At 41.0% G+C, this 115,343-nt stretch carries 98 protein-coding genes and 1 pseudogene; 45 read left to right on the plus strand and 54 right to left on the minus strand.

The genetic code is table 11. The annotated features are described in order from the left end of the window. Window positions 1-355 precede the first annotated feature (355 nt). The gene (locus FMM05_RS12685; protein WP_143373767.1) at window positions 356-1,546 is read left to right on the plus strand and encodes a cytochrome-c peroxidase; all 1,191 of its coding nucleotides are present in this window, start codon (window positions 356-358) and stop codon (window positions 1,544-1,546) included. A 77-nt stretch (window positions 1,547-1,623) separates the two neighbouring features. On the opposite strand, the gene FMM05_RS12690 is transcribed toward FMM05_RS12685, so the two are convergent. Beyond that, window positions 1,624-2,097 carry a VOC family protein gene (locus FMM05_RS12690; protein WP_143373768.1) on the minus strand — a complete coding sequence of 158 codons (474 nt, stop codon included), beginning with the start codon at window positions 2,095-2,097 and terminating at the stop codon, window positions 1,624-1,626. A 196-nt stretch (window positions 2,098-2,293) separates the two neighbouring features. Here FMM05_RS12690 and FMM05_RS12695 point away from each other — a divergent pair, with 196 nt between their 5' ends. Together FMM05_RS12695 and FMM05_RS12700 are read left to right on the plus strand one after the other, a co-directional pair. Next, window positions 2,294-3,412, plus strand: a complete 1,119-nt coding sequence (locus FMM05_RS12695) for a vWA domain-containing protein (protein WP_143373769.1) — start codon at window positions 2,294-2,296, stop codon at window positions 3,410-3,412. Between the two features lie 96 nt (window positions 3,413-3,508). Further along, on the plus strand, window positions 3,509-4,972 hold the full coding sequence (locus tag FMM05_RS12700) for an AAA family ATPase (RefSeq protein WP_143373770.1): 1,464 nt from the start codon (window positions 3,509-3,511) through the stop codon (window positions 4,970-4,972). Window positions 4,973-5,046: 74 nt separating this feature from the next. Here FMM05_RS12700 and FMM05_RS12705 read toward each other — a convergent pair whose 3' ends face one another. Continuing rightward, a complete protein-coding gene (locus tag FMM05_RS12705) occupies window positions 5,047-6,153 on the minus strand; it encodes an NADH:flavin oxidoreductase (protein WP_143373771.1) in 1,107 nt (368 codons plus the stop codon). 17 nt (window positions 6,154-6,170) lie between these two features. Further along, the gene (locus FMM05_RS12710; protein WP_143373772.1) at window positions 6,171-6,470 is read right to left on the minus strand and encodes an ArsR/SmtB family transcription factor; all 300 of its coding nucleotides are present in this window, start codon (window positions 6,468-6,470) and stop codon (window positions 6,171-6,173) included. A gap of 333 nt (window positions 6,471-6,803) precedes the next feature. Between FMM05_RS12710 and FMM05_RS12715 the strand changes: the two genes are divergently transcribed. Further along, entirely contained in the window at window positions 6,804-8,222 is a 1,419-nt protein-coding gene (locus FMM05_RS12715; protein WP_143373773.1) for a GDSL-type esterase/lipase family protein, read from the plus strand. A gap of 185 nt (window positions 8,223-8,407) precedes the next feature. Here the strand turns inward: FMM05_RS12715 and FMM05_RS12720 are convergent, their stop codons facing one another. The 5 genes from FMM05_RS12720 to FMM05_RS12740 all read right to left on the minus strand — a co-directional run bounded on the left by FMM05_RS12720 (window position 8,408) and on the right by FMM05_RS12740 (window position 14,841). Then, window positions 8,408-9,610 carry an acetate/propionate family kinase gene (locus FMM05_RS12720; protein ID WP_143373774.1) on the minus strand — a complete coding sequence of 401 codons (1,203 nt, stop codon included), beginning with the start codon at window positions 9,608-9,610 and terminating at the stop codon, window positions 8,408-8,410. Window positions 9,611-9,630: 20 nt separating this feature from the next. Beyond that, window positions 9,631-11,724 carry a phosphate acetyltransferase gene (gene pta, locus FMM05_RS12725; RefSeq protein ID WP_143373775.1) on the minus strand — a complete coding sequence of 698 codons (2,094 nt, stop codon included), beginning with the start codon at window positions 11,722-11,724 and terminating at the stop codon, window positions 9,631-9,633. Window positions 11,725-11,896: 172 nt separating this feature from the next. Beyond that, entirely contained in the window at window positions 11,897-13,069 is a 1,173-nt protein-coding gene (locus tag FMM05_RS12730) for a T9SS type A sorting domain-containing protein (protein WP_143373776.1), read from the minus strand. Window positions 13,070-13,276: 207 nt separating this feature from the next. Next, window positions 13,277-13,945, minus strand: a complete 669-nt coding sequence (locus FMM05_RS12735; protein ID WP_143373777.1) for a peptidylprolyl isomerase — start codon at window positions 13,943-13,945, stop codon at window positions 13,277-13,279. A gap of 101 nt (window positions 13,946-14,046) precedes the next feature. After that, entirely contained in the window at window positions 14,047-14,841 is a 795-nt protein-coding gene (locus FMM05_RS12740; RefSeq protein WP_143373778.1) for an SDR family oxidoreductase, read from the minus strand. A gap of 130 nt (window positions 14,842-14,971) precedes the next feature. Here FMM05_RS12740 and FMM05_RS12745 point away from each other — a divergent pair, with 130 nt between their 5' ends. Next, window positions 14,972-15,349 carry a winged helix-turn-helix transcriptional regulator gene (locus FMM05_RS12745; RefSeq protein ID WP_143373779.1) on the plus strand — a complete coding sequence of 126 codons (378 nt, stop codon included), beginning with the start codon at window positions 14,972-14,974 and terminating at the stop codon, window positions 15,347-15,349. A gap of 46 nt (window positions 15,350-15,395) precedes the next feature. Here FMM05_RS12745 and FMM05_RS12750 read toward each other — a convergent pair whose 3' ends face one another. The 9 genes from FMM05_RS12750 to FMM05_RS12790 form a co-directional block, all read right to left on the minus strand. Beyond that, window positions 15,396-16,028 (minus strand): carbonic anhydrase, encoded by a 633-nt coding sequence (locus FMM05_RS12750; RefSeq protein WP_143373780.1) that lies wholly within the window; start codon window positions 16,026-16,028, stop codon window positions 15,396-15,398. A gap of 126 nt (window positions 16,029-16,154) precedes the next feature. Further along, the gene (locus FMM05_RS12755) at window positions 16,155-16,778 is read right to left on the minus strand and encodes a M949_RS01915 family surface polysaccharide biosynthesis protein (protein ID WP_143373781.1); all 624 of its coding nucleotides are present in this window, start codon (window positions 16,776-16,778) and stop codon (window positions 16,155-16,157) included. Beyond that, complete coding sequence (gene scpA, locus FMM05_RS12760) at window positions 16,778-18,916, minus strand: methylmalonyl-CoA mutase (protein ID WP_143373782.1); 2,139 nt, start codon at window positions 18,914-18,916, stop codon at window positions 16,778-16,780. Before scpA ends, FMM05_RS12755 begins: the two co-directional genes overlap by 1 nt. 17 nt (window positions 18,917-18,933) lie before the next feature. Further along, window positions 18,934-20,550: a T9SS type A sorting domain-containing protein gene (locus FMM05_RS12765; RefSeq protein ID WP_143373783.1), complete on the minus strand. Its 1,617-nt coding sequence runs from the start codon at window positions 20,548-20,550 to the stop codon at window positions 18,934-18,936. A gap of 18 nt (window positions 20,551-20,568) precedes the next feature. Beyond that, window positions 20,569-21,933 (minus strand): methylmalonyl-CoA mutase subunit beta, encoded by a 1,365-nt coding sequence (locus FMM05_RS12770; RefSeq protein ID WP_143373784.1) that lies wholly within the window; start codon window positions 21,931-21,933, stop codon window positions 20,569-20,571. Window positions 21,934-21,944: 11 nt separating this feature from the next. Beyond that, window positions 21,945-22,289 carry an FtsB family cell division protein gene (locus tag FMM05_RS12775; RefSeq protein ID WP_143373785.1) on the minus strand — a complete coding sequence of 115 codons (345 nt, stop codon included), beginning with the start codon at window positions 22,287-22,289 and terminating at the stop codon, window positions 21,945-21,947. 124 nt (window positions 22,290-22,413) lie between these two features. Further along, window positions 22,414-23,022: a uridine kinase gene (udk, locus tag FMM05_RS12780; RefSeq protein ID WP_143373786.1), complete on the minus strand. Its 609-nt coding sequence runs from the start codon at window positions 23,020-23,022 to the stop codon at window positions 22,414-22,416. 22 nt (window positions 23,023-23,044) lie between these two features. Next, window positions 23,045-24,277: a discoidin domain-containing protein gene (locus tag FMM05_RS12785; protein ID WP_143373787.1), complete on the minus strand. Its 1,233-nt coding sequence runs from the start codon at window positions 24,275-24,277 to the stop codon at window positions 23,045-23,047. Continuing rightward, window positions 24,267-26,753: a DUF2339 domain-containing protein gene (locus FMM05_RS12790; protein ID WP_143373788.1), complete on the minus strand. Its 2,487-nt coding sequence runs from the start codon at window positions 26,751-26,753 to the stop codon at window positions 24,267-24,269. The genes FMM05_RS12785 and FMM05_RS12790 overlap by 11 nt, the downstream gene beginning before the upstream one ends. Window positions 26,754-26,920: 167 nt before the next feature. Here FMM05_RS12790 and FMM05_RS12795 point away from each other — a divergent pair, with 167 nt between their 5' ends. Continuing rightward, window positions 26,921-28,315 (plus strand): alpha-amylase family glycosyl hydrolase, encoded by a 1,395-nt coding sequence (locus tag FMM05_RS12795; RefSeq protein WP_143373789.1) that lies wholly within the window; start codon window positions 26,921-26,923, stop codon window positions 28,313-28,315. Between the two features lie 121 nt (window positions 28,316-28,436). On the opposite strand, the gene FMM05_RS12800 is transcribed toward FMM05_RS12795, so the two are convergent. The 4 genes from FMM05_RS12800 to FMM05_RS12815 all read right to left on the minus strand — a co-directional run bounded on the left by FMM05_RS12800 (window position 28,437) and on the right by FMM05_RS12815 (window position 32,424). After that, window positions 28,437-28,910, minus strand: a complete 474-nt coding sequence (locus FMM05_RS12800; RefSeq protein ID WP_143373790.1) for a hypothetical protein — start codon at window positions 28,908-28,910, stop codon at window positions 28,437-28,439. A gap of 229 nt (window positions 28,911-29,139) precedes the next feature. Next, window positions 29,140-29,805 (minus strand): DNA-binding response regulator, encoded by a 666-nt coding sequence (locus FMM05_RS12805; protein ID WP_143373791.1) that lies wholly within the window; start codon window positions 29,803-29,805, stop codon window positions 29,140-29,142. Then, the gene (locus FMM05_RS12810; RefSeq protein ID WP_143373792.1) at window positions 29,798-30,634 is read right to left on the minus strand and encodes a sensor histidine kinase; all 837 of its coding nucleotides are present in this window, start codon (window positions 30,632-30,634) and stop codon (window positions 29,798-29,800) included. The genes FMM05_RS12805 and FMM05_RS12810 overlap by 8 nt, the downstream gene beginning before the upstream one ends. Window positions 30,635-30,834: 200 nt before the next feature. Next, complete coding sequence (locus FMM05_RS12815) at window positions 30,835-32,424, minus strand: peptide chain release factor 3 (protein WP_143373793.1); 1,590 nt, start codon at window positions 32,422-32,424, stop codon at window positions 30,835-30,837. A 347-nt stretch (window positions 32,425-32,771) separates the two neighbouring features. Between FMM05_RS12815 and FMM05_RS12820 the strand changes: the two genes are divergently transcribed. The 11 genes from FMM05_RS12820 (at window position 32,772) to FMM05_RS12870 (ending at window position 52,060) form a co-directional block, all read left to right on the plus strand. Then, a complete protein-coding gene (locus FMM05_RS12820; protein ID WP_143373794.1) occupies window positions 32,772-33,704 on the plus strand; it encodes a PorP/SprF family type IX secretion system membrane protein in 933 nt (310 codons plus the stop codon). An 11-nt stretch (window positions 33,705-33,715) separates the two neighbouring features. Continuing rightward, window positions 33,716-35,602 carry an OmpA family protein gene (locus FMM05_RS12825; protein ID WP_143373795.1) on the plus strand — a complete coding sequence of 629 codons (1,887 nt, stop codon included), beginning with the start codon at window positions 33,716-33,718 and terminating at the stop codon, window positions 35,600-35,602. 201 nt (window positions 35,603-35,803) lie between these two features. After that, window positions 35,804-37,792, plus strand: coding sequence for a peptidylprolyl isomerase (locus FMM05_RS12830; protein WP_143373796.1), 1,989 nt, complete (start codon window positions 35,804-35,806; stop codon window positions 37,790-37,792). Next, window positions 37,792-38,646, plus strand: a complete 855-nt coding sequence (locus tag FMM05_RS12835) for a hypothetical protein (RefSeq protein WP_143373797.1) — start codon at window positions 37,792-37,794, stop codon at window positions 38,644-38,646. The genes FMM05_RS12830 and FMM05_RS12835 overlap by 1 nt, the downstream gene beginning before the upstream one ends. Next, window positions 38,630-40,042, plus strand: coding sequence for a peptidylprolyl isomerase (locus FMM05_RS12840; protein ID WP_143373798.1), 1,413 nt, complete (start codon window positions 38,630-38,632; stop codon window positions 40,040-40,042). The genes FMM05_RS12835 and FMM05_RS12840 overlap by 17 nt, the downstream gene beginning before the upstream one ends. 100 nt (window positions 40,043-40,142) lie before the next feature. After that, a complete protein-coding gene (locus FMM05_RS12845; protein WP_143373799.1) occupies window positions 40,143-41,096 on the plus strand; it encodes an AAA family ATPase in 954 nt (317 codons plus the stop codon). Between the two features lie 21 nt (window positions 41,097-41,117). Continuing rightward, window positions 41,118-41,948 carry a GIY-YIG nuclease family protein gene (locus FMM05_RS12850; RefSeq protein WP_143373800.1) on the plus strand — a complete coding sequence of 277 codons (831 nt, stop codon included), beginning with the start codon at window positions 41,118-41,120 and terminating at the stop codon, window positions 41,946-41,948. 56 nt (window positions 41,949-42,004) lie between these two features. Next, entirely contained in the window at window positions 42,005-42,385 is a 381-nt protein-coding gene (locus tag FMM05_RS12855; RefSeq protein WP_143373801.1) for a hypothetical protein, read from the plus strand. Between the two features lie 270 nt (window positions 42,386-42,655). After that, window positions 42,656-44,941: an aconitate hydratase gene (locus FMM05_RS12860; protein WP_143373802.1), complete on the plus strand. Its 2,286-nt coding sequence runs from the start codon at window positions 42,656-42,658 to the stop codon at window positions 44,939-44,941. A gap of 271 nt (window positions 44,942-45,212) precedes the next feature. Further along, the gene (locus FMM05_RS12865; protein ID WP_143373803.1) at window positions 45,213-48,572 is read left to right on the plus strand and encodes a T9SS type A sorting domain-containing protein; all 3,360 of its coding nucleotides are present in this window, start codon (window positions 45,213-45,215) and stop codon (window positions 48,570-48,572) included. Between the two features lie 194 nt (window positions 48,573-48,766). After that, window positions 48,767-52,060 (plus strand): T9SS type A sorting domain-containing protein, encoded by a 3,294-nt coding sequence (locus tag FMM05_RS12870; protein ID WP_185965582.1) that lies wholly within the window; start codon window positions 48,767-48,769, stop codon window positions 52,058-52,060. A 155-nt stretch (window positions 52,061-52,215) separates the two neighbouring features. Here FMM05_RS12870 and FMM05_RS12875 read toward each other — a convergent pair whose 3' ends face one another. From FMM05_RS12875 to FMM05_RS12900, 6 genes are all read right to left on the minus strand, one after another. Further along, window positions 52,216-52,494, minus strand: a complete 279-nt coding sequence (locus FMM05_RS12875; protein ID WP_143373805.1) for a hypothetical protein — start codon at window positions 52,492-52,494, stop codon at window positions 52,216-52,218. 30 nt (window positions 52,495-52,524) lie between these two features. Then, complete coding sequence (locus tag FMM05_RS12880) at window positions 52,525-52,806, minus strand: hypothetical protein (protein ID WP_143373806.1); 282 nt, start codon at window positions 52,804-52,806, stop codon at window positions 52,525-52,527. 552 nt (window positions 52,807-53,358) lie between these two features. Continuing rightward, window positions 53,359-53,796 carry a hypothetical protein gene (locus FMM05_RS12885; protein WP_143373807.1) on the minus strand — a complete coding sequence of 146 codons (438 nt, stop codon included), beginning with the start codon at window positions 53,794-53,796 and terminating at the stop codon, window positions 53,359-53,361. A 1-nt stretch (window position 53,797) separates the two neighbouring features. Continuing rightward, window positions 53,798-54,271 carry a hypothetical protein gene (locus FMM05_RS12890; RefSeq protein ID WP_143373808.1) on the minus strand — a complete coding sequence of 158 codons (474 nt, stop codon included), beginning with the start codon at window positions 54,269-54,271 and terminating at the stop codon, window positions 53,798-53,800. 476 nt (window positions 54,272-54,747) lie between these two features. Continuing rightward, window positions 54,748-55,902, minus strand: coding sequence for a DUF3095 domain-containing protein (locus FMM05_RS12895; RefSeq protein ID WP_143373809.1), 1,155 nt, complete (start codon window positions 55,900-55,902; stop codon window positions 54,748-54,750). Between the two features lie 465 nt (window positions 55,903-56,367). Beyond that, complete coding sequence (locus FMM05_RS12900) at window positions 56,368-57,816, minus strand: glyceraldehyde-3-phosphate dehydrogenase (RefSeq protein ID WP_143373810.1); 1,449 nt, start codon at window positions 57,814-57,816, stop codon at window positions 56,368-56,370. A 223-nt stretch (window positions 57,817-58,039) separates the two neighbouring features. On the opposite strand from FMM05_RS12900, the gene FMM05_RS12905 reads away from it, so the two are divergent. From FMM05_RS12905 to FMM05_RS12915, 3 genes are all read left to right on the plus strand, one after another. Then, on the plus strand, window positions 58,040-58,474 hold the full coding sequence (locus FMM05_RS12905; RefSeq protein WP_143373811.1) for a hypothetical protein: 435 nt from the start codon (window positions 58,040-58,042) through the stop codon (window positions 58,472-58,474). Between the two features lie 41 nt (window positions 58,475-58,515). Next, complete coding sequence (locus FMM05_RS12910) at window positions 58,516-58,854, plus strand: T9SS type A sorting domain-containing protein (RefSeq protein ID WP_143373812.1); 339 nt, start codon at window positions 58,516-58,518, stop codon at window positions 58,852-58,854. Between the two features lie 127 nt (window positions 58,855-58,981). Further along, window positions 58,982-61,255, plus strand: coding sequence for a T9SS type A sorting domain-containing protein (locus FMM05_RS12915; RefSeq protein WP_143373813.1), 2,274 nt, complete (start codon window positions 58,982-58,984; stop codon window positions 61,253-61,255). A 78-nt stretch (window positions 61,256-61,333) separates the two neighbouring features. On the opposite strand, the gene FMM05_RS12920 is transcribed toward FMM05_RS12915, so the two are convergent. After that, the gene (locus FMM05_RS12920) at window positions 61,334-61,747 is read right to left on the minus strand and encodes a hypothetical protein (RefSeq protein ID WP_143373814.1); all 414 of its coding nucleotides are present in this window, start codon (window positions 61,745-61,747) and stop codon (window positions 61,334-61,336) included. A 200-nt stretch (window positions 61,748-61,947) separates the two neighbouring features. Here FMM05_RS12920 and FMM05_RS12925 point away from each other — a divergent pair, with 200 nt between their 5' ends. Continuing rightward, window positions 61,948-63,342, plus strand: a complete 1,395-nt coding sequence (locus FMM05_RS12925; protein WP_143373815.1) for a sensor histidine kinase — start codon at window positions 61,948-61,950, stop codon at window positions 63,340-63,342. Continuing rightward, on the plus strand, window positions 63,335-64,030 hold the full coding sequence (locus FMM05_RS12930) for a response regulator transcription factor (protein WP_143373816.1): 696 nt from the start codon (window positions 63,335-63,337) through the stop codon (window positions 64,028-64,030). The genes FMM05_RS12925 and FMM05_RS12930 overlap by 8 nt, the downstream gene beginning before the upstream one ends. Before the next feature lie 65 nt (window positions 64,031-64,095). Here the strand turns inward: FMM05_RS12930 and FMM05_RS12935 are convergent, their stop codons facing one another. Then, window positions 64,096-65,496 carry a S1C family serine protease gene (locus FMM05_RS12935; protein ID WP_143373817.1) on the minus strand — a complete coding sequence of 467 codons (1,401 nt, stop codon included), beginning with the start codon at window positions 65,494-65,496 and terminating at the stop codon, window positions 64,096-64,098. 101 nt (window positions 65,497-65,597) lie between these two features. Between FMM05_RS12935 and dapF the strand changes: the two genes are divergently transcribed. The 4 genes from dapF to FMM05_RS12955 all read left to right on the plus strand — a co-directional run bounded on the left by dapF (window position 65,598) and on the right by FMM05_RS12955 (window position 68,879). Then, complete coding sequence (gene dapF / locus FMM05_RS12940) at window positions 65,598-66,380, plus strand: diaminopimelate epimerase (protein ID WP_143373818.1); 783 nt, start codon at window positions 65,598-65,600, stop codon at window positions 66,378-66,380. Next, the gene (locus FMM05_RS12945) at window positions 66,374-66,904 is read left to right on the plus strand and encodes a GNAT family N-acetyltransferase (RefSeq protein ID WP_143373819.1); all 531 of its coding nucleotides are present in this window, start codon (window positions 66,374-66,376) and stop codon (window positions 66,902-66,904) included. The genes dapF and FMM05_RS12945 overlap by 7 nt, the downstream gene beginning before the upstream one ends. An 11-nt stretch (window positions 66,905-66,915) precedes the next feature. Continuing rightward, window positions 66,916-67,956, plus strand: a complete 1,041-nt coding sequence (mltG, locus tag FMM05_RS12950) for an endolytic transglycosylase MltG (protein WP_143373820.1) — start codon at window positions 66,916-66,918, stop codon at window positions 67,954-67,956. Window positions 67,957-68,228: 272 nt separating this feature from the next. Beyond that, complete coding sequence (locus tag FMM05_RS12955; protein WP_143373821.1) at window positions 68,229-68,879, plus strand: peptidoglycan-binding protein LysM; 651 nt, start codon at window positions 68,229-68,231, stop codon at window positions 68,877-68,879. 2 nt (window positions 68,880-68,881) lie between these two features. On the opposite strand, the gene FMM05_RS12960 is transcribed toward FMM05_RS12955, so the two are convergent. The 3 genes from FMM05_RS12960 to FMM05_RS12970 form a co-directional block, all read right to left on the minus strand. After that, the gene (locus FMM05_RS12960) at window positions 68,882-69,283 is read right to left on the minus strand and encodes a hypothetical protein (protein ID WP_143373822.1); all 402 of its coding nucleotides are present in this window, start codon (window positions 69,281-69,283) and stop codon (window positions 68,882-68,884) included. A gap of 183 nt (window positions 69,284-69,466) precedes the next feature. Further along, a complete protein-coding gene (gene nhaA / locus FMM05_RS12965; protein WP_143373823.1) occupies window positions 69,467-70,642 on the minus strand; it encodes a Na+/H+ antiporter NhaA in 1,176 nt (391 codons plus the stop codon). Between the two features lie 47 nt (window positions 70,643-70,689). Beyond that, window positions 70,690-72,231 (minus strand): SulP family inorganic anion transporter, encoded by a 1,542-nt coding sequence (locus FMM05_RS12970; protein ID WP_143373824.1) that lies wholly within the window; start codon window positions 72,229-72,231, stop codon window positions 70,690-70,692. A gap of 124 nt (window positions 72,232-72,355) precedes the next feature. Here FMM05_RS12970 and FMM05_RS12975 point away from each other — a divergent pair, with 124 nt between their 5' ends. From FMM05_RS12975 to FMM05_RS12990, 4 genes and pseudogenes are all read left to right on the plus strand, one after another. After that, window positions 72,356-72,688, plus strand: a complete 333-nt coding sequence (locus FMM05_RS12975; RefSeq protein ID WP_143373825.1) for an ArsR/SmtB family transcription factor — start codon at window positions 72,356-72,358, stop codon at window positions 72,686-72,688. Window positions 72,689-72,706: 18 nt separating this feature from the next. Next, window positions 72,707-73,177, plus strand: a complete 471-nt coding sequence (locus FMM05_RS12980) for a DUF6428 family protein (protein ID WP_143373826.1) — start codon at window positions 72,707-72,709, stop codon at window positions 73,175-73,177. Between the two features lie 12 nt (window positions 73,178-73,189). Next, window positions 73,190-74,263, plus strand: a pseudogene (gene arsB, locus FMM05_RS12985) (ACR3 family arsenite efflux transporter). Window positions 74,264-74,265: 2 nt separating this feature from the next. Then, window positions 74,266-75,036 carry a metallophosphoesterase family protein gene (locus FMM05_RS12990; protein ID WP_143373827.1) on the plus strand — a complete coding sequence of 257 codons (771 nt, stop codon included), beginning with the start codon at window positions 74,266-74,268 and terminating at the stop codon, window positions 75,034-75,036. A 54-nt stretch (window positions 75,037-75,090) separates the two neighbouring features. Here FMM05_RS12990 and FMM05_RS12995 read toward each other — a convergent pair whose 3' ends face one another. The 3 genes from FMM05_RS12995 to dnaA all read right to left on the minus strand — a co-directional run bounded on the left by FMM05_RS12995 (window position 75,091) and on the right by dnaA (window position 77,817). Continuing rightward, complete coding sequence (locus tag FMM05_RS12995) at window positions 75,091-75,816, minus strand: SAM-dependent methyltransferase (protein WP_143373828.1); 726 nt, start codon at window positions 75,814-75,816, stop codon at window positions 75,091-75,093. Window positions 75,817-75,916: 100 nt separating this feature from the next. Beyond that, window positions 75,917-76,390 (minus strand): low molecular weight protein-tyrosine-phosphatase, encoded by a 474-nt coding sequence (locus FMM05_RS13000; protein ID WP_143373829.1) that lies wholly within the window; start codon window positions 76,388-76,390, stop codon window positions 75,917-75,919. After that, the gene (dnaA, locus tag FMM05_RS13005) at window positions 76,390-77,817 is read right to left on the minus strand and encodes a chromosomal replication initiator protein DnaA (protein ID WP_143373830.1); all 1,428 of its coding nucleotides are present in this window, start codon (window positions 77,815-77,817) and stop codon (window positions 76,390-76,392) included. Before dnaA ends, FMM05_RS13000 begins: the two co-directional genes overlap by 1 nt. Before the next feature lie 190 nt (window positions 77,818-78,007). Between dnaA and FMM05_RS13010 the strand changes: the two genes are divergently transcribed. Further along, window positions 78,008-78,406 carry an acyl-CoA thioesterase gene (locus tag FMM05_RS13010; protein WP_143373831.1) on the plus strand — a complete coding sequence of 133 codons (399 nt, stop codon included), beginning with the start codon at window positions 78,008-78,010 and terminating at the stop codon, window positions 78,404-78,406. Window positions 78,407-78,474: 68 nt separating this feature from the next. On the opposite strand, the gene FMM05_RS13015 is transcribed toward FMM05_RS13010, so the two are convergent. Continuing rightward, window positions 78,475-79,074, minus strand: coding sequence for an IMPACT family protein (locus FMM05_RS13015; RefSeq protein WP_143373832.1), 600 nt, complete (start codon window positions 79,072-79,074; stop codon window positions 78,475-78,477). A gap of 150 nt (window positions 79,075-79,224) precedes the next feature. Between FMM05_RS13015 and FMM05_RS13020 the strand changes: the two genes are divergently transcribed. The 3 genes from FMM05_RS13020 (at window position 79,225) to FMM05_RS13030 (ending at window position 80,710) form a co-directional block, all read left to right on the plus strand. Then, window positions 79,225-79,869: a hypothetical protein gene (locus FMM05_RS13020; RefSeq protein WP_143373833.1), complete on the plus strand. Its 645-nt coding sequence runs from the start codon at window positions 79,225-79,227 to the stop codon at window positions 79,867-79,869. Between the two features lie 83 nt (window positions 79,870-79,952). Then, window positions 79,953-80,288, plus strand: coding sequence for a hypothetical protein (locus FMM05_RS13025; protein WP_143373834.1), 336 nt, complete (start codon window positions 79,953-79,955; stop codon window positions 80,286-80,288). 185 nt (window positions 80,289-80,473) lie between these two features. Then, window positions 80,474-80,710, plus strand: coding sequence for a hypothetical protein (locus FMM05_RS13030; protein ID WP_143373835.1), 237 nt, complete (start codon window positions 80,474-80,476; stop codon window positions 80,708-80,710). A gap of 150 nt (window positions 80,711-80,860) precedes the next feature. Here FMM05_RS13030 and FMM05_RS13035 read toward each other — a convergent pair whose 3' ends face one another. After that, window positions 80,861-81,085 (minus strand): hypothetical protein, encoded by a 225-nt coding sequence (locus FMM05_RS13035; RefSeq protein WP_143373836.1) that lies wholly within the window; start codon window positions 81,083-81,085, stop codon window positions 80,861-80,863. A 147-nt stretch (window positions 81,086-81,232) separates the two neighbouring features. On the opposite strand from FMM05_RS13035, the gene FMM05_RS13040 reads away from it, so the two are divergent. Both FMM05_RS13040 and FMM05_RS13045 read left to right on the plus strand, forming a co-directional pair. Then, a complete protein-coding gene (locus FMM05_RS13040) occupies window positions 81,233-81,493 on the plus strand; it encodes a hypothetical protein (RefSeq protein WP_143373837.1) in 261 nt (86 codons plus the stop codon). Between the two features lie 65 nt (window positions 81,494-81,558). Then, window positions 81,559-82,206: a hypothetical protein gene (locus tag FMM05_RS13045; RefSeq protein ID WP_143373838.1), complete on the plus strand. Its 648-nt coding sequence runs from the start codon at window positions 81,559-81,561 to the stop codon at window positions 82,204-82,206. A 2-nt stretch (window positions 82,207-82,208) separates the two neighbouring features. Here FMM05_RS13045 and FMM05_RS13050 read toward each other — a convergent pair whose 3' ends face one another. Beyond that, a complete protein-coding gene (locus FMM05_RS13050) occupies window positions 82,209-82,718 on the minus strand; it encodes a DUF1648 domain-containing protein (protein ID WP_143373839.1) in 510 nt (169 codons plus the stop codon). A gap of 51 nt (window positions 82,719-82,769) precedes the next feature. On the opposite strand from FMM05_RS13050, the gene FMM05_RS13055 reads away from it, so the two are divergent. Continuing rightward, window positions 82,770-83,231, plus strand: a complete 462-nt coding sequence (locus tag FMM05_RS13055; RefSeq protein ID WP_143373840.1) for an NUDIX domain-containing protein — start codon at window positions 82,770-82,772, stop codon at window positions 83,229-83,231. Window positions 83,232-83,305: 74 nt separating this feature from the next. On the opposite strand, the gene FMM05_RS13060 is transcribed toward FMM05_RS13055, so the two are convergent. Further along, the gene (locus tag FMM05_RS13060; protein ID WP_143373841.1) at window positions 83,306-84,100 is read right to left on the minus strand and encodes an SRPBCC family protein; all 795 of its coding nucleotides are present in this window, start codon (window positions 84,098-84,100) and stop codon (window positions 83,306-83,308) included. A gap of 172 nt (window positions 84,101-84,272) precedes the next feature. On the opposite strand from FMM05_RS13060, the gene FMM05_RS13065 reads away from it, so the two are divergent. Further along, a complete protein-coding gene (locus FMM05_RS13065; RefSeq protein WP_143373842.1) occupies window positions 84,273-84,689 on the plus strand; it encodes a cytochrome c oxidase assembly factor Coa1 family protein in 417 nt (138 codons plus the stop codon). A gap of 137 nt (window positions 84,690-84,826) precedes the next feature. Here the strand turns inward: FMM05_RS13065 and FMM05_RS13070 are convergent, their stop codons facing one another. Together FMM05_RS13070 and FMM05_RS13075 are read right to left on the minus strand one after the other, a co-directional pair. Next, a complete protein-coding gene (locus tag FMM05_RS13070; RefSeq protein ID WP_143373843.1) occupies window positions 84,827-87,286 on the minus strand; it encodes a DUF5686 and carboxypeptidase regulatory-like domain-containing protein in 2,460 nt (819 codons plus the stop codon). Between the two features lie 190 nt (window positions 87,287-87,476). Further along, window positions 87,477-89,954 carry a DUF5686 and carboxypeptidase regulatory-like domain-containing protein gene (locus FMM05_RS13075; protein WP_143373844.1) on the minus strand — a complete coding sequence of 826 codons (2,478 nt, stop codon included), beginning with the start codon at window positions 89,952-89,954 and terminating at the stop codon, window positions 87,477-87,479. A gap of 195 nt (window positions 89,955-90,149) precedes the next feature. Here FMM05_RS13075 and FMM05_RS13080 point away from each other — a divergent pair, with 195 nt between their 5' ends. From FMM05_RS13080 to FMM05_RS13090, 3 genes are all read left to right on the plus strand, one after another. After that, window positions 90,150-91,049, plus strand: a complete 900-nt coding sequence (locus FMM05_RS13080; protein WP_143373845.1) for a cation diffusion facilitator family transporter — start codon at window positions 90,150-90,152, stop codon at window positions 91,047-91,049. Between the two features lie 3 nt (window positions 91,050-91,052). After that, window positions 91,053-91,622, plus strand: coding sequence for a cytochrome b/b6 domain-containing protein (locus FMM05_RS13085; RefSeq protein WP_143373846.1), 570 nt, complete (start codon window positions 91,053-91,055; stop codon window positions 91,620-91,622). Between the two features lie 87 nt (window positions 91,623-91,709). Further along, complete coding sequence (locus FMM05_RS13090) at window positions 91,710-91,991, plus strand: hypothetical protein (protein WP_143373847.1); 282 nt, start codon at window positions 91,710-91,712, stop codon at window positions 91,989-91,991. A 75-nt stretch (window positions 91,992-92,066) separates the two neighbouring features. On the opposite strand, the gene FMM05_RS13095 is transcribed toward FMM05_RS13090, so the two are convergent. Further along, the gene (locus FMM05_RS13095) at window positions 92,067-93,200 is read right to left on the minus strand and encodes a pectate lyase family protein (RefSeq protein WP_143373848.1); all 1,134 of its coding nucleotides are present in this window, start codon (window positions 93,198-93,200) and stop codon (window positions 92,067-92,069) included. Between the two features lie 193 nt (window positions 93,201-93,393). Between FMM05_RS13095 and FMM05_RS13100 the strand changes: the two genes are divergently transcribed. After that, window positions 93,394-93,987, plus strand: a complete 594-nt coding sequence (locus FMM05_RS13100) for a Crp/Fnr family transcriptional regulator (protein ID WP_143373849.1) — start codon at window positions 93,394-93,396, stop codon at window positions 93,985-93,987. 146 nt (window positions 93,988-94,133) lie between these two features. Here FMM05_RS13100 and FMM05_RS13105 read toward each other — a convergent pair whose 3' ends face one another. Both FMM05_RS13105 and FMM05_RS13110 read right to left on the minus strand, forming a co-directional pair. Continuing rightward, a complete protein-coding gene (locus FMM05_RS13105; RefSeq protein ID WP_143373850.1) occupies window positions 94,134-95,351 on the minus strand; it encodes a dipeptidase in 1,218 nt (405 codons plus the stop codon). Between the two features lie 367 nt (window positions 95,352-95,718). Further along, a complete protein-coding gene (locus tag FMM05_RS13110; RefSeq protein WP_143373851.1) occupies window positions 95,719-96,597 on the minus strand; it encodes a DUF808 domain-containing protein in 879 nt (292 codons plus the stop codon). A gap of 320 nt (window positions 96,598-96,917) precedes the next feature. Here FMM05_RS13110 and FMM05_RS13115 point away from each other — a divergent pair, with 320 nt between their 5' ends. Next, entirely contained in the window at window positions 96,918-98,537 is a 1,620-nt protein-coding gene (locus FMM05_RS13115; RefSeq protein ID WP_143373852.1) for a GH39 family glycosyl hydrolase, read from the plus strand. A gap of 38 nt (window positions 98,538-98,575) precedes the next feature. Further along, window positions 98,576-100,075, plus strand: a complete 1,500-nt coding sequence (locus FMM05_RS13120; protein ID WP_143373853.1) for a family 43 glycosylhydrolase — start codon at window positions 98,576-98,578, stop codon at window positions 100,073-100,075. Window positions 100,076-100,362: 287 nt separating this feature from the next. Here FMM05_RS13120 and FMM05_RS13125 read toward each other — a convergent pair whose 3' ends face one another. The 9 genes from FMM05_RS13125 to FMM05_RS13170 form a co-directional block, all read right to left on the minus strand. Next, entirely contained in the window at window positions 100,363-101,031 is a 669-nt protein-coding gene (locus FMM05_RS13125; RefSeq protein ID WP_143373854.1) for an antibiotic biosynthesis monooxygenase, read from the minus strand. A 44-nt stretch (window positions 101,032-101,075) separates the two neighbouring features. Beyond that, a complete protein-coding gene (locus tag FMM05_RS21095; protein WP_143373855.1) occupies window positions 101,076-102,161 on the minus strand; it encodes a hypothetical protein in 1,086 nt (361 codons plus the stop codon). Between the two features lie 626 nt (window positions 102,162-102,787). Continuing rightward, window positions 102,788-103,276, minus strand: a complete 489-nt coding sequence (locus tag FMM05_RS13140; protein WP_143373856.1) for a hypothetical protein — start codon at window positions 103,274-103,276, stop codon at window positions 102,788-102,790. 120 nt (window positions 103,277-103,396) lie between these two features. Continuing rightward, on the minus strand, window positions 103,397-103,819 hold the full coding sequence (locus tag FMM05_RS13145; RefSeq protein ID WP_185965583.1) for an Imm44 family immunity protein: 423 nt from the start codon (window positions 103,817-103,819) through the stop codon (window positions 103,397-103,399). A gap of 22 nt (window positions 103,820-103,841) precedes the next feature. After that, entirely contained in the window at window positions 103,842-104,417 is a 576-nt protein-coding gene (locus FMM05_RS13150; protein ID WP_143373858.1) for a HEAT repeat domain-containing protein, read from the minus strand. A gap of 14 nt (window positions 104,418-104,431) precedes the next feature. Then, on the minus strand, window positions 104,432-108,145 hold the full coding sequence (locus FMM05_RS13155) for a DUF6443 domain-containing protein (RefSeq protein WP_143373859.1): 3,714 nt from the start codon (window positions 108,143-108,145) through the stop codon (window positions 104,432-104,434). A gap of 21 nt (window positions 108,146-108,166) precedes the next feature. Continuing rightward, on the minus strand, window positions 108,167-111,448 hold the full coding sequence (locus FMM05_RS13160; RefSeq protein WP_185965584.1) for a hypothetical protein: 3,282 nt from the start codon (window positions 111,446-111,448) through the stop codon (window positions 108,167-108,169). A 158-nt stretch (window positions 111,449-111,606) separates the two neighbouring features. Then, on the minus strand, window positions 111,607-113,223 hold the full coding sequence (locus FMM05_RS13165; RefSeq protein WP_143373861.1) for a T9SS type A sorting domain-containing protein: 1,617 nt from the start codon (window positions 113,221-113,223) through the stop codon (window positions 111,607-111,609). A 238-nt stretch (window positions 113,224-113,461) separates the two neighbouring features. Continuing rightward, entirely contained in the window at window positions 113,462-113,833 is a 372-nt protein-coding gene (locus FMM05_RS13170) for an RNA polymerase sigma factor (RefSeq protein WP_143373862.1), read from the minus strand. Window positions 113,834-114,305: 472 nt separating this feature from the next. On the opposite strand from FMM05_RS13170, the gene FMM05_RS13175 reads away from it, so the two are divergent. Beyond that, a complete protein-coding gene (locus FMM05_RS13175) occupies window positions 114,306-114,599 on the plus strand; it encodes a hypothetical protein (RefSeq protein ID WP_143373863.1) in 294 nt (97 codons plus the stop codon). A gap of 27 nt (window positions 114,600-114,626) precedes the next feature. Here FMM05_RS13175 and FMM05_RS13180 read toward each other — a convergent pair whose 3' ends face one another. Beyond that, the gene (locus FMM05_RS13180) at window positions 114,627-115,343 is read right to left on the minus strand and encodes a hypothetical protein (RefSeq protein ID WP_143373864.1); all 717 of its coding nucleotides are present in this window, start codon (window positions 115,341-115,343) and stop codon (window positions 114,627-114,629) included.

A 115,343-nucleotide genomic window follows, 5' to 3' on the forward strand; every position in this document is an offset into this window, starting at 1 on the left:
CAACCCGGTACCGTCAGACGACTACTGGTTTACCATAACCTACCCTGAAGGGGCGGTGACCAAAGAATTTAAAGCACACTTTACCCTGAAAAGGTAACACTGCAACAGAATACAATTAATAAACAAACAACCCCACGTTTTCACGCGGGGTTGTTTGTTTATGGGTAGAGACGCAATGCTTTGCGTCTGGCGTAATACGGTAGTTGATAGGGAGACGCAAAGCATTGCGTCTCTACGGAGATAATTTATACAAATAACCAGGTGTTAAAACAAACTGATTATAAAAAATCATCGTATACATCTGCTACCTTTGCTGTATAAAGGAGCGCAAGACTTTGTAACCTTACCCGTTGCTATGAAATACCATTACTGTTTTTTTATATTATTGTTGGCGTTCGCATCATGTTCGGACGATGGGCCTGATTACAAGCCTGTACCTACAGCACCTGTATCAAATATAATTAACCTGCCGGAAGAGCCGTATAACTATAGCAACCAGGATATACCCGATTATTTCTTTATAAACGATTCAGGTACACTACCAAGTTCGGTAAATGGCATTGACAACACACCGGCATCAAACCCAATTACCGATGCCGGTGCAACATTAGGCAGGGTACTTTTTTATGATAAAAACCTTAGTTCTAATAATTCTACAGCCTGCGGTTCGTGCCACAGGCAGGAAAAAGCATTTGCCGATTCCAGCCCGTTTAGCCATGGCATTTTAGGTACACCTACACGGAGGAATTCTATGACCATGTTTAATACGCGTTATTATCAACGGGGACATTTCTTTTATGACGAGCGTGCCAATACGTTAGAGGATCAGGTACTAATGCCCATATTAGACCATACCGAAATGGGCTTAACGCTGGATGAAATATCGCAGCGAGTGGCATCGCAATCATATTATGCTAAGTTGTTTACAGCGGCATTTGGCAATAGCCATGCTACAAACAATCTTATCGCAAAAGCGCTATCGCAATTTATAAGGAGCATGGTAAGCTACCATTCTAAATATGATACCGGAAGGGCTCAGGTTGCAAATATGCGCGACCCTTTCCCTAATTTTAGCGCGGCAGAGAACAGGGGCAAGGAACTTTTTTTAAAACCATATAACGAAGGCGGCGTTAACTGCTTTGCCTGCCATACCACAGAGGCTTTTGTAAGCCTTAATGGCGGGCCTCAAAACAATGGGTTAGATGCAACATCTACGACTGATTTAGGCGCTTTTGAAATCTCACAAAACCCTCAGCAAAGAGGTGCTTTTAAAATTCCTACCCTAAGAAATATAGCACTTACAGGGCCTTACATGCACGATTCGCGCTTTACAAATTTAGCCCATGTAGTAGAGCATTATAATAGCGGCGTAAAGAACCATCCAAACCTTGCCGCAACATTGCGTGGTAATGATGGCCTGCCAAGGCAATTAAACCTTAGCCAGGCTGATAAAAACGCCTTAGTAGCATTTTTAATGACGCTAACCGATACAACAGTTTTCTCTGAAGTAAAATTCTCAGATCCCTTTATCAACCAGCATTTATAGTTTAAATATACCAAACGGTATATTTTAAGTGCCCTTTTAAGTCAGGATCTACTTTATACCGATTGGTATATTAAGTGCTAACTGTTGTAAGCCTGCTCTAACGTTGCAATGTCAATTTTTTTCATCTGCATCATGGCCTGCATAACTTTCTGGCCTTTTTCAGGATCTTTACGGGTCATAAGTTCAACCAGCGCATCGGGCACAATTTGCCACGAAAGCCCAAACGCGTCTTTAAGCCATCCGCACTGGCTTTCCTGCCCGCCATTTGCGGTAAGCCCGTCCCAGTAATGGTCTACTTCGTGTTGATCTTTGCAATGAATAGTAAATGATACCGCCTCGGTAAAATGGTAATTCGGCCCGCCGTTAAGTATCATGAACTCCTGCCCAAAAATCTCAAAAACGGCCGTCATAATACTTCCCGGCTCCATAGGCCCAGCTTCGCCATAATGCGATATTTGCTTAACTTTAAAATCGCTGAATACTTTTTTGTACAGTTCAAGTGCCTCGTTTACTCTTCCGTTAAACCAAAGGCATGGTGTTATTTTTTGCATAATCGTCTGTTTTTGTTTGTTATCAAAGTTAATAAATACAACGGGTAACGGTAGGGTGCATGCGCGACAACTTAAGGGGCTTAACAGGATAGCAGGCTATAATCTACAAAATTGGGCATTTACGGCGGCCTGTTTTAACTAAAAATTATTACATATTTGCGCTGTACCAATTGTATTATGTAATAAATTTAAGGTCATGGAAACAAACAAGAAAAAAGGGTTTATATTTAAGAAATATGAAGCCCCAAATGTGTCTCCGTTCGACAAACTCTTCGAAATATTTACCGAGTTAATAACCCATACTTCAGGCGATTTAGATGAAGCTTTAGACTGGCTCCGCGAGCTGGATAAAGAATATAAGCTTATCGATAAGAATTATACTATTGATGATTTTATTGAAGACCTTAAGAAGAAAGGTTACATAAAAGACGAAGTTAAAGACGACGGCACCGGCGGCATGAAAATTACCGCCAAAACAGAGCAGTCGATACGGCAGCAGGCACTCAAGCAAATTTTTGGCAACCTTAAAAAGAGCGGTTCGGGCAACCATAAAACCAAGTACAGCGGTAGTGGCGACGAGCATACCGGTGAGTTTAGGGAATACCATTTTGGCGATGGGCTGGACAGGATATCCCTTACGGAAAGCCTGAAGAACGCCCAGGTTAATAATGGGGTAGACAGCTTTATGCTTACCGAGAACGACCTCGTGGTAGAGGATGCCCAGTTTAAGGCACAGATGAGTACGGTGCTTATGATAGATATAAGCCACAGTATGATATTGTATGGCGAAGACCGTATAACCCCCGCTAAAAAGGTAGCTATGGCCCTTGCCGAGCTTATTACTACACGTTACCCTAAAGACACCTTAGAGATATTGGTTTTTGGTAATGATGCATGGCCTATAGCGGTTAAAGATCTGCCTTATTTACAGGTAGGGCCTTTTCATACCAATACCGTTGCGGGGCTGGAACTGGCTATGGATATGCTGCGCAGAAGGCGTAACACCAACAAGCAGATATTTATGATAACTGACGGGAAGCCGAGCTGCGTAAAGGAAAAAGACGGCTCATATTACATGAACAGTAATGGGCTGGACGAATATATTACCGATAAGTGCTACACCATGGCAGCACAGGCGCGCAAGCTACACATACCTATTACAACATTTATGATTGCGAGTGACCCTTACCTGCAACGCTTTGTAAACCGTTTTACCGAGGCTAACCAGGGCAAGGCATTTTACACGGGCTTAAAAGGCTTGGGCGAGATGATCTTTGAAGATTATGAAACCAACAGGAAGAAGAGGGTGAAGTAAGAAGCTGAGACTTGAGATAATAGATAATAAACCAAAGATAATAGATACGGGACGGCAGACGTTCGACATTTGACTTTTTAAACTTTAGACACATACATGGACACACAAAATACAAAGACTTTAGGGCAGCTAAAAGCTGCAGGTTATAAAAGCATAAACATTAAAGACGAATTAAGGCAAAACCTTAGAACCAAAATAAGCAAAGGCGAAACGGTTTTTGAAGGTGTTTGGGGTTTTGAAAATACCGTAATACCGGAGCTGGAGCGTGCTATACTATCACGCCACAATATTAACCTTTTAGGACTACGCGGCCAGGCAAAGACCAGGCTGGCGCGCCTTATGGTTAATTTGCTGGATGAGTATATCCCGTTTGTAGAAGGATCTGAGATTAACGATGACCCATTAAAGCCTATTTCGCGCTACGCTAAAAACCTTATTGAGGAAAAAGGCGATGATACACCAATTAGCTGGCTGCACCGCAACGACCGCTTTTATGAAAAACTGGCTACGCCCGATGTAACTGTGGCCGACCTTATAGGCGATATAGATCCTATTAAGGCTGCTAACCTCAAACTATCCTATGCTGATGACCGCGTTATACACTTTGGTATGATTCCGCGTGCCAACCGCTGTATTTTTGTTATTAATGAGCTGCCCGATTTACAGGCGCGCATACAGGTAGCGTTGTTTAACATCCTGCAGGAGGGCGATATACAAATACGTGGGTTTAAAGTGCGTATGCCGTTAGACCTTCAGTTTGTATTTACTGCAAACCCGGAAGATTACACCAATCGTGGCAGTATTGTAACGCCGCTTAAAGACAGGATAGGGTCGCAAATACTTACGCATTACCCCGAAACGGTTAAAATTGCAAGGACTATTACAGAGCAGGAAGCCAACCTTGACGGCCGCCAGAGCGACGTAATACATGTACCCTCTTTAGCCAAAGATATATTAGAGCAAATAGGTTTTGAAGCCCGCGAGAGCGAATTTATAGATTACAAGAGTGGTGTGAGCGCCCGTATGAGCATCACCGCTTTTGAGAACCTGCTGAGTACTGCCGAAAGGCGTGCATTACGATCGGGTGCTGAGAGCACTACGGTGCGTTTAACCGATTTTGTGGGTATAATCCCGGCCATTACCGGTAAGGTAGAACTGGTTTATGAAGGGGAGCAGGAGGGCGCCGCTGTGGTGGCCGAACATTTAATAGGCAATGCCATTAAAACCATCTTCCCCGATTACTTCCCTAAGATCGAAAAACTCGAAAAACCTAACGAAAAAACGCCGTACCAAGAACTGATAGACTGGTTTTTTAACGAAAGTGGTTTTGAATTGCTGGACGATGCTACCGATGTGGAGTATAAAAAACAATTGGACAGCATCATCCCGCTTAAGCAACTGATGCTTAAATACCAGCCTGATACACCAGCCGAAGACCAATACTTTTTAAAGGAGTTTATCCTTTGGGGATTATCTGAAAATAAAAAACTGAGTAAAGACCGCTTTACCGAAGGCTACCAGTTTAAAGATATTTACGGCAGCTACATTAGCAAACTGTAATTTAATGATCTAAATAAAAAACGGCTTCCTCAGATATCTGGAAGCCGTTTTAATTTAAAGATATTGCAGGATTATTATTCTAAGATAAGTTCGCCAAGAGCTTCTTTGCTAAAGCCTTTAAGAGCATCGGTTTGACCTGCTTTAATTTTTTTAACCCAGTTTGGGTCGGCAAGAATAGGCCTGCCTACGGCAACAAGGTCAAAATCGCCCCTGTCTAACCTCCTCGTCAATTCATCTAAAGAACTCGGCTGCGAGCTTTCGCCTGCAAAGGCACCAAAGAAATCGCCTGTTAACCCAACAGATCCTACAGTAATAGTGGCTTTGCCCGTTAGTTTTTTACCCCATCCGGCAAAGTTAAGGTCAGACCCTTCAAACTCAGGCTCCCAAAAACGGCGCTGCGAACAATGAAAGATATCTACACCGGCATCGGCAAGCGGCGTAAGCCATGTTTCCATTTCCTGTGGAGTTTTAGCCAGTTTATAATCGTAATGCGATGGTTTAAACTGCGATACCCTTATAATAATGGCAAAGTCGTTACCTACGCGCCTCCTTATTTCTTTAACTACTTCTACACCAAAACGTGTGCGCTCAGCAAGGGTTTTACCACCATAGATATCGGTACGCTCGTTAGTGCCTTCCCAAAAAAACTGGTCAATAAGGTACCCGTGCGCCCCGTGGATTTCTATACAGTCAAAACCCAGCCTTTGGGCATCAGCAGCAGCCTGTCCAAAAGCGGCGATAGTATCGTCTATATCTTTTTGGGTCATGGTGTTACCGTTATTAAAGCCCGGCCTGTTAAGCCCTGAGGGGCCTTCAAAAGGGGTAGGGGGCAGCCAACCGCTGTGGTGGTTATCCATAATACCCATGTGCCAAATTTGCGGGCCCATTTGCCCACCGGCTTTGTGTACGCCGGCTATCACATTTTGCCAGCCGTTAAGCGCCTGCTCGCCGTGAAAGTTAGGTACGTTTTTATCGTAAGAAGAAGACGGCCTGTTTATAACCGTACCTTCGGATAGTATTAATCCCACTTCGCCTTCGGCCCTTTTTTGGTAATATGCCGCAACCTTATCGGTTGGTATGCCATCAGGTGAAAAAGCGCGCGTCATGGGCGCCATTACTATGCGGTTTTTTAAGTTTAATGTCTTTAAAGTAAAGGGGGTAAACAAACTTTGTGTACTCATTTTTTATTCAATTTTAATTATAGAGCCGATTTAATCAAGGTGCTCAGGTGTTCAAAAGCTTCTTCATTGCGCTTGTAATATGTCCATTGCCCCATGCGGGTAGATGTAACAAAGCCGGCACGTTGCAACACCGACAAATAGTCGGAAACGGTAGACTGCGTAAGCCCGGCCTTGGCCTGTATTTGCCCTACGCATACACCGTTTGCATACCCGTTAGCTTTCTGTTCAGGAAAACTTGTTTCCGGGTCTTTTAGCCACTCCAGTATCTGTAGGCGTGTTTTGTTAGATAAAGCTTTAAAAATATCAACCTGTTCCATGGGAGCAAAGTTATATCGGTTTTTCCCGATATATAGATTTGTCTTGTTAAAAGATTACTATACAAGAGTATAGCGTAGTTGATTGATAATGAGATATTGGTGTATTATCAACGTGTAAAGTCTTAACTATCAAATTTATTTAATTAATGAATATAAGATTCACCTTAAGCTAAAACGATATAGTTAAGGTGTTAAGATATTTTTATGAAAATTTTAGATTGATTATCGCATTTCCTATTTTATTTTAGTTGAACAAACCACACTTACAATGCCAAAATCATTAACATTGTAGCAGGTTTACCCAATTATGACTACAAAATACCTTTTTTTATTATGAATGCTAAAAAAATACTCACTTCATTACTATTACTTGCCTGCTTTTTCACTTCGTATGCCACTTTTGCAAATTCCAGTCCAAATAATCCATTTTTAACTACTTGCTATTCTGTTGAACAGCTTCAATTGAAAGGTATAGCGGGAAGGGGCGAAGTCCTTTTACAGTGGGAGGGAGCCGCCGACAATGTTAGCTATACCGTACAACGATCAATAATGCCGGGTGGCTCTTATGTTGTTGTGCAGCAAAGCCTTACCGGTAATTTTTGTTTTGACGATGGGCTTATCAACGATACCCTTTACTATTACACAGTTACAGCAAGAGCCTCTGATGGAGTTACTATAAGCACTGCTACGGTAGCATTGCAACCTTCGGACACTATTAAAGTGGCATGTATGGGCGATAGCATTACGTATGGATATAGCCTTAGTAATCCTGGTGTTTACAGTTATCCGGCAAGGTTACAGGACTTATTGCCAGATGGTTATACTGCTACTAATTATGGTTCCAGCGGAAAGACGCTATTATTTAATAGCGGTGCATCGTACATAACTAATGCAAACTATTCTAATGCTGTTAACAGCGAACCCAATATTATAGTTATCATGCTGGGAACCAATGACTCAAGGCAGATTACGTGGGATGCTCTGGGATCAAATTTTATTGACAATTACAAAACAATGATAAACCAGTTGCAGAATTTGCCGTCTAACCCCCGCATTTTCATTGCTTTACCGCCAAAGGCCTTTAGTAGTGCATTTGATATTAACGAAACCAGGCTGGCAAGTGATATAAGGCCTGATATTGTGACTGTTGCAAATGAAACAGGCGTGTCGGTCATTGATGTCTTCGATGCCAGTAAAGATACCCCGTCTGCCTTTCCGGATGGTGTGCATCCCGGTGAAAGCGGCGGCTTATTGATTGCGCAAAAGGTTGCAGATCTTATACTTATGCCGCAGGTAAACATTACAAATAACCAAAATACCCTTACTGCTCCGGCAGCCATTGGTTACCAGTGGTATAAGGAGGGCGTTAAGATAGAGGGTGCAACCGGGCAAACCCATGAAGCTGAGGCAAGTGGCAACTATAGTGTGCTGATTAAACTGAATGAGGATAATGAGGATAGGGTTATGTCTAACCCTTTAGCAGTTAATGTGTTATCATCGCCTGAGTTTGTTGCCGATACCAATGATTTTCTTATTTATCCTTCACCGGCAAGATCGGTCATTACAGTTGAGAGTACATGGGCCGAAAATTTAGGTGAAGTTCAGATATTCAATACTTTAGGGGCAATGGTTTACTCTGAGAATAACATCAATAAGCCAAAGGCTACCATTCCGGTTACAAATCTTGCACCAGGTATTTATACAGTAAAAGTACACAACACGGTTACAAAAAGGGTTTCTATTGCAAATTAGGGTGATTTAATTTTAGATGGAAGATTATCAAAAAAAAGGCTTAATATTTCACTTTTGGAGTTCGAGATTCGCATCAAAGCCACTACGATATTTTAAAGAAGTGCCTCGCCAACCTAATAACAAACTTAGGTATATAAAAACCGCCTGGGTGTCATTTTTACCAAGGCGGTTTTTTGTATTTAATATTACAGCGCGCTGTTAATAAGATTATAGCATTGCTCTGCGATCTCCAGTTCTTCGTTGGTAGGTATTACCAGTATTTTTACTTTAGATTGTGGCGTATTAATTTCGCGTAAGCCCGGCTTGCGTGTGCTGTTGAGGTTGTTGTCTAATTGTATGCCCAGGTAGTCCATGTCTTCGCAAACCAGCTGGCGTACCAGGGCATCATTTTCACCCACGCCTGCTGTAAAAATAATGGCATCAAGGCCATTAAGGGCAGCGGTGTAGGAGCCAATGTATTTTTTAATGCGGTAGGCATACAGATGGTATGCCAGTTTAGCATTTTCATCGCCCTCGTTCATGGCTTTGGTAATATCGCGCATATCACTAAAGCCGGTAAGCCCCAGCATACCGCTTTGTTTGTTTAGCAGGTTGCTTACCTGCTCTATATCATACCCTAATGTATTTATAAGGTAAAATACCACAGTAGGGTCAATATCGCCAGTACGGGTGCCCATTATCAGTCCGCTAAGCGGGCCAAAGCCCATGCTCGTATCTATAGATAGCCCGTTTTTAATAGCCGTAATGCTGCATCCATTACCCAGGTGAATTGATATCAATTTACTATCGGCTTTGCTTAAATAAGCATTGGCCTGCTCAGATACATATTTGTGGCTGGTGCCGTGAAAGCCATAGCTGCGTATGTTGTGGTCGGTATAATACGTGTTTGGCAACGCAAACCTGTAGGCGTGTGCCGGCATGGTTTGATGAAAAGCCGTATCAAACACTGCCACCTGTGCCGCATTTTTAAAGATCTTTTCGGCTACTTCCACACCCAGGTACCCCGGTGGGTTGTGCAGGGGTGCCAGCTGAAAGGTTTTCTTGAGTTCTTCCTTAACCTCAGGGGTTATTACAGTAGTGGTAGAAAATGCCTCGCCGCCATGAACAATGCGGTGGCCCACCACGGTAATTTCATCGGTGTTTTTAATAACGCCAAATTCAGGATCGGTAAGCAGCTCATTTACTTTATTAAGGCCTGTGGCATGATCCGGAATAGTAAGGGTAAAGGTGTTAGATGTTTCTTTACCGGCAAAGGTTTTATGGGTAATGGTGGCGCCGTCCTGGCCTATACGCTCTACAAGGCCGGTACAAACAGGCTGTGTAGAGGGCATGGTAAATAACTGGTATTTAATAGAACTGCTGCCGGAATTGATTACAAAAATATTCACTTAAGATGGGTTTATGGTTTTTAATTGTCCTGACACTGTATGGCTGTAATGATAACGGTATTGAAGATGTCATCTACGGTACAGCCGCGGCTAAGGTCGTTAACGGGTTTATTTAGCCCCTGTAGCATTGGGCCGATGGCAAGGGCGCCGGTTTCACGCTGCACCGCCTTATAGGTATTGTTACCGGTATTAAGGTCGGGGAAGATAAGCACGCTGGCCTGCCCCGCCACTTCAGATCCCGGTAGTTTGCTGCTGCCCACCACGGGGTCTACGGCGGCATCATATTGTATAGGGCCTTCTACCTTTAAGTCGGGGCGTTTTTGCTTAACGATCTCCGTAGCACGGCGCACTTTCTCTACGTCCGCCCCTTCACCCGAAGTGCCCGACGAGTACGAAAGCATGGCCACCCTTGGCTCTATGCCAAAGCGCTCGCTGCTCTCTGCAGATGATATGGCAATCTCCGCTAGTTGCTCTGCGGTAGGGTTGGGGTTAACGGCGCAGTCGCCAAAAATGCAGACCCTATCGGGCAGGCACATAAAAAATATGGATGATACTACCGATATGCCCGGTTTGGTCTTAATAAACTGCAACGCAGGCCTTATAGTATGCTGGGTGGTATGCACCGCGCCCGACACCATACCGTCGGCGTGGCCTTTGTACACCATCATAGTGCCAAAGTACGATACATCGGTCATGAGGTCGCGCGCCATTTCCATGTTTACGTTCTTGGTTTTGCGCAGCTCATAAAGCGTTTCCACATAGTCGTTATAATACACGTCATCTGCCGGATTGATGATACGCACGGCAGCAGGATCTAAATCTATGCCCAAACGGTTTGTTATCGTGGTAATCTCGGTAACGTCGCCCAGTAGGGTAAGGTTCACGATACCCTGGCTCACAAGCCTTGCGGCCGCCTTAAGGATGCGCTCGTCTTTACCCTCAGGCAGTACAATGTGTTTTTTAGAACTTTTAGCCCACTCGGTAAGCTGGTACTGAAACATGCGCGGCGTAATACCCGATTGCTTGGAGGTTACAATGCGTTTATCCAGTTCGGCAGTGTTAATGCAGCGGTTAAAGGTATCTATGGCAAGCTGAATTTTCTTGGTATTATCAGGGGTTATCTTAGAGCGTATGGCACCAACCTCGTTACTGGTCTGGAAAGTTCCTGCCTCCACCGCAATAATGGGCATGATGTTCTGCAAGCCGTTAATAAGCTTTGTTATGGGTTCTTCGGGCTCATAACCTGCGGTTAGTATAATGCCCGCTACTTTAGGATAATTGGTAGATAAATTAGCCTGCAATGCGCTTATGATGATGTCACCACGGTCGCCGGGGGTTATGATAACTACATTTTCTTTAATGTAATTTAAAAAGTTGGGCACCTGCATAGCGCCGGTAACAAAGTTATCGGCTTGGTTATCCAGCTGGTCTTCGCCAAAAAGCAGTTTACCGTTTAGCTTGTTAAAGATTTCCCTCATGGTAGGGTTTTGCAGGCTGCGGTCTTCGGGTATAATTGCCAGCAGTACATCCGGCGGAAGCTGCTGTTTTAAAAGGTCTTCCACATCCTTAACGCTTTCGTGCTTAACGCGGTTGGCTACAACGGCAAGCACCTGTATTTCGCGGGCATCAAAGTTGTGCATGGCCGTTAAGGCGCCGTTTACCACCTGTGCAGTAGACTTTCCTTCGCCCGATATCACAATAATGGCCGGGGCACGCAGGTTCTTGGCTATCTGTACATTAATTTCAAACTCAAAGGCCGATCCTTCGCCCAAATAATCGGTACCCTCTACAATCGTAAAATCATAATTGTTTTCCAGGTACTTAAACTTTCGGATGATGGTATCGATAATCTCGCCCTGGCTTTCGGTTTCCATTTGCTGCATGGCCTGTTGCCACGTAAAGGCATAGGTATCCTCATACGTCATGGGCAGGGCAAAGTGCTTTAAGATAGCATCTATATGGTTGTCTTTTTTTTCGAACTGGTTATTGGTAATGATGGGCTTGTAGTAACCTATTTTCTGGGCTTTACCCAATAACATATTTACCAGCCCGATAGAAACAATGGATTTACCACTGTGCGCTTCGGTACTGGCTATAAAAACGGTCTTTATCATCAGGTGTATTTTATGCGGAGTTGTGTAACAAAATTAGGCATAAAATTAATGGGGAGGGGTTAAAATGTATAGGAAGTTAGCAAAAAGTGCAGTCACTTGAGCGGGATATATAGATATAAAAATAACCCACAGCTTATAAAGCTGCGGGTTATTAAAAGTATAATTTTTGGTATTAGTTTACAACCAGCCTGCCTGTTGCCATACCCGCTGTATACCGAACTTTATACAGGTATAAGCCTTTGCTTAACGATGAAATATCAATTTGAGCATTTCCTTGCTTTTCAACAAATAAAATTGATTGCCCCGAAAGCGAAAATAGTTCAAAAGTGTACGCACCGGCATTTATACCCATATCTAAAGAAACAAACTGAGATGCCGGATTAGGAAACACTTTTAAGGCAAGGTTTTGGCTAACATCTGCAAGCCCGGCTGTTAATGGCTGGCATTCCCATACTACATTAGCCCCGCCGTTACCGCTGTAGTTGTTAAGGTCTATAGTGGTATTGGTTACGGCAAACTGGCAGTTCCTAATGTGCACGCCATCCTGGGCGCTGTTGTTTATTGTGTTGTGGGTAATGATACAGCCATCTTCGCCGCCCACATTGTTTTGGAAAGTAATACCGTGCAGGTTATGCGTATCGTTAATAGTACAGTACTGTATATCGGCACCGTTTACATCATCAATACCTATACCGCCCACGCCACGGTTGCTTACGTTATTTTCGTTGAACAGCGAGTTGCGTACAATACAGTTATCGCTACCAAGGTCAATCGTAAGGCCTTCACCATGATTTAAAAAGCAATCGGCTGAGGTTATTGATGTTTCCGGGCTGTTGTTTTGAGAGATACCCACCCAGCTGTTGTGGTGCGATGTAATACTGGTAAGTTCGGTATGTGCAGCGCCGTCAAGCAAAATGCCCGACCTCCAGCTTCCCGGGCCGTTAGCGCTGTTGTTGCCGCAATCAGATACGTTTATGTTTATAAGATGGTTGTTATCTGAAAATACCATGATACCGGGCCCGCCCTGATCTTGGCCCAAAAGCCTGAAGTCGCGCAATGTGCAGCCGTTTACACCATCCTGTATTACAAAAGCGGCAACATCGGTACTGGCACCGTTTGTCTTTTGGATAATTGTAGCCAACCCTACACCCTGAATGGTAATGGCTTTATTGAGCGTAACGGTAGACGATATATAGTACGTTCCCGCCTGCAGGTTTAGGGTTGCACCGGGGCTGGCGCTGTTAATGGCGGCCTGTAGGTTATTGGTTCCCGGGGGCACGTTAACTGCAAAGGCAGTAAAGGCACTAAGGCATAAGAGTAACGTTAAAATAGTAAGTTTTTTCATCCGATTCGTAATTTAAATTAGTTTGATTTGTTTTTTGCTGCGCTGTCATTTTTAGCAACTACAACGTTTTCAAAATTAAATTGATTTAGAATCGGGTGGTGGTTAATACGTTTCAAATTTTATACAAAACGTGTCGATTGGTCTTCCTTTGATTGAAAGGAATAGTATGAACGGTTTCGTTGAAAATTGAAATTAGGTAGGGGTAGGCTACTCTTTAAGGAGTTTCTCTGCGTCTTTAGGTTTTAATAGGGTAAGCTTCATCCAAACGGGCGAATCTGGATTACCGTTCTTATCTACTTTAACAGCGGTAATTTTATCGATAAGGTCGATTCCCTTTACAATTTCGCCAAAAATGGTATAATGCTGGTCAAGGTGCGGGGTGCCGCCAACTTCCTGATAGGTTTTGCGTTGCTCGTCGGTAAAATTGATCTTATATTTATTGGCAATAGTGTCTAATTTTCCTGAGGTACGGGGAGTACCATCCACGATATAAAATTGCGTAGCGAATGAGGATTGCTCAGGGTTATCATCACGGCCCATAGCCACCACGCCACGTTTGTGGTACAGTTTAGTGTTAAACTCCGGCGCAAGCCATTTTTGCTCTGGCTTAAGCACGTGTGGCTTTTCATAAAGGGAGTCGGCATCGCCACCCTGTATCACAAAATTTTTAAGTATACGGTTAAAAGTAGTAGCGTTAAAATAGCCACTTTTAACCAGCTTTATAAAGTTATCGCGGTGCACGGGTGTTTCGTTATACAGTTTAATAACACACCAGCCTTGTGGTGTTTCAAGCTTTACATATTGGTTGGTTTTTTGGGCAGCAGCGTTTATCCAAAACAGCAATATACCGGCTAAAAGCAATAGTGATTTTCTCATAACAGCAAATTTAGGAAAAGCGGTGGATTATTACTCATTATAAAATAACAATCCCTCCTGCCTGCGCAAAAGGGATTATAAAAAGTACGATCAACAACAGTTTAAACAACAGGAAAGTTACCGCCATCTATTGCATAATTAGCCCCCGTAATATATGATGCCCTTGGCGATACAAGAAAGCGTACTAACGCCGCGGTTTCTTCGGGCTCTGCCATTCTTCCAAGCGGTATTCCGCCCACCCTGGCCATCAGGTTTTGTGTCATCTCCTCCATAGTAATACCGGCTTTATTAGCAAGGTCTTCTAAAAATGCCGACATAGCCTCAGTTTTATTCAATCCCGGAGAAACCGTAATTACGCGTACGCCATGTTGCGAGACTTCGCTTGCAAGGCTTTTGCTATAGGCATTTAGTGCTGCCTTAGCCGCGCTGTAAGCCATTGTGGCTTCCCAAAGAGGAAACATACCACTTGTAGATGATACGTGAATAATTACGCCGGCTTTTTGTGCTAACATATTTGGCAGCAAAGCCCTGTCTAACCGTACCGATGATAATAAATTTACCTGAAGTGCCTCGTCCCAATGTTCGTCGGTTAAGGTGCTAAATCCTCCACCCGGTAAGGTATTTGCACCCATATTATTAATAAGGATATCTATCCTGCCAAATTTTTCGGTTATTTCATTAGCTAACTTCGTAATGATTTCAGTTTGAGAAAGATCGGCCGCTATAAAGTTATGCGCCTTATTTACATCTTTTGGGAGATTTCTTGCGGTTATTATTACCGTAGCTCCTGCCTGAGACAGGCTCTCGGCAATTGCTTTGCCAATACCTTTGGTTCCGCCTGTTACAAGGGCTATTTTACCCTGAAGTTCAGTGTTATAATCAAGATTGTTTTCCATTTTATCTAATTTTAATTACTTTTGTTTCACAAAGAAACTAAAGTAAATTAAGGTGCACCACACGTCCTCCTAAATGCGTGGTTACAAAAGAGTAACTAATGGCAAAAAAGTGGTAACATAAACGTAACCAATGAGAAAATACCAAAATAACCCGTTTGACTGTGCTGTAGTGCGCACTGTAAATTATATAGGTGGTAAGTGGAAACCCATTATCTTAATAAGGCTGATAAGCGGCAACGTTCGCTTTGGCAGGCTAACGGTACAAATACCGGATATTTCGCGTAAAATTTTAACCCAGCAGCTTAGGGAGCTGGAAGAGGATGGCTTGATTGTGCGGTATGAATATAAAGAAAAACCACCCAGGGTAGAGTACGAGCTTAGTGAAAGGGGCAAGACCCTTATACCGGTTTTAAAGGCTATGTATGACTGGGGCGTACAGATTGAAGATCCGCAAACGCGCGGCACGTGGGATCCTGTTATTCCTGAAAAAGCAACCATAACCCTATAAAAAAAGCCGGACAATACTGTTCGGCTTTAAATTAGTAATGTGCTGATTAATCAGCATCAATACGGTAAATCTCGGCTATTTCTGCATTTATTTTTTCAAAGTCAATTTTAAGGTCAACTAAGGTACCTGTGTGTATGTCAAAAATCCAGCCGTGTACGGTAAGGCCGCGCTGTATAATGGCTTTTTGTACTTCGGCAGTTTTAATGACATTTATACACTGCTCCTGCACATTAAGTTCTACAAGCCTGTTATAGCGGTCGTTGTCATTCTCAATCGTTGCAAGTTCTGCGCTGTGTATACGGTAAACATCTCTAATGTTACGCAGCCACGGGTTAAGTATACCCAGGTCGGCCTGTTCCATAGCTGCCTTAACACCGCCACAATTGTAATGGCCGCAAACTACCACATGGTTTACCTTAAGGTGGGCTACAGCATAGTTTATAACCGACATCACATTCAGGTCGGTATTAGGTACCATATTGGCAATATTACGGTGTACAAAGGCCTCGCCGGGCTGTATGCCCATAAGGTCTTCTGCGGTAACACGGCTGTCTGAACAACCTATGTATAAGATTTCAGGAGCCTGCCCTTCAGATAGTTTGGTGAAATAATCGTTGTCAAGCTCAAGGCGTTTATCTATCCACCCTTTATTGTTTATAAAGACCTGTTTAATATCCATTGCAATGTGATTTTGTAAGTTGTTATTCAAAAATACGAATTACATTTTTTTTGGACTACAATAAATTAAGATTATAAGAAAAATTAGTAATCTTTAACTATTGTTTAGGCTAAAATGTAACGAACATTAATTGTTGTACCCTATTGAAATATTTTTATTCCAAAGTTTGATGGCATATTCTTCAAAAACTTTGGGCGCTTGCTTAAAGGGCTCATCAAAAGTATATTCGCCACCTTCGTATTTGGTTTCGCTAACCCGTACTTTGGTAGTGCCACGCATGGCATATTTTTTAGTGCCTTCGTAAAGTATAACTTTCATGGCTATAGGGCTGGGGTCGCCGTGACAGCCGGTGTTATACATAAGCCAAACTTCGGCTGTGCCATTTTTATCAAGGTCGGTTAGGGCAAAGGTATTTTTTACAAAATTGGCTTCGAGGTCTACAGGGCATTCTTTAGAAAAGTCATACATTTTCCATTGCTGTTTCCAAGAGCCATCAACTAAAACATAGCAATAGGCAAACAATTCGGCATCCCTATACGATTCATCGTCTTCGGCCTTGCTGGGGTATTCACCGGTTTCGGTGGTAACCACTATAGTTTTACCGTGGCTATCTTTAAACTTTACAGCATTGATTATTTTTCCCTGGTACGTAATACTTTGTGGAAGTGTAGCCTTGGTTAGCGGCGTGGTCTTTACCTGCGCAAAGCAACTGACCGATAGAAATAATAGTATGACGTTTACTAATTTCATTACTCAAAGCCTTTTATAAGTACCTCTAAAATTTGGATGGCTGCTTCGCTTATCTTAGTACCCGGGCCAAAAACAGCCACAGCACCTGCATCAAAAAGATATTGGTAATCCTGGGCAGGGATAACCCCGCCCACAATTACCATGATATCTTCGCGCCCGTAGTTTTTAAGCTCTTCTATAACCTGCGGCACAAGGGTTTTATGCCCCGCTGCTAATGATGATACCCCAAGTATGTGTACATCGTTCTCTACGGCCTGTTTAGCGGCTTCTGCCGGCGTTTGAAAGAGCGGGCCGATATCTACATCAAAACCTACATCGGCGTAGCCTGTAGCCACTACTTTTGCGCCGCGGTCGTGCCCGTCCTGACCCATCTTAGCGATCATGATACGTGGGCGGCGGCCCTCAAGCTTTGCAAAATCATCGGCTAACTGCCTGGCTTTTGCAAAACTTGCATCGTCTTTAATTTCTTTACTATACACTCCGCTAAACGATTTAATTTGTGCTTTGTATCTGCCATAAACTGTTTCCAGTGCATCGCTAATTTCACCCAGCGTAGCCCTGTGGCGCGCGGCTGCAATGGCCAGTTCCAGTAAATTGCTCGTGCCCAGTTGTGCGGCAGCAGTTAGCTGCTCCAGGCTCTCTTTTACTTTACCGCTGTCGCGGGATGCCTTAATGGTGGCCAGCTGCTCTAATTGCTGGCGGCGCACCATTTGGTTATCTACATCTAAAATATGCAGCGGATCTTCTTTTTTAAGGCGGTATTTGTTTACACCCACAATAATATCTTGGCCGCTGTCTATACGTGCCTGTTTGCGTGCTGCGGCTTCTTCTATACGCAATTTGGGGATACCGGCCTCTATGGCTTTGGTCATTCCGCCTAATTCTTCAACCTCCTCTATAAGCGACCATGCTTTTTGTGCAATCTCGTTGGTAAGACTTTCCACATAAAAACTGCCTCCCCAGGGGTCTACCGTTTTGGTTATCTTGGTTTCTTCCTGTAAAAATATTTGTGTGTTACGGGCAATGCGCGCCGAAAAATCGGTTGGCAGCGCAATAGCCTCATCAAGCGCATTGGTGTGTAATGATTGTGTACCACCAAAGGCTGCTGCCGCCGCCTCAATACAGGTACGGGCCACGTTATTAAAAGGATCCTGCTCGGTAAGGCTCCATCCGCTGGTTTGACAGTGGGTGCGCAATGCGAGCGATTTTTCATCTTTAGGGTTAAACTGTTTCAGCAGTTTAGCCCACAGCATACGCCCTGCACGCATTTTGGCAATTTCCATAAAATGATTCATGCCAATAGCCCAGAAAAAGGACAGGCGCGGTGCAAACTCATCTATCTTCATACCTGCGGCAAGGCCTGTACGAATGTAATCGAGCCCATCGGCCAGTGTATATGCCAGTTCAATATCGGCAGTAGCACCGGCCTCCTGCATGTGGTAACCGGAGATACTTATGGAGTTGAACTTTGGCATTTTTTTGCTGGTAAATTCAAAAATATCAGCAATAATTTTCATCGATGGGGCAGGAGGGTATATGTATGTGTTACGCACCATAAACTCCTTTAAAATATCGTTTTGTATGGTGCCCGACAGTAGTTCTGGCGCAACGCCCTGCTCTTCGGCAGCTACTATGTAAAATGCCATAATAGGTAACACAGCACCGTTCATGGTCATGGAAACCGACATCTCATCCAGCGGTATCTGGTTAAACAGCACCTTCATATCCTCAACACTATCAATAGCAACACCTGCTTTGCCTACGTCGCCCACTACGCGTTCATGGTCGCTGTCGTAACCGCGGTGTGTAGCAAGGTCAAACGCTACCGAAAGACCTTTTTGCCCTGCAGCAAGGTTGCGCCTGTAAAAAGCGTTACTCTCCTGCGCGGTAGAAAAACCGGCATACTGGCGCACCGTCCATGGGCGGCGCACGTACATAGTGGCATACGGCCCACGAAGGTTAGGTGCAAAACCGGCTCCAAAATACAGGTGTTCTAAATTTTCAGTGTCGGCCTCGGTATAGGTTTCTTTAAGCTCAATACCCTCGGCGGTAACAAAAGGTTCCTGTTCGGGGGTATAAGGTTTAAGTTCCGTTTCAGAAGCCGTGAGCTTTAAGTGCTGGAGGTTTTTTCTGTTCATGATATTCCTAAAGAATATTATTCTTTTATGAATTTAGTACTTTTTCCGTCGATAGCCAAAATATATAAGCCCGATGGTAATGACGAAACATCAATAGTTTGGTTATTGATGGTACCACTTTTAACGAGCCTGCCCATAACATCGGTAATGCTGAATTGTGAATTAGCGCTGTCAAATGACTGGATGTTTAAGATGTTTTTTGTAGGGTTTGGGTAGATGTTAATTTCTTTAGCTGTAACGCTTGCAATGCCCGAAGTACTTTCTTGGCCTAATTTTGCAACAAACATATTAACCTGATTTTGATTTTGTAGGTTAATATTACCTACTACTAAGTTATAATAATACATTCCTGTAATCATTAAATTATTATCACCATCAAGCGCCATTTCTGTAGGAGACGTTGCACCTAAAAGATTTGAGGTTGCTGTTTCAATCCAAATTAAATTACCTGCGTTATTTAACTTTGATGTATATAGTACAGGTGTAGTAAAAGTTTGTGTAGTGTTGCCAATCGTAAATTGAGATGAAGGTGTAAATCCTGAAAGATATATGTTACCTTCCTGATCTGTAATAACACCCCCGTAATTGGTATCATTGCCGCTTCCACCTATTTGTTGTGCCCAAACTATATTACCATTGGTATCGAATTTTGTAAGTATACAGTCCCAATTCCCAAATGGGGTTAAGTTTGTATTGCCAATATTAAAATCAGGCATGAAAGATTGCATCTGCACGTACACATTACCCTCATTGTCAGTTGATATACGACTCGTATAGTCTGTTGTAGGCCCGCCTATGGTCGTGCCCCACACTAACAGGTTACTTGCATTATATTTTGCTATAAAAATATCTATCTCCCCAGCATTGGTATAAGTAGCAGTTCCTAAAGTTATCTGAGAACTTAATAATGACCCTGATATATAAAAATTTCCCTGGTTGTCTAAACTGATGCTTGACGATGCTAACGCGCTATTTCCACCAATTTGTCCCGCCCAAACAGCTATACCATCATGATCGCATTTTAAAGTATATACTTCCGAATTTGTTCCGGATCCAAGGGTTATAGTATCAAATGTAACTGAACTTGCCATGTAACTCCCTAAAAGGTAAAGGTAATTATCATCTATAGCGGCATCGGTTACGGTTAAACCATCGCCAATGAAATTTTTACCCCATAAAATAGTACCATCGGCAGCAATTTTAATGATATATATGTTAGAAGTATTGGCATTAGCCTGTAATGTAAAGTCGCCAAAGGTTATAATGCCAGTGTAATGTCCAATAGCATAAATGTTGTCATTATCATCTGTAAGTACTGCGGTTACATCACCGGAACCTGTAGAAGATGCTTTTGCCCATACCACATTACCCGAATTATCGTATTTTGCAATATAGGGTGGCGTATCAAATGATGAGCTGCTTCCATTAAAAGTTTGGCTTCCAATAGTGATTGAGCCACTAAAATAGCCAGCAACAATACTATTGCCACTTGTATCTGTCGTGATAGATGAACCTTGCGATTGTAATGCAGGAGCACTGTGTGCCCAAAGCCATTGAGGATCTGGTTCTTGTGCAAATAAATTTGTTATACTACAGAGTGTACATAAAATAAGGGCAAGGTAATTTTTTGTCATAATTGTTAATGAGTTATATTAGGGTTTTTCTTCAGTACTTAATCGTTCCTGCTCCATTTTTTCGGCCAGCCTTTTTGGTATGATAGGGCTTATAAAGGTTCTTCGTGGGTTAGCTTTTACAAAAGGGAAAAGCTCCAGGTCGTGGCTCATCCTGTCGGCTTTATTAGGGTATTTGTTGGTGCCTAACAGAATTTCTTTGCCACTGTCAAATAACTCCTGTTCTTTAATAGCACTTTCATGTATTTTACGCTGAATGGTAGTTTCTTTAAGCTGGGCTAAAAAGCCACCGTTTGCCTCAATATCTTTGAAGAGCGCAAGGGCTTTATCGGCAAGCTGCTGGGTAAGCTCTTCTATATAATACGATCCGTCGGCAGGGTTGTTAACCTTATCAAAATAACTTTCATGTTTTAAAACCAAAAGCTGGTTACGGGCAATACGGTCGCCAAACTCGTTGCTTTTATGGTAAAGAGCATCATACGGCAGGTTGATAACAGCATCTGCGCCACCCAGTATGGCGCTCATGCACTCGGTAGTGGTGCGCAGCATATTCACATTATAATCGTACAATGTTTTGTTGCGTTTGGTGGGCAGGGCTATAATATGGCAATCATGCTCGTGGCCGTATTCTTTGGCAATTAAGCCAAACAGAAGCTTTAAAGCACGCAGTTTTGCGATCTCAAAAAAATAGTTGGTGCCAACAGCCACCTGGATGGTAAGTGGCCTGTAAAGGGTAGGTATGCGATTAAAATATTCGTTGGCATGGGCAAGGGCGTAGGCAATTTGCTGTACGATGTTTGCCCCCGCATTTTGATACAGGCTTGCATCTACACTTAAAAAACTGAGGTTGGTACAGGCAATGGCTATGGTATTTAGCGCTTCAAAATTATCGCAGCCCTCGTACCAGTTGCCATCTTTTGCAAGGTGGCCTATAGGATCGAGCTGAACATAAAACTGCGACTCATTTTGTTTCGCAATAGCATCAAGCTGTTTTACGAAATCGATTGAAATGAATTCTAAATGAAAGTAAACAGAAACCTCTTTATCAATACCTGATAATAGTTTGTTTACATCTACATCGGGGTTGGTAAGGGTAAAGCGAATGGCTTCGGCACCGCGCTTAAGGGTGCTTAATGCGCGGGCGTTGCTTTTCTCTACATCCTGAACAAAAATGTCCTGGCAAATGGCAAACTGAGAGGCTTTTGTGTTAGGTGTAGCGGCATCTTTAGCATCATCAATGTGGTAAAAAGGCTTAACCTTAATGCCTTCAGGGCTTTCCCAAACAAGGGCTTCGTTATAATCAGCGCCTTTTAGCTCAAACTGTATTTGCTGTTTCCACAATTTAGAGGATACAGGCCCAAATTCTTCAAAAAGATTTTCGCTCATGCGGTATATTTTTATAGAGATGTTGAGTCCTCGTCGGCAGGGGCATCTTCTTCAAATTCAATAATATAAATATCTTCGTTCTCGCGCTTCATGTAATATTTTTCGCGGGCGTATTTCTCGGTCTGGTCGGTGTTTTTTAGCTGCTTAATGCTGGTGCTGTCCTTCTTAATTTCCTGAATATAATACTGCTTATTGTCCTCCAGCTCCTGAATTTCATTATTAAGCACTTGGTGTTCAAAATACGAATAATTATCAAGAAACGTCATCCATACAATTACAAAAATAATAACAAGCACGTAGCGGTTGCTTAAAAAATTAAGAACTGGGTAGCGCGACATTATTTTGCGTAATTTCATTTTTTTAGATTGTGTATTCCAGCTGCAAAGTAATGGATTTTTTAAATTATAAAGCAGTGTTTAAACTACAAACAGCACAAAGTTTTAAACAGCAGTAACTGCCTGCTGCGACTGCGACTGTAAACTAAAGTATCCTTTGATTAATCACTGCCTTTACCACATCTATAGCTACGGTATTGTACCTGTCGTTAGGGATAATAATATCGGCAAAGGCTTTAGTAGGTTCAATAAACTGCTCGTGCATGGGTTTAAGGGTGGTTTGGTAGCGGTTAAGCACTTCGTTCATGTCGCGGCCCCGCTCGGCAATGTCGCGTTTCAGGCGGCGGATAAGCCGCTCGTCTGAATCGGCATGTACAAAGATCTTAATATCAAACAATTCCCGGAGCTGCGGGTCTGATAGTATCAATATCCCCTCTACGATAATAACCTTGCAGGGGTGTGTAAGGATGGTATCGGCCGTGCGGTTGTGGGTTACAAACGAGTAAACCGGCTGCGGAATGGCCTTACCTTCTTTAAGGTCTTTAAGCTGGGCTACTAAAAGCTCAAAATCAATGGCGCGGGGATGGTCGAAGTTTATAAGTGCGCGTTCATCGTAGCTAAGGTGTGTGGTGTCGCGGTAATAATGGTCCTGCGATATAACACCGACTTCCGTTTGCGGAAATTCGTTTATTATTTGTTGTACCACAGTTGTTTTACCGCTACCGGTACCCCCGGCAATTCCTATAATCAGCATTTGTGTTTGTTTTGTTGCGCAATTATGGCGCGGGGTTTTCTTTCTTTTTAAGGTCCTGCACAAGGCTATAACAAAAGTATGATAAAATAAGGGCTCCTATAGCAATGCATACCCACATGATCCAAGGGCTTTTGCCACCGTTTATGCCTTTTGGCTTAGCCGATAAAACAACAGGCTTAGCTAAAACAGCTTTTGGGATGCTGTCGGATATTTGGTCACGGAAATTCTCCAAATCATAGTCAGGCGCAACCAGTTCTTTATTGCCTGCCATAACGATATACTGCTCACCGGCTTTAAGGTCGGCAATGAGCTTCACAGGGTTTTGAAATACTTTTACCGATGCTATTTCCAGCGGTTCGTTATCCTTATTATCAATCTCTATAACAACCGTGTTCTCGTTTAAATTTAAGCCGTCAACCACATTTTTAGATGAAGAGCTTATATCAAACGCATAAAACTCCTCCATATAGGGTACGGTTTTCTTTTTACGCCTTTTAACGCGCTGTACAAACAAGCGGGCGTTGCGTTTGTATAGCGATGGCGACTTAATATCAAAAGCAATGCGGTTAATGGTAACCGGGTTGTTAAAGCTTATGGTAACGCGGGTTTTCTTTTCCAGCGCCAGCTGCATTATTTTTACGTGGCTGTTAGCAGCCTCTAATAGTACAGGGGCTGTACGTGTACCCTTAACACTGCCCGCTGCAAGTATATTAAGCGGAAGCGTTTTTTTGTCGTTAAAGCTAATTTTAAGGTAGCGGTAGGCGTTTACCGGCATGGGCAGGGTTTTGTACACCTGGGTATCGGTATTGTTGTACAGGCCGCTGATCATCTGGTTGTTTACAAGGCCAAACCATTCTTTATTATCGTGGCTGCCGCTAATGCTGTAGGTTTTGGTAGCATCGGTATTGGCAATAGCCAGGGTAATGGCATCCCACTTTATAGCACCTGTATTTTGAATAACCACCTGAGATGTAGTATCGGCCACAACGCTTTTAGAAAGTATGGTATATTCTTTAAAGTTGTATTTAGAGATGCCCTCATTAGCTTCTTCCAGCAAATAGGGCACTTCTTTTTTCTTACTATCCCATATACGGATGCCGCTCAGGTTAACATCGGCATGGCACCTAAACTCTGGTGTTAGCGGCACGGCGTGCAGCCCGGATGTAGTTACCCCGGTTATTTTAGATGACACCGTAAACTGCTGTGCAAAGGCGCTTGCACTTAAAAGCAGGAATAAGAGTGTTTTAATTTTCATTTTTAAGGCTGTTTTCGTCGTTAGTATCTGCCGGTTTCCCTTCTATAACCAGCAATTTTAGTTTTTGGTACACAAACGATATTACCAGTATAAGCACACCAAGCAATATAAAGGCTATAATTTTACCGGTTTCGGATACGTTCCTTATATCATATACAAATAATTTAAGGATGGTAAGCCCAAGCAATACCAGTGCTGTAATACGGATGTTTTTTATTTGTTTTTTAATGCCAATGAGCAGCAACCCGCAGGCAATAACACCCCACAATACCGGAAAGCCGGTTTTAATTGCCTGGTTGCACATGGTGTAGATAGGCTCCCATTCGGCAATGGTCAACACATCGTCATTAGGTACAGGGTTTAAGCTTATAACCAGCCAGTGCAGCACCAATTCTGAACTTGCAAAATACACCAACAAAAATACAGCTATCCAAGGTAGTATACCTTTGTTTCTGAATAGTGCAGGTGCCTTATCACGATTTAACTGATATATTAAAACTACCGTATATGCCACCGCGGCAAGCAGAGCAAAATGCAGCCAGTAGGCCAGCATGGTTGCCGTTTGCGATAACAAATAATACTGTACCTCATAATAGGCCAGTCTCGAGAAAAATAAAATAAAGGTCACTACATTTATAATGCCGAGTACGCTGCCAAATTGCTCTGCTTTAGGCTCTTTACCTTTACAGTACACTTTTATAAAGATAATGGTAAATACCAAGTGGTATAAAACCGCAAAGCTAAAAACGGCATAACTGCTTTCTAAATAATTGGTGGTTTGATAATTAAGCTCTATAGAGCCAACAATATACACCAGCAGTATCGTGATTATTTTAGCCACACTGCTGTAGTTCTTTACGTTGAACGGAATACCGTAAACCGCATATACACCGCTGTCTTTTTTTAGCAGTAGCAATACACCAATGCACGATGCTATTGCAAACAGCCCTGTTAAAAAGGCGGGGTTAAGTAGTGCCGTAAGCAAATTGTTACCGTAGTATAAATTGGTCCAGTCGATCATCAGGCTTATAAGCATAAGCGAGTGCACGATACCCGACCCAAACCGGAACGTTTGTATACCCGATTTTTGTGCCAGCCACATAAGCAGCACGGCTTCGGCAGCCCAAAACAGCGTTATGTAATTGCCTTCAAACTGAATAGGTATGGTAAGTGTAACAAAGGTTAAGGTAAGCCCTATAAGTACGTAAATGATCTTTTGGTCCATGGCCAGTTTTTTAAACAGCAGCCATGCAAAGCAAAAATTAAAGAACCCAAGCAGTAGTGTAAACAAGCCTTTGTACTGCGGCATAAAGCTATCAAGCGCATACATACCGGCTGCATAAAACAAAAAGGTATTGCTTACCAGTATGGCGAGTTCCATATTGGTAAAGGCCGATTTGTTCCTGATGTTGTTAACAATGTTCATTACAATAAATATCAGGTAAAATACCAGCCCGAATATAAGTGCGCCATCATAAGGCGCATCCTTGCCATCTACATCTAACAGCCATGCCCAATATAAAATTATGGTAAACACGTAAGCCATAGCGTTAATGAGGCTCCATTTTTTGTAATACGCTATAGATAGTATCCCGATATTTAAAATGGCAATGTAGGTAAACAGCACAATATAATTGCCGCTGCCGGTGCTTACCATAAAAGGCGCTGCAAAGCCACCAATTAGTGATAAGGCAGCCAATTCCTTACGGTCGTAATTTACCGATATAAACGCACTAAACGCAGTAATGGCAACCATGATTATAAAAGCAACAGTTTGGCTAAACAACTGGTAATCATGAAAAGCAACTGTTATGGTAAAGTAAAATATAGAAATAGCCCCGGCAACAAGCACTGAGCTGAATGCTTTGTAATTGATCCTGAGCTTATGTGCCACAAGCATTACAATACCACCGGCCAGTATGCCTATGCCCACACGCGCAGGCTCGTTAATCCAGTCTTTATCTATAGCAAATTTCACAAAGTAGCTTATGCCCAGTACCAGTATAAGAATCCCGATCTTGTTAATGAGGTTCTCCCCAATAAATTTCTCGAGGTCGGGGTTTTGCTCCTTAAAGTTTTCCCACCACGATTTTTGTGGAGGCAATGCAACTTTAGGCTGCGGTTTTGGCGCAACAGGCGGTGCCTGTATAGCCGCTACGCGCTCTAAAGGTTCTACAGGTTTAGGAGGTGTTGGAGCAACGGGTTGAGGTACAGGTACAACAGGTCTTTCGGCAATAGTAGGTGGTGGTGCAATTGGCTGTGCCGGGGTGGGGTCTTTAGGCCATGGGGTAGCAGCGGATGGAGCAGAAGTTGCAGTAGGAGTTACAGGTGCATCCTGCTCAGTACGGCGTTTTAAGGCATCGATCCTGCGATTCATTTCAAACAGGCTCTCGTGCAGCTTGTCTATCTTCCGCGACAGCGAGTTAATGGAAGCTATGACTATTATTATAAGGGCAATAAGTAATACTATTTCCATTGGTGGTTTGGCTTGTTCCTGTAAATGTACTATAATTTATAAAATGTACTGCATACCTACTTTGCACAATTAGCGTTATAAAAAGCAACACATATATTTAGTAAAAAACTATATTTGAAAAAAAATGTAATGAGGCATCCTTAATAGTGCCTTTAAAACTACCTGCTATGTTTAAACCATTTGCCTATTTAGTTTGCCTGCTGTCTTTTACAAGCCTGTTGGCACAAAGCGAAGTTATCTATACCATACACCAACGCAGTTTTTTTGACAGTAATGCCGATGGCAACGGCGATTTTACCGGCATTAAGCAAAAGCTGGATTACCTGCAGTCGTTTGGGGTAACAACCATTCAACTTTCGCCGGTGTACCAACTGGAAGATAAAAAATCTGATGCTACTACCGCTTTTGAAAAATTCGTACCTCAGTACGGTATCTTTAAAGAGTACATTGGTTTGGTTAACGAGGTGCACCACCGTGGCATGAAAATTTATTTTGAATTTGAGATGGACTATCTACAGGCTGCAATTGCCAACAGTGAAGATCCAAAAGTGAAAAATAACGCTGTAAAAGGGCTTACCTATTGGGCCGACCCAAACAAGGACAAAAACTTTTATGATGCGCCCGATGGTTTTGTGTTTACCGGCATGGCCGATAAATTAAACCCGACTGATAAAGTAAGCCTGTTTAAAGAGTTATGGTTGCCCCTGATAGCCAGCCTTAAAAAGATAAACCCTAAGTTACAGATTGTTACCTATCCGGCAGATAAAAATTCATCGGGTTATGAGTATTTTGAAAAGGCTGGGGTAGATGTAGTGTATTCATCTAAATTACAGCATGCTATAACTACTTTTAATAAGCAGGCAATAATTACTGCTGCCGATAGTGCCTTTGTAAAACTCCCTGAAGGTAAGCGATCTATACTTTATATTGAAGACAATAATACCGGGCGTATTGCAGATAAACTTACCAATACTAAAAAGTTACAGGCAGCTACCGCTCTTACTTTGCTTATGGGAGTAGGAACACCATCTATACATTACGGGCAGGAAATAGGGATGAAAGGCGGACTTATAAAGGCTAAAGATGATACCGTGCAGCCCTTTCCTGAAGCTTTTGAATGGTACAAGGATGATAACGGTACAGGTATGGCCTACTGGTATAAGGATATTGCGCCGCTTTGGAGCAGCCGTGCCGCAAAGCCAGCCGATGGTATTTCTTTAGAAGAAGAACAGGCCGATGCTAACTCCCTGTTTAAGTTTTACATATCGCTATACAGGCTCAATGCTTTAGAGCTGGCCCTTAAAGATAAAGGGGTGTACAAAGACCAGCCGAACGATAACGATGATGTAATTTCATTTACACGATCGGCTAAAGTGGGAGAAGTGCTTGTGGTGGTAAACCTGTCTGACAAGCCGCAGGTTGCCATGCTGGAAAATACCGGCGAGGTTAAGGTAGATAAACTAAAACTGCTTATGGGCGACCCTAAGGTGGTGTTTCCGCGTGGAGGTAGGACATTAAACCTGCCGCCGTATACCGTTCAGGTGTGGAGGGTATTGCATTAAATAAGATAGTAACTATATATAACGAACCTGTACTTATTAAAATAGTGCAGGTTTTTTAATGGGATGTAGTAGGATGAGTAGTAGGTAATAATAGTAGTGTATTTCTATGCCATAAGCTAACTTAAATGTTGTGGAGGGTAATCGCCGTGAGGTAAGAGACTCGTTTGTTCCATTCCTCTGTAAGGTTGTATTTGTTAGAGGGTATGCGCCAAATTTTGGTCTCGTAAATACATTTGCCAAATTTCTCTAATTCTTTAGATGTGGCAAAGTCCTTTAATTTTTCGAGGCCCCGCATAGCAACAATAGCAAAATCAGGCTTTAGGTCTAATTTTTCTACAGATTCAATAATATTGGTAATACTTTTGCGCTGCTGTGTTGGCGCGCCCGATACAATTAATACATTTTTTTGGCGTACCGTAATTACAAGTGTACCGTCGTTAGAATCAGTGATGTTGGCTACCTGCTCTAATGATACCTTACCGGATTCTGAAAAATATACCTTACGTATAACTTCAGGCTTTAACCTTCTGCAAACTTCGTGGATCGTCTCGGCCTTGCCGGAACTTCGTGCTCCTTTTACAATTATATATTTCATAGCATATAGTGAGTTATTACAAAAAAATGGTATTCCTCTTAAATTGTGTAGTAGCGTAATAAATATAAATATGTTACATATTCCAATAAAATTTTAAATAATTAATTAAATAAAGATATCAAATTTATAAAATGTTTAATGATATTCCTTACGGTTTTCCGTAAATGCAAGTTAAAAAAAACTTAAAAAGGTAAATTTTATCGATAAATATAACAAAAGCTAACATAGGTTATATTAAACCCATATCTTTTGCAATAGATATAAGATGAATAGTATTATTTGCCTTAAAATTTAATTTAAGCCTATTTAATCTTTTTTCAATACTGCTCGTACTGGATGTTTTTTTTAGCTGATTTCTAAAGGTATCGCTAATTTCGGCCTGGGTCATCCCGTTACTAAGGCAAATAAGCAATTCTACATCATCTTCATCTATGTGGTGCGAAAAATCTTTTAAAATGTAGGCAAGCTGCGGAGAAATGTATTTTTCGCCGGTGTTGTATATAAGGGTAACAGCATCAATTAGTTCGGTAACACTTTCGCGTCCTTTTGCTACAAAACCATCGATCCTGTAGGTATCAAAAAGCGATTTTATCCTAAAGGGCTTATCATCTATAGAATAGGCTATGATACGTATAAAAGGCTGCTCTTTTTTTATTTGGTGAATAAGGTCTTCTCCGGTTGAAATTTTAGTTTCGCGCTGCGAATCCTGAAAAGACAGGTCGGTAATTACCAAATCAAAAGGAACATTTTCATTATAAGCTTTTTTTAATTTTAAAAGGGCTTCATCACAGTATTTGGTACTGCGTACATCAGCATCAAAATTAGCATGCAACAGCGTGGTTACGCCAAGGCTGATACTGTCTATATCTTCTACAATTAATATTTTCTTAAACATATATCGTGTTTGCCGGATAAATTAATGTAAGGTGAAACCCACGCCCGGCGCTAAAGTCAAAAATAATACTGCCACCGATAGAAACCATACGGTTTTCTACATTTTGCAGTCCATTTTTAAAAATTATTTTTTCGCCACCGGCTCCTATACCGTTATCCGAATAGGTAATGTTTATCTTTTTCTTTTCCTCCTTAAAATCTACAAGCACTACCGTTGCATGGCTGTGTTTTGCCATGTTTACCATAAGTTCTTGTAAAACACGGTAGGTAGCTATTTTTTTAGAAGCAATAATGTTATCCCACTCAACTTTTTCGAGGCCTTTTATTAAAACATTTACACCATCGCTGGCATAGCAGCCCAGCATGAGTTTGAGTTGTATAGGAAACCTGAAGCCCGTATCGATATCATGGTTTTCGCGCGAAATGTTGCGTGTACGAAGGTAAATATCATCTAACTGCGAGATAAGTTTGTCTTTTTTTGTACCCGAAACAACCTCTTCGCTTGCCACAAACAGTATGGTGCTGTAAATTTCGTTAGCAATTTCGTCGTGTACTTTGCGCGATATGCGTGTTTCGGCGGTATAGGCCTCCAAAATCTTTTCTTTGTTATGCTTTTGGCTCAGCTTATAAAAAAGTACAAAAGATGCCGATATGCTTGCTACCAGGCCAAATAATAATATCTTATTATAGTCCTTGCTCATTTCCAGCAGTACTTCATGGCGCTGCCGGGTTTGGGTAGACGGTGTTTGCGGACTATTTGAAGCCTGGCTGTAGACCGTGCTAATAAATAGTAGTGTAACAGCAGCAAGTATATATGTTTTTCTTATCATAATAAACTGGTAAAAAAAATGCATTAACGTTTACCTGTATACAAACCTGCAAAGATTATATACATGGTGTTTTTGCTACTTATGGTACAATATGTTTTTTGCTTACCTGCCCAATAGGGCTATTTTTCTGCCTGTAATTGTGCAGGTAAGCAAGGGTATATATAATAAACGAAAACAGTGTATAAGTTAGTGTAAATTTCTTAATCAAACTCTGATGTGAAGAATAATTTTACACTTGGGTATTTAGACTGCGTCATTTGTATAGAGAATTCGCTATCGGCCAAAAATACAAGCTGCCCAAACTTATCTCTTGCCATAAATTTTTGCTTTATCCTTTTAAACTCGGCAAACTCTTCATTTTTTGGGTCATCGGGTTTAACCCAACATGCTTTGTAGGCAGGAAATAATTCGTAAGAACATTTAGCTCCATACTCATGCTCCAGCCTGTACTGTATAACCTCATACTGTAAGGCGCCCACGGTACCAATAACCTTACGGTTGTTCATCTCCAGGGTAAATAGCTGCGCCACACCCTCATCCATCAGCTGGTCTACACCTTTTTCAAGCTGCTTGGCCTTCATTGGGTCGGCGTTATTAATGTACCTAAAGTGTTCCGGCGAAAAGCTCGGTATACCCTTAAAGCTCATTTGCTCACCCTCGGTAAGTGTATCGCCAATTTTAAAGTTACCCGTATCGTGCAGGCCAACAATATCACCGGGATAAGAAATATCTACAATTTCTTTCCTTTCGGCAAAGAATGCGTTGGGGCTGCTGAATTTAAGGTTTTTATTGTGGCGAACGTGCAGGTAGGGCTTATTACGCTCAAACGTGCCCGATACTACTTTAATAAACGCCAGGCGGTCACGGTGCTTAGGGTCCATGTTGGCGTGTATTTTAAATACAAAGCCGGAAAATTTATTTTCATCGGGCTTTACATTACGGGTATCGCTATCCTTAGGCCTTGGCGAAGGAGCGATCTCTATAAAGCAATCCAGCAACTCGCGCACCCCAAAGTTATTTAAGGCTGAACCAAAAAATACCGGTTGCAGTTTACCATCAAGGTATTGCTGGCGGTCAAATTTAGGGTATACTTCATCTATAAGTTCCAGCTCTTCCCTAAGTTTTTCTGCCGGCTTTGCGCCGATGATTCCCTCAAGGTCGGGGCTGGTAATATCGTTAAAAGCAATGGTTTCTTCTATATCCTTACGGCTATCGCCGCTAAACAGGTTGATGTTCTTTTCCCAGATGTTGTATATACCCTGAAAATCGTAACCCATACCAATAGGGAAACTCAGCGGGGTAACGGTAAGGCCAAGCTTTTGCTCAACCTCGTCCATCAGGTCAAAAGCATCTTTACCCTCACGGTCTAATTTATTAATAAAAACCAGCATAGGGATACTGCGCATACGGCATACCTCTACCAGTTTTTCGGTTTGTTCCTCAACCCCTTTTGCAACGTCTATAACCACAATAACGCTGTCTACAGCGGTAAGGGTCCTAAAAGTATCTTCGGCAAAATCTTTGTGGCCGGGAGTATCTAATATGTTTATTTTTTTGTCTTTATAATTAAACGCCAGTACCGATGTTGCTACCGATATACCCCTTTGGCGCTCAATTTCCATAAAGTCGCTCGTGGCGCCTTTTTTAATCTTGTTGCTCTTAACGGCACCCGCCTCCTGTATGGCACCACCAAAAAGCAGTAGCTTTTCTGTTAGTGTTGTTTTACCGGCATCGGGGTGCGAAATTATACCAAAGGTGCGTCTTCTTTCTATCTCTTCTTTGAAACTCATTGTGTCCGTAACTGTTGTTTAGCGTATTGAGTGCAAAAATAGATTTTTCTAAGCTATTTAAATTAACCTTAGTATAATATTTCGTTATAACGTTACCCGGACTGCATCAATTGCCAAGCAGCAATGGTGGCAACACAGGGCATAATGCAATAAACCCGCACAACAATTATGAAAACTGTTAATAATAATACAATGAATATGGCTAAAAATGCTATTTTTACAATCACTATTACAAATGCACAAGGTTAGGGCAGCGGTTATAAGTGCTTATATTAAAGGTGCCTTTGTAATGATGATCGAATTTAATAAAGCGTAAAGCCCTGTACTGCCTATAAACAATGTTACGTATGAAAAAAAAATACCCGGTTTTACATTATTATCTTCTGTTTTGGCTGTTAGTGCTTGGGTGCGGAGCCTATGCGCAGCAGGACCCGCAGTACACCCAGTATATGTATAATACGCTGGTAGTAAACCCCGGTTATACAGGCTCTACCGGTAACCTCGAGGCAAATTTGCTGCACCGCACCCAATGGGTGGGTATAGATGGTGCGCCGCAAACACAGGCTTTTAGTATTCATGCGCCTGTGTTTAACGAAAAAATAGGGCTTGGGCTTAGTGCGGTAAACGATAAAATAGGCCCTGCTAATGAGGTATATGTAGATGCTAATTTTTCGTATAGCATTAATGTGGGGTTAGAGTCTAAAATAGCATTTGGGCTTAAAGCCGGGGCAAGGGTGCTGGATATCGACTGGTCTAAAGGGCGCTATTACCAGGAAGGCGACCCGTTGCTAAATACCAACATTAACAACAAAATAAACCCAGCAATTGGTGCAGGTATATATTACTATACCGATACGTATTATGCAGGGGTATCGGTGCCTAATTTTTTAAGGGCCGATTATTATGATGATATACAGGAGTCGACAGTGTCAGACCGATTGCATTATTATGTAATGGGAGGCTATGTTTTTAATTTATCCAATAATTTAAAATTTAAACCGGCGGTATTGGGTAAAATAGTAAGTGGGGCACCTATAACTGTAGATGTTTCGGCTAACTTTTTACTGTATGAAAAGCTAACGCTTGGGGCATCCTACAGGTATGACGACTCGGTTAGTGCGTTGGCAGGCTTCCAGATAACACGCGGCATATTCGTGGGTTATTCTTATGACTATTCTACTACCGATCTCAATAAATATAACGATGGCTCACATGAGTTTGTGCTGAAGTTCCAGTTAGTGCCTAAATCAACACGTATTAAATCGCCAAGGTTCTTTTAAACTATACCGCTATGACAAAAAGATTATTTTTATGGGGTTTAGTGTTATGTGCAACAGTAACTTTTGCTCAATCAAAACTGAAGAAAGCCGACAACCTGTTTGCTAACCTTGCCTACATTGATGCTGCCAAAGCCTACGAGGATTATTTTACAACGGTAGATAACCCAAAACCACAGTCGCTTATAAACGCCGCCGAATCTAATTATTATACAGGTAATACCGGTAAAGCTGTGATGTATTACGAGAAATATATTGAGAGTGGTGTTATTGTAGAAGGCGCGAACATCGACTTGCATTACTCGCAGGCGCTACGAATGGAAAAAAAATACGACCAGGCCGATCTTGTGCTGTTCTCAATGTATAAACATGATGAGAACAGGGTGCAGGAGCTAACAAAACAAAAAACGTATTTAGACAGCATCAACGGAAAACCTGAAAAATTTGAACTGAAAAATCTTGCCTCTAATACCGCTATGGCCGATTTTGGCACCGTGTTTTATAATAAGCAGGTAGTGTTTACATCGGCTAAAGATTCTGTGCGCAATGGTGCTAAGGTGTACGACTGGAACGGGCAGCCGTACTTATCCATCTTTATTGCCGACCGCAATGCCGATGGAACTTTTAGCAACGAGAAAAAGTTTTTAAACAATGCACAAACCGGTTACCATAACGCCGCAGTGGGCTTTTCTCCCAATCTTAAAACGGTATATGTAAGCGTAAATAATGTAGATAAGCAGGACAAACTTCAAAACAGTAAAAAAGGTACTAACAACATTCAGTTAGTTTACGGCGAGATACAGGGCGACAGGCTCACTAAAAAGCAAACTGCACCCTTTAACAGTGCCGATTATTCGGTGGGGCAGCCCGCAGTAAGCAGCGATGGCAAATGGCTTTATTTTGTGAGTGATATGCCGGGAGGCTATGGTGCTACCGACATTTATTATTGCAAGCTTTACCCTGATGGTGCTCTTGGCACACCTAAAAATGCCGGTCCGCAAATTAACACACAGGGCAGGGAGATGTTTCCGTACTACGATGGCGGTACCTTGTACTTTTCGTCAGACGGGCATTACGGTATGGGTGGGCTGGATGTTTTTAAAAGCACCTTAGCCGACGATAGCTATACGCTGCCGCAAAACCTTGGGAAACCTGTAAACAGCAACCGCGATGATTTTGCTTACATCATCAATAATGAGGGCTGGGGTTATGTTTCGTCTAATCGTGAAGGGGGCAGGGGCGATGATGATATTTACTATTTTACACCTAAAGATGTTACCTGCGAGCAGGTAATAACAGGGAAAGTAACCAATAAAAAAAGCGGCGAGCCTATACAGGGTGTTCAGATAAAGGCTAATGTTGCAGGAAGTGCTGTTAGCACCGCATCTGATAAAGAAGGTGTATACAGCATAACCATTCCGTGTGATGCAAAACCTGATGTTACGGCTGCTTTAGAGGGTTATACTACTAATAAGCCCGATGCTAACGGTAATGTAGAACTACAGGCCTATAAAGACCTGGTTAAGCTTGAAGATAATGTAGAGAAGGTAGATATAAACCCCATTTATTTTGATTTTGACCAATACTACATTACACCGCAGGCAGCAACAGAACTGGATAAAGTGGTTTTTGTAATGCAGCATTTTCCTGATGTGGTAATAAAGATAGAATCGCATACCGATAGCCGTGGTAAAGACGATTATAACCTGCGCCTTTCGGATGACAGGGCGAAATCAACGTACAGCTATATTGTAAGCAAGGGCATAGATCCTAAGCGAATTGAGAGCGTAAAAGGCTATGGCGAAACACAGCTGCGCAACAAATGCAGTAATGATGTGCCGTGTACCGATGAGGAGCACCAGCTTAACCGCCGCTCAGATTTTATCATCGTAAAAAAATAAAACACGGGCATAAATCTATACAGACAGTAAAAAGGCATCTTATTAAAGGATGCCTTTTTACATTTACAGGCTTTTTGCAAATATATCCTTGCATAATATGTATGATTGTTTACTTTTGTGAGTTGCTAAAAAGCAAGGGTATAATTTTTTGCCTTATGCTGCGTTAACTAACCGTACTAAAGCGTATAAATTAATTTTATAATGAAACTAAATCAGGTTCTATCAGGCCTACTATTAACGGCTTTACTAATTTCGGGCTGCAAAACATCTAAAGAGGCAGCCGCCCCGCAAAAAGAAGTTTTATTTACAGTTAATGACAAACCTTATTATACCGATGAGTTTAAGAGGGTTTACAAGAAAAACCTCGATCTTGTAAAAGACGATTCTCAAAAAGACCTGGATAATTACCTTAACCTTTTTATTGGTTACAAACTAAAAGTAAACAAGGCCAACAAGCTTGGGCTTCAAAACAATAAAAAATACCAGGGCGAGCTTAAAAGCTACCGCACACAGCTTTCTAAAAATTACCTTACAGACAGTAAAGTAACGGCAGAGCTTATAGAAGAGGCCTACAACCGTTCCCTTAAAGAAGTTAAGGCATCGCACATACTGTTTATGGCAGATGAAAACGCATCGCCGGCAGATACCCTTAAAGCTTACAACAAAGCGGCGGATGTTGTTAAAAAAGCCGCTGCCGGAGAAGATTTTGGCAAGCTTGCACAACAATACAGTGAAGACCCTTCGGCTAAAGAAAATCAGGGTGACCTGGGTTATTTTACCGTTTTCAGGATGGTTTACCCGTTTGAAACTGCTGCTTACAATACCCCAAAAGGCCAGGTATCTAAACCGGTAAGGACCCGTTTTGGCTACCACGTTATAAAAGTGACTGATGTTAGGGATAACCGTGGCGATGTTACTGTGGCACACATCATGATCATGAAGCCGCAACAGCCGGATGCAGCAGCATCTGCCAAAGCAAAAACCAAGATAGAAGACATCTATAAAAAATTAAAACAGGGCGAAGATTTTGCTGCACTGGCAAAACAATTCTCTGAAGATAAATCAAGTTCCGGCAATGGTGGGCAGCTTGCTAAATTCAGTTCAGGGGAGTTAACTTCTGTTGAATTTGAAGACCAGGCTTTCGGGCTTCAAAAAGCGGGTGATATATCAATGCCGTTCGAAACGCAGTTTGGCTGGCATATTGTAAGGCTTGTATCTAAAGAGCCTTTAAAACCGTATGCTGATGTTAAGCCTGATTTTGAGAACAGGGTTAAAAGGGATGAGCGCTCAAGGTTAATTGAGCAATCGCTTACAAGCACACTTAAAAAGAAATATAGCGTAGAAAAAGATAAAAAAGTATACCAGGAAGCAGTACTTGCCATAAACGACAGTATTTATGCTCAGGGCTGGAAAGCGCCTAAAAAAGGCAATTATACCAAGACCCTGCTTACTATTAATAAAGACAAAAAACTTACCGCACAGGATTATCTTAACTACGTAGATGCCCAGCAAAGAACAGGCGTTACCGCCAAGCCGGTGGCTAAAGCGGCCGATGTTTTTTACGACCGTTTTGTAGATGAGCAGCTTAATGTTTATTACAATGATAACCTTGAAAAAGAATTCCCTGAATTCTCTATGGTAATGGAAGAATACCGGGATGGTTTATTGCTGTTTGACCTGATGGAGAAAGAAATTTGGGAAAAAGCCAAGAACGATACCATAGGCCTTCAGAAGTTTTATGAAGCGAACAAGGCTAACTACCAGTGGAAAAACAGGGTAGATGCCGAGGTGTATTCGTCTACTAACGAAAAAGATATTAAAACAGCACGTGAGCAATTGCTTAAAGGTAAAGATGCTGCTGCTATAAAAACGGCGCTTAATACAAAAGATAAAGTAAACGTTATGGAAAAAACCGGCGTTTACGATCAGGATAGCGATGCCCTGCCTAAACAAGCCGTTTGGAAAACAGGCGTTAGCGATATTATTAAAGAAGGCAATTACTACTATGTGGTAAAAACCAACAAAGTATTGCCTGCGGGTCCTAAAACGCTGGATGAAGCTAAAGGCCGTGTAGTTAACGATTACCAACAATACCTTGAGAGCACATGGGTAGACGAGCTTAAGAAAGAGTTTACGGTTAAGGTTAACCAGGATACTTTTGCAAAAGTTAAAACAGAGCTTAAAAAGTAATGGTTAAAAACGCACTGCTGTTGTTGTTTGCCTTTGCGGTTTTTTCGTGCGGAAGCAAGGAAGAAACCGGCGGCCCCGATGCTGCGGTGGCAAGGGTTAACAATGCCTACCTTGACAGGGAAGAGCTTAAAGGCATAGTGCCTGCCGGTACCTCTAAACAGGACAGTATTGCAATTATTAAAAGCTATATAGACCGCTGGGCTTCGCAAAAGCTTTTGTATGATGCCGCGGTAGTTAACGTAGGCGACGACAAGCAAAAAGAGATTGAAAGCCTGATTAAGCAGTACACAGCCGACCTGTATACCAAGGCTTATTTAGAGGAAGTGGTTAAGCAAAGTACTGATACTGCCGTACCGCAGGAAGAGCTTGTAAAATATTACAATGCTAACAAACAAAACTTTAGGGCTACGGCTATGCTGGTGCGCCTAAAGTATATTAAAATGGCTAAAGACCACCCTAAGTTTGCCCTGGCACGCCAAAAGTTTTTAAGCGGAAATAAAAAAGATATAAAGGCGCTTAATGATATGGCGCTTCAGTTTAAAAGCTATGCCTTTAACGATAGTATCTGGACGGATATGAATGAGGTATACCAAAAGCTGCCTTTTATAACACCAGTAAACAGGGAAAAATACATAAGCAGCGGCACATCATACCAGTACCCCGATAGTACCGATGTATACATGGTAAAGGTAAGCAAGGTAATAGACAGGAACCAGGTGGCGCCTTACGAATATATAAAGCCTACCTTGCAGCAGCTAATAATAAATAACAGGAAACTGGAGTTAATAAAGAAATTCCAAAAAGAAATTACGGATGACGCGATTAAAAATAACAAATATGAGATTTATAAATAACAGGGTTGTCCTGTTTTTAGCTTTTGCCTTTTTGGGTTTAAACTTTGCTGCCGCACAGGAAATAATTCCGGAAAAGGTAAAAGATTCGGTTAAGCCGAAACTAACGCCCGGTGCTAAGCTAAAAGTTGATGGTGTGGTTGCTGTTGTGGGCGATTTTGTAGTACTTGATTCTGATATCGACCTTACCTATAAAGAGCTTCAGGCGAGCAATATGCCTATTTCAGATGTTACCCGATGCGAACTTTTAGGTAAACTTATGGAAGATAAGCTGTATGCCCACCAGGCCATTCAGGATAGTATTGTAGTATCGGATGCTGAGGTTAATGAAACCATGAACCGCCAGATAGATTATTTTGTTGAGAATTTAGGTTCTCCTGATAAAATGGTGGCGTACTTTAAAAAGAAAAACCTTGAAACGTTTAAGGCAGAACTTTTTGATATGATCAAAAACCAAAAGCTTACGGAGCAGATGCAAAAAAAGATCATAGATGAGGTTGAGATAACTCCTGAAGAGGTAAGGCAGTTTTACGCCAAGTTCACTAAAGAAGACCTGCCAACCTTTGGTGCAGAGATGGAAGTAGCACAAATTGTGGTAAAGCCGGAAATATCGCAGGCAGAAAAGCAAAAAGTTATCGACCGTCTTAAAGAAATAAAGAAAGAAGTACAGGATGGTGCCAGCTTTTATAGTAAGGCAGTATTGTATACCGAGGATAAAGCATCAGCGTCAAGCGGTGGATACATACCTGTAAACAGGAAATCGCAGCTGGTAAAAGAATTTAAAGATGCTGCCTTTAGTACGGATGAAGGGCAGATATCAGAACCATTTGAAACAGAGTATGGTTTCCATATCGTGTTTGTAGAGAAAATACGCGGTCAGGAGCTTGATGTTAGGCACATACTTATGACACCTAAAGTTACACCGGAATCATTGGCTAAAGCCAAAGAAAAAATTGAGAAGATAAGGGCTAAGATAGTAAACGGCGAAATTTCGTTTGCCGATGCGGCAAGGTCGGAGTCTGATGAAAAAGATACTCGTAACAGCGGTGGGTTGTTAATGAACCCACGCACGCTTGAGACGCGTTTTGAGCTTACTAAAATGGATCCTACAATTTACAACCAGGTAGCCGATCTTAAGGATAAAACCATATCTGAGCCTATTATGGATCAGGATCGCCTTGGTACGCCAAGCTGGAAAATACTAACGGTAACCAATCGTTATGATGAGCACCCTGCTGATTATGCTAAAGACTACACAAAAATTAAGGAGTTGGCATTAAAAGAAAAGCAGCTTAAAACCATTGCAAAGTGGAGCGCGGCTAAAATTAAAGAAACCTACGTTAAAGTAAACGGCGAGTACCGCGACTGCAAATTTGCCAATAACTGGCTAAAAAAATAAAAGCGTTTGTAGCCTAAACTTTAGGTAAACAACAAAATAATTTATAAGTTTGAAGCTAAGGATTTCCTTAGCTTTAATTTTAAAATCAAAGATCAAAACTATGTCAGACGTAGCAGCTATACAAAATTTAGTACAAAAACAGGCCGCTTTAAAAAAGGAGATAGCAAAAATAATAGTAGGGCAGGATGAGGTAGTAAACCAGGTGGTGTTAAGTATATTTTCAGGTGGGCATGCGCTTTTAGTGGGTGTACCGGGACTGGCAAAAACATTGTTGGTAAATACCATCTCTCAGGCGCTGGGGCTTAATTTTAAGCGTATACAGTTTACGCCCGACCTTATGCCATCTGACATATTGGGTAGCGAGATATTAGATGAGAACAGGCAGTTTAAATTTTTAAAAGGGCCTATTTTTTCTAACATTATCCTTGCCGACGAGATTAACCGTACCCCGCCTAAAACCCAGGCGGCACTACTGGAGGCCATGCAGGAAAAAGCCGTAACCATTGCGGGGCACCACCACAAGCTGGAGTTGCCGTACTTTGTACTGGCTACGCAAAACCCCATAGAGCAGGAGGGAACCTACCCGTTACCTGAAGCCCAGTTAGACCGTTTTATGTTTGCCATCAAGCTGGATTACCCTACGTTTGAGGAAGAAGTACAGGTGGTTAAAAACACAACGGCTGATGCTTCCGTAACCGTTAACCCACTGTTTACCGCGCAGGAAATTATAGAATTTCAGCACCTTATACGTCGTATACCCGTGGCTGATAATGTTATAGAGTATGCCGTAACGCTGGTAAACAAAACAAGGCCGGGCAATGCACTTAGTAACGATTATGTAAAATCATACCTTGATTGGGGTGCAGGGCCAAGGGCATCGCAAAACCTTATACTGGCGGCTAAGGCTAATGCTGCGCTAAAAGGCAAGTACAGTCCGGATATAGAGGACGTACAGGCTGTGGCAACAGGCATACTGCGCCACCGTATCATAAAAAATTACAAGGCAGATGCCGAAGGGATTACCGAAGAAATGATAATTAAAAAGCTGTTTTAAACAGCTTTTTTTGTTTGTAGTATGGAAAAGATTATAGAATATATAGACGATTATTTGAGGGTTAATAATCTGATTCAAATTGATGCTGTTACAGCTAATGCAATATTAGCTAAGGCGGGTATATTAAGAGATAGCGTTGATAGGCTAGGTAAACCATTGAGAGAACTTCTTCGAAAGAATAAAATTCCTCACGCCTTTCAAAATGGAAGAAATTGGATTATTCCAAAATCAGATTCAAAAGTTACATTTATAAATAAACAAGAGTCTGATTCTAAGTATAAAACAGCAAAAAAGGATTCTTTTTCTAAATTTCAAATTAAGGATGATTCAATTTTGCCCTTAAAGTTCAAAGGTATTACTCAAATTAATGCCATTCCAGCATTACCGGGTATATATTGTTTAAAAATAAAAGAGCCATCACTTTTACCTGAAATATTTTGTAGCCATTTAATCGACAGAGGACATGATATTATTTATATTGGGTTAGCAAAAAATTTAAAAAGACGATTAAATCAAGAGCTTTTTGCTAAAGGGCATGGTACTTTCTTTAGAAGTCTTGGGGCTGTATTAGGATATAGACCTGAACAAGGATCATTGCTAAATAAAATAAATAAGAAGAATTTTAAATTTAGTGCCAAAGATGAACAAGAAATTATAAAGTGGATCGTTGAAAATATTGAATTAGATTGGATATTAATTGAAGGTGATTTAAATTTTTTTGAAGGAAATTATATCAGAAAATATAAACCGTTACTTAACATTGATAAAAACCCTTTGAAACTTTTAGAGCTTTCGACTCTAAGAGCAGAATGTGTTGAAATTGCCAATAGCATGAATTTTAAAGCATTGTAAACTAATACTAAAACAACAATTATGCGTTAGTATACTTACAAATCAACCTTACTATTATGAAAAAAATATTCAGACTTATCCCGTTGGTCTACTTTATTGGTTTAGGTGTATTTTGGTTTTTGGAAAATTACATGGGCACCGGTACCATCAATTACATTGCACTTGCTGTAGTGCTGGTATTGTTGATAGAATTATTCTACAACCATAAAATAGTGGGGCTTGTTACTGGCCTGTTGCTGGGATTATTTAGTACCTATATGTTATTTGCTGTATTATCTGATGTTATAAAAGGCGGAAGCATCAATCCTAATATGGTAAAATTTATACTATTTGGCGGTGGGTTGTTTGGTATAGGATTGCTGCTTGCAGGGTTGCTTGTGTTTTATCACGGCAAACAAAATTTTCCGGAAAATAAGCGCCAAACTACATCGGTTTAGCTGTATATATAGCATTTTTACGATTATACATTCTGTAGTATGTTTATAAATTTAAGCAGTTTGTTTTCGAATTGTTAAAATTTCTTAAAATAATTATTCAATATGTAACCAAAGGGGCCTGATTCTTAATTTTATTAAAATAAATGCAGTAAAATAGAATGTTTCCAAATAATAATTCTGTGAAATTAAAGAATAGCTAAAAATTTTTAAATTGGAATAAGTTTAAGTAAATTTACAGACTTTTTACAAACGAACATTAATATACTTACTATGGCTTTTGATATTGAAATGATCAAAAAGGTGTATGAGAACCTGGCCGAGCGCGTAGACAAGGCACGCGAACTGGTTGGCCGTCCGCTTACACTTACCGAGAAAATCCTATATTCACACATGTGGGAGGGTAATCCTACACAGGCATTTACACGAGGAAAAGATTATGTTGACTTTGCTCCGGACAGGGTAGCCTGCCAGGATGCAACCGCCCAGATGGCTCTTTTACAATTTATGCACGCCGGTAAACCTAAGGTTGCCGTGCCTACAACAGTACACTGCGATCACCTTATACAGGCAAAAGTAGATGCAAAAACCGATTTAAAGCGTGCTAAAGAGCAAAGCAATGAGGTTTTTGATTTCCTTTCTTCTATTTCAAATAAATACGGCATCGGGTTCTGGAAACCGGGTGCAGGTATCATCCACCAGGTAGTTTTAGAGAACTATGCATTTCCGGGTGGTATGATGATTGGTACCGACTCTCACACTGTTAACGCCGGAGGCCTTGGTATGCTTGCCATTGGTGTAGGTGGTGCCGATGCGGTAGACGTAATGAGCGGTATGGCATGGGAACTTAAATTCCCTAAACTTATTGGTGTAAAACTTACCGGTAAGCTTAGCGGGTGGACAGCCCCTAAAGATGTTATCCTTAAAGTTGCAGGTATCCTTACCGTAAAAGGTGGTACAGGCGCTGTGGTAGAATATTTTGGAGAAGGCGCTACAGCCATGTCTTGTACAGGTAAAGGTACTATTTGTAACATGGGTGCAGAGGTTGGTGCTACAACATCTACTTTTGGTTATGACGATTCTATGAGCCGTTACCTTCGTGCAACAAACCGTGCTGATGTGGCTGATGCTGCCGATGCTGTTGCTCCTTACCTTACAGGTGATGACGAGGTTTATGCTAACCCTGAGCAGTATTTTGACCAGGTTATAGAAATTAACCTAAGCGAACTTGAGCCACACCTTAACGGCCCTTTCACTCCGGATTTAGCTACGCCTATTTCTAAAATGAGGGAAGAAGCCGAGAAAAACAACTGGCCTTTAAACATCCAGGTAGGTTTGATAGGTTCTTGTACCAACTCTTCTTACGAAGATATTGCACGTTCTGCATCGCTTGCTAAACAGGTGGCAGAGAAAAACCTAAAAACAAAATCGCAATTCACTATCACTCCGGGATCGGAAGTTGTGCGTTATACTATAGAGCGTGATGGTTTTATTGATACCTTCGATAAAATTGGCGCTACCGTATTTGCTAATGCCTGCGGGCCATGTATTGGTATGTGGGACAGGGAAGGTGCCGAGAAAGAAGAGCGTAACACTATTGTACACTCTTTTAACCGTAACTTCTCTAAGCGTGCCGATGGTAACCCTAACACCCTTGCATTTGTAGGTTCTCCGGAACTTGTAACGGCTCTGGCAATTGCGGGCGACCTTGGTTTTAACCCTATTACAGATAAGCTTATTAACGAAGATGGCGAAGAAGTAATGCTTGATGAGCCAACAGGTAATGAGCTGCCTCCTAAAGGTTTTGATGCAGAAGATCCTGGTTTCCAGGCACCGGCTGCTGATGGATCTAAAGTAGAGATCATTGTTAGCCCAACATCTGAGCGTTTAGAGCTTCTTGCTCCGTTTACTCCGTGGAATGGCGAAAATATATTGGGTGCTAAATTGCTTATTAAAGCATTTGGTAAATGTACTACCGACCATATTTCTATGGCGGGCCCTTGGTTACGTTTCCGTGGCCACTTAGATAATATATCTAACAACATGCTTATAGGTGCTGTAAACGCTTATAACATGAAGACAAACAACGTTAAAAACCAGCTTACAGGCGAGTATGATGCAGTACCTGCTACTGCCCGTGCTTACAAAGCTGCGGGTGTACCAAGTATTGTTGTGGGCGACCATAACTACGGCGAAGGTTCATCTCGTGAGCATGCTGCCATGGAGCCACGCCACCTTGGTGTTAAGGTTGTACTGGTAAAATCGTTTGCACGTATACACGAAACCAACCTTAAAAAACAGGGTATGCTTGCGCTTACTTTTGATAACGAGGCTGATTACGATAAAATACAGGAAAACGACGTATTTAACTTTGTAGACCTTAAAGAGTTTGCCCCAGGCAAACAGCTTACTATCGAGGTAATTCACGATGGTGGCGAAAAAGACGTTATCGTGGTTAACCACAGCTACAACGCAGGCCAGATTGGCTGGTTTGTAGCAGGTAGCGCACTTAACCTTATTGCAGCGGCAGGCGCCGAGGCAGCACAGGCACAAGCTTAATATATTCTAAGTTTTATATAGTGTTAAAACTCCCTTGCCTTATGGCAGGGGAGTTTTTTTATGCCTTGTAGTGTCTGCTTTTTTTTAATTCATTTTAATGGTAGTAATTGTACAATTTATAAAATTTTTGCAATAGTAGTAGGGTTTTTTGTTATGGAATTGTTATAGAATTCGTAAAGTGATAAATCGCAATAATTGCCGCATTGTGTTAAGATTGCTTTATACCGCTAATTAATTTAACCGATCATCCAATTATAATACACCTTTATCTATGAAAAAAAACTATGTACTACTCATTTTTACATTCTTTATCCTGGCGCCTTGTTACAGCGCCATTATTTATGTAAAGCCAGACGGATCCGGTAATGGAACGTCGTGGGCAAATGCTTATGGCAGCCTTTCAACCGCATTGCAAAATGCCCTGAGTGGCGACGAGATCTGGGTGAAGCAGGGCACATACAAACCCACTACAGGGCTTGATGCTAATGCCTCATTCACATTCAAAAATGGGGTTAAGGTATACGGCGGCTTCATAGGCATCGAAACTACTCTTACAGCACGTGCCGATGTAAGCGGCACCACCACATTTTTAAGCGGGCTGCTTAGTACATCTGTACATTCTAAAACCATACTTAAAGTAAAAAATTCCCTGAGCGACCTAAATCTGCTCGACGGGTTTACCATTCGCGATGCGCACTGGGTTATGACGGCAGCACAAAACGGCGGTGCCGGTGTGCAGGTTATAGCATCTAAAATAGAGCTTAAAAATGTGCACATTAACCATAATACCATAGAGTTAATTAATGTATTACCTTATGCAAATTCTGATTCGCTTATTGGTGGTGCAGGTATTTATTCGCGCCAAAGCGATATCAAGCTCCGCAATGTGCACGTAAAGGATAATAACCTAAACATGAGCTATACAACGATTGTAAACAACGGCGGATCGCAGGGGTCGGGCGCAGGTATCTTTGTATTGAAAGGAAAAATAAACTTTAAAAAAGGTACTATAGATAACAACAGGATAAACAATACCAATTATTTAGTACTGGGTGGCGGTGGCGCATTTATAAGCCAGGCCGATAGTGTGCATTTAGAAGCTGTTACAGTAAAAAACAATCGCCTTATAAGTAACAACAGTATTACAGGGGCAGGCTTGCATTTAATGAGCGACAGCAAAGTAAAGCTAATTAATAATTTATACTATAATAATTTTTGTAACCCTACGAGCGACGGCTCTTCTAATTCCGGGCATGCAGTTTATTTTGCTAATACTACAGTAACGGTTAGTAATAACACCTTTGGGCGTAACAATCCCATAAATGTAGACCCGGCTCCGGAGGGCGTTTCCATTAGCTTTAGCAACCTTACCTTTAACAATTGTGTATTTCTGGAGCGTTTTAGGCATAGCCCAACTGGTAACACCATAGTTCATAATAAGAGCATCAGCAAATATCTTATAGACCAGGGTACCCAAAATAACGTGACCATTGCCGAGATGGGCTTTGTAAACATACACTCGGGTAATTACACTCCAAAATCGTGCAGTACGTACCTAAATATCGGTACTAACAGTTACAACACTATTACAACCGACTTAAATGGAAACCCACGTATTGTGGGCAGCGCCATAGATCCGGGGGCTATAGAGCTGCAAAACCAGTGGGATAACAGGGTATATGTAGATGTGGCATCTACCAATAGTACCCAGGACGGTACAAGTTGGGCTACCGCATTTACCGATCTTCAGGATGCGCTTAACTGCGGCTGCGTGGTAAATAGTGTGAGCACACACCCGGCAGAAGTTTGGGTGGCAGAGGGTACCTACAACCTTAAAGTGCCTGTAAATTCAGAAGATCCTATGTATGCCGATAACTACCTATACCAAAGTTTTTTGCTTAAAAAGAACCAAAAGCTTTATGGTGGGCTTATAAACGGTGCCACAACCCTTACTGAGCGTGATACTACTTTTGCAACACATCAAAGTATTTTGAGTGGCCTTACAGAGTTGGGTAAAGTTTATGTAGTGGTAGAAGCTGCCAATACCGATTTTACTACAGAGCTTAACGGTTTTATAGTTCAGGATGGTTATGCAGTTCAGGATCCGGGGCCGGTAAATTACAACTGTGGGCCGGGTATATCGGTACGAGATGGTGCAATTACCCTAAATAACGTATGGGTAAGGGATAATACATCGCGCCAGGATGGCGGTGGTATATTTGTTCAGTATAGTGCTCTGCACGCCGATAATTTAAAAGTTACTGGTAATACCTCTTTAGATGGTATGGGTGGCGGTATAGCTTACTGGACATTATCGGGAAGCGTAATTCCGCAGTCAGTTTTAAAACATCTTGAGATAAGTAATAACACGGCTGATTTTGCAGGTGGTGGGTTAAAAACTGAGATCAATGCAAATATCACTATAGAAGATTTTAAGATAGAGAACAATACCGCAATGTATTACGGCGGCGGCGCCTATCTTAGTCAGGGTACTGTAACAATGGCAGGTGGTGTATTCAAAAATAATAGCCTTGCCGATGGCAGTACCGGAGGTGCAGTTTTTGCTGATAACACCGGTACACCAAACACAACAAGTTTTGAAAGTGTATTATTTTCGGGTAATACAGGGTCAAATGGTGGGGCTATATCATCGGCCAATAATCATTTAAGCTGTGTTAACTGTACTTTTGTGGGCAATGTAGCCAGTACGAATGGTAATGTGGCATTTGTATCGGGTATAACTCCCGGCGCATTTTCTGTAAAGAATAGTATAATTGTAAATGGCACCGGAAATGATATGATGGGATGGCCTGCCCAAACTACTGCAAATCCCGGTATTACTATAGAGCACTCTTTACTAACAGGCAGCTTGCCAACCGTGTTTACCAACGGTGGCAACCTGCAATTAAATACCGATCCGGAATTTGTAGATGCTGCTAACGGCGATTACCGCCTTATTGGCTGTGGCCCTGCTGTAGATATGGGTGTTAATGCATTGATTACGCTTAACCCGCAACACGATGCCGGTGAAGAAACCCGTATTAAAAACAGCATTGTAGACCTTGGTGCTTTTGAATACCAGTACCTTGATCTTGCCTTTACAGATCAGCCTGATGCTGTTACCTTAAACATAGGCGAAACAGCAACGTTTACGGTTGTTACAGAGAATGTAGGCATTACCTACCAATGGCAGGTAAGCACTAATAACGGCACTACGTGGACCAACATTGCAAACGCTACACAGCCAGTGCTAACCGTAACCAATGTTACTGCAGCTATGCACCATTACCTGTACCGTTGCGTTTTGGCCGATTGCGCCAGCTCGTTAAACTCGGCAAATGCAATGCTTAATGTTAATGGTGTTACAGGTTTAGATGATGTTGCTTTTGCAGGGCTTACGCTATACCCTAACCCGGCTAATAGCCAGTTCGCTTTACAGTATGCAGCAGCAACTACCGATGTGAACCTTACTGTGTATGACCTTAACGGAAGGCTGATTCATACAGCAGATGTGAGCGCGCAGCAATTGCACGATGGCGCTGTGGTTAATGTAGTGGCATGGGCTAACGGCGTATATATTATACAGCTTACCGGCGGCGGACAGGCCACATACAAATTTGTAAAAAACTAAGATAACTATAGTTAAAGCAAAACTCCCTTGCCGTACGGCAAGGGTTTTTTTTGGTGGTTTTTGTGTAATATGTATAAAATTCACAATAATAGTAGGGTTTTTTATTACAAAACTGTTATATGAGTTTGAATGTGATAAAACGAATGGCAGTCGTTTTAAATTATCAATATCAAATTACAAAAACACCTTTATCTATGAAAAAAAATTACCTACTACTAACTTTTGCACTGTTTATCCTGGCGCCCTGTTACAGCGCCATTATTTATGTAACGCCGGACGGTTCAGGTAACGGAACCTCGTGGGCCACTGCATACGGCAGCCTTTCTACCGCATTGCAAAATGCCCAAAGCGGCGACGAGATCTGGGTAAAGCAGGGAACGTATAAACCATCTGCTGCGCTTGATACTAATGCATCATTTGTTTTTAAGAATGGCGTAAAAATTTACGGCGGTTTTGCCGGTACCGAATCTACCCTTACAGCACGTGCCGATGTTACCGGAACAACCACTATTTTAAGCGGTTACCTAAGCGAAACGGTTCACTCTAAAACCATACTTAAAGTTACCAATGCCCTGAGTACCTTAAACCTGCTCGATGGGTTTACCATTGAAGGTGCCGACTGGACAATAACGGGTACTGTATCCGGTGGGGGTGGTATGCAGGTAATTGGTTCGGTTATAGAAGTACGAAACGTTACAGTTAAAGATAATTCTGTTAGCATCTATCATACCATGGGTGATGGTATGGCAGGTGGCGCAGGTATATATGGTTATCAAAGCACCATAAGCCTTTATAATGTTGATATAATAAATAATAACCTTTTTACCAGTACCACAGTAGCTATCCCCCAGGCTATTGCAGGCGGCGCCGGGATAATGATGTATGAAGGGACATTGTATTATCAAAAAGGCAGGATTACGCTAAACGATGTTTCATTTGAAGATTTATACACCGTTGGCGGCGGCGGGTATTTTTACCAGGTAGATACTATTTATATACAAGATGTGTTGGTAGACCATAATACAGGCACGGATGATTATGGCTATGGTGGCGGATTGAGTATTAATGCTTGTCCTGATGCAGAGATTGTTCAGTGTATTTTTAACAGCAACGATACCCCGGCTGATGGTGATGACCTGGCTTTGACAGGCAGTACTACAGTTATTACAAACGCTACGTTTAGTAGTATAAATGGTGCACAGCCAACAAGCCTTATATATTTAGAGGGTAGTACCGTTAGCTTTAATAACTCGGTTTTTCTGGGCCAAATAACGGCTAATACAACTAATAACCTAACCTATAATAATTGTATAAGTGCCTACGGCTTTGGGATTGGTACCTATAATAATCTTATTGCAGCCGAAATGCAGTTTGTAGATCCGGGATCGGGTAATTTTACCCCAGCCTCCTGCAGTACGCATCTTAATACTGCAAATAGTAGCTTAAACACACTAACAACTGATTTTAATGGTAACCCCCGCACCGTAGGTAGTGGGATGGATATGGGTGCTATAGAACTACAGAATAGCTGGGTAAATAACCGCGTTTATGTAGATGCATCTTCAGTAAATACAGTCCGCGATGGTGCAAGCTGGACTACGGCTTTTACTACTGTTGAAGAAGCCCTTAAATGCGGATGCGATAATGGGGGTGTAGTTACAAATCCCGAGGTTTGGGTTGCAGAAGGCACTTATAAGCCCAGGATAACTAATGAAGAACATTATTCTACTTTTAAGTTAAATTCTAACCAAAAAATTTATGGTGGTTTTATAAGCGGAGCTACATCTCTTACTGATAGAGATCTTACATGGGAAGTACATCCTACCATACTAAGCGGGTATATAGAAGATGATTATTACGTATATAATGTAATAACATCGCGCTACCATGATGAAAATACCGAGCTTAACGGTTTTATTATTGAAGATGGCCATGCAACCGATCCAAGTGGCTGGATGCGAAGCGGGGGTGCATTATTTATTCGAGATGGGAGGCCAACTTTAAAAAATCTTTGGATAAGAAACAACACGGCCGACTACAGTGGGGCCGTATATGTTTATGATGCAGGGGTTATTATGGATAATATAAAATTAACAGGCAACACAGCTGCTTCATCGGGTGCCGGTATGTGTTTTTATAAAAGTGGTGATGTAGGCACAGTATTAGAGCCTACGATTATAACAAACATAGAGGCTTCTAACAATTCTATCAGTAATTTTGGTTCCGGTGGCGTTATAGCTATAGAAAGAGATTATAACATAAGTATAGATGGTTTTAATTTTTATAACAATACTGCTAATTTGCTGGGTGGCGCCATATTTATAGACAGGGCAACCCTAAATTTAAGCAGGGGAGTATTTGATGGTAATGGGGGCCTGGTATCTAATGCTGTAAACTCCGGCGGGGCTTTTTATATTCAGGGTGTTCCCGGGTATCCTTCTTACATTACTATAGAGAGCGTACAGTTTAGCAATAACGTGGCAGATAGCGGTGGCGCCATTAACATGGCGCACTCTGTTACAGATATTATAAATTGCACCTTTGCAAACAATACGGCAACGGCAGCCACAGGGCCTAACCTTTTTGCTTTGCAGGGCAGTACCATAAGTGTTAAGAATTCGATTATAGATAGTCCCGCGAATGGCTACCCGGTTATTAAGGTATATCCGGAATCGCAGGCTACAAACGCCATGTATACTCTTGTTAACTCCATTGTTACCGATGGCTTTACCCCAATATTTACAATATCTGACAACGTGCAGCTAAATACCGCCCCGCTATTTGTAGATGCTGCAAACGGTAACTATAATATTACTGCCTGCGGGCCCGCGGTAGATGCCGGTATTAATTTGATGTTGGAGTTAAATCCTGCGCTTGATGCAGCCGGTAACCCACGTATTAAAAACAGTATTGTAGACCTTGGTGCTTTTGAATACCAGTACCTTGACCTTGCCTTTACCGATCAGCCTGATGCTGTTACCCTAAACATAGGCGAAACAGCAACTTTTACTGTTGTTACACAGAATGTAGGCATTACCTATCAATGGCAGGTGAGCACTAATAACGGCACCACGTGGACCAACATTGCTAACGCTACACAGCCAGTGTTGACTGTAACTAATGTGACCGCTGCTATGCACCACTACCTTTACCGTTGTGTATTGACCGATTGTGCCAGTTCGTTAAGCTCGGCAAGTGCAATGCTTACCGTTAACGGCGTAACAGGTGTAAATGATGTTGCCTTTGCAGGGCTTGCGCTGTACCCTAACCCGGCAAAAACACAGTTTGCTATACAGTATGCTTCGGCTACACAAGATGTAAATCTTACTGTGTATGACCTTAACGGAAGGCTGATTCATACCGCAGATGTAACTGCTCAGCAATTGCACGATGGCGCTGTGGTTAATGTTGCGGCGTGGGCTAACGGTGTATATATTATACAGCTAAGCGGCGGCGGACAGGCCACTTACAAATTCATTAAAAACTAAAACAATTGTAGTTAAAGCAAAAACTCCCCCTGATTAACAGGGGAGTTTTTTTGTGGAAAATATAACGAAAGAGTGGAGTACCTTTTATAAAATCCGCCTGGGGGTTATTCCCCCAGGCGGATTTTTTTGTGTATAGTAGTTAGTATGGCTTGCTACTATATGTTCTTAATGCCGGTAATATAGGGAGCGCCGCCGTTAAGGGGCTGAAAGATCTCTACAATAGCTTCCCAAACCACAAGGGCAGGAGGTACCGATGCTACACATTTAAATCGGTAATTGGTTCCGGCAACCACCTGTGTTGAAACCGATCCCGGTTTGTAGGTTGCGCCCACAAAGCCTTTCATGGCTTCATCAAACACTTTTTGGTCCTGCGGAGTAAGTTTGTGGTATGCTGTCCACCCGCCTGCTACTAATGTTTCTGCTGAATTTGACATAATTTGTAATTTTTAGTTTTGGTAATTGGTTTAAAGCTTTTCTATACCGTAAACAACAGGCTTGCCGTGTATAGGCTTATGGATAAGCACTATAGCTTCCCATATTGCGTTAGACGGCGGCATGGTAGCGCTGCATTTAAAACGGTAGTTGGTTCCGTTAACAAGCTGTGTGGCAACTTCCTGCGGTGTGTATTTTACACCCACAAAGCCGTGCATAGCTTCGTTAAATACGGTAAGGTCTTCGGCAGTGGGTTTGTGGTACGTAGTCCATCCGCCCGGGATTAATGTGTCAACTGAATTTTGATTAGACATAAGGTTGTAATTTTTAGTTGTTTCCTACTCGTAAGGCTTTTCAGAAAAGTTAACCGCCTCGTTTATTACAGTGGTTCCTGCTCCACTATATTACAGCCAATACATTACTTTAGTAAATAAGTAACCTGCATATCAGTGTATTACATGGGCTAAACTACAACAAACACCCCGTTAAAACTCAGGTGGAAATACGGGTTTTTTAATTCAGGTATTTTTTTGTTTTAGTGTTGTTCTTAGAGATTCTTTCACTTTGACGCGCTATGTTCGGAATGGAACAAAGCGTTGTGACATGGACGGAACCTTACTGTATAATGCATGAAAGCTAAAACAAGTATTAAAACTACAACCCTTAAGAAGAAAAAATAATATATTATATTTTAAGATGATAAATGGACAATATATTATTGCCTTTCTATAAATGATTGCATTATTAAACAACAAACCCGCACTAAGCGGGTTTGTTGTTTAATAATGTTTCTGTATATATAAATGAAAATCTTTTTCATTAAAGAAAACGTTCCTAAACCATACTTGTATTTTAACAGGTAAAATCTATTCACCCAACTCTGTCTCTACCTCTTCTTTAATATTTTTAAAAGGAGTAAAGGAAAGACTTTTTCCATTAACACTTACTTTATAAAAGTCCTTAGTAAGTATACTGTCTAAGACATCTTTTTGTAGCTGAGATTTTTTACCATCATTAATGTTTTCGTAACCCGCAGATCCTGATTTAGGGTGTACAAAAGCAAGATATATATCTTCATCCTTTAAAATAGCGGTTAGATATAGCCTTGCACCTCCACTGCCCTTTAATCTTCTTTTGATAAATGGTGCTTGCTGAGACGCGTTCAATACGTGTCCCTTTTTTGCTTCTTCAAAAGAGATGTTGAAGTAACTTTTTATAATTTCGGTTTCTATAAAACTATAAGAGTTGTTTTTTATAAGCTTGTCAAATTCAGTGACAAACTCAGGTAGGCAGTAAATATTCATCTTACAATTTTTCTAAGTGTTTTGTAATTTGAACAAAATCAGAGTCATTAATAAGGCGATTGTATGTAGAATCAATATCTTCAACCAGTTCAGCAAAATCATCGATAGCTTCTCTAAAATTGGATATTTCAATAGGTAGAAGACCGTTATTACTTAGTACATTAATAGATTGTATAAAATTATTGTTTTCTTTAACCGAAGTGTGACACAATTTAATTAATTCACGCAAAGAAACTAATTCAGAATCACTATAAGCGTGCCATGTAAGGTTTTCAATTTGAATATAAATGTTTTCAATAGCATCTGTCCTTTCTTTCAAATCCTTTCTAATATCATTAATGATATCTAAAAATTTGTCAACCTGTTGGTTGTCGGTTTTTGGTTTGTGATTGAAAGAAACAACATCGCTTGATATCTTATGGAAAATATCTCCATGGCTATGATTTTGGTTGTGAGGGGGGCATGTGTTTTGCATAGTATACTTCAAATATTTAAAACAATTATTAAGCCTTAAACTTGAACAATAATGATTTATAACTGTGTAATATTACGTAAAAAACGTGAATTCAAAATAATTCGTATAATAAATTTACAATATCTATACCATAAATATGGCTAACGAAAGGTTAAACCATTATAAACGGTTAATTTTATCGCTAAAATACATTATTGCTTTTCCAAATAAAACACTTGGTCAGAATATGATTCTGAGCGATTATGTGGATTTTAATTTATTGGTTCCTAAAAAACATTCTACATATTCGTGTATGCTATTAATCAAAATATACGCTTTTAACAACTAACTGTACTTTTTAGTATATGTATTTTAAATAAATAATATACTCATTTCTTTATTTATGGTCATATCAGTTACTTTAAACTTCTATATTAGTTATCCTAGCGATGACGGTGCGGAGTTCGATTGATTCAGGATTATTTATTTGCTTTGAATCACTTCGCCAACTTGGCCTTTAGCACTTTTGCGGCCTGGGTGTAGCCGCCTTCGGCGCCGTCTACAAAATGGATGTGGTCGTCTTCGAGGTTGCGCACGTAGCACGACATGATGGATGCGCCGCTTATGTGCAGGCCGTACAGTATTTCGCCGGCGGTTTCCATTTCGTCCAGCAGTTGCTGCAAGGCTGCCCGCTGCTTTGCCGACCCTGATATTACGGTGTTTATCTTCCCGTCTATTACCAGCGTATCGCTCATTTCTACGAGGCTTTCCAAGTAGGTTTTGCCTTTTTTGGTGCTAAAGTAAATGTAGCCGTAAAATGAGGTGAGCCAGTTGCGCAGCAGCTGCATCCACTTTACCTGGCCTATTTTGGCACGCATCTCGGTACCCAGGCGGTTAAAGGTAGTTTTCAGCTTTAGCTTGGCTACCGATATGGGCTGGCGCTTTTCGGGCGAACCGTACAGCTCGTCCATCTTTTCGAGCACTTTTTTAAAGGCAACCGACTGCTGAATGCCTTTTTGCGCCACTACCAGCAGGGTTACAATTTCTTCCTTATTTTCGGGCGGGGCTATCATATCCCACCGGCATTGCATACCGCTAAGGTCCAGCTTATCTTCCTTAGGCGGGGTGGCAGAGAACAAGTAATCGTCGCCTTTAATTATCTTTTCGGCATAGTTGAGTCCGTTGCCCAGCACCACCGGGATGGAGAATGCCGGCGAACGTTTAAACTTGGCAATGTGAATTTCGTGCCCCTCGTTATAAATTTGCTTAACAGGCACGGTGCCGGTGCGCAGTTGCAGGTTAAAGTTGGTTTGTGTGTTAATGCGGTACAGGCTAAGGGCATCCATAACCTTATCGATAAGCGTAGCCGGAACGATAAATGTAGCGCCGTCGCCCCCAAAAAAGAAGGGAACGGTAACCTGCATACCAAAGGCAATGTTTAAAACGGTAACAATGCTGCCGGTGGCAATAAGGTTAACGTCCTGGTGGCGACCGCCCATTACCTGCTGGGTAGAGCCGATAATATCGGTAATTACAACGTGCCAGTCGGGCGGCACATTGGCAAATAAATTAATCCGGCCCAACATTTCGCCCAGCGGTACTTTGCTCAGCGGCAGGTTGGTATAAAATTGTTCGCTATTTTGGTCGTCCATCGTTATGCTGCGTTACGTTTGCCGTTGTATAAATGTAGTGAATTAATAGCCTTTGCATTGTGTATTAAAATTACAAACTTCAAATCTTAAAATCAAAACCTGCCATCATAAAGTATCCCTAAACCTTATCCCGAAAAATTATCCCTAAATCCCTCTGCAAAATTACAACAGGTTTGGTAGCATGGTACTGAAGCGGATCTTGCAGTAAATTACATTTAACACTAATATACCAATCGGTATATTTTAAATGGATGATAATTAGGTGTTTAATTATTTTTTTAGATTTTGAATTTAAAACGGCTTCGCCAACGGCATTTTTAGAGTGTGATTTGATAACGAATGTCAGAGTCCAAAAGAGAAAAATTAAGCACTTTTTGATGGTTTAAAAACAAAATCCGCCCCTCGGCAAAAAAGGGCGGATTTAACAATTATGAAGAAAAAAAATGGTTGGTTTAGGTCGGTCTCTTAGTAGTAAGTATAACGCCTTACTTTTGCAATGTATTTAGCCAGCCTGATAACCTGGTGGCTATAGCCGTATTCGTTGTCATACCATACGTAAAGTATTACATTTTTACCGTCGGCACTTACAATGGTGGCCTTACTATCGTATATAGCCGGCGCCGAAGTGCCTACTATGTCGCTGGAAACCAGTTCGTTATTTACCGAGTATTTAATTTGCTCTACTAATTCGCCTTCAAGGGCGTAGTGTTTCATGATCTCGTTCACCTCGGTTATGGTTGTAGGGCGTTCTACCTCTACATTAACCACTACAAGTGACCCGTTTGGTACCGGTACGCGTATAGCATTGCTTGTTAACTTACCTGATAACGAGGGTATTGCCTTTGCTACAGCACTACCTGCACCGGTCTCGGTAATCACCATGTTAAGGGCTGCTGCCCTGCCACGGCGGTACTTCTTGTGCATGTTGTCCACAAGGTTCTGGTCGTTGGTATAGGCGTGTATGGTTTCAAGGTGGCCTTTAACAACGCCTAAAGTATCTTCAAGTACCTTAAGCACAGGGGTTATGGCATTAGTAGTACACGATGCCGCCGAGTAAATATCGGTAGTATCAGGATTGTGGTCGTTGTGGTTTACACCATATACAATGTTGGGTATGCCTTTGCCCGGAGCCGTAAGTAGCACTTTATCAACGCCTTCGGCAGCCATGTGGCGCTCTAAGGCTTCGTGGGTGGTAAAAGCACCGGTATTGTCTATAACAAGGGCATTGTTGATGCCGTATTTTGTGTAGTTGATCTTATCAGGGTTGGCTGCGCTGATAATATGTACCGTTGCACCGTTGATAATCAGTGTGTTGTTCTTTGTGTCGGCCACTACAGATCCCTGAAAATCGCCATGTATAGAGTCGTGCCTTAGCAGTGATGCCCTCTTTTCCAGCAGGGTAGCATCATTCTTATCGCGAACTACTATGGCCCTTAGCCTTAGTTGCGCACCCTTGCCAATTTTGCTCATCATTTCGCGGGCAAGGAGCCTGCCAATCCGACCAAAGCCGTACAGTACCACGTCTTTAGGCTGTATGTTGCGGCTTACCTTTGCATCACGCAGCTTGTGGTTAACAAAGGCAGTGGCATCGTTATAATGGTTATTATCAAGCTGATACTCGTAGGTTAACTTACCAATGTCGATACGTGAAGGCTGTAAATTGGCCACTTTAATGGCACGGGCAATCTCTACGGTATCAAAAACATTGATGGGTTTCTTAATGAACTCCCCGGCATATTCATGCAGGTTGATTATTTCGCCTACACTCTTGTCTATTAGCTGGTTGCGGAAAAGCACAAGCTCAATAGACTTGTCGTACCACAGTTCACTCACAATATTTATAAATTCTACTCCTGCTTTACGCCTGTCGGCCTGGTAAGAAAGTTCTTTTTCGTATAAAACGGTATTGTTCATCGGGAGCAAAAATGTTTGAATTGTTGTATTGTGAGGCAAATGTATAAATATCAATCGTTTTCGTAAAATAAATTCGCAATTATTTTTACTATTTTTTAAATATTAGTCAGTCTTGTTAAAATCTTATTAATGCTGCGGTAAAATGGCGTTAAACAATATTTTATTAACAGTAGCCTGATTATTTAAGTGGTAACTTTATTAGAAACAATAAATTACTGCCGTCATGAAAACAAATCTACATTCTATATGCTTTGCCATTATGTTGATTTTGAGTGTTTTACTCCCGGTAAACGTATCGGCACAGATAGATTACCAACAGGACTTCTCTCAGGTAGACCACAAATGGACTGACCTTGACTTTAAAGTTACCGATGTTGCAACCTGCCAAACACCGTTTGCCCTTCGCGCCAATGTAAATGCGGCGCAACGTAATGTGGTAGAGACGGTTTCGCCTGCAATAGGAGTTAGCGATGGCGAAGAGGTTGTACTGATTTACCGTTACAAGCTCCTTAAATATGATAATGTACTGCCGTATCAGCCTGAAAATATAGCCGATTGGGGCAGCCTTACCCTTGATTATGGCCCTACACGTAACGGCCCGTGGACACAGATTGATGCTATAACACCTCAAAACCATGTAGTGCCGACTGTGCTTTAAGGCAGGTTACCTTTACTCCAGCCGATAGTAGCAAAGTATATTTGCGCTTTAGGGCAGGCGGCGGCATTAACCCAAAGAGCAACTACTACGTGTATATAGATGATGTTAGCGCCTTACAGGATGGTATTACCATAAGCCCTATAACTGCTCAGGGTGGGATACAGGTATATCCTAACCCGGTACAAGACTATCTTAATGTTCGCTTTGACGGAACCATAAGCAGCATCCTTATCTTTGATAATCAGGGTCGTGAGGTGGTAGTTGAAGATCTTAACGAAAATCTTTCTCGTTTAGATCTTACGGGCCTTGCCCATGGCGATTATGTTTTAAAGGTTACGGCTAACGATGAAATTAGGGAAATCAATGTCACTAAGAAATAAAGTCTTGCTTGACTTAGTTTTGTTAAAAATATCTTAAAAAACGCATTAATATTTAAAAATTAAACTTTTAGAAAACATAATGTGTTAATTTTAATGTACTTATAATTCTTTTAACCTCACTACTGCTATGAATTTAAAATTACGTTTGCTAACGGGCTTTATGTTTTTAAGCCTGTTTTTTACACAGCTTTCTTACTCACAACTTTCTTACTCTGAAGATTTTGAGGGTGACGAAGTATTCTGGACGAACCCTGAAGACGCCTATTGGCTGGATGATTATGAATCGTGCGACGGTTACTCTATTGTTACAGAGTTATATACCTACTATGAAGAAGGTACCAGCGTTTCATCTACTTTAGGGATATCTAACGGGCAGCTGGCAACGCTGTCTTACGAATACAAGCTTATAGATTATTATGACGATACTCCATATCCTAATTCTCCCAATTGGGGTAATTTCTCTGTTGAATACTCCACTTCGGCAACAGGCCCATGGACACTTATAGAAACTGTATCTCCTGCAAACCACATTGTTTCAGGTGATTGTGCCACACGCACTGTAGCATTTACCCCACCGGCAGGCAGCAATGTTTATTTAAGGCTTAGGTCGGCTGCAAATCCTGATGAAGATATTGATATAGATGCCCTGCTGTATTTTGATAATGTGTCGGTTACCCAGGCAGCTTCTTTGCCGTGCGAAGGTACACCGTCGGCATCAACAACTATAGCGGCTAACGGCACTATATGCAATTCTCAGCAGGCACAGCTTTCATTATCACCTGCTTACTATTCAGGCGGCTTAACTTTTCAGTGGCAATCGTCTACTAACGGTACTGATTATACACCAATAACCGGAGCTACGAGCCCTACGTACAGTGCTGCACAAACTGCCAGCACATGGTATAGGGCCGTTATTACATGCACAGGTAGCGGACAAACAGCAACCAGTACACCTGTACAGGTAATCAACAGCGGGTTAGAATGCTACTGCGATGTGCCGTTTGAGGAAGATATAGAGCCTATTACGCTTGTAAATTTTGCAGGTATTGATAATGTTTCTTCGGCAGCTATTAATGGTTCTCCGGGTGTAGAGAATTTCACAGGATTAACGCCGGGACAGGTTACGGCGGGCCAAACGTATGAGATTACACTTGAAGGTAATACAAACGACCCTGATGGCGATGGTTATGAAACGTACTTTACCGTATTTATAGACTGGAACCACGATGGAGATTTTGAAGATGATGATGAACAGAATGAAATAGGCTACCTTGTTGATTCTAACGGAACTGATGGTGTACAGCTTACCGGCGATATAGAAGTACCAGAAGATGCGCTTCCGGGTTTAACCTATATGAGGGTGTTTAAATTGTTTTATGAGTTTACCAGCGACCCTTGTTCCAGCGAAGATGGCGCCGGTTACGGTCAGGTAGAAGATTATCTCATTAATGTAACTACTGATTGTAATCTTGAAGCTCCTGAAATTGAAGAAGATATTACATTATGTAATGCTGCCACAGGTGCAGATCTTCCTAATTTTGATGGAGATATTGTATGGTATTACAGTGCCACAGGCGATGACGTAGTGGTTGAAAGTGATGCATTAGTAGCAGGTACTTATTATGCTGCGGCTATTGAAGGCACATGCGAAAGTGAAGAGCGTACTCCTGTAGAGGTTATTATTGATGTGGTAAACCTGGATGAAGTAGAAGACGTGTTTTCTTGTACTACATACGTATTGCCCGCCCTTACTAACGGAGCCTATTATGGTGGTACTGAAGGTACTGGCACCGAGTATGAGGCCGGTGATGAAATAACAGAGACGACAACGTTATACGTTTATGCCGAATCTGAAATTGTAGAGGGCTGTTTTGCTGAGGCAGTATTTACAGTTAATATTGATGCACTGCCCGAAATTGAAGGGGCTGAAGAGCAAACCATTACCACTCCGGGCGCAACAATAACTGATATTGTAATACTAACTGTTAATGGTGCTTCGGTTACATGGTATCCTACCCAGGAGGATGCAGAAGCGGGTACTAACGCAATACCTACTACTACAGAGCTTGTAAACGGTGCTACATACTATGCGGTTCAAAACAATGGCGAATGCAGCAGTGAGGTTTTTGAAGTAACAATTACCACTACTTTAGGTACAGATGATTTTACTAATAAAGGCTTTACATACTATCCTAACCCGGTAAACAGTGTGCTGACTATTAATTATAGTAGTGCAATTACGAATGTTACGGTGTATAACCTTATGAGACAACAGGTTTTAAGCAGGGATAACACACAGCTTCAGGCGGTGACAGATATGTCGGCGCTTAGTACAGGCACCTACCTTGTTAAGGTAACGGCAGGTACGCAGACTGCTACCCTTAAAATTGTAAAACAGTAATTTATAACTGCAACACATTGCAAACGGACGGCCATTTTAGCCGTCCGTTTTTGTTTACCCTAAAAGCAGTATCATCAATCAATTGGGTAATTTTGTTTCTACAGTTGCATTTTCAAGTATGTTGAGTTCCTGTATCTTTCCGTCTTTCAATATTAAGAAGTTAGCTGGGAATTTCTTTTCCTCATCGTTTATAACTGTAAAGTCAACCGTAAGGTGGGTACCGTCTTTGTCGGGCTTTTCGTTTTTAATAATGTAGCCGCTAAAGGTGGGTATCTGTTTTAGAACTTCTTTAAGCACCTGTTCTTCCATACCCGGAAATATGCGGGCAATGGTGTAATTCTCTGCAAGCACATCGGCGGCAGCTTCGGTATTGCGGGTTGTAAACATTTTTAGTACTGCATCCAGTTGTGGTGCAAATTTGCTTTTTTGCTGTGCATTGCCTGCAAAAGCCAGTAATAGCAGGATGATGGGTAACAACAATTTAGTTTTCATAATAGTATCTTTTAAGTTATAAATAATGTTTTTTGTATAATACAAATGTATCCTGCAATAGCAGGCTGCTTGGTTACGCACTGCTATTTACTGTTAATCAGTGTTAAGCTGTAAATTGCAAAAATGCTAAAGCGTTACGTTGCAATGTTATTTAGTGTTAAGTGGCTTTTTAGCATATATTTATTATATACATTTGGAGCATGAAAAAGAGGTTTACCACCATTAAAAAGCCCAACCTGCTGTTAGTTTATGCGCTAATGGCGGTGGCTTTTATTACGTGTTTCCAATTGTACTGGCTATACTCCGTTTACAATAACCAAAAATCGCTTATAAGTGAGGAAACAGAGAATATGCTTAAAGAATATGCCCTTGATTATGATGGCATGTCTATCATGGGGAATATTAATGGTAACGGGGCCATACTGGCTCCGGAAATGAGGCATTTACCACCCGATTCTTTAACCGAAGGGATAAGCATACAGGTTAAGCTATCGGGCGATGCTGAGCATGGCATGCTGCGTGACAGCATTCAAAAAACACTTGACTCTATACTTTCTTTAAAAGGCAGCGGCAAATTAGATAGTGTGCTTTATAATAAATTTAAATCAAGGCTTTCAGCTGCTTATCCTAATCTTGAGTATGGGCTTTCCTACAATATTGGTGATAAAAAGACAAGTTTTCCCAACCCAATGCCCAATACCGCCGATGCTCTTATCGTGGTTAAAACCTCTCAAATAAATCCGTTTAACCAGTTCAGGCTCATACTGTTTAATTTAGAAAGCGTGGTGTTTCAAAATATGGTATGGGATATAGTGCTTTCTATAGTTTATCTTATAGTGTGCATAAGTGCTGTTGTGTTGCTTATAAACAGTACTAAAAAAAGCCGCAAGCTTTTGGAAATGAAAGATAACTTTACCAATAATATGACGCACGAGATCAAGACACCGTTAGCTACGCTGTATGCGGCTACAGAGGCGCTTGATAAATATGATATGCTTGATGATAAGGTTGCCGCCCGCGAATACATACACATAATGCAGGCCGACTTAAAGCGCCTTACCGAAATGGCCGAGAGCATTTTATACAACGCCAAGCTTAGCGATGGCCGGATAAACCTTAAAAAGGAGAATATAAATATTAAGCAGATGCTTGCCGATATAGCAGGTAAATTTAAACCATCTACCGAGGCGCTCAACGCCGTAATTAACACCGATAGTATCCCGGATGATATGTACATAAAGGCGGATGCCGAGCATTTGTACAATGTGTTTTGTAACCTGGTAGATAATTCCTTAAAATATTCTGAGGGTAATGCCCAGATTTATTTTAGTGCCAGGGAAGAGGGTGAAAAGGTAAAGATATGGGTAGAAGATAATGGTGTTGGCATTGCCGAGGCGCATCATAAAGATATTTTTAAGCCGTACTTCCGCGTATCTGAAGGTGATGTGCACACCGTAAAAGGCTACGGACTTGGCCTTAGCTACGCTTATGAAATTATTGCCCTTCACAAGGGTGTATTAAAACTGCTAAAAAGCCAGCCCGGCAAAGGCACCACGTTTGAAATAACCTTACCTCAGGATCAGGACAATGGATAGCATAAATGTATTATTTGTAGAAGATGAGCTGTCGCTTGGTAAGATAACCGGCGATATGCTTACTAAAAATGGCTTTACAGTGCAATGGGCTCAGGACGGACTCCGCGGGCTGGAGGCTTTTGTGCCCGGAAAGTTTGATATTTGTGTGGTAGACATTATGATGCCCGGTATGGATGGCTACAGCCTTGTAAAAGAAATTCGTAAGCAGGACACTGATATACCCGTAATATTTTTAACGGCACGCTCCCTGGCCGAAGATGTGGTTAAAGGTTTTGAGACGGGAGGTAACGACTATCTTAAAAAGCCTTTTAGTATAGAGGAGCTGGTGGTGCGTATGAATGCCCTGCTTAAGCGGACATCTAAACCTGCTGTAGCTCCCGATGCTATTACGCTCTATAATATAGGAGAGTATCGTTTTAACCGTACCCGTATGGAGTTGAGCCGTGCCGATAAGCGAATTATACTTACCCACTTGGAAAATGAGCTGCTATACAGGCTTATAGCGAATAAAAATGAGGTACTGCCCCGCCAGAATGTATTGCTGGAGCTATGGAAAGACGATTCGTTTTTTAGTGCCCGCAGCATGGATGTCTTTATAACAAAGCTCCGCAAATATTTTTCTGAAGATCCTGCTGTATCTATCGTAAACATTAGGGGTATAGGCTACAAGATAATCGTTAGGGAATAGCCATAAAAACAAAATCCCGCCTAAAAAGGCGGGACTTCACTAAAAATATAAAGCAAGATGAATAATTACATTATAAAGCGTACCACCTGACGGTTTTTAGTAAGCATCTCTACACGCACACGCTCGTTTTGCCCTTTGCGCGATAACAGTTCGGTTACGGTTTCAATATCTGTAGCCTTAACGTTATTAATACTTAGGATGATACCGTCTTTAAGCTCCTCATAGTAAGGCATATAATTCTCATCGGTAATCTCTTTTATCCTCACTCCATAATCTATTTTAAGCTGTTTCTTTTCAGCCGCTGAAAGGTCCTGTAACTCAAGTCCGTCATACGTAAGGCTGTTAATCTCATTTTTTGTAAGCTTAACTGGCAGGGTAACCAGGTCGCCATTACGGTCTACCGTAACCTTAACCACATCGTTAGGGCGTTTAGTAACAATAGAACGGCTTATATCGGCAAAACCGGTAACAGTGTTATCGTCTATCTTTACAATAATATCACCTTTTTTAATGCCTGCTTTTTGGGCGCCACTTTTATCTACTACACTGTTAACATAAAAGCCTTGTGTTTGGTTTGTTCCCAGTTCTTTGCTCGAAGTACTGTTAAGCTCGTTGCCCTGTACACCAAGTACACCACGCTGTACATTACCAAACTCCATAAGGTCTTCTATTATCTTGCGGGTAATGTTACTTGGTACAGCAAACGAGTAGCCTACATAAGAGCCTGTAGTGCTGCTTATCATGGTGTTAATACCTATAAGCTCGCCACGGGTGTTAACCAGCGCACCACCGCTGTTGCCGGGGTTAACGGCAGCATCGGTTTGTATAAACGATTGCAGGCCATCTTTACTTAAATTCCTTGCTTTCGCCGAAACGATACCTGCGGTAACAGTACTGTTAAGGTTGTACGGGTTACCTACGGCAAGCACCCATTCGCCCACTTTCATGTCGTCGCTATTGCCAAAGGTGGCATACGGCAGCTTCTCATTAGTATCTACTTTAAGCAGGGCAATATCCATTTTAGAGTCGGTGCCTACAAGTTTTGCTTTGTACGATTTGTTGTTGTTAAGGGTAACTTCCAGTTCCGATGCGTTTTGTATCACGTGGTTGTTGGTAACAATGTAGCCGTCTTCGGTAATAATAACACCACTACCGGTACCCACCTGGGCCTGTTGCTGGCCGCCGCGAGAGCCGTAAAAAAACTCCATCATGGGGTTGCTTGGCGCAGTAGCATACGATGTGTTTTTAACGTGAACCACTGTATGCACGGCTTTATCGGCTGCAGCCGTAAAATCGGTAGGGGCTTCAGCGCCGGTTAATGATACATTCCTGCTAAATGCAGATTGGGGAGCGGCTATTGATAAGGCAGAACTTGGAGTGTCGTTATCAAATACCAGTTTGTAAGCTCCAAGGGTTGTGGCTCCGCTTAAAAGGGAAACCAGGAACAGGCTTGAAATTTGTTTCATAATAGTAAACAGTATTTAATTTTTTTAATGGTTAAAGTGCGGTAGCAGCCATGTTTTTATGTCGTTTATATTCGTACTTTTGTCCTTATTATATGCACTAAATGGAATACACTTTTTACAAATACCAGGGCACCGGAAACGACTTTGTCATGGTAGACAACCGCGATGATATATTTCCCAAAAATGATACCAAACTTGTTGCAAAGCTTTGCGACCGCCGATTTGGTATTGGGGGCGATGGGCTCATTTTATTAGAAAACGCAGGAAGTGCTGATTTTCGTATGGTATACTATAATTCTGATGGAAATGAAAGCACCATGTGCGGCAACGGCGGCAGGTGCATTGTGGCTTTTGCCAATGCCTTAGGGATTATAGATAACGAAACCGAATTTGATGCGGTAGATGGCCGCCATCATGCCACTATAGATGAGTATGGCATTGTATCGCTGCACATGAAGGATGTAAATACCGTATCGGTATACGAAGATTACGTGTTTTTAGATACCGGATCGCCACATCACGTTGAAATTGTAGACGACCTGCCGGTTTTAGATGTTAAGCACATAGGGGCAAACATCCGCTACAGCGGTTTATATGGAGATAAAGGTAGCAACGTAAACTTTGTAAGTCAGACTGAAAATGACAAATTTTCAGTACGCACGTATGAGCGTGGTGTAGAAGATGAAACTTTGTCTTGTGGTACTGGTGTAACTGCCGTTGCCATAGCCATGAAAGTTTTGGGTAAGACCGATGCTAACCATGTAAGCCTGAGCACACCTGGCGGCGAGTTAAAAGTCTCTTTTGCTCAAAACGGAAAGCAGTTTACCAATGTATATCTTATTGGCCCGGCTAAATTTGTTTTTAAAGGCGAAGCAGAATGGTAACCTTAACGGGAAACACTATTTACCTTAGGGCCCTGGAGCCCGAAGACCTTGATTTTATTTACCGTATAGAAAATAACGAAGCTATGTGGCATGTTAGCAATACGCAAACGCCCTATAGCCGCTTTTTAATACGCCAGTACCTGGAAAATGCCCATCAGGATATTTATGAGGCCAAGCAATTACGCCTTACCATTTGCGATAAAGCGTCCACCGCTACTGTGGGTTTGATAGACCTTTTTGACTTTGACCCCGCCAACCAAAGGGCAGGTGTGGGTATTATAATAGAACAGGATCAGGACCGTAATAAAGGGTTTGGCAAAGAGGCTTTAAGCCTGCTTATTAACTACGCTTTTACCAAATTGCAGCTGCACCAGCTGTATGCAAATATCCATTTAGATAATGTTGCAAGTACCACCCTTTTTACTAATTTTGGCTTCCAATTAATTGGGATAAAAAAAGACTGGAACAGGCAGCACAACCAATACCATGATGAGGCGCTGTACCAACTAATAAACAATAACTAAAACATAGCATTTTGAACTTAAGGAAAATTGTAGGCATCGTGTCGCTGGTCGTGGTTATCGGCGGTACCATTTATGGCTATATGTTGTATAAGGATATATTTTCGCCAAACACGGCTTTTGATAAAGAAGAAGTGGCGGTATTTGTACCCACAGGCAGTAATTTTGAGGAGGTAAAAGCACTGGTTAAGCCATACGTTAAAGATATGGACCGCTTTGTGAGTACAGCCGAGAAAAAAGAATATCCCAATAACGTTAAAGCGGGTAAGTTTGTTTTTAGGAACGGCATGAGCAGCAACGACCTTATAATAGCCCTGCGCCAGCCCCTAACGGTGAATATTGCCTTCAATAACCAGGAAACCCTGCAAAGGGCGGTAGGCCGTATAGCGCAGCAAATTGAGCCGGACAGCCTTCAGTTACTTGAAGCGTTTACCGATAAAGCTTTTTTAGAAGAGAACGGCTTTAACGAAGATAATGTACTGAGCATTTTTATACCTAATACCTACGAGTTCTTTTGGAACACCACAGGCACCAAGGTTAGGGATAAGCTTATGAAAGAATACCGTAAATTCTGGACACCGGAAAGGCTTGCCAAAGCAGAAGCGCAAAACTTAACGCCATTGCAGGTATCGGCACTTGCGGCTATTGTGCATAAAGAAACCGTTAAGAACGATGAGAGGCCACGTGTAGCAGGCGTATACCTTAACCGACTTAAAAAAGGCATGAAGCTGGAAGCCGACCCAACCGTTATTTACGCTATTAAAAAGCAGTCGGGCGATTTTGACCAGGTTATTAAACGTGTGTTCTTTAAAGACCTGCTTATTGATTCTCCTTACAATATGTACAAATATGAGGGATTACCTCCGGGGCCAATTGCCATGCCCGATATCTCGGCTATTGATGCCGTACTAAACCCTGAGCAGCACAATTACATTTATTTTTGCGCCAGTGTTACTAATTTTGGCTACCATGAATTTGCAGTTACTCCGGCGCAGCACGAAGTTAACCGCCAAAAGTATGTTGCCTGGGTAGAAAAGATGGGTATAAAGAGGTAAATTCTTACATAAATTATAAAGAATTCCGGAGGTTTTTAAACTTTTCCGGAATTTTTTTTACCCTAAATGCCCTACAAAAATTTTAAAGCTACCGGGTTTGTAATTCCCTTTAAACAGGGTAATTAAGCGTTATTCTTACAAGGTAACATGGTCTTAACAAAAAGTTAAAGTAGGGTGTGCGGCTAAGGTGCTGTAAATCAGGTTGTGTTTTTTTGTTGTATATTTGCATCTGTGAAATTCATAAGGTGACAGATTATGAGAAATAAATACACATGATTAAGAAATGGATATACTTTGCGGGCTTAGGACTTTTTATAGCAACCGTGAGCTCAGGTTTCAAACCTAAAGAAGAAAAACAGTTTGGTAAAATAGAAGGCTTTCACTTAGCCGAAGACGAAATTACCAATTACACAGTTCCTACTATTGACGAAACCGCCAAAGTAAATTTCAATTTCCCCTTTACCGGCAAAACGTATGTAGGCTTTAAACAAGCCGTAGCCATTAAAGAATCTCAGGGCCTTTACAAATTAGTTAACCGTTACGGTTACATGGGTAAGTACCAGTTTGGCAAAAGCGCCTTACGTGCACTGGGCATTAAAGACTCCAATAAATTTTTAAATAACCCTGCGTTACAGGAACGTGCTTTTAAAGCATTGTGTTCTAAAAACAAATGGGAACTTAGAAACGAGATAGACCGTTTTGATGGCAAAATAATAAATGGCATCATGATTACCGAATCGGGCCTATTAGCCGCTGCACACCTTGCAGGCGCAAACTCGGTAAAGAACTTTTTGCATAGTAATGGTAAAAGGGCTTTCCGCGATGGTTTTGGTACTTCATTAAAAAGCTATATCAAAAAATTTGGAGGTTATGATACTTCTGCTATCGTTGCGCACCCTGAGCCTAAAGTAAGGCTTAACTAAGCTTATAGAAGCTTTAATTTATCCTCCGCATCTTTAAGCACAATTTCCTGCTCACTTAATATTTCTCCAACTTTTTTTTGCTGTAATCTATTATTACTATTTTTAACTTTTGCGTATCCCTTTTCGCTGAGGTTTTTTACATGGTTTTTTTGCAGGTATTTTAGGTACTCCCCATAGGTCATCCCATCAGTAAACGTTTCTTTTAAGTGGTCGCCGCTAAGAATGTACTGGCTGAGATTTTCCTGCAGCTGTAACGATTTTTTACGAAGGTTTTGATATTGCAATAACAGGTAGCTCTTCCTTTCCTTATAGCCTGCCCTGCTATTCAATAGCTTAGTAAGGAGGTATACTATTACACCACCACAAAGCACAATCACGATTGTAAGGTCTGGAAATAGTGGCATTGTAGTTTTCGTTTATCGCTAATTTAATCAAAAAAATGCGGTAAACCCTTATGAAATAAGGGTTTGGTGTGCGAAAAAACAATTTTATAATTTGACTGCCCCTTTTTTAATAATACCTTAAAATATGCGGTCGCAAATTTTTAATTTGTTTACATTGGCTGCCCAGTTCCATAATTTTGAAACTTATTTACTCCTCTTATTATAGCTTGCCAGCGTCACATATCCTGCAATTCCTGCCAATATCGATGCTGTTAGGATGGCAAATTTAGCTTCGGCTTGTAGCCAGGGCTTATCAAAAGACAACAATGCTATAAAAATTGACATTGTAAATCCTATACCACCTAATAATCCCAATCCTAATACATGTGGCCATCTTACTCCCTCGGGTAACTGGGCAACCTTAAGTTTTACCGATAGCCATGACATGGCAAATATCCCTACTGGTTTCCCTAAAAATAACCCTAAAACAATGCCCAGCCCTAAATTGCTGAAAAGCGATTGTGTCATCCCACTCTCAAACGTAATGTTAGTATTGGCAATGGCAAAAATAGGCATTATAATAAAGTTAACCGGGTTAGAAAGTAGGTGCTCCAGCTTTTCTAACGGCGATTCAGTGGCGTCAGGTGTAGTAGGTAAGGTAAGGGCAGTAAGCACCCCGGCAATAGTGGCGTGCACGCCGGAATGGTGTATAAAATACCATATAACAGCTCCGGATATCAAATACATCCACAGGCTTTTAACGCCTAATCGGTTAAATATAATTAGTAAGGCTATTATAGCAGCTGCATAGCCCAGGTATATCCAATGCAGTTCACCCGAATAAAAAATAGCAATAACCAGTATAGCCATCAAATCGTCTACAATGGCAAGAGCAGCTAAAAATATTTTAAGCCCGATGGGTACTTTGTTACCCAATAATGAGAGTATCCCTAAGGCAAAAGCAATATCGGTAGCCATGGGTATACCCCATCCGGCAGCAGTGCGCGCCTCGTTATGGTTAAAAATACTGTAGATGAGGGCAGGTACAATAACACCGCCAATGGCCGCAAGTACCGGTAACGCCGCTTGGCGCGCTGTAGATAATTCCCCTTCAACAATTTCGCGTTTAATCTCAAGCCCAACCAGTAAAAAGAAAATAGCCATAAGGCCATCATTTATCCAGGTTATAAGGGGATATCTTAAATGTATTACAGTAGTTTCAAAACCAAGGCCGGTTTGCAGCAGGTTCTCAAAATTATCGGCAAGGCCGGTATTTGCAATGGTTAACGATATTACCACGCACAATAATAATAGGATGCCGCCTGAAGATGATGAGCTGAAGAAGTTTCTGAATACTTTAAGGTTGATGAGTTTTGCCATATTGTAAAAATACAGAATTTAACATCAAACCCCAACAATAATGCGGCCTAAGCCTTGTTGGTAGCTACTTTATAATTGGGGTCTTCCAGTATATTGACTACGATTACACCTTCGGCATTTTTAAGCAATTGCCTGCTGTCCGGACTCAAATGTTTTAGGTGAACCGATTTACCGGCAGCGCTGTATTTCTTTGTGATATTGTTGAGCGCTTCAATGGCCGACATATCGTTAACCCGGCTTTCTTTAAAGTCGATCACGATTTGATCAGGATCGTTAGCTACATCAAATTTTTCTAAGAAAGTAGTGGTTGACCCAAAGAATAATGGCCCGAAAATCGCGTAATGCTTTGCGCCGGTATCATCAATATGGGTATTAGCCTGTATACGTTTGGCGCTTTCCCAGGCAAAAACCAATGCAGAGATGATAACGCCAATCAGCACAGCTAAAGCTAAATTATGTAGTGTAATTGTAATTAGAGCAACCATGATACCCGTAAATATATCCTGCTTAGGCATTTTATTAATAATACGGAAACTGGCCCACTCAAACGTACCGATGGCAACCATCATCATTACGCCAACAAGTGCTGCCATGGGTAGTTTGCCGATAACAGGCGCCCCAAAAAGTATAATGATAAGTATGGTTATTGCAGCTATAATACCCGATAGCCTTGCCCTCGATCCCGCTGAAAGATTAACCAGTGTTTGAGCAATCATGGGGCAGCCACCCATACCAAAAAAGAAACCGTTGGCTATATTAGCCGTGCCCTGGGCAATACATTCCCGGTTACTGTTGCCTTTGGTACCCGTAATTTCATCTACTAAATTCAGCGTAAGCAGGCCTTCGGTAAGTCCTACAGCTGCCATGATTAAGGAGTAGGGAAGTATGATTTGGAGTGTCTCCAAATTTAGAGGGATATTCGGAATATGGAAAGGAGGGAAGCCACCTTGTACTGATGCTATATCCTGAACAGTTTTGGTTTCGATACCAAAGCCTAAAACTACTGCAAACACCACTATAATAGCTACTAACGATGCCGGTACGGCTTTGGTAATTTTAGGAAAGCCAATTACTATGGCAACGGTTAACGCTACCAATCCTGCCATTGTATATAGGGTAGAACCTGTTAGCCATGCTTCTTCGCCGTTTATAATGGTTTTAAACTGACCTAATTGTGACATGAATATTACCACTGCCAGTCCGTTTACAAAGCCGTACATAACGGGTTGCGGTACAAGCCGTATAAATTTACCCAGTTTAAAAAGTCCGACCAATATTTGAAATGCACCACCTAAGGCTACAGCAGCAAAAACATATTCTATGCCTTGTGCCTGCATTAATGCTATAAGTGTAATTACCGTTGCACCCGCACCGCCGGATACCAGGCCCGGCCTTCCGCCAAAAATAGCGGTTACCAACCCCATAATAAAGGCAGCATAAAGTCCCACCAGTGGTGGAAAGCCTGCCAGTATTGCAAACGAAAGCGACTCCGGAATCATGGTCATGGCTACGGTTAAGCCCGCCAGTATCTCGTTTTTATAGTTTACTTTTTGTGTAAAGTCGAAAAGGCCGAACGTTTTGGTTTGCATGTATGTCTGTAAGTTGCGCAAAGTTACAAAGTACCTTGCTATTTAAGCATGCTAAAAATTAATATACCGGCTGCAAAACTAAATAATATTTATCGTAATATTGCGATAAATAAAAACAAATGCTATGGGCATCACAAAATCAGATCAGTTTACAGAGCGCCAAAATGAGCTTTCAGCGCTGGCAAAGGCAATAGGGCATCCTGCGCGCATAGCTATTATAGAGTATTTGTTAGAGACAAATGCCTGTGTTTGCGGCGATATTGTTGAGGTATTGCCTTTGGCGCAGGCCACGGTATCGCAGCATTTAAAAGAGCTTAAAAATGCCGGGCTAATAAAAGGGAGTATTGAGGGAACCTCGGTTTGTTATTGTATTGATGAGGCTGGTTTTGAGAAAATAAAATCTTTTTTTGATCATATTACCCTTTCTATTGCGAATAAGAAAAACGAATGTTGTTAACCTAAAAATATACAGATCATGAAATTATCTGAAATTAAAAACCATCTGGCTACCGCCGAAGCTGTAAATTTTAAACTGCCAAACGGCACTTTTGTGCCCGAGAATTTTCACGTTACCGAAGTTGGGGTTATAACCAAAAACTTTATAGATTGTGGTGGAGTGGTGCGTAAAGAAGAAGTGGCCAATTTTCAGCTGTGGGATGCTAACGATTTTGAACACAGGCTAAAGCCTAAGAAACTGCTTGATATTATTGCACTATCTGAGAAGGTATTGGGAATGGGCGACTTTGAAATTGAGGTAGAATACCAATCAGAAACTATTGGTAAATATGACCTTAATTTTAATGGTATCGACTTTGTATTACTAAATAAACAAACGGCCTGCCTGGCGCAGGATGCCTGCGGTATACCTTCTAAACCTAAGGTGAGTTTGCAAATGCTGGGTAACAATGATGGTAACTCATGCACCCCCGGCGGAGGCTGCTGCTAATTTTTATAACTTATGGATCACTGCGCACCCGTACACCAACGAAAAAAGCTTGGTTTTTTACATCGTTACCTTACATTATGGATTTTCTTAGCCATGATATTAGGTGTTTTAATAGGATATTTTATTCCTTCTTCTTCAGGTTTTATAAATTCGTTTTCCAGTGGCACCACAAATATTCCCTTGGCTGTAGGGTTAATTTTAATGATGTATCCGCCTTTGGCTAAAGTGCAGTACAATAAAATTGGAGAGGTTTTTAAAAATACCCGCGTACTCACAGCATCGTTAGTTTTAAACTGGCTGATAGGGCCGGTATTAATGTTTTTTCTGGCAATAATTTTTCTTCAGGATTATCCTGAATATATGACCGGCCTTATATTGATAGGGCTTGCACGATGTATTGCTATGGTGGTGGTTTGGAATGACCTTGCAGAAGGCAACCGCGAATATGCAGCAGGGCTAATAGCGCTTAACAGTATATTTCAGGTATTGCTTTATAGTGTTTATGCCTAAGTGTTTATTACATTACTGCCGCCTTTATTTGGCATTAAAAGCCTCGAGATAGACATAACTGTTGGACAGATTGCCGAGAGCGTGGGTATTTACCTGGGGATTCCGTTTTTAGCCGGAGTTATTTCTCATTACAGCTTAATTAAATTAAAGGGTAAAGATTGGTTTCAAAACAAATTCATTCCTCTAATTTCTCCCATAACATTAATAGCGTTATTGTTTACCATTGTTATTATGTTTAGCTTAAAAGGTAATTTAATTGTGCAAATTCCTTTAGATGTTATTCGCGTAGCCATTCCGTTAGTGGTGTATTTTGCCATAATGTTTGTGGTAAGTTTTTTTATTGGCAAAAAAATGGGAGCAGATTATTCTCAAAATACGGCTATAGCTTTTACCGCTACCGGCAACAACTTTGAGTTGGCTATTGCTGTAGCTATAGGGGTATTTGGTATTAACAGTGGGCAGGCTTTTGTGGGGGTCATAGGCCCTTTGGTAGAAGTACCGGCGTTAATAGCCTTGGTAAACCTTGCATTTTGGTTTAGAGATAAATATTACAATACAACTACAAATAAAATATAACAATGAAAATAGCATTATTTAGCGACATCCATGCTAATCTGCCTGCTTTAGAAGCTTTCTTTAAAGATCTTGATACAAGAAATGTAGACTCTGTTTACTGCCTGGGCGACCTTGTGGGGTACAACATCTGGCCTAACGAGGTGGTTAACGAGATACGTAAAAGGCATATACCCACGATTGCAGGAAATTATGATTTTGGTATTGGCAGGATGAGCAACGAGTGCGGTTGTGCCTATAAAACCGACCATGATAAGGCAAACGGAAATGTATCTATATCTTTTACAAACGAAATTATTAAAGACAGCGAGCGTAACTACCTGCGGAATTTGCCAGCGCATATTAAGGTAGAATTTCAATTGAACGAAGATAAGCTTAACCTGTTGCTTGTACACGGCAGCCCCCGTAAAATTAATGAGTATTTGTTTGAAGACCGGGAAGAGAAAAGTTTGCTTCGTATTATGGAACAAGCCGATGCCGATATAATGTGTTTTGGGCATACCCACAAACCGTATCACAGGATTTTAAATTCAGGTACAGATGCACCTCATTATCGCCATGCCATAAACCTTGGGTCGGTAGGTAAACCCAAAGACGGCGATGTAAGGGGATGTTATGTTATCATTGCCATAAACGAAAATACCAGTGTTTTAAATAAAGACAGCATTGGTGTAGAATTTATACGCTTTGATTATGATGTTGAAACAGCGGCAAAAGCTGTAGAAAATAGTCCGCTGCCGGACGAATATGCCGATATGCTTAGAAAAGCTTATTAACAACTATATGAACGGGTAAGCCACAAAATGCAGGTGGCCAATTTTAATGTAGCGCTAAAATTTATGAATGATAAAGATACACGGCCTGTTATGCAGGTCGGGCACTTCTTTTTTCCATTGGGCTACAGTTTTGGTTTTAATTAATTCGGTAGGTTGGGTAATATCAGCAGCAATGCACAGGTGTGTAGTAGGTTGTAAAGCCAATAGCACTTCTTCCAGCATTTTGTTGTTACGAAAAGGTGTTTCTATAAACAATTGCGACTGGCTTTTATCCTGAGATAATTTCTCAAAGTTTCTTAGGGCGGCCCTTTTCTCGCCTTTTTCTATAGGCAGGTAACCGTTAAAAGCAAAGCTTTGCCCGTTCATACCGCTCGCCATCATAGCCAGCAATATTGATGATGGCCCCACAAGCGGAACCACCTGTATGCCTTTTTCGTGTGCAATTTTTACAATGGCAGCGCCGGGATCGGCCACACCGGGGCAACCGGCTTCGCTCATCAGGCCAACATTTTTACCTTCCATGCAGGGCTGTAAAAAGCCACTATGCTCGGATGGTTTTGTATGCTTATTTAAAACCGACAATTTAAGGTCGGGTTGCTTTTTTGTTGGGAGTATAGCCTTAATAAAACGGCGCGCTGTTTTATCGTTCTCCACTATATAATGGTCTATAAACTCAATGGCGCGTTCTACGGCCTGTGGTAACACATCTTTAGTGTCGCCTTCTTCGCCAAGCGGCACCGGTAATAAATATAGTTTTCCTTTAGGGGATGGTGTATTCATCTTCTTGTTTAGATAATTGCAAAAATAGGCATATTAATTAACTTCCTTTCGTGTTAATTACTACTTACTAAAGATAAATAGAAGTGCTGTAACAGCGGAATTATTGAATATGGTGCTCTTTTAAAAGCTTAACAGCTACAAGTTCGCAAGCTTCATCAAGCATATCATATACATTGTCAAAACCTTCGGGGCCACCATAGTAAGGGTCGGGCACATCAACTTTCTGGCCGGGAAAAATCTCATCCATCATTAGTTTTACTTTGGCCTTAGCTTCGGGGTTTGGTGCAAGCTGTGTAACGTCTTTAAGGTTAGAGCTGTCCATAACATAAATATGGTCAAAATCTGTAAAGTCAGATTTTTTTATCTGCCGTGCTTTTTGGCAGCTGATATCAAGTCCGCGGTTTTTTGCAGTGGCTACAGAGCGTGGGTCAGGACCCGAACCGGCATGCCAGTTGCCTGTACCGGCGCTATCTACCAAAAATTTATCAGCAGGAAGTTTAGATTGTAGTATGCCTTCAGCCAGCGGAGAGCGGCAAATGTTACCCAGGCAAACCATTAATATCTTAACGGGCATTAAACCGATAGTTTTTTGTTGATATCGTCTACAAATTTCCTGAACTGCTTATCGGTAGTAACAAGGTTGTCAACCGTTTTGCAGGCATGTAGTACGGTAGCGTGGTCACGGTCGCCTATTTGCGAGCCAATGTTAGCAAGCGATGCTTTGGTAAACTTCTTTGCAAAAAACATGGCAAGCTGCCTGGCCTGCACCACGTGGCGTTTTCTGGTTTTAGATTGCAGCGTATCTACATCAAGCTGGAAATAATCAGACACCACTTTTTGAATGTAATCGATTGAAATCTCGCGCTTAACGTTTTTCACGAATTTTTCTACCACCATTTTGGCAAGCTCAAGCGTTACCTCGCGGTGATTAAAAGATGATTGCGCAATAAGCGATATTATGGCACCCTCAAGCTCGCGTACATTACTTTTAATGTTACGGGCTATATATTCTATTATTTCTTCGGGCATTTCTACGCCGTCTCCAAATAGTATGTTCTTTAGTATCGATACACGGGTTTCATAATCCGGCTGGTGCAATTCTGCCGAAAGGCCCCATTTAAAGCGCGATAGTAAGCGCTGCTCTATATCCTGCATATCTACCGGTGCCTTATCTGATGTAAGGATAACCTGTTTGCCATTTTGGTGCAGGTGGTTAAAGATGTGGAAAAACACATCCTGGGTACCGGTCTTGCCGGACAGGAACTGAACGTCGTCTATAATAAGTACATCTATCAACTGATAGAAGTGAATAAAATCGTTACGGGTATTGCGCTTAACCGAATCGATATACTGTTGGGTAAAGATCTCGGCAGATATGTACAGAACGGTCTTATCCGGGTATTTATCCTTAATTTCTATACCAATGGCATGCGCTAAGTGGGTTTTGCCCAAACCTACGCCACCAAATATAAGTAGAGGATTAAACGATGTGCCTCCCGGTTTGTTTGCCACAGCCAATCCTGCAGAACGGGCGAGACGGTTAGAGTCGCCTTCAAAAAAGTTGTCAAAGCTGTAATTTGCATTAAGCTGCGACTCTATTTTAAGATTACGAATGCCGGGTATAACAAACGGGTTTTTAAGCTCAGGGTTTTTATTTTGAAGCGGGAAATCAACCTCCTGCGGTTTAACAGGTGCGCGATGGGCGCTTGGCAACTGCTCTGTAAAGGGCTGTTTGTTGCCAAAGGTGTTTTCCATCTTAATTTTATAAAGTAACTTTGCGCTATTGCCAAGTTCTTTAGTAAGTGCAACTTTTAACAACTTAACATAATGCTCTTCCAGCCACTCGTAAAAGAATTTGCTGGGTACCTGAATGTACAAAGCACCGTCAGTTAACTCAACTGCCCTGATGGGTTCAAACCAGGTTTTGTAGGCCTGATCCTGAATATTGTCTTTTATGAATAGTAGACAGTTTTCCCATACCGATTGCGCAGTTTTAGTCATATATCCTGATAATTAGTTGTTTATTAAAGGTTGTCTTACAAAAGGGAATGACCGGAAATTCATTCCTTTTAGGGAGAACAAATATGGTTACAAAATTCAGCAAAAAAAAACTTTTGGTGTATTGATTTTTATAAAAAAATATTGTAAGCGCATCAACCTAAAATTAATAAAAAATTAACATTTTAAATATATGAATTTTCACGAATTTAAAGTACGTGTTCGCTATGCAGAGACCGATCAGATGGGGGTTGTGTATCACGGCAATTACGCGCAGTACTTCGAGATGGGCAGGGTTGAATGGCTTAGAAATCTGGGACTTAGTTATAAGTTTATGGAGCAAAACGGCATTATGCTGCCTGTTGTTTCCTTAACATTAAATTATAAAAAACCGGCCCGTTATGATGATCTCTTAACTGTAAGAACTATCTTAAAAAAACAGGAGTCGGTCAAGATAGAATTCGACTACGAAATCTACAACGAAGCAGGTGAGTTATTAACAATTGGCAACTCGATTTTAGTGTTTGTAGACATGAAAACAGGCCGCCCGGTAGTGCCGCCGGACTATGTAAAAGAGAAGCTGGGAAAATAGTTTTTAGTCGCAGTTTCAGTCTTAGTTTTCAGTCCAAAAATTAACTGAAAACTGAAAACTGAGACTGATCACTTAATCGTAATTGTATGTAAACTGCTAAATACCTCAAACACCATTGGGGCATTTTGTTTTCGGGTGCTTAGGGTAATTTCGCAGTTGTTTTCCATTTTTTGCGATACGATATTAAGGTTCTTCTCTTTAATAATACGCATTACTTTGTTCATGTCCTGGTAGCCAAATTTTACAGTATAAAGTACATCGATGGTTTTTTCAACGATTTCTGATGCCTCTAAAGCCATTTGTGCCGAGGTTCGGTACGCAGAGATTAGTCCGCCCACACCCAACTTCACCCCGCCAAAATACCTGACAACCACAACCAACACATTTGTAACACCAAAACTTTGTATTTGCCCATAAATAGGCATTCCTGCGCTGTTGTTGGGTTCGCCATCGTCGTTAGTGCGGTAGTAAACAGTATCTGCCCCTAACTGGAAAGCATAACAAAAATGTCCAGCCGATTGGTGTTGTTTTCTAAGATCAGTGATTAATGGCTTAACCTCATCTTCAGTAGTAACCGGGTAGGCATAGCCAAAAAACTTACTGTTCTTTTCTTTAAACAGTGTTTCGGATGATGGAGCAGCAAGGGTTTTATAGGTGTCTTTTTTCAAAAAGCATCAAATATAAGGCAAAGGTATTTTACAGTTTTGGTTTATGCAAATTATCTATAATATAAAAATATTATTACTTTTTCGATAAAAAATAGAAATATTAGTAAAAATTATTAATTTCGGCACGATAAAATAAACCAATAAAGTAAAATGAAAACAAACAAATTGATGCTGTTCGCAGCGTGTACTGCTGTTTTAGTTTCGTGTAACAAAAATGAAAAGACAACAGATGCTCCTGCTGACCCGGCTGCTGCGAAAGAAGCTGCTGCAAAAGATTCAATTCAAAAAGCTGAAAAGGCTGAACTTGAATTGTTTAAAAAAGATTCTATTGATGCATCCCAAATTAAAGGTTATACTGTAAAGAAAATTTCAGGCAAGCAAAAGTATAGCGGGGAGAAAACTTCTGTAAAATATGTTTCGTTAGCTCAACAAATTGAAATTATTAAAAAAACTTCAGAAAAAGAAATGTGGGCAAAGGAGAAGCTTGACGGAATGATTGCTGAATATAAAAAGTTTGCTGTTGGCGGAATTGTAGACCTTGAGATTGAACGATCTACAATAGAATCTGCAAATAACAAAATGTTTACCGTTATTATTAAAGATTCTAACGATAATGAAGTATATAGAGAAGAGTTAGAAAGTGATGTTCCTAATGTTCCGAGTGGATCTGATAATTGGTGGAATTCAGGTAGCGCTTTTATAGCGAAAAGAGTTGAAACTCCATTCTATATATATGTTGTAGATAAAATGGAGGATGCTCCTTTTAAATACGAAGTAACGGCTATTAGAAAGTAATTTAAGTTACTTTGAAAAAGCGCGATTTTATCGCGCTTTTTACGTTATTAAAAGTGAACTTTAAGATTGTATTATCATTAGCCATGCCAAACAATTTCTACATAAAAAACCAGGATCACTTTAAGCTGTATGTTGCGCTTAAGGATAAAATTAACTTTGAAGCGCTTTTATTAAGTAACAATATCCGTTTTCATGTTGACGATAATCAGGCAATATCAGGCAGCGATACCCGCTATTTTTTACTCATACAAGACAGCGGTAGGGTAAATGAGTTGTTGAGGGACAATAATATAACAGCAAGTACAGATACCATACAACTGGTTGATTACGATGAGCGAAGGAAGGTAAGGATGATGTATTATTGGGTACTTCTTGTAGTTGTGTTGTTGTTCTACATTGCTGTAATAGTTTTGGAATAATCGGTCATCATCCTTTTCCTTTTTGTTGATTTATAAGAAAGGTTTAATGCGTTTCTTTAAGAAATTTGAAGCATTAATTGCACTACATCGATATTAATGACAATAAATTATTAAAATAGAGCGTAATGTTTTTTTTTTAGGAATTAACTGTTATATTTGCAGTAATAATTTAAACCCCCGAAATTATGAAGACAAATCTTTTAAAATGGTATATGGTTGCTTTCCTGTTGGTTAGTGATTTCGTTATGTTTGCTCAAGGTGATGATAACGGTGACTGTGTTAATGATGACTGTGTAGAAGGTAATGATGATGATAGCGAAGCTGGTCTTCCAATCAATACAAAGCTTATTTGGTTAGCCATTTTAGGTATTTCATTTGCTTTTTATTACTACAAGAAAAACAAAGAGCAAAAAGCTATATAATTAAAAATTATAGTTTAAAATATACAGGAACCACGCTTTTGCGTGGTTTTTTGTTTTCTGTAAATCCGCGTAATGTTAATAGTGTATCAACAAAAATCCCCGACTCAAATTACATTGAGCCGGGGATTTATTATATCGGGAGTATTAATATTATGCCGTAACCTGATGCATAACCTCGTTGGTGTGCTCGTTCATCTCTACCTGTTTAATAGTAAACATAGAGCGAACTATAAGGCCTGTAAAAGTTAGGCAAATCAGCATTACAAAAAGGTGCAGCAGTGTTACTGCAATATTAGGCTGTGATGTTGTGTCGTTTAAATTGAAAAAAGATATGGCAAAAAGCGCAATGTTAGGGAGAAGGAGTATCAGTTTCATAGCTTTTTATTTTTTAGCTAATTTCCTGATTTGCAGTGTTAATTTTTGCTAATAGGTTTGTAAATATTAGTTAAAAATCACGGTATAATAATTTTTGTATAAACTGCGTTACCCCAAATATTAAAGTACATTTTGTATTTTTGTGTTATGAAGTTAGCAGATTACAAAAATCTAAATGAAGAAGAACAATACCGCATTTTATGGGATGAAGGTGTATTGATAGATGCCTGCATAGATGGCACTAACAAAAAACTGCTGTATGCTATAGATAATTTTTTTGTAGAGTTGTGGTGCCATACCATTACCAATAAAATTATCTGGAAGCTTAGCTTTAAGCAAGGCAAATTGCTGGAAAAATACCTCAATAAATATTCGGCACCTATCAATCCTGATAATTTGAGCCGTTAAGTTTGCCATAATATTAACTATTGCGGTGGCTTAAATAGCTACCTTTATGTAAACACCCTTTTATTATGGATTTGCACAAGGTCATCAAACAGGTAATGCCTACGTTTAACGTTATTCGTAACGATATTGTTATGCTACGGTATGCCAACCCTGCCTTGTCACAGCATGCGCTGGCTTCGGCATATCTAAAAAAAAACCGTAACAAATATACTGCTGCCGGTGTGGCAACGGCTTTACCGGGCATTATACCGGGACTGGGCACTGCTGCACAGATAGCGGTAGAGGTAGGGGCAACATCGGCCGATGTGCTGCTTATGCTACGCTGGATGGCCTCGTTAGCCTTTGGCGTAGGGCTTATTTATGATAAGGACATACAGGAAGATTTTGAAGAAGAATTCACACTCATACTCGGTATTTGGGCGGGTGTGCTGGTGGCCGAAAAAGCGGCGCTATCTAAAGGGGATAAGATTTCTATTGGGCATTTTGACCAGCATATTACCGACAGGATAAAGAACCGCATGAACCAGAAAATAGGTCAGAAACTGGTAACCAAATATGGCTCTAAACGTGCGGGTACTGCGCTGGGACGGCTTATACCTTTTGGGGTGGGCGCTGTAGTAGGGGGTACGTTTAACTACTTTACCATAGAGCGTTTTGGCAAAGCTGCCATTGATTATTTTACTACGCAAAAACAGGACTACTACCTGGAGTAATTTTAACTCTTTTTATCTGAAGCAGATGAAGATCTGGCTAAAAAGTAAAGTACCGGTATATAAACTAAGGCAAATATCATAAGTATGTAGCCTTTACCAAGTTCTTCGCTATCGCCTATTGCAACCTCAAAGCTTGAGTATTCTATACAAATAAATATAAGCGGTATGGCTATCTTAAAAGCACGAAGCAATCTTGTTGCGTTTGTGTATTGTTTCAGTGCGTTGTCCGGAGTAATTTCGGTAGGGTAATTAAATAAATGTGGCTTCCCGGTAAGGAATGTCAACAATATAAACAGCAATGTACATACACCTGCCATCCCGAAAACCGATGCACTGTCGCCATAACCATCAACATCGCCACTGCCGTTAAAATGTGTCGGAACTATATCCGGCGAATTTTGGTAGCTGTAAATAGCAAATCCCCACAGGATTATTAAAAGCAGGTAGGAGGTAACTTCCAGTACTTTGTCTGTAGCAGTGAGCGGTAGGTGTAGTTTAGGCCTGTTGGTCATGGCGAAAAGTATTTACACAAATATAATTATCTTTAACCAAAACATCAAGCGTTGAAACAAAGTGCAGGCATATTATTATACCGTTTGGAGGATGCAAAGCTTCAGTATTTCCTGGTACATCCCGGCGGGCCATTTTTTGCTAAAAAGAACGAGGGCTGGTGGACGGTACCCAAAGGCGAATTATTGCCTGATGAAGAACCTCTTAATGCCGCCATACGCGAATTTGAGGAAGAAACAGGTTATAAGCCATCGGGCGAATTTACAGCATTGCAGCCCATAACCCAAAAAGCAGGCAAACAAGTATTGTGCTGGGCGTGTGAAGGCAATCTTGATGCCGCCGCAATTACCAGCAATACCTTTGAGATGGAATGGCCGCCAAAATCAGGTAAAATGAAAGCTTTTGCCGAAGTGGATAAAGCCGGATGGTTTACTTACGATGAGGCCAAAGTACTGATTAACGAACGGCAGGTTGCTTTTTTAGATGAACTTCGCGAAAAACTAAAAATAGATTAAAACCAAACGCAAAAAAGCAGAAGCAACATTATAGTTACTTCTGCTATTTAATTAAAAACTAATTTCGATAAAGCTTATGATGCTTTAGGCGAAACACCTGTTTCTATATATTCTTTAAAATTCTGAATATCTTTTGTAAGCATCCTTTCAAAAACCGGGGTAAACAATTTGGCTATTTTTTCGCCTGCTTTACCCAGTGGTGCATGGTAGGATATGGTAACCTCGATTTCGGTAGAGAATCCGTTATCGGTAAATTTAACCTTGCCTGAATTGTTAACCGTGCTGCCCGGCATAGAGTGCCAACTTAGCAGCTTGTTAGGCTCATCCATCAATATTTCGGCTTTCCAGCTCAGGTGCCCAATGCCCGCAGGGCCTTTGGCTTTCCATTCTGATATATAGTTGTCTATTGGAGTAACGCTTTCTAAATGGTTCATAAATTCAGGATGGCTCTCCAGGTTGCGCCATGCGCCATAGACTTCCTCTACAGGTTGGTTTATGGTTAATGATGCTGTTGCCGTAACATTATCGCCTTTTAGGGCACCTGCATGGTTTACGGCATCATAAGCGGGGCAATACCCGCTAATACCCCTAAAGAGCATGGTTCCGGCGGTAATGCCTTCGGCTACCTTTCTTTTATCATCCTTTTTTAGGGCGCGGTATAATAGGTACGATCCGGCGGCTATCATAAGCAAACGCTCAGTAGTACCTACATTAACCCTTAGCCCCGGAATGATGCTTTTTTTACCTTTATGTAAGTAGCTCTCAGCCTCTTTGGTGTTGGATACCGATGCATAGCGGTTAGGGTCGGTACCCGATGCATCATATTTAGAAAAATTCCTTTTGTGTGTTCCTGTTGCTGTAAGTTCCATGATTAGTTGGTTTAATGTTATGTATGTAATAAAGTTACCCTTTAAAACCTTTAAGCTCTTATAATTATATTATAAAGTATTCTTAATGATGTTTTAAAAAGTAGTCGGTCTTAAATGCTATGTAACTTATAAATTGATTATTTTCGGTACATCAAACCAATCACATCAACTTATGGACTATACCTCTAAACCTAAACCCGACCTGCTGCAAAGCAACCCGCAGGAATATTTCAGGCTTCAAAAACAAAAGCAACGTAAAAAAGCCCTAACTATAATTGCCATTGTAATACCGGTGCTTGTAGCAATTGGTTTTGCGTTTGTATATGGAATAAGCAGTTTTATGAAAAGTTCTGATGCTTATAAAACCGCCATTACCGCGATAGAAAGCAAGGCAGAAATTAAAGCCTGGACCGGTGGTATTACCGGCTATGGCTTTATGCCCACCGGCACCATACAAACCACTAACGATAGCGGGCATGCAGAACTTACCATTGCCGTAAAAGGCGCCAAAAAAGATGTAGATGTTTACGTAGCCCTCACCAAACAAAATGGCGCCTGGCAAATTCAACAGATGGAGGTTGTGGAGTAAAAGTAAGACTGCTTTAAAAGTAAATAATTCTGCATCGGCTTCCATTTCGACGAAGGGTAAATCTCTTTTATTCAGCATATTGAGATTTCTCTACTACGTTGCACATCGGTCGAAATGAAACTTCGATACAACTTTATCTAATCCATAAAAAAGTTGAGTCCAAAAATAACGCCATCGGTAGCAAAGCCGCCCTGGTAGGCACGAACATAATCTATCCGCAGCCCCCTAAAGGCACCAAAACCCAGGTTGCCAAACCCGGCTGTAAATTCCTGGTACGGTTTACTATCGGGGGTGGCAAGGGCGTGGTAACCTACAATAAGGTTCCATTGCAGGGCATTAAGCAAAGGGATCTTGTTCATTATATAGCCTTTAAAGTCGTGTTCTACGTGGGCTTCCAGGTAGGAGTCATTCGTGCTGTGGCTGTAGTAAGGCAACAGGTTAAACACATTTAGGTATTTTTGCGCGGTGCCCACGTGGGTCTGGTTGCCGTTAAAGTGCTTGTAATCCATAAAGGCAATGCCATCGGCGTTAAAAAACTTGCCCGCTTTAAGGCTTGCGCCAAAGTTACCTTTATTGCTAACATCAAAACTATAGGATGCCTGCGCCGAAACAAAATCGTACTCATACTGCTTTTCGCTGCCGGAAAATGCCTTTTGGTACATAAACGATATATCAGGGTAGTTTTGACCCCAAACCGGTATCTTACCGTTAGGGTAGGTGATGTAATCTTTCTCAAAGAGGATCTTTCCGCTAATAGTACCCTTTACCAGGTCGTGCTTTACAAAAGGGACAGAGGTATAGTTATACGGCTCTAACGGATTGTTTGAGGTATAATCGTGGTCGTTTTTAATAAAAACCCAGTCGGCGTTATTGTATAGCGGCCTCCTGCGCAGGTACTCCACACTACCGCTTAGCGAAAGGTTCTTAAAAGCGTTGCGCCCATAAGCCACTTTGGCAAAAGCATTGTCGTACAGCTTCATGTAATTATCTTTAAAAAACAGGGTACTAATACTGTTTAGTAGTGGCGATATAGGCTCGTTAGGGTTAAACTGCTCTATGGTATTACCACCCGTAAACGTAAATACCCCCAGTTTGCCTATGCTTGTAGAAAGCTTGCCCTTTACACGCAGGCGGTCTTCGGCAATGCCGTAATTAAATGAGGCTGAAGCCGAAAAATATCGTTTCTTTTTGGATGAGGTTAGCGAAAGGGCCGACTCCAGCGCCCAACCCTGCACGGTATTGTATGTGGGCATGTTAAGCACACCGTCATAGCGAAATGACAGACTTTTTAAAGTGTCACTCTTGTAATATTCGTAACCGCTTAAAACATCAAACAGGTGGAATTTGTTTCGCTTAGTGGTAAGTGAATCTCTGGAAGCAAGCCTCTTGGCCTGCATGCTGTCTTTTTTAATATAATCAGCTACTTCTTCACCGGTTAGGGGTACGGGGCGCATAGTGTTCCAGTACACCGAATCTTTTTTGTTGTAGTCTTTTTCTATAACGGCGATTTCGCGGGTAAACGTGCCTTTGTCAAACGCTTCGCGAAACTCGTAATTGCTGTATACATAGGTAAACTTGCCTATAAAGTTCATCCCGAAGATACCTGCAGTAAAATCTACCGTTTGCGAGTTCTTGGCCCAGATACCATTGGTAGCATTATAACTGTAGTTTTGTTTCAGGTTAAGGTTCTCTATAACCGGCTGCTGCATCCTGTAGCCCTTAATGTCAAGGTCTACCGCATAAATGGCCCACGAGCCTTCTACAATATAAATGTAACCTTCAAAAACCGGTTCTTTATCGCGGCGCGGTATCACCTTTATTTTGTTTACCTGGTGGCCGTTATCATCAAATGTGGTGCCTTCAAATTTATATTTATAATAACCCAGTGCACTTTTTGCAATGGGCGAAATCAGGTCGGCATCCTCATAGTGCAGGTAATTATCGTAAAAATTAAAATTGTTTTCGCGGGCGGTGTTAAAGCTAAAGCCGTTATCGTTACCGCTTACTTTAGAGGCTATTACGCGCTCCTTCATCTTATCAGGATGCTGAAAAGTAATGCGCGACACACTCTCTGAAAGGTAAATAATACCACTCCCGGTAGAGTCCAGCCCGTGCTCGCCTACATCTACCTTCATGCCCATGAATTTTTTAGGGATGTTCTTAACGCGGTACATGCCTTTAGAATAGAAGTCGGCTTCAAAATGGCCGCTCTTATCGGCATTTTCTTTGCGGTGCGCTATCGCCTGGCGTATGATGGCATAGGCAGGGTCTTCGCTGTTGGAGATGGTAAGCTCTTTAAGTTCGTAATTTTCGTCTTCCATCACTACGTTAAGTGTATGCGGAAACGCAGCGGCATTAACCGGTACTTTTTTAGTGCGAAAGCCAATAGACTGGAAAACCATGGTGTACTTTCCGGGAGCCTTCATGGGCAGTTCGTACTGGCCATCCTGGTTGGCGGTGGTAGCGGTGTAAGTGTTTTCTATTGTGATGCTCACAAAAGGGATGCCTTCGCCGGTTGAAGAGGTAATTTTTCCGTTTATCTGGGCATGCGTGGCAAAGCCCACTAAAAGCAATAGTGCGGTAATTAATTTGAGCATTGGTTTGTTGGTTAAGTAAGGTGATTGATGTAAACTAAATAAAATATCCCGCACGTGGTAAAGCCATGCGAGATACGGTAAAAAGTTATAAGGCTTTTAAATAATGCGTCATATAAAATGTTGGTATTGGTTACCTGTTATAACGCAGTATGCGGATTTTCTTATAAATCAGCGCCTAAAATTTCATTGCCTAATCTAACAAACCTAAAAACTTAAGGCCAAACACCACACCATCGGTCTGGAAACCACCCTGGTATCCACGCACGTAATCTATACGGAAAAAGCGGTATTTACCAAAGCCTACATTGTCAAACCCCGCGGTAAACTCCTGGTACGGTTTGTTATCGGGTGTGGCAAGGGCGTGGTAGCCCACTATAAGGTTCCATTGCAGGGCATTTAGCAGCGGAATTTTGTTCATGATATAACCTTTAAAATCGTGTTCGGCATGCAGCTCTACATAACTATCGTTAGTGCTGTGGGTGTAGTACGGCAGCATGTTAAACACGTTAAGGTAGCGGTTACCATCACTCACGTGGGTTTGGTTACCGTTAAAATGCTTGTAGTCGGCAAACGAGATACCCTCACCATTAAAGAATTTACCCGCTTTAATGTTGATGCCAAAATCGCCTTTATTACCCAGCGTTACATTATACATGGCGCGTGCTGCAATAAAATCGTACTCATAGTTTTTTTCGCTGCCGGCAAAGGCCTTTTCATACTGAAAGGCCAGCGTAGGGTAGTTGCCCTCGCTCACGTTTATTTTACCGTCAGGCCTTGTAATGTATTTTTGCCCGAACCTTATGCTGGCTACCGCGCCTGCCTTGTACAGGTGGTGTGTTGCAAACGGAACGCTGGCTTCATCAAACGGATTTAGCGGATTATTAGAGGTATAATCCCCATCATTTTTTATCAGCACATAATCGGTATTGTTAAACAGCGCTTTCCTGCGGGAATATTCGGCATAGCCTGTCATGTTCAGGCCTACAAATACTTCCTGGCTGTACTGTACCCGGGCAAAGGTTTTGTCGTACAGCTTCATGTAATTATCTTTAAACAACAGGGTACTGAACATGTTTATAAGCGGACTGATAGGCTCTGCCGGGTTAAACTGCACGGCCTGGCTACCGCCTGTTACATACAACGTTGCATAATTTTTATAGTTAAAGCGGTGCGTAAACGTACCCACTAAACGCAGCCTGTCTTCGGCTATGCCGTAGTTAAATTTAGCGCCTGCGTAGGTATATTTACCTGCATCTTCATCTACTTTGTTGTACGATAAGCCTGCATTAAAATTCCACCCCTGTACGGTATTAAAGCTAATGGCTGTAGGATCAAGAGGGCCATCATAGGTATAGCGGGTCTTTTTAAACGAATTGTGGTAGGTGTAGCCCGTAAGCACATCAAGGATGCCAAATTTATTCGACTTCCTGTCAATCGAGTCCAAATAAGTTTGCGATGTGCGCAGCGTTTGTATGCTGTCTTTCTTGGTATAGTCGGTTGCCTCTTCATCGGTAAGTGGCACGGGGCGCATGGCATTCCAGTACACCGAATCTTTTTTGTTGGAGCCCTCCTCTATAAAAACGATCTCTTTGCCAAAAGTGTTCTTCTCAAACTTATCTTTAAAAACATAATTGGTATATACGTGGGTAAAGCCACCCGTAAATCCAATGCCGAACATACCTGCTTTAATATCAAATATCTGTGAGTTCTTGGCCCATATCCTGTTCTCGGTATTATAGCTAAAATTTTGTTTCAGGTTCAGGTTCTCTAACACGGGGCGCTGCATGCGGTAGCCTTTAATATCAAAATCAACGGCATAAATGGCCCACGAACCGTCTACAATATAAATGTAGCCTTCAAATACCGGCTCTTTATCGCGGCGCGGAATGATCTTTATTTTATTGATCTGGTTGTTGTTGTCATCAAAAAAAGTACCCTCCAGTTTAAACTTGTAATAGTTAAAGGCGTTGTTAGCCAGCGGCGATACCATATTGGCGCCAAACTCTATATAATTGTTGTAAAAGTTATAAAAGGTTCCCAGTGCGGTATTGTAACTAAAGCCGTTGCTGTTACCGCTAACTTTAGAGGCTACTATGCGCTCCTTAATATTACTGGGCTGCTCAAAAGTAATGTGCGATACAGTTTCCGAAAGGTAAATAATACCCGTGCCGGTGCTGTCTACACCATCCGGACGCTCTACTTCCTGGCCTAATATCTTTTTAGGGAGGTCTTTTATCCTAAAAATACCCTTTGAATAAAAGTCGGCTTCAAAGCGGCCTATTTTTTCAGAATTTTCTTTTTTATGGGCAATCGCCTGGCGTATAACTGCATTGGCCGGGTCTTCGCTGTTGGATATTACCACCTCACTCAGTTCATAATTTTCATCTGATAACGTAACATCCAGCGTATGAGGCAATGCAGTAACATTTACCGGTACTTTTTTGGTTTTAAAGCCTATCGACTGAAAAATCACAGTATACCTGCCGGGCCCTTTAACGCTTAGTTCGTAGTTGCCTTCTTCGTTGGCATTGGTGCCGTTGTAGGTGTTTTCGATGGTAATGCTCACAAAAGGTATGGCTTCTCCGCTTGCTGAAGTAACCCTTCCTTTAATTTGCGCCTGGGCTGTTATCCCGGCCATAAGCAAAAAGGCGAGTAAAAATTTGTGCATGGTTTGTTTAAGTAAGGTTATTGATATGTTAGTAAGACGTATAACGTGTGTAAATGGTTGCACGGCGGTATAAAAATAAGTGTTGTTACTAAAGTTTGTATCGCATTGCTTGATAAAGTTACCCTTTACCCTTATTTTTGCGATATGAAAAATAATTCCTCCAGGTATTTACATTTTAATTAAGTCAGGAACTTCATGGAGGCAAATCACAACCAACTTACAAATAATGCCGGGCTAAAAACAACCTTAACGGGTATTGTGGTTAGCAGCATACTGGCTGTTATAAAGGCCCTTGGCGGAATTTTTGGAAATTCGTACGCCCTTATTGCCGATGCTATAGAAAGCACCACCGATATTGTAACATCGGGTATGTTGTACATCGGGCTTAAATGGTCCAGCAAACCGGCAGATAAAGAGCATCCCTACGGGCACGGTAAAGCCGAAGCCCTTATAGCACTGGGGATTGCCCTCGCTTTGGTACTTGCTGCAATAATTATAGCGGTAGAGAGCGTGCACAACATCCGCACGCCGCATAAATCGCCAAAGGCATTTACCCTAATTATACTGGTGGTAGTTATTGCTACTAAAGAAATTTTATACCGTTACGTTATAAAAACCGGTACCGAGATTAATAGTGCCGCTGTTAAGGCCGATGCTTTTCATCACCGTAGCGATGCCATAACATCGGGCGCTGCGTTTATAGGCATTACTATAGGGCTTATAGGCGGGCCGGGCTATGAAGTGGCCGACGACTGGGCTGCCCTCCTTGCAGGGGTTGTAATTATTATAAATGCTTACCTTATTGCACGACCTGCTATTGGCGAGTTGCTGGATGAAGAACTGGACCCTAAACTAAACGTGCGAATAACCGAACTTGCTGCCGAGGTGGCGGGAGTAGAATATGTACAAAAATGCCACATACGCAAAATGGGGCTTATGAGCCATGCCGATATGCACGTTTGGGTAAATAAAGACCTTACGGTAGAGGAGGGGCACACCATAGCTCATAATGTGCAGGACCATATACAGGAAGTCCTGCCGCAGTTTGCCTACATACACATACACATAGAGCCCACAGGGGTTATAAGCCAATAATTTATGAAAGATAAACGCTTTACACTTGCCAGCAGGTTGATTCACTGGGCCATTGCCTTTACTTTTTTATACTTGTTGCTTACCGTTTTACTCCGCCTGGGGTGGATGAACAAAAACAATATGGGCACCATAATACAGGATAGCCTTGGCGATGAGGGTGTTACTATAGATAAAGACCTTGCGGGAACCATTGGCAAAAAAGTGCGCCGCCCTATGTGGAATACCCACATTATAGCCGGTTACGTACTTACGGGCCTGTTTATCATACGCTGTGTTATTACCTATGTACAGGGTCAGGCTTTCCCAAGCCCGCTCAAGGCAGTATCGGGTTACAACAAGTTTAAGGCATGGGTGTACGTGCTGTTTTATATTCTTGTTGCAGTATCATTGTGTACGGGGTTAATTATAGAATTCGGGCCGGAGAGCATACACGATATAAGTGAAGACATCCATAAGCTATCGCTCTATTATATGGTGACTTTTATAGCGGTACATTTAATAGGGGTTATTATTGCCGACGGCACTAAAGACAGGGGTATTATCTCTAAGATAATCAGCGGCGACAGGCCTTAACCTACAGGCACTACTAAAAATTTTATAAACCAAAGATGCGGTATTTAGCTTTGCCGTATCTTTGGTTTTACTTTTATTACCAAAGCCATGAAAAAGATCACCGAAGCCATTATACGTAAAGAAGCTACCATCAACAAAATTCAGTTTGATAAAGAATGGTTTTATGTAGTAGATGATGTAGCCGATTTTTTAAACGAAGATTTTACCGGCATAGAAACCGTTACCCTGCCCATTATAATAGATAACGAGAGCTATAACATGCTTTGCGCCACCTGGGAAGATTTTGAGCGCATACGTCAAAAAGAACCCCTTGAAGATTTTAGGGGAAGCGTGTTGCGTGATAAAAGTGCTTTAAAGAAAAAGAAGTAAAACCATGTTAATAGAAATTAAGAAAGGCTCAGGTGCATTTGCACCTGAGCCTTTCTTAATTATATATCTTTATTATTAAAATGAGCCGCAAATATTGCCCCCGATTGTTGCACCGGCACCACTGCTTGCAGTAACATTAGCCTTAACTGCTGTACCTGCAAGAGTTATAATGGTGTAGGGAGGTGTAAATGCAGTGCCACTGCCGGCTGTTGTGCCCGATGTGCCTGTAAAAATATTACCTGATGTAACCGTTACGGCTGTATAGCCCGACATTAAGTTAATAGGGTTGGCAACATTTTCGAACACATTGTCCTGAACACGAATATCTGCCTGCACGCCTGCCATAATACATTTGTTACTTACAGAGCTGTTAAAGTAGTTGTTTACAATGTGTACTTTTCCAAACCGTACCCTTGGCATCCTTTCTTTACAGCCGCTTGCCCACCAGCAGCGCGCAAAAGTAATTCTTAGTTTGCCTGCATCGGCCGTGGCACCATCGCTGGAGCCTATCAGGTTAGAAAACCTATGGTCGTCCGTTCCGCCGGATCCACCAGGCTTAGGCGCTTTTAAGTAGTTAAATTTGCAATAGGTAACAGATATATAATCGGACTTATTTTTGATATCGAAATTACCATCAACACCATCCCTAAATTCGCAATGGTCTACCCATACATTCCTGCAATCATCTAAGATGGCATTATCCCATCCATCTGTATCATAGGCGCCCGGACCTTCAAACACAAGGTTTCTAATTATAATGTTATTGCATCTTTTAATGTTAATAATACCCGAGTTTGATGCAGTTTGGTCTGTAGATACAAGTTTTGCACCGCTTGCCCCATATATGGTTTTGCCGTTTTGATCCTGTAACGACAGGCGCGTGGTAATTGTAATAGTACCCGAAACCCTTATAACCTTTACAGAGGTGTTTTCCACTGCGGCCTTTAGCTGTGCATAGGTTGTTACGGTTGTTTCAGAAGCGGTTCCGCCACCTGTTGTCCCTCCGTTTTGAGATGCCCAACCGGGAACGGCCGCACAGTTTCCAGGCGCAACAGTTTGATACTGGGATGGCGTAACTGCGGTTGTTGCAGATGTTGTAGCATTGTTGGCTGCATTGTTGCCGGGTGTAATTTCTTCCTCACTGCTGCATGCTGAAAGGGTTAAAAATAGTGTTGTTAGCAACACTGCTGTAGTAGATTTTAAATTCATAAAAATAATAATTTGTTAGTAAATAAAGTTGGATGTACTGCTGCGAAGGTATTTTGTATTTATTTATAAAAAATTGAACTTGTTCAACTTTTTATAAATAAATTACACTAATAGTGTTTATATTTAGCTATTTAGTATAAATTAGTAAATTTAATACATTTAATTAACAATTATATAAATATTTATTTACAAAATGAATACTGTAAGGTTTGAACCTCTTAGGCGCAACATCGAACGTAAAATTGCTTTAACAGATGAGGAGTGGCGAATAATTGCTGCAAAAGCTGAATATATTACGGTAAAACGGAATGAATATTTGCAGCGGCAATATGCGCAAAACACATATGAGTGTTTTATTTTAAAAGGCGCTTTTAAAATTTTTATCGTGAATGAAGATGGGTCGGAAAGTGTGATCTTCTTTTCTTTTAGTAAAGAGTGGATGTGCGATATTGAAGCATTTTACCATAAAAAGCCCGCACGGTATAATATTAAGGCTATACAGGATAGTGAGGTGCTGGTTATTAATAAAGTAAATAAGATGCAGCTTTTTAAACAGCTGCCTAAATTAGTGCAGTTTCATATTGTAATGGTAGAGCGGGCCAATATTTTTATGCAGCAGCGGCTTTTAGATATATTAAACAAGACATTTAAACAGCGGTACGCAGAATTTGTAAAGCGGTATCCGCAAAAAGCGTTAACAATAAATAACAAAGACCTGTCATCTTATCTTGGGGTTTCTCAGGAATTTTTATCAAAAGTTAAAAAGCTAAATGCAAAACGCGCATAAAATTTTTACATTAGCTGTACATGTTTTTCGCAGCTATTGCAAGCGTTTTGCTTGTACCGGTTTTATTTTTTATTGTAATACAGGCACGAGCGAAACACTTGCGAGGGCGCCGGGGAGAATTGCTATTACTCTAACTCTCTCTTTCATCAATGCCCGGCAGTGGCAGCATCAAAAATGCGGCAAAAGTTACCGCCACTTATCTTAACTATCTCACTTTCGTTAAACCCGGTTTTTAGCAGGGCATCTACAACGGTAGGGTAAAAACCGTCTTTCTGGTCCTTCCATGCCAGGTTGGTACGTTCGCCAACTCGTGGTTCTTCTTTTTTATTGCCGTCTTTTGGCTGGTTGCCGTTCTCATCGGGTTTACGGTCCTGGCCTTCAGGTTTGGGTTTGTTGCTGTCCGGACTCCTGTAGGGTGCAGTAAGTTTTGTATCTGTACCAATGCAAACATGGTTGGCTCCTACAACATCAACCATTGCCCTTATATTCTGTGCATACTCCAGCGGGGTATCGGCAAGGTGTGTCCATACCCCAATAACGCCGCCAGCATCTGCCACGATCTTAGCCTGTTCTTTGCTTATTAGCCTTGGCTTCATCATCTTAGCCATAAAAGGATTCTGACCCAACAAGGTGTCGAGCCCCGTGTGCGAAACCAGTACCGGCTTTGTAGCAACCTTTAGCGCGGCGTTAACCATATCGTTATTACCATGCGAAAGGTCTACCAGGATACCCATTTTGTTGCATTCCCTAACAACATCTGCCCCAAAGGCGGTAAGCCCACCCCATTGTACGGGGTTGGTAAATACATCGCCCAAAGGTACCGATGCATCATTATCATGCAGCAACCCAAGGTGGCGCAGGCCGCGGTTGTAGGCAACGCCAAGGCGGTCTATCTTACCCTCAAGAAAGTGCCCGCCCTCGACCGACTGGATAACCGTAGGCTTTTTGGCCTTGTAGGCAGCATTAAGATCGGCCAGGTTTAAGGCGCGTTTCATATTGTTGTCTGCCAGTATTTTATCCATGGCATCCAGCCCGTTTATAAAACGGTTGTAGGCATCACCGGGATTGATGAGCTTTTGATAATCAACGGCAAAGGTCATGCAGATGGCAGCCAGGCCCGATTTTTTCATATCACCGGCAAGGTCAACCTTAGGGCCGGGCAGTTCGGCTGTATTTAGCGGAACGTCAACATGGTTGTGGGTATCAATCCCCATGCCTATAATTTTAGCAATGATATCGGCTACCCTGGAGTCTAATTGTTCTATTGCCCACGAGAGTTGGGGTGTTAGTGCCAGTGCCGCGCCCACGCCGGATAGGGAAGTGATGAATTTGCGCCTGGACCAGTCTTCCTGAAAATTCTTCATAATTTAAAAGTAGGTAAGTTGCCTGTAGATTCTGTACTCCCAAAGGCGATAGTTATGTATGTGCAACTAAAATAATGATAAAATTGGTTAGCACCGAAATCAATCTACGGTTGACCGATAAAAATCGACTGGTGCATTATTTTAACCGAAATTTCAAAATCTAAATCTTCTTAAAAATCAAAAAGCCGCACATTGTTGTACGGCTTCTTTAAATTTTATGTAATGCGTGTGCTTTTTAAGCGATCTCAATATCCAAACGTGAAATATTAAGCTATTTGTAAGTTTTGTATTGTTATTTTCAAAGTAAAATCACGCTATTTTAGTTATTTCAAAATCCAAAAGTGAAATATTAAGCACTTTTACCTGTTTATGCAGTGTGTTTTGGTTTTGCAACAGCGATAACTTTTTTGATAATTGTTACCAAAATTACGGCTAATAATCCTGCAACCAAACCAAAAATAAACTCTTTAATGGTGGCAGGCACGTTTGGCAAAATATGATGAAAATACTCTATATTATGAACAAATATCCCTCCTGAAACCAGCAGTAGCGCAAGCGTACCAATTACTGCTAAAAATTTGATAATCAGTGGTAATAGCTTCACTAAAAATTGGCCTATAGCCGTTAAGATACCCTTGTTGTTACTGTGTTTTATGAGTTTGTAACCGGTATCGTCCATACGTACAATTAGCGCTACCAAGCCGTAAACGCCCACTGTAGCAAGCAATGCAACAACAGAAACTGTTACAATTTGTATGGTTAGGCTCTTATCTAATACCGACCCTAATGCTATGATTACTATCTCTATAGACAAAATAAAGTCGGTTGTAACCGCCGATTTTATCTTGGATTTTTCGGCATCGGCACCTTCCTGTGCCACTTCATCGACAGCTGTTTCAGGCTCGTGCTTTTTATGAAAAAAGTACTCTACAATTTTCTCAACTCCCTCATAGGCAAGGTAAAAGCCTCCCAGTATCAAGATCCATTTGATGGCATCAGGCAAAAAGAAATTCAGTAAAAAAACGATAGGCAGGATAATAACTTTGTTAAGAAAAGAACCTTTCGTAATAGCCCAAAGTACAGGTAACTCTCTGGATGACAGGAAGCCGGTGGCTTTTTCGGCGTTAACCGCAAGGTCATCACCCAGTATGCCTGCTGTTTTTCGGGTTGCAATCTTGCTGCTTACCGCAACATCGTCCATTAATACAGCTATATCGTCTAAAATCGCAAAAAAACCTGATGCCATATTGTATATAAGTTAATGATGGCGCAAATATATATTAAATCAAATTTCTATGTAAGCTTTTTATGAAAATGCCAGTAAATATTAGGGTTTTGAGAACTTTCGCCAATCATTCTGCCTAATATGATAATGCTGTAATTACTTTGATCTTAGGTGTTTAAGATTGTAATTAGCTTATTAAAAGTCGGTTATACTAATTGGTAAAAGTCAGCAAACAACATTAACCAAAGAGATCTATCAATAGTAATTATTTTTTTCTTATGGTATATGCGACCATAAGGTTAAATATGTATATTTGTTATTTAATAACCAATTTTATTGTCATGTGTATATTTTTAACTCTAAATGATTTCCAATTATCCAAAAAATGGATTCGAAGTCTGTTTTTTGGCTTCTTAGTTTCCTTTGCTTCTTTTTATACTGTAAAAGCACAGGTTGCTACACCTAAACGCACAATATCAATAGACTTTAACAAATCATCGGGCCCACTAAACACTATGTTTAAAGAGTGTATTGGTGCCGGACGAGCAAATGAAGGTTTGCGAGCGGACTGGCAGCAGCAACTGGCTTATGTAAAAAAAGAATGCGGCTTTAAATATATACGTATGCACGGCCTGCTTACTGATGATATGGCCATCTATAAAGAAGATAACAAAGGTAATGCAGAATACAACTATCAGTATGTAGATGCATTGTACGATTACCTTTTAAGTATAAATGTAAAACCGTTTGTAGAGCTGGGCTTTATGCCATCTGCATTGGCGAGCGGCAATAAGACCATTTTTTGGTGGAGAGGCAACGTTACCCCGCCTAAAGACTATAATAAATGGGAAGCACTCATTTATAACCTTACAGCTCATTTTACTGAGCGCTACGGTGCTGAAGAGGTAAAAACCTGGTACTTTGAGGTATGGAACGAGCCTAACCTTGATGGATTTTGGGCCGGAACACAAGATGAATATTTTAAGCTTTATGCTTCTGCGGCCAAGGCTATAAAAAGGGTAAACAACGATTATAAAGTAGGCGGCCCTGCTACTGCAGGTGCAGCATGGATTCCGGAAACTATAGCTTTTTGTAAACAAAACAATGTACCTATTGATTTTGCCAGCACCCATTCCTATGGTGTCAATCAGGGTTTCCTTGACGAGTTTGGCAATTCGGGAACGGTGTTGAGCAAAGATCCTATGGCTGTAAGCGGGGATGTGATTAATTCGCGAAAGCAGATTCAGAATTCGGCTATCCCCAATATAGAACTACATTATACCGAGTGGAGTTCGTCTTACACTCCGGCCGATCCTATGCATGATAGTTACCATCAGGCGGCTTACATCCTTGATAAGTTAAAACAATCAGGTACAGCACCTAACTCAATGTCATATTGGGTATTTACAGATATTTTTGAAGAGGCAGGTCCGCGTTTTACACCTTTCCACGGTGGATTTGGATTGCTAAATACTCAAGGTATTAATAAACCGGCATTTTATTCCTACCAGTTTTTAAACAGGCTGGGCGAAACCGAACTTACTAATACCGATACCCGTTCATGGGCCGCAAAGAATAGTAAAGGTGATGTGCAAATGCTGTTTTGGGACTTTACCTATACTGATGGCGGCGAGGGTGTAAACAACCAGCAATATTATATTAGAGATTTGCCGGCAAAGGCAAAGGGCAAAACAACTGTCTCGGTTTCAGGAATGCCAAAAGGTAACTACCGTTTAGAGCTGTATAAAGTGGGCTATAAAGCTAACGATGCTTACGCCACTTATACAGAAATGGGAAAACCATCCCAGCTAACCAGGCAACAGCTTAATGAAATTAAAAGCAAGAATGATGGCAAACCCTTTGTAACCGAGAAGGTATCAATTAGAGGCAACGGACTATTTACTAAAGAGATAGAACTTAGAGAAAATGATGTTATCCTTGTAAATCTTGTAAGGTTATAATTTTTTCCTATCAACAAATCAAACTACTTAATATATCCATGAAAAGAATACTTACCGTTTTACTAATTATGGTATCTGCCATTAATGCATTTGCCCAGAACCAAGGGGCCGGTAGCGATAAGTCCACCTATCAGAACCCCATTTTTGGTGGCGATTATCCAGATCCCAGCTTATTAAGGGACGGGAAGGATTACTATATGGTACACTCTTCATTTGACTATTATCCCGGCCTGACTATATGGCATTCGCAAGACCTAGTTAACTGGGTGCCTTTAACCAATGCGCTTCAAAAATATGTAGGTGATGTATGGGCGCCGGATCTGGTTAAATATAACAACCGGTTTTACATCTATTTTCCTGCTAATAAAACCAACTTTGTAATCAGCGCCGAAAATATTAACGGCCCATGGAGCGAGCCGATTGACCTTAAGATAGGCAATATAGATCCCGGCCATGTTACCGATGATAAAGGCAACCGTTACCTGTATTTCAGTAATGGCGATTATATTGGCCTGTCTAAAGACGGGCTTAAAATAGTGGGAGATGTAAAACACGCCTATGATGGCTGGAAAATTCCCCGCGAATGGTCTATAGAATGTTTTTGTATGGAAGGGCCTAAACTGTTTAAAAAAGGCGACTATTATTATTTAACTGTTGCCGAAGGTGGTACGGCCGGCCCTGCTACCAGCCACATGGTGGTTTCGGCACGCTCTAAAACACCGTTTGGGCCATGGGAAAATTCTCCCTACAACCCGGTAGTACGAACTGAAAGTGATGCTGAAAGATGGTGGTCTAAAGGGCACAGCACCATTTTTGAAGATGCCAACGGCAAATGGTGGATGATGCTGCATGCTTATGAAAAAGGCTTTTACAATTTAGGCCGTCAAACCCTTTTGCAGCCTGTAGAATGGACAAAAGATGGATGGTATAAAATTCCTGACGGTATAAAAACAGATGAGCCCATTGCAAAGCCGAAAGGTACTGCACTTCCTCAATTTTCTCTTAACGATGATTTTTTAGGAAACACGCTTAAACCGCAGTGGAAATTTTTTGGAGGTGTAGATACTTCGCGATTTAAAGCAACTATCAAGGGCCTTGTAGTTAAGGGCAAAGGAAATGGAGTAGGTGATAGTGCACCATTAGTGTGCGTGCCATCAGGACATTCCTATACCGCTGAAGTAGAAATGGAAATTGAGGGCGATGCTACAGGTGGCCTTGTACTTTTTTATAACAACACTTACTTCTCTGGTATTTTGGCCGATAAACAGGATATACTAACCAACCTTAGGGGGTGGCAGTTTCCCACAGAGAAAAATGTCCATAAAAGGCACGTGTACCTGCGACTGAAAAATGTAAATAACAATGTGGATATGTTCTATAGTCTTGATGGCAAAGAATGGAAGAAAACAGAGAATTCTGCCGAGGTTTCTTCTTATAACCATAATGCCCTTAGTGGCTTTTTGGGCTTGCGTATAGCGCTATGCTCTATAGGTGATGGCACGGTTACTTTTAAAAACTTTAAGTATGCTGCTCTCTAAGAGATTACAAGTGAAGTAAAATATGGTTACAGTCCGAAATATTGCCTTAATTTAATAAAAGAAGACTGAATTGTTCACATTTACTTTGATTAATTTGGAGTGTTTTTAGTACCAAAAAGGCATAAAAAACCCTCGTAAATACTTATAATTACGGGTTTTGAGGTGTTTTGACCTCTAATTTGTCGGGATATGACAAATGGTGTTATAATACAGAAGTCAAATATTTAATTATAACTAATACTCAATTATGCAAACAACTGCATATAACTGTAAATTGGACTTGTCAGCTACTCTAACCTCCTGAAAATCTCCTTCATCGCATCGTTATCCAAAGCGGTCATATCTACTAACTTCAAAGATTTTACCATCTTTGAAGTAGTAGTTTTATAATGTTGAAAATGGGGTGTTTGCAAATGCGATTGGTAGGCAGCGTTATTGGCATATATCTCAATAATCCTTATTTGGGTTGGGCTTTCCTTTTGGAACATCGGGAAAATAGCAAGCACCCCCGGCTCGATTTTTACAGATGCTGTCGCTTCTTCTTTAAGGATGGCTTTGTATTCCTCAAGGAATTGGGGCAAAATCTCAATTTCAGAGATGCGCACCATCATATCAGCTTGTACAACCTGCAGCTCAGGCTTTGTCAAAGCTTTCCTTACGGTGTTTGCCTGCGTAATGTTTACGTTCTTTTCAATTAGCCACGCCACCTCAAGCAATTGCACCTGTGTCAAGCCAGTGTTCATACCTATCTTGATATGCAACTGCAATTGCCCCTCGACACCTGTCATAGCAGCCAGCGCAGAAATAGTTACCAGTTCCCGTTGCTGGTAAGTAAGTATCGTACTTTCAAAAATATCAGCAAAAAGGTGCTCTTTTAAAAAGGCGTCGATACGTGGTGCAAATTCGCCAAAGCCCGGTGCAGGCTTAGCCTGTGGAGTCTTCGTTAAAGCTTCCAAAACTTTCCTTCCGCGCTCATATTTGCCATTTGCTGAGCTTGCAATTATTCTTTACCAGCAATATCTTTGATTCCTGATGCCTTTCGTTCATCCAACACAGTTTTAAAAGTACCAAGTGCATTAAGGCTTCGCGGAATCACTGATTTATTTCTTAACGCCGGATTGTTAAAGGCGTCCAATCTCGCGTTTACTGAGGCTGGGGTTTTATAGCTTGCTAACGTTTTGAATGCCTCTGCTACCGCGCATGGCAGCAATAACACCTTATTTTTATCCAGCTCCTTTATTAAATCCTGTTCTTTCTTTTCTGTAGCACTTACGCAAGGGTTTGGCGTGGGTGTGGTTGGCGGCGGATAGCCGCCATCTGGCTGTTGCACGACCATTACCTTTAATTTATTGTTGTCACCATTAGTTACAGATGCAGGTACCGGTGTACAAGGATTTGGCGTTGGGGTGGTACTGCCACCACCGCTGCCACCACTACCACCGCTGCCACCTCCACCTGATGATGGTGGCGGAGTACCGCTACCACTGCCACCCGATGTGGGATCAGGCAGATCTATGTAAGTCGTTGTGCATGTAGTTCCCAGATAAGTCGGGCCATAGGTTACGCCGTCCACTGTTACCCATTGGTACCACTCCTTACACGTGGTTAAAGCCATCATCATATTTTCTTTCAGTGAGTTAGTCCTCTTGGTATCATACACAGATGGGTCGTTGTATGTTGACTGATTCGGAAAGAGCCTACCGGATATTTTACCCTCTTTGTAGAACCACCCATTTATAAACTCACCTTCAGGGGTTGAGTAGAGCAGCACGCCACTAAAATCTGCATCATGCTTTTTGTATTTGTTGTTTATGAGTTTTTGAGGATCATTTTTTATGTATGAAGAGTCACCAATGATCGTCATAACATAGGCATTATACTGACCTCCCTGATTGATCAGTAAAAACGAACTTCTGCTATAAGCAGGGTTATAGGCCATGCCGGATTCATTGTTTAGTCCGGAGTACAATACGGTATTTTCTGTAGGCATTTCAATAACGTCGTCGTCAAATCGGATGTACGTGGTCGCACTATCCCAGGCCGGCTGGATGACCCGACTTAGGTCCAAGGCATGACTGAAATCCACATCCAAAGTTTTGTGGGTTGTTGGTTGGAAAGGATATTTATCCTGATACCATTTTTTAGCTTGCTGCAATTGATCCTCGGGTACCGGCGGCTTTGATGTTAGTGGAAATTCTTTACGGCAACTGTAAATGATTAAAGAAATAATTGTTAATAAAATAGCGAAGGATCGCTGAATTTTGATAGTTTGTTTCATTGTGCGATAAATGGTTTAATGTTTTATAAATATAGGTAATTACTTACATAAATAAAATAAACTTATCTCCGAACACGTGTTACAACAATAGAATTATATTGATTATCCTCAGTTCCATTTAGGAGGGATATTGTTTACAAAAGATTAAACCTTAGCGGAGCGAAAAAACTAACCCTGCAATCGGATAACACTTTTTATAAGCCTTATGAGATCAGGATTTCTGAAGTTTTAGAAATATGGGAATACAACTGTAGCATAGCCACAAAGGAATTTACGCCCGATGACCTCAGTCCTGAATCAATTACGGAGATGTTTTTACAATTGCAAAAAGGCATGAATGAAATCAAAGAGACAATTAAGGTTAAATCATAAAAAAACTGGCCGCCCTTTAAGGGCAGCCAGTGCTAAAAGAAGTATGTTATGAAGCACGATTTCTACTCAAAATTTGGGTAGACAAAATCGTATTCACCATGTAACATCCTATAAATTATACTGTCGGGCGGGATAACACCGCCTATCTCTGCCTTTCTGTTTTCGCCTTCGAGTATTCCTACTCGTTTAAAATCTTCGCCAATCCTCCACACGTACCAATCGCGAGAAGCATTTTTTCCAACGTCAGCGCGATCACCGCTCGTTCTAAAAAGAACATTTTTTTCACCAACATCACCCATATTTCCGATGTATTGCCAAAAATTTAATTTTAATCCAATCTTCGTTACACAGTGAGCATAAAAATCAACATCATCTTTAATAATGTCAGATAGCTCTGGCTGTTGTTCAACAGAATATTTGGTATTAAATACTCTAATTACATCACTGTTTAGTTGAGTTAAATCATTCGCTATGTATTGAAAATATTTTTTTGTTTTGCTATCAATTTGCGCACAAAAAATATCACCAATTTTTGTATTTGTTCTTGCCATACTTAATTTCTTTTTACAATGAATGCAAAATTTTTATATAAGGCAGAGATTCTTTTAAGCATGGGAAGCATTTATCCAATATGAATTCGTAACATACATTTTCATTATCTCTAAACTAATCTAACTGTTTAAAAAAGATTCGAATATATCAAGTAAATCATTTATGAGAATTTCAATATTTGTGTCCAAATTAATTTTCTGTAACTGGATAATCCTACTGATTATTTCATCTTTTAAAAATAAAAACTTGTGTGTCTCGTCTTTTGAAAAAAAATTATCTTGATCTATTACAATGCTTAATCCAATCGACTTTTCTCTCTTACGATATTCTTCTACCTCTTTCAGATTTTCCTTTAAATATGGTATCGGGTTAACATAAAATTGAAGTAGAATCAGTTTTATGTCTTTACCATAATTGTAATACTTTAAATTTTTTAGAGCATTGCCGATTCCGTTGTCACTCCAAATGTATTGCCTAAATATTGGGCCATGTTCATCGCCTATATTTGACGAAATGAAACATCCAATAATATTATCGTCCATATAGCAAATTATCATCAAACGATTATGTGATTTTTTTTAAAGCCTTTAATGCTTCTTTTCTAATTAACGGATTAGCATGATTTTTTAGCGAACTAATTTTTGTTACAGCCTTGAGTGACTTCAAACGTCCTAAAGCCTCAAGGGCATGTGGAGCAACTTCATCGTCATCTAATAGGCTGATTAATATGGACTCGGTTTCTTCTGTTTTTATTTTTCCCAAAGCTGCGACAAACATTTGCCTCGATATACCATTTGTTTTATCTGTAACAATTCTTATGACTTCATCCAAGCATCCCTTTGTCATTGTTACATAGACTGAATTCCCTATAGCCCAGCGTAGAAGAACCTTTTCCAACGATAATTTTGAGTATTCGCGGATTAAAACCGGTGTAGCGATACCTATAGCGTCTTTTACCGCTAATGCTCTGATAACACCCTCTTTTGTATTTTCATCTTCAATTCCATCCTCTAATAAACCAACCAGAATTGGTATAGCGTCAGGATATGCTTTTTTACTATTTACTAAATCATAAATATCGGTAATTACTATTCCCACAGCATTAAGCTGTGATTTTATCTTTTCAATTTCTATGTTCATTGTTGTAAAATATTTTATGGAATTATTTTGTTTACTATGGTTCCTTGGTCAATCAAAACCTGTAAAGGACCTGAAAAAGTGGTGTTTGCTCTGGTCCACAATATCATCTGTATATTCTTTTCCTGTGAATACAAATGAAAATCAACTAATTGCTTAGTCAAACTTTGATGGCTTACGTTTTTAATTTCTTCTAATGTAGATTTTGTAAGTATATCTGGAATTCTATATTTAGCAGTGCCTGTTAGAGATGGGATTCTAGTTTTTTGACCAACACCAACGGCATTTTCACCCAATGCACCAAGAATTCTTGACTGCTCTATTCCGCTTTCCGTTGCCAATACTGCCTCCGTTGTTGCGGCAGCTTCACTAGTAAATAACGCTCCAAATATACCACTAACTCCTTTTACCGCCCATCCCCAATTGAAAATAGGAGAGCTAAATTCCATTGGAGTTATACCACCATGAGCATTTTTTTGCCAATTCGCGTAAGCATTGTCATCAATAGTATTTTGGAAAGATTGGGTGTTAATTGTCGTACCGCCATTCGTGGTCATGCTTCCGTTAAAACCCATATATGGGTAGTTGTTGGTCTTATCGGTAACAGAACCGTTTTCATTTAAATTAAATGAATAAGAGTTGTCATTAGCTTTTACACTTACACTTCCATAAACATTGGTGGCACCGGCATACCCTGCGGCTTCTGCTTCTGCAACGGTATTTACAGACGCATTATAAGTATAAGTGGCACTGCCTCCTTCGCCAATTTGCTCGATCCATCCTTCGGATTCCATCCCGTCAGGATCAAGGAAATATACAGGGTTATTAAGGGCATAGACATAAGGAGAGAATCGCCTGGATGTTTCAGCTTTGGGATCAATGTTCATCCATCGCCCTATAGCTGGATCATAATTTCTCGCGCCATAATCATAGATATTAAGCCCAAGTTCGTCCTGTAGTTCCTTGCCGTTGTGCTTATATTTAAAAGTAATATCGCCTGGATTTATAACTGGGGTAAGTACAACAGGCGGAAAGGTTGTCCTTCCATCAAGTATATTTTGGTTTACATTATAACCATTATGCTTTAAGCCAAAAGGGTAATAGTGGTTTTCTTCAAGAATTTTAAGAACGTTGTCAACCGGGTCTACGGTATAGCTTACCCTAACATTACCCAGATGATCCAGATAATTGAATACATAGTTGTAATAGCTTACTGAATTTACAGTTGTTGCTTTTACATAGCCTTCTGCTGTTGGAAAAAATTCCAGTACGTTATTTTTATACTGGTACCCACTTAAATAATCAGTCGTTATGGGATCAGGCGAAACAGCTGTGTTGGTAACAACCTTTTGTAGCTTCTTTCCGGAAGCATCGTAAAGGTACGTTATTTTTTTGTTCGTTCCTCCAAACTGAATCGTGACAGGTAAGTGGAGGTGATTGTAAATAATACTTGTAATACCTTTATTAAGGTCCGTTTTAAGGTTGCCAAACTCATCATAGGTAAAATCTTCGTCGGTAGGAGTACTTGATCCATCGCTAAAACCGTAAGTACCTGGAACACTATCTTCAACTCTTACAAGCTGATTTTTTTTCGTTGAATGATACGTGTAAGCAAGATTATCTGTCTCTATTACACTACTGCTATTATCAAGCTCGCCATTACGGACAAGGTTAAGAATGTTGCTGTTCTTATCATATTTTGTATGTTCATTGTATGAATTTCTAAGTTGTACTGATGACTGGGGAATTTGGTACCAAGCATCCGTAAGCCTTTTTAAATTGTCGTATTTATAACCGTATCTTCTTTGGATATTATCACTTGACGTACGCCAAGAGGTTTCAGCTATATTGCCATTGTATTGGGGGATTACTGAACCATTGACATCCGTTGAAATTGCACTGTTGTAATTTATTTTAAAAGCGAACAGGTCTTGGGGGGCAGTTGATGAGGTGAGACCAACAACATTGTTTATTGAGATTAGCCATCCTCTCGCATTATAGATATAGTCAACAAATTGAAGTGCCGTTGAACCTGTAATGTCAGTTCCTCCTACTTTTTTGCGTTTTAGCTCGCCTAAAGGAAGGTATTCATTGTAAGACATCAATTGGGTAGCAAGGCTTCCTATTTGATGCGTATGCTTTACCAGCATATCCTGGGCATTGTATGTAAAATATTCGCTGGATGATAACTCCTGGTCACTACTTGACCTCTTATGTTTCGTGGTGATGTAAAGCGTAGTGCCATCAAAGTCCAGATTGCTATTTATTTGCGTGTAGCCACCCAGATAATTGTTGCTGTGAGATCTTATTTGCCTTGCTTTTTTATCATAAATAACATAATTGACTTCACCAATTACACTTGTAGGGGCGATTAATGTACGAACCCATGAGCCGGTTGACATTCCTTTTGCATTTACCAATGCGTTTTGTGCTTCTATTACGGTACTTGCTGTTGGTGCCGCCGGTGCTCCTGGCCAGGCGTAGTCATCATAATAATTTACCAATAGAAGTTTAAATCCTGCTGGTAAAGTTGTAACGGGCTTATAATCTGTACTTATTCCATCGATAGTTCCTGCACCTCTTGTGGCATTTACAACTGTTCCGTTATTCAACTCTTGTAAAGATTTACGGGTTGCTGTAGTTATAGAGGTTGGATTAGCACTGGAAGCCTCATACCAGCCGGTATAAGCTAATCTATTGTAGGCATCGTAAACACTATAAATCCAGCCTGTATTTGTACCTCCAAAAGGCGAGAAGACTGGCCCCGCCGCAATAACCCTGTCGAGTGAATCATACACAATGAATTCCCATTGTTTTCCCGGTATTTTTTTTTCAATTATCCTGTTTCGGGCATCGTACTTATAGATATAACATAACTCAGTAACCAACGCGCCACTAGCTAACGGAGGTAAAACATAGCTTAGGTTGCCAAATTGATCATATACGTAGTAGGTGTCTAATATTTCATATGAAGGAGCTCCACTCGCATCGGCATTATTATTAAATGTCCTTTTTAAAATCAGCTTACCTTCCTTGTCCTTAAACTCTTCTGTAGTATTTAATTTAGAACCTACCGTAGTTCCTAAATATACTGCTGAAGCTTTATTTTCGTCTTGGGTAATCGTCTTATAAAGCTGCCCGACGGCATAGTTGCCATTAGACACAAATGAAATATCATAGACCTTATTTGTACCATTCCACGTGGAGTTAGCGCTTAACCTCTTTACTTCAGTTGCGGTATTGGTTAGGTATGCATATTTAACGGTATGGTCATTACTGGTAGTTGGATTCCCAAGCCATGGGTCACCGGGTGAAGCTTGCTTAAGTACCCTTCCATTAGGGGATGCCTCAACAAATTGTTCACTATATGGATTTGATGTATCTTCGTATTCACTAGACGTGTAATAGCTTAATGTACTGGTTCTCGCTGAAGCGTCAAAAAATAGATTATCCGTTGTTGCAACGTATGGGAGATATTCTTTAAGTTGCCTTCCATAAGTGTCATATTCGATGTGTGTGATGACGTCTTTACCTGTAGATGATCCTTTTCCTGATATCTTCTGAATTGGCCGTCCTAGGCCGTCAACATACGTAATATCACGTTTTGCAAGGCTGGAATTACTACTGGTAGTAGGATCACGGTAAGTAGAAGTTAATACGTAATTTTGTGTATCTGTCTGACCGATTGCTAACAGGGGCAGCAAAAAGATCATGTAAATTATATTTTTCATGTGATAGGTTTAAATCTATTGCTATTCGGTCCTGTATTTATACTTATGCTCTGACACCAGATTGTTATCCATGTCCCTGATTTCTTTCAACCTTCCAAAACTATCATATGAATAGGATGTCTTGTAGCCTTTAGGGTCACTTATTGTACTTACTCCCACTAAAGGGCGATGGGTGTAAGCAGTAACCTGCGCTCCCGGAAGTGCAGCACGAAGGTTATTCAGCGCTGTTAAAAGAGTTGTCTCGCTCGTGCCATCTGAAGCATTTTGGGCTGCGGTAATTAAATTTGCGGGAATTGAGCTATAAGACGCATTTTCCACCATCGCTATTAGCAAAGTCTTATTGTATCCCCATATGTAGGATACGGGTGATCCATTTTCCAATTTGGCGTCAATGGGATTACTATGTTCATCGTAACTCGTAAACCGCACACGCGTCTCCAATGCTTGCGACTCTTTTGAGCTTTGAATCAGATAAGGCAACCATGTATTGTTACCTGTAAAAGTAGCATAGCTTATATTTTGGGTTGAAAGCAGGGTGCCATTTTTGCGCGATTCAATTTTTTGAATCTCTGCGATATTGTTCCTTAATGTCGCTGCCGCGGTGTTGTTGAAATAATAATATTTTGTTTCAACATTCTCGATAGCAGACCCATCATTATAGGTTTCAACTTTTTTCGTTTCTATTTTTTTGTTAACAGTGTTGTAGGTAAAGAAGCTTTTAATTTCAACAGTTCCCTGTACCAAACTTCCGTTATAAAAATACTCTTTAGTCGATTTATCTGTAAGTTTCGATCTTCCATAAGCTTCAATGACCGGTTGGTAGGTAATAAAAGAAGTTGGAATTCCGCAGTTAGTACATGACTCGGGGCCGGTCGGACTACAAGTATCCAGGTTGTTTTTATAATGGTTATAAGTAGCAAAGAGCCTGGTAAATGGGCATGACTGCGGCTCAGCCATAATTAGTCCTGTTACTTCTTCACCGATATCAAAGCTGTAGTTATAGGTGTTTTCAGTTTGTAATTTATTAGCGTTGTTATAAAGTTTGTCTGATTTAAGCAGGCCTCTCCTATAATCAGAATTTTTTGAAGGTTTAAAAGGATAGGCCATTGAATATCCGGCTTCCGGTTCATCAATGGGCGATGTATAAACATATTGGGTGTACCCATTCCCAGTCTCTGATACTGTTACATTTTTATAACCTACATCTGAGCCATGAGTGCGTTGTGATAACAGGTTATTATGGCTTGTTGTTGAAGTATATGTTATGTCTAATACATAGTTTCCTGTATCACATTGCACATATGCCGGTACATTTCGGGTAAATTCATAGACCGGTTTATGGAATGTAAGGGAACCACTACTTCTCATAGCCTGGTCAAAGAACTGGTAGTCGTAGTTTTTTTGCTTTGCCGGAATAACTCCATTCTGATAAGTTGCCCCTGAATAATATTTCTTATCAACATCTACATCAAAATATCCAATAGTTTTGATCCTAATACCACCGCCATATAGATAGTGCTGTGTTATGTTCTTTGACCTATGTTGTATACCAAAAACATTTTGCTGATTTGTTACACTAAAAAGCCCCGTATCAGGACTGAAAAAACTTACATGATAATCACCAGGTTGCAACAATATGTATTTTGAACAAGGACTGACATCACCATTGTATGTCGTGAAGCCACCAACACTCGCAGTAAGATTCGGAGCTTTATGGATATTTAAAAACCACTCCGGATTTCCTGGATAATTTCTAAAATTCGTCGAAAAGTTAATAAATGCCTCTTGTGTATCAGTAATCGTGAAAACGTATGACGTATTATTAGAAGATGTTGTAAAAGTATGGTCGTTAGCCAGGTTAGTCCAATTATAAGGATTATCGTCAAAATTTGTGAGCTGTTCATCTCCAATATAAGAATAGGTATTTGATTCAAAATTGAAGATAACGCAGCCACCGGTTGGCAAGCCTATCTTCTGCAAGACATCTGTCGTGCAAAATGATGGTGACGTTTCTTTGTAAAGATCGGATCTGCCTTGCGGTATGAGGTTAAAGTACCCCCAATAATCTTTACTAATAGTTTGATTAACCAATCCTCGCTCTAACGTATTGTAATAGAGGTTATGGGACATGGTCTTCGTGTCGACGAAATTACTTTCAGTAACTTTGTCTAATATCATACGTTTTTCAAGTACTTCAGAATAGCTGTGAAAAAGTTCAAATTTTTTAATTTTCTCAGTAGCAATGGTATAATTTGCATTCCATTTCCTGATAATAATCTCTTTCAACCTGTGAGAATCTGCATTGGAATTCCCGTCTGCTCTTCCTGAGACTAATGTAAAGTCAATAATCGCCTTTCCTTCAACAACTATACGCTTTAGTTTTTTGGTTTGAGTTGACCTGCTAGACGTATTTGATTTCTGGCGAGGTTCCAATGCGCTTACATCACTGCCACATGCCGTAAGATATGCCAAAACTGTGGAAGTATTTTGGTCAAACATAATAGTATATGTTTGGGAATGGTCCTGCTGCTGCTCGATCATAGGCTCATCCGATTCATTATACTTATAAATTAGCAGGCTTTTATCATTATTATCTTCAACTTTCGACAAATGATACGCGCTATAATACGTGTAACTTCTGGTAAAAGTACCCGACAAAGTTGCATCCCAATTTATAGCATCAGAAAATGTGTTTTCTGTCGTGGTTTCTTTTACATCAAAAGTAAACCTATATCCTTTATCGTCATAGGCGGTAAATGAGTTGACCTTGTAGTCTGAGGAATTATAATCCAAGGTTATTTTTACCGTGTCGTCATTATCCAGCCTGACAATCTCAAGCACACCTGTTCCTGTTTTTTTTATGTAAAATCTTCCCGTATGGCCAAGGAAATTGAATTGATACAGATCCTGTTGATAATCAAATTTTCCTTTTTCGAATCCATCCCAGATAAACTCATTAATAATTGCCTGATTTGCAGTCGCCGGATTGGCTAAATACGACAACATACTGTTGTAACTGATTGCCTGATCGCGGCTCAATCCCCAATAAATACCGATCCTTTTATTAACATCATTCCACTCATCGGGAAGTCCCCTTACCGTTCGGGATATTGTGCCGCTGCCCATTAAATTCCAACCAAGCCCTACATAGCTGGCAACCTCTTCTGCCGCAATACTGGCTGGATGGTATTTTAAAGCCAGGTTTAATTCTATATCCTTAGAACGTGTCTGTATTTTGTATAGGGGAACAGATATATCAGGTATCCCGGTGTAATTGTTTACTGGCACCTCTTCAAACTTCATAAATGACGCTACTGTTGGGGAGGGTGGCGCGATTTGGGGTAATTCTGTTTTGATCACAGGCTCGTCCTGTGCATACAATATATGTAAAGGCATTAAGCATACAAATGCTATCAACCTTTGAAATAGTCTGTACTTAAATGACATAAAATTATATTTGATTAATTTTTTGATTTTATAACTTTGACTGAATCAGTCCCTTTATCGGTTTTCACCTCGACCAGGTAGATACCTTCTGGATAACTTGCCATGTCTAATGGAATGGTTCTTTGGCTAACAGGAAAGCTTTGCAGCTGCCTTCCGGAGAGGTCAAATAAGGAAAGTGTGCCGCTGTTAAACTCAAAGCCCACGATGATATTCGTAAATTGCATTGCAGGGTTTGGAATGGCTTCAAGCAGGGTTTCGCGCTTTTCTTTTTTCTTGTCTTTATCTTTTAGTTTTACTACCCAAAAATCATTGCTGCCTTTGCCTGTATTTTTATCGCGTGATACTTCGCCTTTAGAAGTCCCTGCGAGTAAGTAACCGCCATCACGCGTTTCAATGAGTTTCCTGAGGATATCTTCGCCCTTACTGCCTACGGCCGTTTTCCAGAGTTCCTCGCCGTCTTCAGGTGATATTTTGATGGCGATATAGTCATTGATCTCTTTTTTGTCTGATTTGGTAGTACCGATAACTTCACTTTGTGCATAGCCGCCTAAAAGCAATGTGCCATCGGCATTTTCAAGCAGCGAGGTTAGGATATCAACCTTGCCGGTATTGTACGTTTCCTGCCAGTTTATTTCGCCGGTTTCATCCAGTTTAATTATCCAGAAGTCAGTACCCTTTTTATTCGACCTGCTTTTGTTGCCCGAAGTGGCTGATGCCGAATTGCCGCCAATTACATAACCGCCATCTTTGGTTTGAAGGATGCTGCTTAAGTGGTCATCCTCATCGCCGCCAAAGGTTTTCTGCCATTCGGTAGCTCCTTCTTTATCGAGTTTAACAATCCAGTAATCACCCTCGCCATAGCTTTCTTGCGATTTATCGGTTGAGGAGGGTGAGTTAGAATGCCCACCAACAATGTAACCACCATCTTTTGTTTGCTCAATGCTTTCCAGTACATCGGCATACCTGCCACCTAAGGTGCGCTGCCATGTAACAACACCTTTAGAGTCCAGTTTTATAACCCAATAGTCAAGGTTGCCGCGGCATTCTTCCCATTTGCCATAAGGATCAGGTAATCCCTTTAAGACTTTCTCGCTGATGTCAGATGATGATGAGCCGCCTATAATATACCCGCCATCTGTAGTAGGGATAATACTTTTTACAATATCCTGGCCAGGGCCACCTATGGTTCGTTCCCATTCATTGCCCCCCTTAGCATTGAGCTTGATGATCCAGAAATCTTCTTTGCCCCTACAGGAATCTTTCTTTTGAACACCAGCCTGGGAATCGGATGACCCTGCCAGAATAAAGCCACCATCGGGCGTATTTCTTATGCTGTATAGAAGGTCGGAACCGGAGCCGCCTATTGTTTTCTGCCAGTCTTCATCACCGGCTTCATTCATCTTCCAGACCCAGTAATCGAGGTCTCCATTATTATCTTCGGTCTTATTGCCGGATTTCTTGGAAAGTGAACTCCCGGCGAGAATAAAACCATAATCTGCTGTAGGTTGGGCATCAAGCAGGTATTCTGCATGTTTCCCACCATAGGACTTTTCCCAGAGGATGTCTTGGGCACATAGTCGTGCAGGTATTATGGATACCATGATCCATAACAAAAGGAGTTTTTTAATCATAAAATTTAGGTGTTTTAGAAATTAGACAAGTTGGTAATGTCTATGCATAATTGTATAGGGTAGCTTTGGTTGCTACGAATCTTAGGAATAAGTAAGGTTTAAGTTTAACAGGCGATTTTATCGGCGGAAAAGTAGTATCAAATTTTAGCGTCCAGCCAGTCTTTTTTACAGCCACTTAGTATAAGCAGTGTGAATATTATAATAGTGTGTGATAATATTTTTTTCATCATTTTTAAGATTAAAAGCCCGCCTTAATACGCACCAGATGATCGGTGGCACCATATTCTTTTACATCCGTTTTTTGGGATTGCGCCAGGTACGCAGTAGTTATCTTCTTATGGGCGATAATCTTAAATATTCGATTACGGACGGCGGTATACAGATAGGCAGGGAGGTTAGTTTCAATAGGAAGTTCCATCCTCCTGTCCCATAGCGCCGCAAACAGGTCATGGAGTACATCTTCTGCTTCCTCCTGATTGTTGAGCCGTTTATAAGCGTGTACAAACAACAGGCCTTTGAAGCGATCATAAATTTCGGCATAGGCAAGTTCATCTCCCTGCCTGAGCAGGAAGGACAATTCTTTATCGCTGTAATCGGCGTATTGTGGCATTCAGGGTGAACTTCAAAGCTAAAATACTGATTTTGAAGAGGATTTTAAGTAAATTATTAAATTACACTTCAACTTACCCTCTTTCGGTATATTGTTTTAATAAATCATGGGTGCTTGAGCAAAGCTCATAAGGGAATATGGATCCTTCACAATCTTTTTTTCCATAGGTTGATAAAACATCAAGATATCAACTACTTTATAATAAATTTAATAGGAGCTTATTATTACAAACTATCAGGTGATTCTTTATGATAAGGAGACATACGGAAGTAATCGTTTTCGAGCAGCATTTCTATATAATTCTTAGCATCCTGATATGTGTTGCTATCAATACGATATTCTGCAATATCTATTATTCGAAATAGATAAATTTTTATACCAGTAAACGTTCCTACTATGACTAAAAAAACAACATAATGTATTGTATATCAATTTTTTGTATTAAATTTAAAATTAATTAAAAAACTGAAATATGATGACAATAGAAGAAATTCGCACCGCTACAGCAAAACTAATAATTGAAGGAGAAGTGGATGTCACTTACATTACACAGGAACTCATCGATGAAATGAATTCACAAACGCCTAAAGAAGTCAGTGATGTTGACTTAAAGGAAATTCATGAGGGAAATAGTGTATATTATGATGGGACACATACTCAGTGGAAAAAGGATTGCGGTAATGAACGTTGGAGTTGGGCAGGACAACATACACTTGTGCGATTAGTGAATTGTGCAACTGGGACAATACGTCACAGAATCAGCTAGCACTGACAGAATAAATAATCGCACCAATTATAATGTTTTAGTTGGATTATTTTGCAGCCATTTTTCTACTTCATCCATTACCTTGCAAGAATTAATGGATGGATAGTGTTTTTTTAAGTATTTCTCAAATAATGCATTTGTTTTTTTATCTTCCCATTCCATAACTGTAAGGCAGAGCATCGGCCAGCTTTTGGTTTCCTTCATAAAGCCGTAAAGCGGCAGGTACGGCGGGGCGTAGTACAAGGAATTTTGTACCAACTTGTCATAAAGCGGCTTTGTAAGCGCCCGTTTCATATCCTGCACCACATCGTAGGCCACCCGAAGTTTTGCGCCCTGGCTGATGGCCACGGCAAACGTGGGCATGCCCTCGTCCTTAAAAAAGACTTGCAGGTAATCGATAAATCCGCCCTCTGTTTCATCGCAGAGGTCTTTACTGTAGTAGGCATACTTTTCCTTAAAAAGCTCGATGGAAAAATCATCTTTGTACTTACTGATGATAAAATCAATGGCCGCGTTTTCTTTGGTGGTGATCTCTTCGAGTGATGGCCCTTTGCTCAACCCGGCGACCGAGAGGAAGTACCGGGGCTTGGAGAACAACTCAAAATAATAGCTCTTAAAGAAAATGGTCTTACGCTCATAGGTCAGCTGCACATATAAAGGGTACGTCTGCTGTCCATGCAGCGATACCTGCTTGAGCCGGTCGTTCAGGTAGGTTTTGTAGGTGACTTTATAGGGCTTATTCAT

Origin of the sequence: Flavobacterium zepuense (genome assembly GCF_007097145.1) — a bacterium.
Lineage (GTDB): Bacteria > Bacteroidota > Bacteroidia > Flavobacteriales > Flavobacteriaceae > Flavobacterium > Flavobacterium zepuense.

Bases quoted from the DNA above. Each gene is read 5' to 3' on its own strand.
- FMM05_RS12850 (WP_143373800.1), top strand. From the start codon at position 41,118: ATGGAAAAGATTATAGAATATATAGACGATTATTTGAGGGTTAATAAT.
- FMM05_RS12715 (WP_143373773.1), top strand. From the start codon at position 6,804: ATGAATGCTAAAAAAATACTCACTTCATTACTATTACTTGCCTGCTTT.
- FMM05_RS13145 (WP_185965583.1), bottom strand. From the start codon at position 103,819: ATGGACGATAATATTATTGGATGTTTCATTTCGTCAAATATAGGCGAT.
- FMM05_RS13050 (WP_143373839.1), bottom strand. From the start codon at position 82,718: ATGACCAACAGGCCTAAACTACACCTACCGCTCACTGCTACAGACAAA.
- FMM05_RS12970 (WP_143373824.1), bottom strand. From the start codon at position 72,231: ATGCAAACCAAAACGTTCGGCCTTTTCGACTTTACACAAAAAGTAAAC.
- FMM05_RS12815 (WP_143373793.1), bottom strand. From the start codon at position 32,424: ATGAGTTTCAAAGAAGAGATAGAAAGAAGACGCACCTTTGGTATAATT.
- FMM05_RS12700 (WP_143373770.1), top strand. From the start codon at position 3,509: ATGGACACACAAAATACAAAGACTTTAGGGCAGCTAAAAGCTGCAGGT.
- FMM05_RS12810 (WP_143373792.1), bottom strand. From the start codon at position 30,634: ATGATAAGAAAAACATATATACTTGCTGCTGTTACACTACTATTTATT.
- FMM05_RS13175 (WP_143373863.1), top strand. From the start codon at position 114,306: ATGATGACAATAGAAGAAATTCGCACCGCTACAGCAAAACTAATAATT.
- FMM05_RS12840 (WP_143373798.1), top strand. From the start codon at position 38,630: ATGAGATTTATAAATAACAGGGTTGTCCTGTTTTTAGCTTTTGCCTTT.
- FMM05_RS12915 (WP_143373813.1), top strand. From the start codon at position 58,982: ATGAATTTAAAATTACGTTTGCTAACGGGCTTTATGTTTTTAAGCCTG.
- FMM05_RS13155 (WP_143373859.1), bottom strand. From the start codon at position 108,145: ATGAAAAATATAATTTACATGATCTTTTTGCTGCCCCTGTTAGCAATC.
- FMM05_RS12710 (WP_143373772.1), bottom strand. From the start codon at position 6,470: ATGGAACAGGTTGATATTTTTAAAGCTTTATCTAACAAAACACGCCTA.
- FMM05_RS13140 (WP_143373856.1), bottom strand. From the start codon at position 103,276: ATGGCAAGAACAAATACAAAAATTGGTGATATTTTTTGTGCGCAAATT.
- FMM05_RS12920 (WP_143373814.1), bottom strand. From the start codon at position 61,747: ATGAAAACTAAATTGTTGTTACCCATCATCCTGCTATTACTGGCTTTT.
- FMM05_RS12685 (WP_143373767.1), top strand. From the start codon at position 356: ATGAAATACCATTACTGTTTTTTTATATTATTGTTGGCGTTCGCATCA.
- scpA (WP_143373782.1), bottom strand. From the start codon at position 18,916: ATGAACAGAAAAAACCTCCAGCACTTAAAGCTCACGGCTTCTGAAACG.
- FMM05_RS12870 (WP_185965582.1), top strand. From the start codon at position 48,767: ATGAAAAAAAATTACCTACTACTAACTTTTGCACTGTTTATCCTGGCG.
- FMM05_RS13110 (WP_143373851.1), bottom strand. From the start codon at position 96,597: ATGGCATCAGGTTTTTTTGCGATTTTAGACGATATAGCTGTATTAATG.
- FMM05_RS12995 (WP_143373828.1), bottom strand. From the start codon at position 75,816: ATGAATACACCATCCCCTAAAGGAAAACTATATTTATTACCGGTGCCG.
- FMM05_RS13100 (WP_143373849.1), top strand. From the start codon at position 93,394: ATGAATACTGTAAGGTTTGAACCTCTTAGGCGCAACATCGAACGTAAA.
- FMM05_RS12765 (WP_143373783.1), bottom strand. From the start codon at position 20,550: ATGACAAAAAATTACCTTGCCCTTATTTTATGTACACTCTGTAGTATA.
- FMM05_RS12805 (WP_143373791.1), bottom strand. From the start codon at position 29,805: ATGTTTAAGAAAATATTAATTGTAGAAGATATAGACAGTATCAGCCTT.
- FMM05_RS12820 (WP_143373794.1), top strand. From the start codon at position 32,772: ATGAAAAAAAAATACCCGGTTTTACATTATTATCTTCTGTTTTGGCTG.
- FMM05_RS12935 (WP_143373817.1), bottom strand. From the start codon at position 65,496: ATGAAACAAATTTCAAGCCTGTTCCTGGTTTCCCTTTTAAGCGGAGCC.
- FMM05_RS12980 (WP_143373826.1), top strand. From the start codon at position 72,707: ATGAAATTATCTGAAATTAAAAACCATCTGGCTACCGCCGAAGCTGTA.
- FMM05_RS12890 (WP_143373808.1), bottom strand. From the start codon at position 54,271: ATGCAAAACACATGCCCCCCTCACAACCAAAATCATAGCCATGGAGAT.
- FMM05_RS13025 (WP_143373834.1), top strand. From the start codon at position 79,953: ATGCCAAACAATTTCTACATAAAAAACCAGGATCACTTTAAGCTGTAT.
- FMM05_RS12960 (WP_143373822.1), bottom strand. From the start codon at position 69,283: ATGCCACTATTTCCAGACCTTACAATCGTGATTGTGCTTTGTGGTGGT.
- pta (WP_143373775.1), bottom strand. From the start codon at position 11,724: ATGATAAAGACCGTTTTTATAGCCAGTACCGAAGCGCACAGTGGTAAA.
- FMM05_RS12695 (WP_143373769.1), top strand. From the start codon at position 2,294: ATGGAAACAAACAAGAAAAAAGGGTTTATATTTAAGAAATATGAAGCC.
- FMM05_RS13070 (WP_143373843.1), bottom strand. From the start codon at position 87,286: ATGCTCAAATTAATTACCGCACTATTGCTTTTAGTGGGCTTTGCCACG.
- FMM05_RS12990 (WP_143373827.1), top strand. From the start codon at position 74,266: ATGAAAATAGCATTATTTAGCGACATCCATGCTAATCTGCCTGCTTTA.
- FMM05_RS13165 (WP_143373861.1), bottom strand. From the start codon at position 113,223: ATGATTAAAAAACTCCTTTTGTTATGGATCATGGTATCCATAATACCT.
- dnaA (WP_143373830.1), bottom strand. From the start codon at position 77,817: ATGACTAAAACTGCGCAATCGGTATGGGAAAACTGTCTACTATTCATA.
- FMM05_RS12930 (WP_143373816.1), top strand. From the start codon at position 63,335: ATGGATAGCATAAATGTATTATTTGTAGAAGATGAGCTGTCGCTTGGT.
- FMM05_RS13030 (WP_143373835.1), top strand. From the start codon at position 80,474: ATGAAGACAAATCTTTTAAAATGGTATATGGTTGCTTTCCTGTTGGTT.
- FMM05_RS12755 (WP_143373781.1), bottom strand. From the start codon at position 16,778: ATGAAATTAGTAAACGTCATACTATTATTTCTATCGGTCAGTTGCTTT.
- FMM05_RS12770 (WP_143373784.1), bottom strand. From the start codon at position 21,933: ATGAGCGAAAATCTTTTTGAAGAATTTGGGCCTGTATCCTCTAAATTG.
- FMM05_RS13020 (WP_143373833.1), top strand. From the start codon at position 79,225: ATGAAAACAAACAAATTGATGCTGTTCGCAGCGTGTACTGCTGTTTTA.
- FMM05_RS12945 (WP_143373819.1), top strand. From the start codon at position 66,374: ATGGTAACCTTAACGGGAAACACTATTTACCTTAGGGCCCTGGAGCCC.
- FMM05_RS12775 (WP_143373785.1), bottom strand. From the start codon at position 22,289: ATGAAATTACGCAAAATAATGTCGCGCTACCCAGTTCTTAATTTTTTA.
- FMM05_RS12795 (WP_143373789.1), top strand. From the start codon at position 26,921: ATGTTTAAACCATTTGCCTATTTAGTTTGCCTGCTGTCTTTTACAAGC.
- FMM05_RS13105 (WP_143373850.1), bottom strand. From the start codon at position 95,351: ATGAAGAATTTTCAGGAAGACTGGTCCAGGCGCAAATTCATCACTTCC.
- FMM05_RS12705 (WP_143373771.1), bottom strand. From the start codon at position 6,153: ATGAGTACACAAAGTTTGTTTACCCCCTTTACTTTAAAGACATTAAAC.
- nhaA (WP_143373823.1), bottom strand. From the start codon at position 70,642: ATGGCAAAACTCATCAACCTTAAAGTATTCAGAAACTTCTTCAGCTCA.
- FMM05_RS12955 (WP_143373821.1), top strand. From the start codon at position 68,229: ATGATTAAGAAATGGATATACTTTGCGGGCTTAGGACTTTTTATAGCA.
- FMM05_RS12925 (WP_143373815.1), top strand. From the start codon at position 61,948: ATGAAAAAGAGGTTTACCACCATTAAAAAGCCCAACCTGCTGTTAGTT.
- FMM05_RS13090 (WP_143373847.1), top strand. From the start codon at position 91,710: ATGAAAAAGATCACCGAAGCCATTATACGTAAAGAAGCTACCATCAAC.
- FMM05_RS12975 (WP_143373825.1), top strand. From the start codon at position 72,356: ATGGGCATCACAAAATCAGATCAGTTTACAGAGCGCCAAAATGAGCTT.
- FMM05_RS12900 (WP_143373810.1), bottom strand. From the start codon at position 57,816: ATGAACAATACCGTTTTATACGAAAAAGAACTTTCTTACCAGGCCGAC.
- FMM05_RS12690 (WP_143373768.1), bottom strand. From the start codon at position 2,097: ATGCAAAAAATAACACCATGCCTTTGGTTTAACGGAAGAGTAAACGAG.
- FMM05_RS13150 (WP_143373858.1), bottom strand. From the start codon at position 104,417: ATGAACATAGAAATTGAAAAGATAAAATCACAGCTTAATGCTGTGGGA.
- FMM05_RS13000 (WP_143373829.1), bottom strand. From the start codon at position 76,390: ATGCCCGTTAAGATATTAATGGTTTGCCTGGGTAACATTTGCCGCTCT.
- FMM05_RS12800 (WP_143373790.1), bottom strand. From the start codon at position 28,910: ATGAAATATATAATTGTAAAAGGAGCACGAAGTTCCGGCAAGGCCGAG.
- FMM05_RS13065 (WP_143373842.1), top strand. From the start codon at position 84,273: ATGGACTATACCTCTAAACCTAAACCCGACCTGCTGCAAAGCAACCCG.
- FMM05_RS13060 (WP_143373841.1), bottom strand. From the start codon at position 84,100: ATGGAACTTACAGCAACAGGAACACACAAAAGGAATTTTTCTAAATAT.
- FMM05_RS12880 (WP_143373806.1), bottom strand. From the start codon at position 52,806: ATGTCTAATCAAAATTCAGTTGACACATTAATCCCGGGCGGATGGACT.
- FMM05_RS12845 (WP_143373799.1), top strand. From the start codon at position 40,143: ATGTCAGACGTAGCAGCTATACAAAATTTAGTACAAAAACAGGCCGCT.
- FMM05_RS12730 (WP_143373776.1), bottom strand. From the start codon at position 13,069: ATGAAAAAACTTACTATTTTAACGTTACTCTTATGCCTTAGTGCCTTT.
- FMM05_RS12825 (WP_143373795.1), top strand. From the start codon at position 33,716: ATGACAAAAAGATTATTTTTATGGGGTTTAGTGTTATGTGCAACAGTA.
- FMM05_RS13010 (WP_143373831.1), top strand. From the start codon at position 78,008: ATGAATTTTCACGAATTTAAAGTACGTGTTCGCTATGCAGAGACCGAT.
- FMM05_RS12740 (WP_143373778.1), bottom strand. From the start codon at position 14,841: ATGGAAAACAATCTTGATTATAACACTGAACTTCAGGGTAAAATAGCC.
- FMM05_RS13075 (WP_143373844.1), bottom strand. From the start codon at position 89,954: ATGCACAAATTTTTACTCGCCTTTTTGCTTATGGCCGGGATAACAGCC.
- FMM05_RS13115 (WP_143373852.1), top strand. From the start codon at position 96,918: ATGTGTATATTTTTAACTCTAAATGATTTCCAATTATCCAAAAAATGG.
- dapF (WP_143373818.1), top strand. From the start codon at position 65,598: ATGGAATACACTTTTTACAAATACCAGGGCACCGGAAACGACTTTGTC.
- FMM05_RS13085 (WP_143373846.1), top strand. From the start codon at position 91,053: ATGAAAGATAAACGCTTTACACTTGCCAGCAGGTTGATTCACTGGGCC.
- FMM05_RS12835 (WP_143373797.1), top strand. From the start codon at position 37,792: ATGGTTAAAAACGCACTGCTGTTGTTGTTTGCCTTTGCGGTTTTTTCG.
- FMM05_RS12885 (WP_143373807.1), bottom strand. From the start codon at position 53,796: ATGAATATTTACTGCCTACCTGAGTTTGTCACTGAATTTGACAAGCTT.
- FMM05_RS12895 (WP_143373809.1), bottom strand. From the start codon at position 55,902: ATGGACGACCAAAATAGCGAACAATTTTATACCAACCTGCCGCTGAGC.
- FMM05_RS13095 (WP_143373848.1), bottom strand. From the start codon at position 93,200: ATGAATTTAAAATCTACTACAGCAGTGTTGCTAACAACACTATTTTTA.
- FMM05_RS12860 (WP_143373802.1), top strand. From the start codon at position 42,656: ATGGCTTTTGATATTGAAATGATCAAAAAGGTGTATGAGAACCTGGCC.
- FMM05_RS12745 (WP_143373779.1), top strand. From the start codon at position 14,972: ATGAGAAAATACCAAAATAACCCGTTTGACTGTGCTGTAGTGCGCACT.
- FMM05_RS13035 (WP_143373836.1), bottom strand. From the start codon at position 81,085: ATGAAACTGATACTCCTTCTCCCTAACATTGCGCTTTTTGCCATATCT.
- FMM05_RS12735 (WP_143373777.1), bottom strand. From the start codon at position 13,945: ATGAGAAAATCACTATTGCTTTTAGCCGGTATATTGCTGTTTTGGATA.
- FMM05_RS13120 (WP_143373853.1), top strand. From the start codon at position 98,576: ATGAAAAGAATACTTACCGTTTTACTAATTATGGTATCTGCCATTAAT.
- FMM05_RS13170 (WP_143373862.1), bottom strand. From the start codon at position 113,833: ATGCCACAATACGCCGATTACAGCGATAAAGAATTGTCCTTCCTGCTC.
- FMM05_RS13180 (WP_143373864.1), bottom strand. From the start codon at position 115,343: ATGAATAAGCCCTATAAAGTCACCTACAAAACCTACCTGAACGACCGG.
- FMM05_RS13080 (WP_143373845.1), top strand. From the start codon at position 90,150: ATGGAGGCAAATCACAACCAACTTACAAATAATGCCGGGCTAAAAACA.
- FMM05_RS12790 (WP_143373788.1), bottom strand. From the start codon at position 26,753: ATGGAAATAGTATTACTTATTGCCCTTATAATAATAGTCATAGCTTCC.
- udk (WP_143373786.1), bottom strand. From the start codon at position 23,022: ATGCTGATTATAGGAATTGCCGGGGGTACCGGTAGCGGTAAAACAACT.
- FMM05_RS12905 (WP_143373811.1), top strand. From the start codon at position 58,040: ATGAAAACAAATCTACATTCTATATGCTTTGCCATTATGTTGATTTTG.
- FMM05_RS13045 (WP_143373838.1), top strand. From the start codon at position 81,559: ATGGATTTGCACAAGGTCATCAAACAGGTAATGCCTACGTTTAACGTT.
- FMM05_RS12855 (WP_143373801.1), top strand. From the start codon at position 42,005: ATGAAAAAAATATTCAGACTTATCCCGTTGGTCTACTTTATTGGTTTA.
- FMM05_RS12830 (WP_143373796.1), top strand. From the start codon at position 35,804: ATGAAACTAAATCAGGTTCTATCAGGCCTACTATTAACGGCTTTACTA.
- FMM05_RS12750 (WP_143373780.1), bottom strand. From the start codon at position 16,028: ATGGATATTAAACAGGTCTTTATAAACAATAAAGGGTGGATAGATAAA.
- FMM05_RS12785 (WP_143373787.1), bottom strand. From the start codon at position 24,277: ATGAAAATTAAAACACTCTTATTCCTGCTTTTAAGTGCAAGCGCCTTT.
- FMM05_RS12865 (WP_143373803.1), top strand. From the start codon at position 45,213: ATGAAAAAAAACTATGTACTACTCATTTTTACATTCTTTATCCTGGCG.
- FMM05_RS12875 (WP_143373805.1), bottom strand. From the start codon at position 52,494: ATGTCAAATTCAGCAGAAACATTAGTAGCAGGCGGGTGGACAGCATAC.
- FMM05_RS13160 (WP_185965584.1), bottom strand. From the start codon at position 111,448: ATGAAGTTTGAAGAGGTGCCAGTAAACAATTACACCGGGATACCTGAT.
- FMM05_RS13040 (WP_143373837.1), top strand. From the start codon at position 81,233: ATGAAGTTAGCAGATTACAAAAATCTAAATGAAGAAGAACAATACCGC.